This window comes from Pseudomonas sp. zfem004 (assembly GCF_032621715.1).
Classification (GTDB): Bacteria; Pseudomonadota; Gammaproteobacteria; order Pseudomonadales; family Pseudomonadaceae; genus Aquipseudomonas; species Aquipseudomonas sichuanensis.
The window spans coordinates 56,700-169,540 of record NZ_JAVYJF010000011.1 but is presented as its reverse complement, the minus strand read 5'-3'; the positions used below and the strand labels follow the sequence as shown (position 1 = coordinate 169,540).

At 65.2% G+C, this 112,841-nt stretch carries 104 protein-coding genes and 1 riboswitch (2 of these 105 cut by a window edge); of the genes, 55 read left to right on the top strand and 49 right to left on the bottom strand.

Annotated features, from left to right (window positions below):
- Positions 1–231, top strand: partial view of a TIGR03862 family flavoprotein gene (locus RTH46_RS14430; RefSeq protein ID WP_316905967.1) — the 3' end only. Its footprint begins 1,011 nt before the window's first position; 231 of the gene's 1,242 nt are visible here — the last part of the coding sequence; its start codon lies beyond the left edge, outside the window; its stop codon occupies positions 229–231.
- Between the two features lie 149 nt (positions 232–380).
- Here the strand turns inward: RTH46_RS14430 and RTH46_RS14425 are convergent, their stop codons facing one another.
- Both RTH46_RS14425 and yedA read right to left on the bottom strand, forming a co-directional pair.
- Positions 381–1,712, bottom strand: a complete 1,332-nt coding sequence (locus RTH46_RS14425; protein ID WP_316905965.1) for a DEAD/DEAH box helicase — start codon at positions 1,710–1,712, stop codon at positions 381–383.
- Positions 1,713–1,861: 149 nt separating this feature from the next.
- Complete coding sequence (gene yedA / locus RTH46_RS14420) at positions 1,862–2,758, bottom strand: drug/metabolite exporter YedA (RefSeq protein WP_125857328.1); 897 nt, start codon at positions 2,756–2,758, stop codon at positions 1,862–1,864.
- Positions 2,759–2,912: 154 nt separating this feature from the next.
- Between yedA and RTH46_RS14415 the strand changes: the two genes are divergently transcribed.
- Positions 2,913–3,371 carry an Lrp/AsnC family transcriptional regulator gene (locus tag RTH46_RS14415; protein ID WP_279914585.1) on the top strand — a complete coding sequence of 153 codons (459 nt, stop codon included), beginning with the start codon at positions 2,913–2,915 and terminating at the stop codon, positions 3,369–3,371.
- Between the two features lie 94 nt (positions 3,372–3,465).
- Here the strand turns inward: RTH46_RS14415 and RTH46_RS14410 are convergent, their stop codons facing one another.
- Both RTH46_RS14410 and RTH46_RS14405 read right to left on the bottom strand, forming a co-directional pair.
- Positions 3,466–3,945 carry an NYN domain-containing protein gene (locus RTH46_RS14410; RefSeq protein WP_110992755.1) on the bottom strand — a complete coding sequence of 160 codons (480 nt, stop codon included), beginning with the start codon at positions 3,943–3,945 and terminating at the stop codon, positions 3,466–3,468.
- A gap of 156 nt (positions 3,946–4,101) precedes the next feature.
- The gene (locus tag RTH46_RS14405) at positions 4,102–4,845 is read right to left on the bottom strand and encodes a DUF2076 domain-containing protein (protein ID WP_153787755.1); all 744 of its coding nucleotides are present in this window, start codon (positions 4,843–4,845) and stop codon (positions 4,102–4,104) included.
- Between the two features lie 156 nt (positions 4,846–5,001).
- Between RTH46_RS14405 and RTH46_RS14400 the strand changes: the two genes are divergently transcribed.
- Positions 5,002–5,658, top strand: coding sequence for a YciC family protein (locus RTH46_RS14400; RefSeq protein WP_153787754.1), 657 nt, complete (start codon positions 5,002–5,004; stop codon positions 5,656–5,658).
- Positions 5,659–5,726: 68 nt separating this feature from the next.
- On the opposite strand, the gene hrpB is transcribed toward RTH46_RS14400, so the two are convergent.
- Positions 5,727–8,255 (bottom strand): ATP-dependent helicase HrpB, encoded by a 2,529-nt coding sequence (gene hrpB / locus RTH46_RS14395; protein WP_316905964.1) that lies wholly within the window; start codon positions 8,253–8,255, stop codon positions 5,727–5,729.
- A 122-nt stretch (positions 8,256–8,377) separates the two neighbouring features.
- On the opposite strand from hrpB, the gene RTH46_RS14390 reads away from it, so the two are divergent.
- Positions 8,378–8,797, top strand: coding sequence for a polyribonucleotide nucleotidyltransferase (locus tag RTH46_RS14390; protein ID WP_316905963.1), 420 nt, complete (start codon positions 8,378–8,380; stop codon positions 8,795–8,797).
- 25 nt (positions 8,798–8,822) lie between these two features.
- Positions 8,823–9,692, top strand: a complete 870-nt coding sequence (locus tag RTH46_RS14385) for a cation diffusion facilitator family transporter (protein WP_153787751.1) — start codon at positions 8,823–8,825, stop codon at positions 9,690–9,692.
- 155 nt (positions 9,693–9,847) lie between these two features.
- Here RTH46_RS14385 and RTH46_RS14380 read toward each other — a convergent pair whose 3' ends face one another.
- Together RTH46_RS14380 and RTH46_RS14375 are read right to left on the bottom strand one after the other, a co-directional pair.
- Positions 9,848–10,654 carry a DUF6515 family protein gene (locus RTH46_RS14380; RefSeq protein WP_316905962.1) on the bottom strand — a complete coding sequence of 269 codons (807 nt, stop codon included), beginning with the start codon at positions 10,652–10,654 and terminating at the stop codon, positions 9,848–9,850.
- Between the two features lie 93 nt (positions 10,655–10,747).
- Positions 10,748–11,335 carry a helix-turn-helix domain-containing protein gene (locus RTH46_RS14375; protein ID WP_316905961.1) on the bottom strand — a complete coding sequence of 196 codons (588 nt, stop codon included), beginning with the start codon at positions 11,333–11,335 and terminating at the stop codon, positions 10,748–10,750.
- Positions 11,336–11,465: 130 nt separating this feature from the next.
- On the opposite strand from RTH46_RS14375, the gene RTH46_RS14370 reads away from it, so the two are divergent.
- From RTH46_RS14370 to RTH46_RS14360, 3 genes are all read left to right on the top strand, one after another.
- Positions 11,466–12,677 (top strand): MFS transporter, encoded by a 1,212-nt coding sequence (locus RTH46_RS14370; protein WP_316905960.1) that lies wholly within the window; start codon positions 11,466–11,468, stop codon positions 12,675–12,677.
- 372 nt (positions 12,678–13,049) lie between these two features.
- Positions 13,050–13,526, top strand: a complete 477-nt coding sequence (locus tag RTH46_RS14365; protein WP_125462492.1) for an Lrp/AsnC family transcriptional regulator — start codon at positions 13,050–13,052, stop codon at positions 13,524–13,526.
- Between the two features lie 53 nt (positions 13,527–13,579).
- Positions 13,580–13,783 carry a DUF2788 domain-containing protein gene (locus RTH46_RS14360; RefSeq protein WP_011535816.1) on the top strand — a complete coding sequence of 68 codons (204 nt, stop codon included), beginning with the start codon at positions 13,580–13,582 and terminating at the stop codon, positions 13,781–13,783.
- A gap of 72 nt (positions 13,784–13,855) precedes the next feature.
- On the opposite strand, the gene RTH46_RS14355 is transcribed toward RTH46_RS14360, so the two are convergent.
- The 4 genes from RTH46_RS14355 to RTH46_RS14340 form a co-directional block, all read right to left on the bottom strand.
- The gene (locus RTH46_RS14355; RefSeq protein WP_153787747.1) at positions 13,856–14,485 is read right to left on the bottom strand and encodes a pseudouridine synthase; all 630 of its coding nucleotides are present in this window, start codon (positions 14,483–14,485) and stop codon (positions 13,856–13,858) included.
- 6 nt (positions 14,486–14,491) lie between these two features.
- On the bottom strand, positions 14,492–15,979 hold the full coding sequence (amn, locus tag RTH46_RS14350) for an AMP nucleosidase (protein ID WP_178125843.1): 1,488 nt from the start codon (positions 15,977–15,979) through the stop codon (positions 14,492–14,494).
- 109 nt (positions 15,980–16,088) lie between these two features.
- On the bottom strand, positions 16,089–17,741 hold the full coding sequence (locus RTH46_RS14345) for an acyl-CoA dehydrogenase family protein (RefSeq protein WP_316905959.1): 1,653 nt from the start codon (positions 17,739–17,741) through the stop codon (positions 16,089–16,091).
- 109 nt (positions 17,742–17,850) lie between these two features.
- Positions 17,851–19,842: a 7TM diverse intracellular signaling domain-containing protein gene (locus RTH46_RS14340; protein ID WP_316905958.1), complete on the bottom strand. Its 1,992-nt coding sequence runs from the start codon at positions 19,840–19,842 to the stop codon at positions 17,851–17,853.
- 264 nt (positions 19,843–20,106) lie between these two features.
- On the opposite strand from RTH46_RS14340, the gene RTH46_RS14335 reads away from it, so the two are divergent.
- The 8 genes from RTH46_RS14335 (at position 20,107) to lnt (ending at position 27,702) form a co-directional block, all read left to right on the top strand.
- A complete protein-coding gene (locus tag RTH46_RS14335) occupies positions 20,107–20,904 on the top strand; it encodes a hydroxymethylpyrimidine/phosphomethylpyrimidine kinase (protein WP_153787743.1) in 798 nt (265 codons plus the stop codon).
- Between the two features lie 14 nt (positions 20,905–20,918).
- Positions 20,919–21,542, top strand: a complete 624-nt coding sequence (gene thiE / locus RTH46_RS14330) for a thiamine phosphate synthase (protein WP_153787742.1) — start codon at positions 20,919–20,921, stop codon at positions 21,540–21,542.
- A gap of 17 nt (positions 21,543–21,559) precedes the next feature.
- The gene (gene hemL, locus RTH46_RS14325) at positions 21,560–22,843 is read left to right on the top strand and encodes a glutamate-1-semialdehyde 2,1-aminomutase (RefSeq protein ID WP_153787741.1); all 1,284 of its coding nucleotides are present in this window, start codon (positions 21,560–21,562) and stop codon (positions 22,841–22,843) included.
- A 237-nt stretch (positions 22,844–23,080) separates the two neighbouring features.
- Complete coding sequence (locus tag RTH46_RS14320) at positions 23,081–23,626, top strand: tetratricopeptide repeat protein (protein ID WP_153787740.1); 546 nt, start codon at positions 23,081–23,083, stop codon at positions 23,624–23,626.
- A 219-nt stretch (positions 23,627–23,845) separates the two neighbouring features.
- Positions 23,846–24,844 carry a PhoH family protein gene (locus RTH46_RS14315; RefSeq protein ID WP_153787739.1) on the top strand — a complete coding sequence of 333 codons (999 nt, stop codon included), beginning with the start codon at positions 23,846–23,848 and terminating at the stop codon, positions 24,842–24,844.
- A complete protein-coding gene (ybeY, locus tag RTH46_RS14310) occupies positions 24,837–25,310 on the top strand; it encodes an rRNA maturation RNase YbeY (RefSeq protein WP_279846270.1) in 474 nt (157 codons plus the stop codon). Before RTH46_RS14315 ends, ybeY begins: the two co-directional genes overlap by 8 nt.
- Positions 25,311–25,336: 26 nt before the next feature.
- Positions 25,337–26,176, top strand: coding sequence for an HlyC/CorC family transporter (locus tag RTH46_RS14305; protein ID WP_110993410.1), 840 nt, complete (start codon positions 25,337–25,339; stop codon positions 26,174–26,176).
- A gap of 8 nt (positions 26,177–26,184) precedes the next feature.
- Positions 26,185–27,702 (top strand): apolipoprotein N-acyltransferase, encoded by a 1,518-nt coding sequence (lnt, locus tag RTH46_RS14300; protein ID WP_153787737.1) that lies wholly within the window; start codon positions 26,185–26,187, stop codon positions 27,700–27,702.
- Positions 27,703–27,828: 126 nt separating this feature from the next.
- Here the strand turns inward: lnt and RTH46_RS14295 are convergent, their stop codons facing one another.
- Both RTH46_RS14295 and RTH46_RS14290 read right to left on the bottom strand, forming a co-directional pair.
- A complete protein-coding gene (locus tag RTH46_RS14295; protein WP_316905957.1) occupies positions 27,829–28,590 on the bottom strand; it encodes a YdcF family protein in 762 nt (253 codons plus the stop codon).
- A gap of 129 nt (positions 28,591–28,719) precedes the next feature.
- Positions 28,720–29,034 (bottom strand): hypothetical protein, encoded by a 315-nt coding sequence (locus RTH46_RS14290; protein ID WP_125462479.1) that lies wholly within the window; start codon positions 29,032–29,034, stop codon positions 28,720–28,722.
- Positions 29,035–29,273: 239 nt separating this feature from the next.
- Here RTH46_RS14290 and leuS point away from each other — a divergent pair, with 239 nt between their 5' ends.
- From leuS to RTH46_RS14265, 5 genes are all read left to right on the top strand, one after another.
- The gene (gene leuS, locus RTH46_RS14285; protein ID WP_153787735.1) at positions 29,274–31,880 is read left to right on the top strand and encodes a leucine--tRNA ligase; all 2,607 of its coding nucleotides are present in this window, start codon (positions 29,274–29,276) and stop codon (positions 31,878–31,880) included.
- A 61-nt stretch (positions 31,881–31,941) separates the two neighbouring features.
- Positions 31,942–32,547: an LPS assembly lipoprotein LptE gene (gene lptE, locus RTH46_RS14280; RefSeq protein ID WP_153787734.1), complete on the top strand. Its 606-nt coding sequence runs from the start codon at positions 31,942–31,944 to the stop codon at positions 32,545–32,547.
- 36 nt (positions 32,548–32,583) lie between these two features.
- Entirely contained in the window at positions 32,584–33,621 is a 1,038-nt protein-coding gene (holA, locus tag RTH46_RS14275; protein WP_316905956.1) for a DNA polymerase III subunit delta, read from the top strand.
- A 143-nt stretch (positions 33,622–33,764) separates the two neighbouring features.
- On the top strand, positions 33,765–33,929 hold the full coding sequence (gene arfA, locus RTH46_RS14270; protein WP_153787732.1) for an alternative ribosome rescue factor ArfA: 165 nt from the start codon (positions 33,765–33,767) through the stop codon (positions 33,927–33,929).
- Between the two features lie 70 nt (positions 33,930–33,999).
- Complete coding sequence (locus RTH46_RS14265) at positions 34,000–35,313, top strand: lytic murein transglycosylase (protein WP_316905955.1); 1,314 nt, start codon at positions 34,000–34,002, stop codon at positions 35,311–35,313.
- A gap of 192 nt (positions 35,314–35,505) precedes the next feature.
- Here the strand turns inward: RTH46_RS14265 and RTH46_RS14260 are convergent, their stop codons facing one another.
- From RTH46_RS14260 to RTH46_RS14200, 13 genes are all read right to left on the bottom strand, one after another.
- Complete coding sequence (locus RTH46_RS14260; RefSeq protein ID WP_316905954.1) at positions 35,506–36,444, bottom strand: LD-carboxypeptidase; 939 nt, start codon at positions 36,442–36,444, stop codon at positions 35,506–35,508.
- 97 nt (positions 36,445–36,541) lie between these two features.
- Complete coding sequence (gene lipA, locus RTH46_RS14255) at positions 36,542–37,558, bottom strand: lipoyl synthase (RefSeq protein WP_153787728.1); 1,017 nt, start codon at positions 37,556–37,558, stop codon at positions 36,542–36,544.
- Between the two features lie 2 nt (positions 37,559–37,560).
- The gene (gene lipB / locus RTH46_RS14250; protein ID WP_153787727.1) at positions 37,561–38,208 is read right to left on the bottom strand and encodes a lipoyl(octanoyl) transferase LipB; all 648 of its coding nucleotides are present in this window, start codon (positions 38,206–38,208) and stop codon (positions 37,561–37,563) included.
- Positions 38,208–38,483, bottom strand: coding sequence for a DUF493 domain-containing protein (locus RTH46_RS14245; protein WP_153787726.1), 276 nt, complete (start codon positions 38,481–38,483; stop codon positions 38,208–38,210). The genes lipB and RTH46_RS14245 overlap by 1 nt, the downstream gene beginning before the upstream one ends.
- Before the next feature lie 72 nt (positions 38,484–38,555).
- Entirely contained in the window at positions 38,556–39,716 is a 1,161-nt protein-coding gene (locus RTH46_RS14240) for a D-alanyl-D-alanine carboxypeptidase family protein (RefSeq protein WP_153787725.1), read from the bottom strand.
- A gap of 279 nt (positions 39,717–39,995) precedes the next feature.
- A complete protein-coding gene (locus RTH46_RS14235) occupies positions 39,996–40,994 on the bottom strand; it encodes a septal ring lytic transglycosylase RlpA family protein (RefSeq protein ID WP_316905953.1) in 999 nt (332 codons plus the stop codon).
- Positions 40,994–42,004, bottom strand: coding sequence for a lytic murein transglycosylase B (mltB, locus tag RTH46_RS14230; RefSeq protein ID WP_153787723.1), 1,011 nt, complete (start codon positions 42,002–42,004; stop codon positions 40,994–40,996). Before mltB ends, RTH46_RS14235 begins: the two co-directional genes overlap by 1 nt.
- A 17-nt stretch (positions 42,005–42,021) precedes the next feature.
- Positions 42,022–43,125 carry a rod shape-determining protein RodA gene (rodA, locus tag RTH46_RS14225; RefSeq protein ID WP_167409818.1) on the bottom strand — a complete coding sequence of 368 codons (1,104 nt, stop codon included), beginning with the start codon at positions 43,123–43,125 and terminating at the stop codon, positions 42,022–42,024.
- Positions 43,126–43,163: 38 nt separating this feature from the next.
- Complete coding sequence (gene mrdA / locus RTH46_RS14220) at positions 43,164–45,062, bottom strand: penicillin-binding protein 2 (protein WP_110993392.1); 1,899 nt, start codon at positions 45,060–45,062, stop codon at positions 43,164–43,166.
- A 16-nt stretch (positions 45,063–45,078) separates the two neighbouring features.
- Positions 45,079–45,546, bottom strand: a complete 468-nt coding sequence (gene rlmH / locus RTH46_RS14215; protein WP_023631106.1) for a 23S rRNA (pseudouridine(1915)-N(3))-methyltransferase RlmH — start codon at positions 45,544–45,546, stop codon at positions 45,079–45,081.
- A gap of 9 nt (positions 45,547–45,555) precedes the next feature.
- Positions 45,556–45,984 (bottom strand): ribosome silencing factor, encoded by a 429-nt coding sequence (rsfS, locus tag RTH46_RS14210; protein ID WP_110993391.1) that lies wholly within the window; start codon positions 45,982–45,984, stop codon positions 45,556–45,558.
- 44 nt (positions 45,985–46,028) lie between these two features.
- Positions 46,029–46,655, bottom strand: coding sequence for a nicotinate-nucleotide adenylyltransferase (gene nadD / locus RTH46_RS14205; protein ID WP_178125844.1), 627 nt, complete (start codon positions 46,653–46,655; stop codon positions 46,029–46,031).
- Between the two features lie 34 nt (positions 46,656–46,689).
- Positions 46,690–47,961: a glutamate-5-semialdehyde dehydrogenase gene (locus RTH46_RS14200; RefSeq protein WP_316905951.1), complete on the bottom strand. Its 1,272-nt coding sequence runs from the start codon at positions 47,959–47,961 to the stop codon at positions 46,690–46,692.
- A 297-nt stretch (positions 47,962–48,258) separates the two neighbouring features.
- On the opposite strand from RTH46_RS14200, the gene RTH46_RS14195 reads away from it, so the two are divergent.
- Complete coding sequence (locus RTH46_RS14195; RefSeq protein ID WP_316905950.1) at positions 48,259–48,951, top strand: DNA-3-methyladenine glycosylase; 693 nt, start codon at positions 48,259–48,261, stop codon at positions 48,949–48,951.
- A 3-nt stretch (positions 48,952–48,954) separates the two neighbouring features.
- Positions 48,955–50,271 (top strand): bifunctional DedA family/phosphatase PAP2 family protein, encoded by a 1,317-nt coding sequence (locus RTH46_RS14190; RefSeq protein ID WP_316905949.1) that lies wholly within the window; start codon positions 48,955–48,957, stop codon positions 50,269–50,271.
- Positions 50,272–50,370: 99 nt separating this feature from the next.
- Here RTH46_RS14190 and RTH46_RS14185 read toward each other — a convergent pair whose 3' ends face one another.
- The 3 genes from RTH46_RS14185 to RTH46_RS14175 are packed head-to-tail and all read right to left on the bottom strand — an operon-like array spanning position 50,371 to position 52,046.
- Positions 50,371–50,961 (bottom strand): LON peptidase substrate-binding domain-containing protein, encoded by a 591-nt coding sequence (locus tag RTH46_RS14185; RefSeq protein ID WP_153787718.1) that lies wholly within the window; start codon positions 50,959–50,961, stop codon positions 50,371–50,373.
- A 9-nt stretch (positions 50,962–50,970) separates the two neighbouring features.
- Positions 50,971–51,687: an LrgB family protein gene (locus tag RTH46_RS14180; protein ID WP_153787717.1), complete on the bottom strand. Its 717-nt coding sequence runs from the start codon at positions 51,685–51,687 to the stop codon at positions 50,971–50,973.
- Complete coding sequence (locus tag RTH46_RS14175; protein ID WP_153787716.1) at positions 51,684–52,046, bottom strand: CidA/LrgA family protein; 363 nt, start codon at positions 52,044–52,046, stop codon at positions 51,684–51,686. Before RTH46_RS14175 ends, RTH46_RS14180 begins: the two co-directional genes overlap by 4 nt.
- A 148-nt stretch (positions 52,047–52,194) precedes the next feature.
- Between RTH46_RS14175 and RTH46_RS14170 the strand changes: the two genes are divergently transcribed.
- From RTH46_RS14170 to RTH46_RS14160, 3 genes are all read left to right on the top strand, one after another.
- Positions 52,195–52,650, top strand: a complete 456-nt coding sequence (locus RTH46_RS14170) for a MaoC family dehydratase (RefSeq protein WP_110993383.1) — start codon at positions 52,195–52,197, stop codon at positions 52,648–52,650.
- Positions 52,651–52,763: 113 nt separating this feature from the next.
- On the top strand, positions 52,764–54,497 hold the full coding sequence (locus RTH46_RS14165) for a C13 family peptidase (protein WP_316905948.1): 1,734 nt from the start codon (positions 52,764–52,766) through the stop codon (positions 54,495–54,497).
- 26 nt (positions 54,498–54,523) lie between these two features.
- A complete protein-coding gene (locus RTH46_RS14160; protein ID WP_153787714.1) occupies positions 54,524–55,168 on the top strand; it encodes an oxidoreductase in 645 nt (214 codons plus the stop codon).
- An 82-nt stretch (positions 55,169–55,250) separates the two neighbouring features.
- Here the strand turns inward: RTH46_RS14160 and RTH46_RS14155 are convergent, their stop codons facing one another.
- From RTH46_RS14155 to RTH46_RS14140, 4 genes are all read right to left on the bottom strand, one after another.
- Positions 55,251–55,538, bottom strand: a complete 288-nt coding sequence (locus RTH46_RS14155; RefSeq protein WP_153787713.1) for a YceK/YidQ family lipoprotein — start codon at positions 55,536–55,538, stop codon at positions 55,251–55,253.
- A complete protein-coding gene (gene ubiX / locus RTH46_RS14150; protein ID WP_153787712.1) occupies positions 55,535–56,164 on the bottom strand; it encodes a flavin prenyltransferase UbiX in 630 nt (209 codons plus the stop codon). The genes RTH46_RS14155 and ubiX overlap by 4 nt, the downstream gene beginning before the upstream one ends.
- Positions 56,161–57,510 carry a UDP-N-acetylmuramate:L-alanyl-gamma-D-glutamyl-meso-diaminopimelate ligase gene (gene mpl, locus RTH46_RS14145; RefSeq protein ID WP_316905947.1) on the bottom strand — a complete coding sequence of 450 codons (1,350 nt, stop codon included), beginning with the start codon at positions 57,508–57,510 and terminating at the stop codon, positions 56,161–56,163. The genes ubiX and mpl overlap by 4 nt, the downstream gene beginning before the upstream one ends.
- A gap of 66 nt (positions 57,511–57,576) precedes the next feature.
- The gene (locus RTH46_RS14140) at positions 57,577–59,541 is read right to left on the bottom strand and encodes a sigma-54-dependent Fis family transcriptional regulator (protein ID WP_316905946.1); all 1,965 of its coding nucleotides are present in this window, start codon (positions 59,539–59,541) and stop codon (positions 57,577–57,579) included.
- Between the two features lie 268 nt (positions 59,542–59,809).
- On the opposite strand from RTH46_RS14140, the gene RTH46_RS14135 reads away from it, so the two are divergent.
- The 9 genes from RTH46_RS14135 to RTH46_RS14095 all read left to right on the top strand — a co-directional run bounded on the left by RTH46_RS14135 (position 59,810) and on the right by RTH46_RS14095 (position 69,094).
- The gene (locus RTH46_RS14135; RefSeq protein WP_316905945.1) at positions 59,810–61,327 is read left to right on the top strand and encodes an aldehyde dehydrogenase family protein; all 1,518 of its coding nucleotides are present in this window, start codon (positions 59,810–59,812) and stop codon (positions 61,325–61,327) included.
- 198 nt (positions 61,328–61,525) lie between these two features.
- Positions 61,526–62,974 carry an ethanolamine permease gene (gene eat, locus RTH46_RS14130; protein WP_125857293.1) on the top strand — a complete coding sequence of 483 codons (1,449 nt, stop codon included), beginning with the start codon at positions 61,526–61,528 and terminating at the stop codon, positions 62,972–62,974.
- Between the two features lie 49 nt (positions 62,975–63,023).
- Positions 63,024–64,418 carry an ethanolamine ammonia-lyase subunit EutB gene (locus tag RTH46_RS14125; protein WP_316905944.1) on the top strand — a complete coding sequence of 465 codons (1,395 nt, stop codon included), beginning with the start codon at positions 63,024–63,026 and terminating at the stop codon, positions 64,416–64,418.
- Positions 64,419–64,426: 8 nt separating this feature from the next.
- Entirely contained in the window at positions 64,427–65,245 is an 819-nt protein-coding gene (gene eutC / locus RTH46_RS14120) for an ethanolamine ammonia-lyase subunit EutC (RefSeq protein ID WP_153787708.1), read from the top strand.
- A 107-nt stretch (positions 65,246–65,352) separates the two neighbouring features.
- Positions 65,353–65,811 carry a GNAT family N-acetyltransferase gene (locus RTH46_RS14115; protein ID WP_153787707.1) on the top strand — a complete coding sequence of 153 codons (459 nt, stop codon included), beginning with the start codon at positions 65,353–65,355 and terminating at the stop codon, positions 65,809–65,811.
- Between the two features lie 331 nt (positions 65,812–66,142).
- A complete protein-coding gene (locus tag RTH46_RS14110) occupies positions 66,143–66,790 on the top strand; it encodes a DedA family protein (RefSeq protein ID WP_153787706.1) in 648 nt (215 codons plus the stop codon).
- Positions 66,791–66,795: 5 nt separating this feature from the next.
- Entirely contained in the window at positions 66,796–67,611 is an 816-nt protein-coding gene (locus tag RTH46_RS14105; protein ID WP_153787705.1) for a zinc-dependent peptidase, read from the top strand.
- Between the two features lie 93 nt (positions 67,612–67,704).
- Positions 67,705–68,232, top strand: a complete 528-nt coding sequence (ppa, locus tag RTH46_RS14100) for an inorganic diphosphatase (RefSeq protein WP_003255365.1) — start codon at positions 67,705–67,707, stop codon at positions 68,230–68,232.
- A 163-nt stretch (positions 68,233–68,395) separates the two neighbouring features.
- Entirely contained in the window at positions 68,396–69,094 is a 699-nt protein-coding gene (locus RTH46_RS14095) for a LexA family transcriptional regulator (RefSeq protein ID WP_316905943.1), read from the top strand.
- 315 nt (positions 69,095–69,409) lie between these two features.
- Here the strand turns inward: RTH46_RS14095 and RTH46_RS14090 are convergent, their stop codons facing one another.
- Together RTH46_RS14090 and RTH46_RS14085 are read right to left on the bottom strand one after the other, a co-directional pair.
- Entirely contained in the window at positions 69,410–70,393 is a 984-nt protein-coding gene (locus RTH46_RS14090; protein WP_153787703.1) for a zeta toxin family protein, read from the bottom strand.
- A 112-nt stretch (positions 70,394–70,505) separates the two neighbouring features.
- Positions 70,506–71,720: an RtcB family protein gene (locus tag RTH46_RS14085; protein ID WP_316905966.1), complete on the bottom strand. Its 1,215-nt coding sequence runs from the start codon at positions 71,718–71,720 to the stop codon at positions 70,506–70,508.
- 84 nt (positions 71,721–71,804) lie between these two features.
- Positions 71,805–71,946, top strand: a riboswitch (FMN riboswitch).
- 80 nt (positions 71,947–72,026) lie between these two features.
- On the opposite strand from RTH46_RS14085, the gene ribB reads away from it, so the two are divergent.
- Positions 72,027–72,677 carry a 3,4-dihydroxy-2-butanone-4-phosphate synthase gene (ribB, locus tag RTH46_RS14080; protein ID WP_153787702.1) on the top strand — a complete coding sequence of 217 codons (651 nt, stop codon included), beginning with the start codon at positions 72,027–72,029 and terminating at the stop codon, positions 72,675–72,677.
- 74 nt (positions 72,678–72,751) lie between these two features.
- On the opposite strand, the gene RTH46_RS14075 is transcribed toward ribB, so the two are convergent.
- From RTH46_RS14075 to RTH46_RS14065, 3 genes are read right to left on the bottom strand one after another with little or no spacing between them, the layout of a single operon-like run.
- Positions 72,752–73,945 (bottom strand): SGNH/GDSL hydrolase family protein, encoded by a 1,194-nt coding sequence (locus tag RTH46_RS14075; RefSeq protein ID WP_316905942.1) that lies wholly within the window; start codon positions 73,943–73,945, stop codon positions 72,752–72,754.
- A gap of 1 nt (position 73,946) precedes the next feature.
- Positions 73,947–75,074 carry a DUF459 domain-containing protein gene (locus RTH46_RS14070; RefSeq protein WP_256671377.1) on the bottom strand — a complete coding sequence of 376 codons (1,128 nt, stop codon included), beginning with the start codon at positions 75,072–75,074 and terminating at the stop codon, positions 73,947–73,949.
- The gene (locus tag RTH46_RS14065; RefSeq protein WP_316905941.1) at positions 75,061–76,464 is read right to left on the bottom strand and encodes an MBOAT family O-acyltransferase; all 1,404 of its coding nucleotides are present in this window, start codon (positions 76,462–76,464) and stop codon (positions 75,061–75,063) included. Before RTH46_RS14065 ends, RTH46_RS14070 begins: the two co-directional genes overlap by 14 nt.
- Before the next feature lie 224 nt (positions 76,465–76,688).
- Here RTH46_RS14065 and RTH46_RS14060 point away from each other — a divergent pair, with 224 nt between their 5' ends.
- The 10 genes from RTH46_RS14060 (at position 76,689) to RTH46_RS14015 (ending at position 90,845) form a co-directional block, all read left to right on the top strand.
- Positions 76,689–76,931 (top strand): exodeoxyribonuclease VII small subunit, encoded by a 243-nt coding sequence (locus tag RTH46_RS14060; RefSeq protein ID WP_011531978.1) that lies wholly within the window; start codon positions 76,689–76,691, stop codon positions 76,929–76,931.
- Entirely contained in the window at positions 76,928–77,815 is an 888-nt protein-coding gene (ispA, locus tag RTH46_RS14055; protein ID WP_316905940.1) for a (2E,6E)-farnesyl diphosphate synthase, read from the top strand. Before RTH46_RS14060 ends, ispA begins: the two co-directional genes overlap by 4 nt.
- Before the next feature lie 302 nt (positions 77,816–78,117).
- Positions 78,118–78,714 carry a superoxide dismutase gene (locus tag RTH46_RS14050; RefSeq protein ID WP_279845115.1) on the top strand — a complete coding sequence of 199 codons (597 nt, stop codon included), beginning with the start codon at positions 78,118–78,120 and terminating at the stop codon, positions 78,712–78,714.
- A gap of 268 nt (positions 78,715–78,982) precedes the next feature.
- On the top strand, positions 78,983–81,034 hold the full coding sequence (locus RTH46_RS14045; RefSeq protein WP_316905939.1) for a putative bifunctional diguanylate cyclase/phosphodiesterase: 2,052 nt from the start codon (positions 78,983–78,985) through the stop codon (positions 81,032–81,034).
- A gap of 148 nt (positions 81,035–81,182) precedes the next feature.
- Complete coding sequence (locus tag RTH46_RS14040; protein WP_279845116.1) at positions 81,183–82,520, top strand: imelysin family protein; 1,338 nt, start codon at positions 81,183–81,185, stop codon at positions 82,518–82,520.
- Positions 82,521–82,781: 261 nt separating this feature from the next.
- Positions 82,782–84,209 (top strand): di-heme oxidoredictase family protein, encoded by a 1,428-nt coding sequence (locus RTH46_RS14035; RefSeq protein ID WP_316905938.1) that lies wholly within the window; start codon positions 82,782–82,784, stop codon positions 84,207–84,209.
- Positions 84,210–84,229: 20 nt separating this feature from the next.
- Entirely contained in the window at positions 84,230–85,294 is a 1,065-nt protein-coding gene (locus RTH46_RS14030) for an imelysin family protein (protein WP_316905937.1), read from the top strand.
- A gap of 2 nt (positions 85,295–85,296) precedes the next feature.
- Positions 85,297–86,394: a DUF1513 domain-containing protein gene (locus tag RTH46_RS14025; RefSeq protein ID WP_258705767.1), complete on the top strand. Its 1,098-nt coding sequence runs from the start codon at positions 85,297–85,299 to the stop codon at positions 86,392–86,394.
- 259 nt (positions 86,395–86,653) lie between these two features.
- Positions 86,654–87,796, top strand: a complete 1,143-nt coding sequence (locus tag RTH46_RS14020) for an efflux RND transporter periplasmic adaptor subunit (protein ID WP_279845122.1) — start codon at positions 86,654–86,656, stop codon at positions 87,794–87,796.
- Between the two features lie 13 nt (positions 87,797–87,809).
- Positions 87,810–90,845, top strand: coding sequence for a multidrug efflux RND transporter permease subunit (locus RTH46_RS14015; RefSeq protein WP_316905936.1), 3,036 nt, complete (start codon positions 87,810–87,812; stop codon positions 90,843–90,845).
- Positions 90,846–91,945: 1,100 nt separating this feature from the next.
- Here the strand turns inward: RTH46_RS14015 and RTH46_RS14010 are convergent.
- Complete coding sequence (locus RTH46_RS14010; protein ID WP_316905935.1) at positions 91,946–92,965, bottom strand: LacI family DNA-binding transcriptional regulator; 1,020 nt, start codon at positions 92,963–92,965, stop codon at positions 91,946–91,948.
- A gap of 208 nt (positions 92,966–93,173) precedes the next feature.
- On the opposite strand from RTH46_RS14010, the gene RTH46_RS14005 reads away from it, so the two are divergent.
- From RTH46_RS14005 to RTH46_RS13995, 3 genes are all read left to right on the top strand, one after another.
- Positions 93,174–93,713, top strand: a complete 540-nt coding sequence (locus tag RTH46_RS14005) for a gluconokinase (protein ID WP_316905934.1) — start codon at positions 93,174–93,176, stop codon at positions 93,711–93,713.
- 113 nt (positions 93,714–93,826) lie between these two features.
- Complete coding sequence (locus tag RTH46_RS14000) at positions 93,827–95,179, top strand: GntP family permease (RefSeq protein ID WP_110994462.1); 1,353 nt, start codon at positions 93,827–93,829, stop codon at positions 95,177–95,179.
- Between the two features lie 106 nt (positions 95,180–95,285).
- Positions 95,286–95,579 carry a hypothetical protein gene (locus tag RTH46_RS13995; protein ID WP_316905933.1) on the top strand — a complete coding sequence of 98 codons (294 nt, stop codon included), beginning with the start codon at positions 95,286–95,288 and terminating at the stop codon, positions 95,577–95,579.
- A 110-nt stretch (positions 95,580–95,689) separates the two neighbouring features.
- Here RTH46_RS13995 and RTH46_RS13990 read toward each other — a convergent pair whose 3' ends face one another.
- From RTH46_RS13990 to RTH46_RS13975, 4 genes are all read right to left on the bottom strand, one after another.
- Positions 95,690–97,117 carry a sigma-54 dependent transcriptional regulator gene (locus RTH46_RS13990; RefSeq protein ID WP_316905932.1) on the bottom strand — a complete coding sequence of 476 codons (1,428 nt, stop codon included), beginning with the start codon at positions 97,115–97,117 and terminating at the stop codon, positions 95,690–95,692.
- Positions 97,086–98,579 (bottom strand): sensor histidine kinase, encoded by a 1,494-nt coding sequence (locus RTH46_RS13985; RefSeq protein ID WP_153788822.1) that lies wholly within the window; start codon positions 98,577–98,579, stop codon positions 97,086–97,088. The genes RTH46_RS13990 and RTH46_RS13985 overlap by 32 nt, the downstream gene beginning before the upstream one ends.
- A 239-nt stretch (positions 98,580–98,818) precedes the next feature.
- On the bottom strand, positions 98,819–100,267 hold the full coding sequence (locus RTH46_RS13980) for a sensor histidine kinase (RefSeq protein WP_153788821.1): 1,449 nt from the start codon (positions 100,265–100,267) through the stop codon (positions 98,819–98,821).
- A 118-nt stretch (positions 100,268–100,385) separates the two neighbouring features.
- On the bottom strand, positions 100,386–101,000 hold the full coding sequence (locus tag RTH46_RS13975) for a lytic transglycosylase domain-containing protein (protein WP_316905931.1): 615 nt from the start codon (positions 100,998–101,000) through the stop codon (positions 100,386–100,388).
- A gap of 174 nt (positions 101,001–101,174) precedes the next feature.
- On the opposite strand from RTH46_RS13975, the gene gspG reads away from it, so the two are divergent.
- Positions 101,175–101,600 carry a type II secretion system major pseudopilin GspG gene (gene gspG, locus RTH46_RS13970; protein ID WP_110994457.1) on the top strand — a complete coding sequence of 142 codons (426 nt, stop codon included), beginning with the start codon at positions 101,175–101,177 and terminating at the stop codon, positions 101,598–101,600.
- Positions 101,601–101,611: 11 nt separating this feature from the next.
- Entirely contained in the window at positions 101,612–102,802 is a 1,191-nt protein-coding gene (locus RTH46_RS13965; RefSeq protein ID WP_316905930.1) for a type II secretion system F family protein, read from the top strand.
- A gap of 4 nt (positions 102,803–102,806) precedes the next feature.
- Here RTH46_RS13965 and xerC read toward each other — a convergent pair whose 3' ends face one another.
- The gene (xerC, locus tag RTH46_RS13960; protein ID WP_279848101.1) at positions 102,807–103,721 is read right to left on the bottom strand and encodes a tyrosine recombinase XerC; all 915 of its coding nucleotides are present in this window, start codon (positions 103,719–103,721) and stop codon (positions 102,807–102,809) included.
- Between the two features lie 210 nt (positions 103,722–103,931).
- On the opposite strand from xerC, the gene RTH46_RS13955 reads away from it, so the two are divergent.
- Together RTH46_RS13955 and RTH46_RS13950 are read left to right on the top strand one after the other, a co-directional pair.
- Positions 103,932–105,113: an NnrS family protein gene (locus RTH46_RS13955; RefSeq protein WP_153788817.1), complete on the top strand. Its 1,182-nt coding sequence runs from the start codon at positions 103,932–103,934 to the stop codon at positions 105,111–105,113.
- Between the two features lie 148 nt (positions 105,114–105,261).
- A complete protein-coding gene (locus RTH46_RS13950) occupies positions 105,262–105,909 on the top strand; it encodes a DUF1345 domain-containing protein (protein WP_153788816.1) in 648 nt (215 codons plus the stop codon).
- Here the strand turns inward: RTH46_RS13950 and RTH46_RS13945 are convergent.
- On the bottom strand, positions 105,835–107,064 hold the full coding sequence (locus RTH46_RS13945) for a pyridoxal phosphate-dependent aminotransferase (protein ID WP_316905929.1): 1,230 nt from the start codon (positions 107,062–107,064) through the stop codon (positions 105,835–105,837). The genes RTH46_RS13950 and RTH46_RS13945 overlap by 75 nt on opposite strands.
- Before the next feature lie 299 nt (positions 107,065–107,363).
- On the opposite strand from RTH46_RS13945, the gene RTH46_RS13940 reads away from it, so the two are divergent.
- A complete protein-coding gene (locus tag RTH46_RS13940; protein WP_153788814.1) occupies positions 107,364–107,627 on the top strand; it encodes a DUF1652 domain-containing protein in 264 nt (87 codons plus the stop codon).
- Here RTH46_RS13940 and RTH46_RS13935 read toward each other — a convergent pair.
- Positions 107,624–109,702 (bottom strand): putative bifunctional diguanylate cyclase/phosphodiesterase, encoded by a 2,079-nt coding sequence (locus tag RTH46_RS13935; protein ID WP_153788813.1) that lies wholly within the window; start codon positions 109,700–109,702, stop codon positions 107,624–107,626. The genes RTH46_RS13940 and RTH46_RS13935 overlap by 4 nt on opposite strands.
- Positions 109,703–110,030: 328 nt before the next feature.
- On the opposite strand from RTH46_RS13935, the gene RTH46_RS13930 reads away from it, so the two are divergent.
- Complete coding sequence (locus tag RTH46_RS13930; protein WP_153788812.1) at positions 110,031–110,318, top strand: hypothetical protein; 288 nt, start codon at positions 110,031–110,033, stop codon at positions 110,316–110,318.
- A gap of 4 nt (positions 110,319–110,322) precedes the next feature.
- Here the strand turns inward: RTH46_RS13930 and RTH46_RS13925 are convergent, their stop codons facing one another.
- The 3 genes from RTH46_RS13925 to RTH46_RS13915 all read right to left on the bottom strand — a co-directional run.
- On the bottom strand, positions 110,323–111,006 hold the full coding sequence (locus tag RTH46_RS13925) for an alpha/beta hydrolase (RefSeq protein WP_316905928.1): 684 nt from the start codon (positions 111,004–111,006) through the stop codon (positions 110,323–110,325).
- A gap of 124 nt (positions 111,007–111,130) precedes the next feature.
- Positions 111,131–111,937 (bottom strand): substrate-binding periplasmic protein, encoded by an 807-nt coding sequence (locus tag RTH46_RS13920; protein ID WP_316905927.1) that lies wholly within the window; start codon positions 111,935–111,937, stop codon positions 111,131–111,133.
- A gap of 170 nt (positions 111,938–112,107) precedes the next feature.
- On the bottom strand, positions 112,108–112,841 hold the end of the coding sequence (locus tag RTH46_RS13915; protein WP_153788809.1) for an efflux transporter outer membrane subunit. It continues 757 nt past the right edge of the window; only the last 734 of its 1,491 coding nucleotides appear in the window; its start codon lies off the right edge, out of view — the gene reads right to left on this strand; it ends in the stop codon at positions 112,108–112,110.

The following is a 112,841-nucleotide window of genomic DNA, read 5'->3' as shown; positions in this document are numbered from 1 at the left end:
ATCACGCTGGTGCGCACGCGGCCGCTGGATGAGGCGATCAGCAGTGCCGGTGGGGTGCGCTTCGAGGCAATGGATGAGGGCTTGATGCTACAGGCCATGCCCGGGGTGTTCTGTGCCGGCGAGATGCTGGACTGGGAGGCACCGACCGGGGGGTATCTGCTGACGGCGTGCTTTGCCAGCGGGCTGAGGGCGGGTAGAGCCGCAGCAGACTGGCTGAAACTCCAAAGCTGACCCGCCCCCCTGTGGGAGCGGGTTTACCCGCGAACACGGGCGAAGCCCGTGCCATACACAGCGTTGGATTTTTCGCGGGTGAACCCGCTCCCACAGGGCTCGTAACAGCTTTACAAATTGAGCCAGCCTGCTGGCATCACAAAGCCAGCTTATGGCTTGCGCTTACGCGCCCCACCGTTGAAGCTCGGCACCTTGCGCACCGCCTTGACCGCCGGCGCCGCCGCCCCGCCCTCGTCGCTGTCCATCCAACGCCCCAGCCCGCGCTTGGCGCTGTTCTCTTTCGGCTTTTTCGGCTTCTTCGGCTTCTTCACCACCTGGCCACTGGCATCGATCATCGGCACCCGGTGGTCAGGGATGAAATCCGGCTCTTCATGGCGTGGCAGCTGCTGGCGAATCAAGGTCTCGATCGACGCGAGCATCTGCACTTCGTCAGCGCACACCAGCGAAATCGCCTCGCCTTTGTTGCCGGCACGGCCCGTGCGCCCGATGCGGTGCACATAGTCTTCGGCCACGATCGGCAGGTCGAGGTTGACCACCAGCGGCAGGTCGTCGATGTCCAGGCCGCGCGCGGCAACATCGGTGGCTACCAGCACTTGGACTTCACGGGCCTTGAAGCTGTCCAGCGCGCGCTGGCGGGTGGCCTGCGGGCGATCACCGTGGATGCCATCGGCGTTGACGCCTTCGGCGAGCAGGCGCTCGACCAACTGGTCCACGCCGTTGCGGGTCTTGGCGAACACCAGCACCTGGCTCCAGCGCTGCTTGCGCAGCAGGTGGCAGAACAGGTCGGTCTTGCGCTTCTTGTCCACCGGCACCAGCCATTGCTTGACGGTGGTGGCGGCGGCGTTGCGCGGGCTGACTTCGATGCTCAGCGGATCATTCAGCGCAAGGCCGGCGAGCAGGCGGATCTGCTCGGAGAAGGTGGCCGAAAACAGCAGGGTCTGGCGCTTGCGCGGCAGCGCGGCGTACACCGCCCGCAGCTCTTCGGCAAAGCCCAAGTCGAGCATGCGGTCGGCTTCGTCGAGTACCAGGGTCTGCACCTGGCCGAACTTGATGGCGTTCTGGCGGAACAGGTCGAGCAAGCGGCCGGGGGTGGCCACCAGCAGGTCGACGCCACGGCGCAGGCGCATCATCTGCGGGTTGATGCTGACCCCGCCGTATACCGCGTAGGTGGACAGCGGCAGGTTCTCGGCATATTCACGCACGTTGGCGTGGACCTGCTCGGCCAGCTCGCGGGTGGGCACCAGCACCAGCGCGCGGATCGAGTTGCTGGCGACCTTCTCGCCTTCCAGGGCCAGGCGCTGCAGCACCGGCAGGGCAAAGCCCGCGGTCTTGCCGGTGCCGGTCTGGGCGGCGGCCATCAGGTCGCGGCCGGCGAGCACGGCGGGGATAGCCTTGGCCTGGACCGGGGTGGGTGTGCTGTAGTCCAGCGTCTGCAAGGTGCGCAGCAGCGGTTCGATCAGGCCGAGTTGGGCGAAATTCATGGCAATACCGTCAGGGGGTTCAGCGAAGGCGGCAAGTTTACCCCAGCACCGCAGTGGCCCAAAGAACTCATCGTGGGAGCGGGCTTGCCCCGCGATTGGCCATCGCGGGGCAAGCCCGCTCCCACGTACAGCACATCTCGTCGCTGATGTCAGCTCACCGCCGCAGGCGCCTTGCGCCACTGCGGCAGGCCGATCAGCACCACCGCGCCGATGATCACCGCCATCGCCAGGCACTCCTCGGCGCCGATCTGCTCGCCGGCAAAGACTATCCCCAGCAACACCGCCACCGCCGGGTTGACGTAGGCATAGCTGGTGGCCGCCGCCGGACGCACGTGCTTGAGCAGGTACATGTAGGCGCTGAAGGCGAGGATCGAACCGAACAGCACCAGGTAGGCCAGCGCGCCCCAACCGGCGGCCGTGGGCATCTGGGTCAGGCGCTCGCCGCTCAGGGCGCTGCCGATCAGCAGCGCGGCACCGCCCACCAGCATTTCCGCGGCGCTGGCCATGGCGCCCTGGGGCAGCGGCAGTTGCTTGCTCCACACCGAACCGAAGGCCCAGGCCGCCGCGGCAAACAGGATCAGCGCAGCGCCCATGGGGCTGGCCTGCAGGTTCGAACCCATGTTGAGCATGCCGATGCCCACCAGGCCGAGGGCGATGCCCGCCCATTCCAGGCGCGAGTTGCGGTGGCCGAACAGCAGGCCGAACACCAGGGTGAACAGCGGCACGGTCGCCACCGCCAGGGCGGCCACGCCCGAGGCTACCCCGGCGTGCTCGGCCAGGGTCACGCCACCGTTGCCGCAGCTGAGCAGCAGAAAACCGATCGCCCCGGCCGCGCGCCATTGCGCCCAGGTGGGTGCCGGCGCCCCGCGCCAGCGCAAAAAGCCATACAGCAGGCTGCCGGCAATCACGAAGCGCACCCCTGCCATCATCAGCGGTGGCCAGGATTCCACGCCGATGCGGATGAACAGGTAGGTCGAGCCCCAGACCAGGTACAGGGCAAGAAAGGCGCCGACAAGCAGCAAGGGGAAGCGACGGGAGGCAGTCATGGCTGGGGGCTCGAAATCCGTTTACGGGTGGCTTAGTTTAGAAAGGGCCACGGGCAAACTTAAGTTACAAAACACGTTTAAATCACCGAAACACTTTGCAAAACATGGTTATGCACAGCCTTGACCATCGATTGCAAAGTCATCAGGAATCGCCATGGACAAGTACGACCGCATGCTCCTCGCCGCCCTGCTGGAAGACGGCCGGGCCACCTACGCGCAGTTGGCGCGCCAGGTCAACCTGTCGGCCCCGGCGGTGGCCGAGCGGGTCGCCAAGCTCGAGGCCAGCGGGGTGATCAGTGGCTACACGGCCAAGGTCGACCTGGAAAAGATCGGCCTGCCGATCCAGTGCGTGATGGAGCTGCGCTTGGCCAGCCATGGCAACCAGCAGGCCTATGACGTGCTGGCGAGCATCCCAGAACTGACCGAGTGTCACCGGGTCACCGGCGACCCCTGCGTGATCATGCAGGCGGCGGTGGCTTCGATGGGGGAATTGGAGGCGCTGATCAACCGGGTGTCGCAGCTGGGCTTCAGCAAGACCTCGATCATTCTGTCGAGCGCGGTGGAGCGGCGGGTGCCGCTGGGGCATCTGGAGGGCAATGGCAGGAAGGGATGAAATAGCCAATCGCGGGGCAAGTCGCATCGGCGCACCGCCGCTCCCACAGTAATCGTGGGAAATCGTGGGAGCGGGCTTGCCCCGCGATCGTCATTCAATGCCGCAGCAGCAGCTTGCCCTCGATCGGCACGTAGCGGCTGGCCGCGCGGATCACCGACAAGGCCGTCAGCCCCGGCACGCCATAGACCACGGTTTCGACGCCGTGGCGCTGCATCGCCCGCTCCAGCAACAGGTCGAAATCGCCGTCACCGGAGGCCAGCACCACCTGATCGACCCGCGCCGCGGCCTCGATCACATCGAGGGTGATGCCCACGTCCCAGTCGCCCTTGGCCGAGCCATCGGCGCGCTGGATGTAGGGTTTGAGGCGCACCTCGAAACCGAGGTTGCGCAGGATCTGCTGGAACTGTTGCTGCTTGCTGTCGCCGCGGTCGATGGCATAGGCCACCGCTTCGACAATCTGCCCTTCGCGGCTGACGTCGGCCCACAGCGCGGCATAGTTGAAATGGCAGCCGTGGCCCTGGCGAACCGTGTAGTAGAGGTTCTGCACGTCGGCGAACAGGGCAATTTTCTTCACGCGTGGTGACCTCGCTGAATCCGTGAAGGGGGCTGCTGCGCAGCCCTTTCGCGGGCAAGCCCGCTCCCACAGGTTATGCGCTGCTTTTGTGGGAGCGGGCTTGCCCGCGAAAGGGGCGCAACGCGCCCCCAAGTGCCAGCGAGTATGCCAGAGCCCTCAGACGTAGTCGTCGTCCGAGAAGAAGCCGCCATCATCACTGCCGTAGTCGGTATCGGCAAAACCACCCTGGTCGCTGCCCCAGCCACCGTTGTCGGCCACCTGCTGCTGGCCGCCCTGGTCGTTCCAGCCGCCTGTGTCGCTGGCCGGCGCGGGTTCTTCCTTGATCACCTCGACCACCTCTTCAGGCTGCGAGTGATGATTGAACAGGCTGCTGATGCCCTGGGCCAGCAGCACGCCGCCGGCTACACCGGCAGCTGTCTGCATCGCCCCGCCGAGGAAGCTGCTGGCGCCACTGCGTGCTGGCGCTGGCGCGGCGCCGAAGCCCTGCTGTGGTTGAGGAGGGGCGTAGGCCTGCGGGGCAGGCTCGCGCCAGCCACCGGCGGAAGATGGCGGTGGCGCAACCGAACGCTGGGGTTCCGGGCTGCGGGCAGCGGCACCGCCACCAAATATGCTGGACAGGAAACCACCGCCGCCATTACCCGCGCTGGAACGGCTCGCTTCAGCCTGGGCACGGGCCTGCTTGAGCTCGGCCTCGAGCTGCTTGTTCTGCTCGTCCAGGCGCTTGATCGCAGCCTCCTGCACCAGGATCGCCTGGGCCATGTAGTACGGCGCCGCCGGCTGCTGGCGCAGGTGCTGTTCGATGCACGCCTGGGCCTGGGCGTCGCGCGGCTGGGCCGGGTCCTCGGCTTGCTTGAGGCGGCCGAACAGGCCGTCGATCAGGGTTTGTTCTTCAGTGTTCATCAAGCGACCTCATGGGCTGAACTGGACAGCGGACAGGCTCAAAGATGGGGGGCCGGCGCGGGCGATTCAATCGCCCGGGCCATGAAACTTTTTTCAGCAAGCGGGCGGTCTGGGCTAAAGTTACGCCCTGCTTTTTCTGCCATGCGATGTTGACCGATGAATCCGCTGAGCGTTCTGCGCGACTCCCTGTACTTCTTCCGCCGCCACCTGGCGAGCATCCTTCAGCTGTGCCTGCCGTTGGTGATGCTCGAGGCCCTGTGCAGCCAATTGCTCTACCGCGAGCTCGGCGAGCAGGCTTCGCCGGCCTACGGCATGTTGGTCAGCCTGCTGTTCTACCCGCTGTACAGCGCCGCGCTGATCCTCTACCTCGACACCCGCAGCAACGGCGACGCGATCGCCAAGCGCAACCTGTTCGCCCGCGCCGTGCAGCTATGGCCGGCGCTGGCGCTGTTGATCCTGATCAGCTCGCTGCTGATCATGGCGGGCCTGATGCTGTTCATCTTCCCGGGCGTGTGGATCATGGTGAACCTGGTGTTCGCCGAATACCTGCTGGTGCTGCGCGGCCTGCCAGTGGTCGAGTCGATGCGCACCAGCGCGCGCATGACCACCGGGCACTTCATGCGCATCATGGTGTGCATGCTGTCGGTACTGGCGCCGCTGTGGCTGATCGATGGCTTGCTGCTGACGGTATTCCCCGAGCCGCAGCCAGGCGTGCAACTGGCCCTGGACAGCCTCAGCGGCTTCCTGCAGCTGTTCAGTACCGTGGTGCTGTACCGCCTGTTCATGCTGCTGGAGAGCGAAGCGGGGGCCTGATCGTCCGTGCCTGGCAACAATGCGGCCGGAGCATCCTTGGCACCCGCCGGTTAGCCGGCCCTGCCTGGTCAGGTGCCTCTGGGCTTGGCCCGCGCCGTGGCCTCGGCCACCAGCGGGTTGTCCGGCCAGTAGTGCTTGGGATAGCGCCCTTTCAAATCCTTCTTCACCTCGGCATAGGTGGTACGCCAGAAGTTGGCCAGGTCCTGGGTGACCTGCACCGGCCGGCGTGCCGGTGACAGCAGGTGCAGCTTGACCTGCAGGCGCCCACCGGCGATGCGCGGGGTATCGGCCAGGCCGAACAGCTCCTGCAAGCGTACGGCAAGAATCGGTGGCTGCTCGCTGTAGTCCAGGCGGATGTTCGAGCCCGAAGGCACGCTCAGGTGCGCTGGGGCCAGCTCGTCCAGGCGCTGGGGCAACGGCCAGGGCAGCAGGTTGCGCAGGATCGACGACAGGTCCAGCGCGGCGAAATGGCTCAGGCGCGAGACCTTGCCCAGGTAGGGTTGCAGCCAGTCTTCCAGGCTGGCCAGCAGCGCTTCGTCGCCCAGGTCGGGCCACTCACTCTGGCCGTCCTTCTCCAGGTCCAGCTGGCGCAGCAGCGTGACCCGGGCCTGCCACTGGCGCAGTTCGGGGGTCCAGGTCAGCAGGTTCAGGCCCTTGCGCCGCACCAGGCCGAGCAAGGCCCTGGCGCGGGCATCGTCGTCCAGGCCGGGCAGCGGCTCGCGGCTGAGCACCAGCTCGCCGACCTTGCGCTGGCGTTCGGCGCGCAGCACCTGCTCGCGTTCGTCCCAGTCCAGCAGGTCGAGCTGTTCGACCTGCTCGGCAAGCACATCATCGAACAGTGCCCGCTCGAATTCGGCGGCCAGGTAGATGCGCTCTTCGCGCTGGCCCTGGCGGCTGCCGAGGTCGGCGATCACCAGCCAGGGGCATTTCATCAACGCATCGGCTTCGCCGAACAGCGCCGCACGGCCGTTGGCCAGGCGGTATTCGGCGCCGCCTTCGCGACGCTGCTGGGCGACACGGTCGGGGTAGGCCAGCGCCAGCAGGGCACCGAGCCAGCGCGGATGCTCGGGGTCGGCCACTGGGGTGCGGGGTTTGCCGCGCAGTTGCCCACGGTATTGCCGGGCCAGCTGCCGGGCACGTTGCACGCCGCCCTGGCCACCGCGTGAGGTTCTGCTTTCACCACTGAGCACGCTCAACCGCGAATGCAGGTCGGCGCCGCCGCCGCGCAGGATGTCACGCTCGCCCAGCAAGGCCGCGACGTCGCAGGCCATGTCGGCCAGCCCCAGGTCCTGGCCGCGCAGCAGCAGGTGGGCGATGCGCGGGTGGGCCGGCAGATCGGCCATGGCCTGGCCGTGGGCGCTCAACTGCTCGCGGTGGCCGGGCTTGAAGGCGCCGAGCCGTGCCAGCAGGTCCTGGGCCTGGGCGAAGGCGGCAGTGGGCGGTTGGTCGAGCCAGCTCAGCTGTTCGGGCGGTACGCCCCAGCGCGCCAGCTGCAGGGCCAGCCCGGCCAGGTCGGCCTGGAGGATCTCGGCGCTGCCATGGGCCGCCAGCTGGTCATGCTGCGCCTCGGACCACAGCCGATAGCACACGCCCGGCTCCAGGCGCCCGGCGCGGCCGGCGCGCTGGGTGGCGCTGGCGCGGGAGATGCGCTGGGTGTCGAGGCGGGTCATGCCGCTGCCGGGGTCGAAGCGCGGCACCCGGGCAAGGCCTGCATCGATCACCACGCGAACGCCGTCGATGGTCAGGCTGGTCTCGGCGATGTTGGTGGCCAGCACCACCTTGCGCTGGCCCTTGGGTGCCGGCTCGATGGCGGCGCGCTGGGCATTCAGGTCTAACTCGCCGTGCAGCGGACAGAGCAGGATACCGGGGCGCTCGCCCAGGGCCTCCTGCAAGGCCTGGTGCACCCGGCGGATCTCGGCCTGCCCGGGGAGGAACACCAGCAGGCTGCCGCTTTCATCGGCAAGCGCCTGCAGCACGCAGTCGACCACCCGCGGCTCGACGAACTCGCCAGGCTGGAAGGGCCGGCTCCAGCGGATGTCCACCGGGTGCATACGGCCCTGGCTGCTGACCACCGGAGCGTCATCAAGCAGCCGCGACAGGCGCTCGCCCTCCAGGGTGGCCGACATCAGCAGGATCTTCAGTGGCAGCTCGTCACGCAGCAACCCGCGGCCATTGAGGCTCAGGGCCAGGGCCAGGTCGGCGTCGAGGCTGCGCTCATGGAATTCGTCGAAGATCAGCAGCCCCACGCCGTCCAGCGCCGGGTCGCTCTGCAGGCGGCGGGTGAGAATGCCTTCGGTGACCACTTCGATGCGGGTATTGGGGCCGACCTTGCTGTCGAGGCGGATGCGATAGCCCACCGTTTCCCCGACCTTTTCGCCCAGCTCGCTGGCCAGCCGCTCGGCGGCGGCACGGGCGGCCAGGCGGCGGGGTTCGAGCATGAGGATGGTCTGCCCGGCCAGCCAGGGTTCGTCGAGCAGGGCCAAGGGCACGCGGGTGGTCTTGCCGGCGCCGGGCGGCGCCTCGAGCACGGCTTCGTCGCGTTCGCCCAGGGCCAGGCGCAGGTCGGGCAGTACGGCATCGATCGGTAATGAAATCATGGTGGTCCTCGAACAATCGCCCGAGTATAACGGCGAACCTGGCCTGCCCTATCATGGTCTTAAGCTTCAGGCGCCGCCCTCTGCCGCGCCCCTTGTCGTGGTTACCTTTTCCGGAGATTCACATGCGCATCCCTTCCCGCGTCATCGGTGTCGCCCTGATCGCCACCCTGCTGACCCAACTGACGGCCTGCGGCACGGTTTTCTTCCCTGACCGTCGCGGCCAGATCGAAGGCAAGATCGACCCGATGATCGCCGCACTGGATGCCGTCGGCCTGCTGTTCTACATCATCCCCGGCCTGATCGCCTTCGGCATCGACTTCGCCACGGGCGCCATCTACTACCCCGGCGGCTACTCCGCGCAGGTCGATCCGGCCAAGCTCAAGCCCGCCATCAATGCCGATGGCCAGGTCGACAGGCTCAAGCTGCAGGCTATCCTCGAAAGCGAACTGGGCCAGCGCCTGCCGCTGAACGACCCACGGCTGATCCAGCAGCGCGGCAGCGTCGAGCAACTGGCTGCCCTCGGCCTGGTACCGGCAGCCTGAAACCCATAAGGACGATCCTCGGCGCATGACCGTGACCAGCGAACACCAACGCCTGCTGCGCCTGGCCACCCGGGCATCCTTGGCGGTGGCCAGCATCCTGGTGCTGAGCAAGGCCGTGGCCTGGTGGCTGAGCGGCTCGGTGAGTTTGCTGGCCGGGCTTACCGACTCGGCGCTGGATGCCGTCGCCTCCTTCCTCAACCTGCTCGCGGTGCACTACGCGTTGCGCCCGGCCGACGACGATCACCGTTTTGGCCATGGCAAGGCAGAAGCCCTGGCCGGCATGGCGCAGGCGCTGTTCATCGGGGTCAGTGCGGTATTGATCGGGGTGCAGGCCGTGCAGCGCTTGCAATCGCCGCAGCCGCTGGGCGACACCGGGGCCGGTATCGCGGTGATGCTGCTGTCGCTGGTGCTGACCTTGGCGCTGCTGGCGTTGCAGCGCAGGGTGATCCGTATCACAGGCTCGACGGCGGTACGCGCCGACTCGCTGCACTACCGCTCCGACCTGCTGCTCAATGGCAGCATCCTGCTGGCCCTGCTGCTGGCGCGCCTGGGCTGGCCACAGCTGGATGCGCTGTTTGGCCTGGGTATCGCCCTATACATCCTGTGGAGCGCGGTGCAGATCGCCCGCGAGAGCACGGCGATCCTGATGGACCAGGAACTGCCGGCCGACATCGGCGAGCGCATGCTCGAAGCGGTGCTGGCGATCCCTGGGGTCAAGGGCGTGCACGACTTGCGCACGCGGGTGTCGGGGAGCCATTGGTTCGTGCAACTGCACCTGGAATTGCCGGGGGAACTGCCGCTGCATCAGGCCCATGGCTTGTGCGTGCAGGCGTCGCAGGCGATCCGCGAGCGCTACCCACGGGCCGATGTGCTGGTGCATGCCGATCCGGTGTAGGCCTCATCGCTGGCAAGCCAGCTCCCACCTTGACCGCGCTGCTCTGAAGAAATGCGTAATCCTGTGGGAGCCGGCTTGCCGGCGATCACCGGCGAAGCCGGTGCCCAAAAACTGCGGCGCCTGCATCGCCGGCAAGCCGGCTCCCACAGTCTGGCTCAGTTGATGCTATAACCCCGCCCGCTCAAGCAAGCACCCAATGCCCGTCGATAGCTGTCAGCCACGTTCACCGGCGGCGCATAGCTGGCGGTTGCCGGGTCGAACCCGCTCTGGCTCACGGCCCAGCGATGGCACTGATATCGGTCCTGCTCCTGCTGCTCCGGGCCCTGGCCGTACAGGGGATAGGCGATCACATCGTAGCCACCCGCCGGTTGCGGCGCTGGCGCCACCGTGGGCGGGTTGACCACCACGTACTCGGCGCTGCTGGCCTGGTACTGGTAATAGGTGTCGGCCACCAGGAAGAACAACGCGCCGCCCAGCCATACTTCGCGCGCATAGGGCGGCAGGTAGCTGACCCGCACGCCGTAAGGCGGCCTGACCACAACGTAGCCGCCGCCATGGGGGCGATACCAGTAGCCACCGGAGTAGTAGTAGTCCTGACCGCGATAGGGCACTTGCCAGGAGCGGTCCGGGAAGCGATCGATGGTATGCCCGGGGTGATACTGCGGCCCTGGGCCCCAACCATCGCCATGGCCGTCCGGCCGCCCCGACCAATCACCGCCCGGGCGCTGACCGGGGCCACCGGCCTGCCAGTGACGGTTGTCGTCATGCCGGCGCGGGATGTCCTGGTAATAGCCTTGGCGCGGCGGCTGGGTCTGGCGCACTTCATCACGCGAGTTGAGCGGCGAGCCACGCCCGCCATTGGGATCCTGCGGGCCGTCCCCCGGCCCTTGGGCCAAGGCGCCCAGGCTGATACCGATGCCCAGCAAACCAACACCTGCCAACTGCCAGATGCGTGACCTCATGTTGTTCCTCTCAGTCGATGACCCCTGCCTGTACTGCAGGCAGTCTAACGCGCCGCACAAGGCCGGCTGATGAAATAGCGGACAGCGAGTGCGTCACACCCGCGCCAGCAAACCGCGCAACAGCAACTCCAGCGCTGCCAGTGCCTGGTCCAGTTGGGCATCGCCCTCCTCGCCCTGAGCGACCCAGAACGCCGCTTCGGTCAGGCTGCCATGGACCATCGCCGCCAGCGCCCACGGGTCGGCCTCGGCCACTACCTGCTGCTGGATCAACCCGGCGAGCAGTTGCTGCAGCGAGGCAACACAGTGCTGCTGCGCCTCGGGCGAAGCGCCACCCAACACCGCCCGCGCATCGCGCAGGACGATGCGCTGGATCTGCGGCTCGCGGGCCATGCGCAGGTAGGCCTGGCAGCGTTGACGCAAGCCCTCCCAGGGGTCGCTGGCCGCGTCTGAAATAGCCTGCAGGCGGGCGTCCATCTCAGCGTCGATTTGCGCCACCACCGCCGCCAGCAGGCCCTGCTTGTCACCGAAGTGGTGGTAGAGGGCGCCGCGGGTCAGGCCGGCACGGGCGGTCAGGTCGTCCATCGAAGCGTTTGCATAGCCCTGTTCGCTGATGACCTGACGGGCCATCGCCAGCAAAGCGGCGCGGGTTTCTTCCATTTCGGCGCGGGTACGGCGAACCATCACTCCCCCTTACATACACTGCGTATGAATATTTACATTCACATCGTATGATTATTTAATCATACGTGCTGTACGTATTCATTCCGCCGCTCTGCCCTTTGCAGCTGGCGGGGCTCAAGGAGGAACCGAGATGCCTAATCCCTACACCCGACTGTTTGCCTTGCCCGGCACGCGGGGCTTTGCCCTGGCTGCATTACTGGCACGCTTGCCACTGCCGATGACCGGGATCGCGATCATCACCCTGCTGTCCCACACACGCGGCAGCTACGCCCTGGCCGGGGCGGTATCGGCCACTTTCGTGCTGACCTATGCGCTGCTCTCGCCGCAGGTGTCACGCCTGGTCGACCGCCTGGGGCAGCGCCGGGTACTGCCGCTGGCCAGCTTTGTCAGCGTGGCCGGCCTGCTGTTGCTGGCCGCTGCTGCGTGGTTGCGCAGTGCCGATTGGCTGTTGTTCGCAGCGGCGCTGCTCAGCGGCTGCATGCCCAGCATGTCGGCCATGGCCCGTGCGCGCTGGGCCCACCTGTACCGCGGGCAGCCGCTGTTGCAGAGCGCCTATTCGCTGGAGACGGTGTTCGACGAGGCCAGCTTCATCGCCGGCCCGCCCCTGGCGATCGGGCTCGGGGTGGCCCTGTGGCCGGCAGCCGGCCTGCTTGGTGCCGCCACGCTGCTGGCGCTTGGCACGCTGGCACTGGTACTGCAGACGGCCAGTGAGCCGCCGGTGGGCGATGTCGATCGCACGCCCTCGCGCAACCGGTCGCTGTGGCGCCAGCCAAGCCTGCGGCGGCTGACCTTGCTGATGGTGGCGATGGGCGTGATCGTCGGCACGGTAGATATCGTCAGCGTGGCGTTCGCCAGTGAACGCGGGCAACCCTTCGCGGCCAGCCTGGTGCTGTCGGCCTACGCCATCGGCTCCTGCGCGGCGGGTCTGGTGTTCGGCGCCGTGCGCTGGCGGTTGCCACTGCCGCGCCAGCTGCTGGTGGGCGCGCTGGCGACGGCGCTGGCCACCCTGCCCTTGCTGATGGTCGACTCCCTCACCGGGCTGGCCGGGGCAGTGCTGCTGGCCGGGGTGTTCTTCGCCCCGACCATGATCATCGCCATGACCCTGGTGGAGCGGTGCGTCGCCACGCAGCAGTTGACCGAAGGCTTGACCTGGTTGCTGGCCGGGCTGAATGTCGGCGTGGCTTTGGGCGCCGCTGCGGCGGGGCAACTGGTGGATGCGACGACACCCGGCCAAGGCTTCGTCATCGCCCTGGCCGGTGGGCTGCTGGTACTGCTGAGCGCAGTGGCCGCGAGCCTGTGTCCGGGCGTGGCGCGGGCAGATATACCGGCTGTTCATTCCTGAAACAGCTGCACACTGTCGACGCCATCGCGGGGCACTCGATAGGGCCCTCAGGCGCAATAAAAAAGGGAGGCCTTGCGGCCTCCCTTCGGGAATTGTCGTCCGTGCTCGGCACTTGTGGTACCGGCTCACCTCGCGCCGCCTTCTGGGCAGTGCGTAGCCCGGGGGCCGTGCCGATCCGGTTGGAGGGCTGGCCGCGAGCGCCCGTCTGGGGCGCCTCGCCGTGGACTGATATCCGGGCAGTGATTCTGGTGATAAAGATAGGCGAGCACGGGGGGCAGAGGATTGCGAAGATTGCTCTGATAAATACTGCTTGCGCAATTTTTCACTCAGGATCGATAATTCGCCGCAATCCGAACAGAAAAGGCCCTATTCATGAGCAAGCTCGACCGCTATGACCTGAGCATCCTTGCCGAATTGCAGCGTGACGCGCGCATCTCCAACCAGGAACTGGCCGAGCGCATCGGCCTGTCGCCCTCCCCTTGCTCACGCCGGGTCAAGCAGCTCGAAGACGACGGCTACATCTCGCGCCAGGTGGCGCTGCTGGACCGCAAGAAGCTCGGCCTGAGCCTGACCGCCTATGTGCTGATCGGCATGGACCGCCACACCCCCGAGCGCTTCGAAACCTTCGAGGCGGCGATCCGCAACCTGCCGCAGGTGCTGGAGTGCAGCCTGGTCACCGGGATGGACGCCGACTATCAGCTCAAGGTGGTGGTACCGGACATGGACCACTACCAGAAGCTGCTGCTCGGCAGCCTGACCCGCATCGACGGCGTGACCAGCGTGCGTTCGAGCTTCGTGCTCAACCAGGTGCTGGCCAGCACCGAGCTGCCATTGACCCACCTGCGTTGAAACCCTGCGCGCCCGGCGTATGATCGGGCTCTTATCCTGCCTGGAGTTGACCGATGGATCCCGCCGTATTCGAAGAGTGGATGATGATCGTCCTCGTCACCGTGCTGATCGCCTTCATGGGCTTCATCGTCTGGGACCTGGCGAAAAAATCCAAGGCTGGCCGGTTCGGCACGCTGATCCTGTTCTTCGTGCTGGGCCTGGGCGTGCTGGCGTTCATCATCAAGAGCGTGGTGGTGGGGTTTCTCGAAGGGGTTTAGGCACCTATCGCGGGGCAAGCCCGCTCCCACGAATGTAGGGAATGTGGGAGCGGGCTTGCCCCGCGATAGCGATCAGAGCTTCGCCGGCACTTCCCGCCAGCAACCCTGTTCCAACCCCTCGATCGTCCAGTCACCAATCCTCACCCGCACCAGGCGCAAGGTCGGCAAGCCCACCGCCGCCGTCATGCGCCGCACCTGGCGGTTGCGTCCTTCACGAATCACCAGTTCCAGCCACGCCGTCGGCACGCTCTTGCGAAAGCGCACCGGCGGGTTGCGTGGCCACAGCGTGGGCTCGTCGAGCAAGCGGGCTTCGGCTGGCAAGGTCGGGCCATCATTGAGCTCGACGCCATCGCGCAGGCGCTGCAACTGCTCCGCGCTCGGCTCGCCCTCCACCTGCACCCAGTAGGTCTTGGCCAGCTTGTGCTTGGGGTCGGCGATACGGGCCTGCAGGCGCCCGTCATTGGTCAGCAGCAGCAAGCCTTCGCTGTCGCGGTCCAGGCGCCCGGCCGGGTAGATGCCGGGGATGTCGATGAAATCCTTGAGCGTGGCGCGCCCTTCGCCGTCGCTGAACTGCGTGAGCACGTCGAACGGCTTGTTGAACAGGATCAGGCGCGGTTCGGCCGGCGGCGCCTTGGCCTGGCGACGTGGGCCGGAAGGCCGCGCCGCCGGGCGGCGCGGGGTGTTGCGGGGTGGCAGGGGCATGGATCCTCAGCGGAACGGCGGCTCATCGAAGCTGCGCAGTTTACGCGAGTGCAGCGAGTTGAGCTCGGTACGCAGCAGGTCGAGGGCGGCGATGCCGATCTTCAGGTGCTGGCTGACCGCGCGGTTGTAGAAGGCGTTGGCCGAGCCGGGCAGCTTGATCTCGCTGTGCAGCGGTTTGTCGGAGACACACAGCAAGGTGCCGTACGGCACCCGCAGCCGGTAGCCCTGCGCGGCGATGGTGCCGCTTTCCATGTCCACCGCCACGGCGCGCGACAGGTTGATCAGCGGGCGCTCCTGGGCCCAGCGCAGCTCCCAGTTGCGGTCGTCGTAGGTGAGCACGGTGCCGGTGCGCAGGCGCTTCTTGAGTTCCTCGCCACGCTCGCCGGTAACCTGCGCCGCCGCTTCCTGCAGCGCCAGCTGCACTTCGGCCAGGGCCGGGATCGGGATGTTCGGCGGCACCACGCGGTCGAGGATGCCGTCACGGCGCATGTAGGCGTGGGCCAGCACATAGTCGCCGATGGTCTGCGACTGACGCAGGCCGCCACAGTGGCCGATCATCAGCCAGCAGTGCGGGCGCAGCACGGCCAGGTGGTCGGTGATGTTCTTGGCGTTGGACGGGCCGACGCCGATATTGACCAGGGTGACGCCATCGCCGTCGGCGGCGATCAGGTGGTAGGCCGGCATCTGGTAGCGGTGCCAGACCACGCTGGCCACCAGGGCCTGGGCCTCGCCGTTGTCCATGCCCTTTTCGATGACCACGTTGCCCGGCAGGACCATGCGCACGAAGCGTGGGTCCTGGCGCAGCTGCTCGAGGCCATGGCTGATGAACTGGTCGACGTAGCGGTGGTAGTTGGTCAGCAGGATCCACGGCTGCATGTGCCGCCAGTCGCTGCCGGTGTAGTGCACCAGACGGCGCAGCGAGAAGTCGACACGGGCCGCGTCGAACAGCGCCAGCGGCAGCGTCTCGGCGCTTTCCCAGTCGTACAGGCCGTCGGCGATGTTGTCGGTGGCGGCCGACAGGTCGGTGCTGGGGAACACCCGCGCCAGCTGCGCGGCGGTGATGCCGCTGCCGGCCAGTTCGTCGCCCTGGTCGACCACGTAGGGGTACGGGATGTTCTGTTCGCTGACGCCGACCTCCACGGTCACCGTGTAGTCGTGCATCAAGGGCCGCAGCTGCTCCAGCAGGTAGCCACGGAACGCGGCGGGCTGGGTGACGGTGACACTGTAGGTGCCGGCCACCTGGACCTTGGCGTAGGCGCGGGTGGTGGCGGCGACTTCACCCTGGCTGAAGTAGGTCAGGCGCAGCGCCGGGTAGCGGAACAGCGCACGCTCGTCCTGGCCCGGTTCGGTGCGGTCCTTGAGGTAGCGCTTGAGGGCCTGGCTCAGGGCGCCGGTGGCTTGCTCGTGGAGGGCCGCCAGACGGTCGACGGCCTGTTCGGGGGTATCAACGACTTCAAACGCTTGGCTCACGCTGGGCTTCCTGTCTTCTGACATGCATGTTCAGCATCTTGCCTGCGTTCGCGGTTAAAAACACGCCTTTCGCGGGGCAAGCCCGCTCCCACGAACGTTCGAATCGTGGGAGCGGGCTTGCCCCGCGATGGCGTTATCCGCCCCACACCGGCGTCGCCCTGGCCACCAACGCCTCGACACCCACCCCGCGCGGCAATGCGCCATAAACCCGCCCGCCGCCACCCAGGCGGCTGGCGATAAAGGCATCGCTGACCGTCGCGTTACCGGCCTCGAGCAACAGCTTGGCCTGCAACGCCACAGCAATGTCTTCGGTCAGTTGCCGAGCCCGGTACTGAATGTCGCCAGTATCGGCAAATGCCCCTTTGAGGTTGCCGATGAACGCCGCCAGGCGTGGATCGCCATGCCCATCGCCCAGTTCGATGAACAACGCATCCAGCACACCCGGCTCCTTCGACAGCGCCCGCAGCACGTCCAGGCACTGAACGTTGCCGGATCCTTCCCAGGTCGAGTTGACCGGTGCCTCCCGGTACAGCCGCGGCAGGATGCTGTCCTCGACATAGCCCGCACCGCCCAGGCACTCGGCGGCCTCGTTGATCATCCCCGGCGCGCGCTTGCAGATCCAGTACTTGCCCACCGCCGTCACCAGCCGGGCGAAATGCGCTTGCTGGGGGTCGTCGAGCTGCTCCAGGGCCTGGCCCATGCGCAGGCTCAGGGCCAGCGCCGCCTCGCTTTCCAGGGCCAGGTCGGCGAGCACGTTCTGCATCAGCGGCTGCTCGCTCAACACCCGCCCGCCGACTTTGCGGTGGGCGCAGTGATGGGCGGCCTGGGTCAGCGCCTGGCGCATCAGCGCGCTGGAGCCAACCATGCAATCGAAGCGGGTCATGGCCACCATCTCGATGATGGTCGGCACGCCCCGGCCCTCTTCGCCGATCATCCACGCCAGGGCACCGCGGAACTCCACTTCGCTGGAGGCATTGGAGCAGTTGCCGAGCTTGTTCTTCAGGCGCTGGATATAGAACTGGTTGCGCTGGTCATCCGGGCGGTGGCGCGGCAGCAGGAAGCAGCTCAGGCCCTTGTCGGTCTGGGCCAGGGTGAGGAAGGCGTCGCACATGGGCGCCGAGCAGAACCACTTGTGCCCCACCAGCTCATAGGCCTGGCCCGGGCCAGGCTGGCCAACAGGGTAGGCGCGGGTGGTATTGGCGCGCACATCGGTGCCGCCCTGCTTCTCGGTCATGGCCATGCCGATGGTCACCCCGGCCTTGTGCCGGTCGCCGACATTGCGCGGGTCGTATTCGCGGGCGAGGATCTTCGGCAACCAATAGCTGGCCAGCTCCGGCTGCAGCCGCAGCGCTGGCACGGCGGCGAAGGTCATGGTCAGCGGGCAGCCGGTGCCGGCTTCGGCCTGGCTGTGCAGGTAGGTCATGGAGGCCCGCGCCACATGGGCGCCCGCACGCGGTTCGGCCCAGGGCAGCGAGGGCAGGCCATGCTCGACCGCAGTGCGCATCAGCTCGTGGTAGGCGGGATGGAACTCCACCAGATCCACCCGGTGGCCGTAGCGGTCGTGGCTGCTGAACTCGGGTTTGTGCGCATTGGCGAGGAACCCGGCGGCCATCAGCGGGCCGCCGGCCAGTGCCCCGTAGGCATCGATCCGCGCCTCGGCCCAGCCGGCACCAAAGCGCCGCGACCATTCCTGCAAGGGCTGGTCGAGACGGTACAGGTTGGCGCCGTCGAGGGCCGGCGGCTGGTTGGTGACTTCGTGGGTTTCGGCGAACTGGTGCAGGTTCATCGGGGGGCCTCCTGGATCCGCTCATGCCTGGAGAACCCAGTGAAGCACCGCAGCCAGCGCAGTCAAAGTGACAAAACTGCCGATGAGCAGAGCATTTTCTGCGCTAGCCTCAGTAGCGCCTGCGCCCCGTCGCCGCCCGGCTGGAAGTCACCTGCACCTGGGCCACGGTCAGGATCAGGCTCAGTTCGAAGCGGCTGCCCAGCCCCGGGGTAGACTCGTGCGACAGCTGCGCGCCAACCAGTTCGCCCAATTGGCGGCAGATCGACAGGCCGATGCCCAGGCCGCCGTAGCGCCGGGTCATCGAACCATCGACCTGGAAGAAGCGCTGGTACAGCACGGCCTGGTCGAGGTCTTCGAAACCAATGCCGCTGTCGCTGACGGTCAGGCTCAGCGCCAGCCGGTCGGGGCCGATGCGCCGGCCACGCACCTGCACGGTCACGCCGCCCTGGTGGGTGAACTTGAGGCCGTTGTCCACCAGGCAGGCCAGGCAGCGGGCGAGCTTCTGCGCATCGCCCACCAGGCTGTCGGGCACGTCGGCGGGGATATCCAGGGTCAGGTACAAGCCCTTGGCCAGCGCCTGCCCGGCGTAACCGGCACGCAGTTCCTGGAGCAGGCGGCGCAGGCTGAACGGCACACCGTGGTTGCGCAGGCGGCCGGCCTGCAGCTCGGTGAGGATCAGGATGTCGTCGACCATGGCCATCATGTCCTGGGCGGAACCTGCGGCCGTGCGGTGGTACTGGGCCTGCTCGGCGCTCATGGGCAGGGTTTGCAGCAGCTCCAACGAGCCGATCACACCGTTCATCGGGGTGCGCAGCTCATGGGTGACGATGGCGAGGAACTCGTCTTTCAGGCGATTGCTGTGGGCCAGTTGCTGGTTCAACTGCTCAAGGGTGCGCCCGGTCTCGCGCAGGGCCTGGGCCTGCTGCTCGCGCAGGCTGTTGATGCGGTCGGCCAGTGCCAGTGACAGCAACGCCACTTCGAGCGCCGAGCCGAGCTGGCTGGCGTACATGGTGAGGAACACGTTGGGCAGGTAGCCCAACACCATGAGGGTGTTGACCAACCCGCCCAGCAGGAAGGCGGTCCAGGCGATGATGAACCAGCGCGCCACCCGCACCCCGCGCCACCAGGCATACAGGCCTGCGCTGAAAATGCTCACGGTGAACAACAGCGCCAGCACCGTGGCCATGCGCAGCGCGATGCCGTAGCGCAGGGTCACCGCTAGCACCATGACCAGCGCGCCACCCGCCATCAGTGCCATCAGCAGGCGGTCGAAACCACGGCTGAGCCGGCCCAGTTGCAGGAAATGGCGGGCGAACTGGCAGCCGAACAGCCCGGCGGCGCCGATGAACAGGGGCGTCGCGGCATTCGCCCACCACGGGCTGTCCGGCCAGAAATAGGCGATACCGGCGCCGTTGACCGACACCTGGTACAAGCCGAACGAGGCGATGTAGAGGATGTAGTAGAGGTAACTGACATCGCGCACGCTGAGGTAGATGAACAGGTTGTAGACCAGCATCACCAGCAGCACGCCATAGATCATGCCCAGCACATACAGGCGGGTGGGCTGGTCTTCGAGGTACGCCTGGGTCGACCACAGCGTCAGCGGCGCCTGGACCGAACCCTGGCTGTGCAGGCGCAGGTAGGCGGTGGTCGCCTGCCCGGGTTTGAGCGGCAGCTCGAACAGGTAGTTGTTCTGGCGAATCTGCCGACTGGCATAGGGCAGTGCATCGCCGGTGCGCTGGGCCAGGCGAAACACCCCTTGGGCATCCGGCAGGTAGAGCTCGAGGTGATCCAGCGGCGGGTAAGCCAGCTCCAGCAACCATTGGCGCGGCGCGGCGGAGGGAGGCGCGGCGTAGTCAAGGTCGATTCGCAGCCAGAACACCGAAGTCGAGTAACCGGCATTGAGCACCTCATGCGGGTGCGCCTGGAAACGGCTGGCAAAGGCGGGCGCGCTGACCTGGCCAATACTGGCGCTGCCATCGTGGTCCTCGTAGACCTGCATGAACCTGCCCAGTGGCAGGCGTGCGGTGCTGGCGTCGAATTCGACCGCCCCGGCGAACAGGGGCAAGCAGCCCAGAAGCACAATCAGCAAATAGCGCATACAGCCCCAGCATGGCCTGTCCGTTCGCGTCGCGTTGCCTCCCTTCCCTTTGAGACGACGTGATCCGGCAGAGTCCGTTGATCGAATTATCCGAGCACTCTAGCATAGCTTTCCGGCAAGGCCAGAGGCCACACTAAATTTGCATGAAACAGCTCTAGCACGGGCATTACAGCATAAGCAGCCCAGACATCCTGACCACTCGATCAGCAAATCTTGCGCAGCGACCGATCCGCACAAAAAGGTTTGGTGATAAGCTCGCCGACCATGAATACCTACAGCTCCCGCCCCGTTGTCCTCTGTCTCTCCGGCCACGACCCAAGTGGTGGCGCCGGGCTGCAGGCAGATATCGAAGCCCTGATCGCCCAAGGCTGTCACGCCGCACCGACCGTGACCGCCCTGACCGTGCAGGATACCGTCAACGTTTCCGACTTCCGCGTGCTCGACCGCGAGTGGGTACTGGCCCAGGCCAACGCCGTGCTGGCCGACTCCAGCGTGGCCGCGGTCAAGCTGGGCATGCTCGGCTCGATCGAAATGGTCGACACCGTGGCCGAACTGCTCAAGGCCCACCCGCACCTGCCGTTGGTCTGCGACCCGGTGCTGCGTGCCGGCGGCGGTGGCCGCCTGGGCAAGGACGAGGTCGGCTACGCCCTGCGCGAGCGCTTGCTGCCGCTGGCCACCATTGCCACCCCGAACCTGCCCGAGGCGCGGATCCTCGCCGAACTGCCGGACGGCACCGCCGACGAGTGCGCCGCCAAGCTGCTGCCCTTCGTCGAGCACCTGCTGATCACCGGCGGCCACGGCGACGAGGACGAAATCCACAACCGCCTGTACAGCCGCGATGGCCAGCAGCACACCTGGACCTGCCAACGCCTGCCCGGCAGCTACCACGGCTCGGGCTGCACCCTGGCCAGCGCCCTGGCCGGCCGCCTGGCCCTCGGCGAGCAGCTGCAAAGCGCCGTGCGCAGCGCCCTGGACTACACCTGGCGCACCCTGCGTGACGCCGAGCAACTGGGCAAGGGCCAGTACGTGCCACGCCGCCTGCCCCTGGATTTCTGCTCCTGACACGAGGCCACCCGATGAAGCTCCGCGGTCTGTATGCGATCACCGACAGCCAGCTGCTCGCCGGCCGTTTCTTAAGCCACGTCGAGGCGGCACTCGAAGGCGGCGTCTGCCTGCTGCAGTACCGCGACAAGAGCGACGATGCCGCCCGCCGCCTGCGTGAGGCCGAAGCGCTGATGAAACTGTGCGAGCGCTACGGCACCCAGCTGATCATCAACGACGACGCCGAACTGGCCGCGCGCCTGGGCGTCGGCGTGCACCTGGGCCAGACCGACGGCCCGCTCACGCCGGCCCGCGCCCTGCTCGGCCGTCAGGCGATCATCGGCTCCACCTGCCACGCCAGCCTTGAGCTTGCCCAGCAGGCCGCCAAGGAAGGCGCCGACTACGTCGCCTTCGGCCGCTTCTTCAATTCCGTCACCAAGCCGGGCGCACCGGCCGCCAGCGTCGATCTGCTGGAACAGGCCCGCGCCCAGGTCAAGCTGCCGATCGCCGTGATCGGCGGCATTACCCTCGACAACGCCGCCCCGCTGGTCGCCCATGGCGCCGACCTGCTGGCGGTGATCCACGGCCTGTTCGGTGCCGACAGCGCGCAGGAAGTCACCCGCCGCGCCCGCGCCTTCAACGCCCTGTTCGCTTCCTGATTTCGAGAGAAGATCCCATGTCCCGTTCCGAAGCCCTGTTCGCCCAAGCCCAGAAGCACATCCCCGGCGGCGTCAACTCGCCGGTCCGCGCTTTCAAGAGCGTCGGCGGCACTCCGCTGTTCTTCAAGCACGCCGAAGGCGCCTACGTCGTCGACGAGGATGACAAGCGCTACGTCGACTACGTCGGTTCCTGGGGCCCGATGATCCTCGGCCACGCCCACCCGGACGTGCTGGACTCGGTACGTAAACAGCTGGAACACGGCCTGTCCTACGGCGCCCCGACCGCCATGGAAACCGAGATGGCCGACCTGGTCTGCTCGCTGGTGCCGTCGATGGAGATGGTGCGCATGGTCAGCTCCGGCACCGAAGCCACCATGAGCGCCATCCGCCTGGCCCGTGGCTACACCGGCCGTGACGCCATCATCAAGTTCGAAGGCTGCTACCACGGCCATTCCGACAGCCTGCTGGTCAAGGCCGGTTCGGGCCTGCTGACCCAGGGCGTGCCGAGCTCTGCCGGCGTACCGGCGGACTTCGCCAAGCACACCCTGACGCTGCCGTTCAACGACATCGCCGCGGTCGAGAAAACCCTCGCCGACGTTGGCCAGACCGTGGCCTGCATCATCGTCGAGCCGGTGGCCGGCAACATGAACTGCGTACCACCGGCGCCGGGCTTCCTCGAAGGCCTGCGCGCGCTGTGCGACAAGCACGGCGTGGTGCTGATCTTCGACGAAGTGATGACCGGCTTCCGTGTCTCCCTCGGCGGTGCCCAGGGCTACTACGGCATCACCCCAGACCTGTCGACCTTCGGCAAGATCGTCGGTGGCGGCATGCCGGTCGGCTGCTTCGGCGGCAAGCGCGAGATCATGGGCTGCATCGCCCCGCTCGGCCCGGTCTACCAGGCCGGCACCCTGTCCGGTAACCCGCTGGCCATGGCCGCCGGCCTGACCACCCTCAAACTGATCAGCCGCCCGGGCTTCCACGACGAACTCACCGACTTCACCAGCCGCATGCTCGACGGCCTGCAGCAGCGCGCCGATGCCGCCGGCATCCCGTTCGTCACCACGCAAGCGGGCGCCATGTTCGGCCTGTACTTCAGCGGCGCCGATGACATCGTCACCTTCGACGACGTGATGGCCAGCGATGCGGAGCGCTTCAAGCGCTTCTTCCACCTGATGCTCGAAGGTGGCGTGTACCTGGCGCCGAGTGCGTTCGAGGCGGGCTTCACCTCCATCGCCCACGGCGACAAGGAGCTGCAGATCACCCTGGATGCGGCTGAGCGGGCTTTCGCCAAACTCAAGTAACACGCCGGCCAGATCGCGGGGCAAGCCCGCTCCCACGTGACTTGATCCCTGCGTGGGAGCGGGCTTGCCCCGCGATGAGGCCGGGGAATGTGACCCCTCTCACAAACACTGGCAAAATCGGCAGCCCTCACTCGGGGTGTAGAATTTCCAGTAAAACTTTGTAAGGTTGGCGCTGCTTATCCCATAATGTGCCACCAGAGACCTTGGCCGTAGCTTTGCAGAGGTAAGTCGATCCCCATGAACCGCACCGGCCGCGCCCTGACCATGGGCTGCCTGTTGCTTCTTCAGCCCCTGCTGGCCCTGGCGGAGGGCGGTAACTCGTTGCTGATTCCAGCGACGGGCCGCTGCACGCTGAATGCCGCGCCGGAGGATCAGGCCAGCGCCCTGAAGGCCTGCGAGCAAACCGCAGACTCCGGGGATGCCGAAGCACAGTACGAGCTGGGCGAGTTCTACTACAGCGGTACCCCCCGCCACCTCGACAAAGCGCTCAAGTGGTTCGAGAAAGCCTCTCTGCAGGGCCACGCCCAATCCCAGTATCGCCTCGGTTCGATGTTCTTCCACGGCGAAGGGGTCAAGGCCAACAACGTGCAGGCCTACATCCTGCTGAAGATGGCGGCGGTCAACGGTGCGGAAGATGCACTGGACATGGCCGACGAAGTCACCGAGCAGATGCCGCGCGACGAGCTTGAGCATGCCACCCAGGTGCTCGGCCAGATCTTCCGCAAATACCTGCTGGAACTGCAGAACGCCGAAGGGCGCACACCGTTCTCGCCCCTCCCCTGACTGAAGCCCCATCACACAGCCGTAAGAAATGCCGATCACTATAGGCCGAGGATTGCTCGTGCTCGTGTGGGCGCAGCCCAAAACGTGGGAGCGGGCTTGCCCCGCGATGAGGCCGCCACGGCCAGCACCGACCCTTGATCGTTTCAGTGCTTTCGCCACTGCCACTCAAGGGTTATTCTTGAGCTCACATTCATTGCCGTCGAGCGGCTAAAAACCACCTTGAACGCTCCCATACAACCCCATCGCTTCATCCTCGAACCTTTCGAGGCCAACCGTTTCGCCAACCTGTGCGGCCAGTTCGACGAGCACTTGCGCCTGATCGAGCAACGCCTGGCCATCGAGATCCGCAACCGCGGCAATCAGTTCGAACTGATCGGCGAACCCAAGACCACCTCTGCCGCTGAACAGCTGCTGCGCCGTCTCTATCGCGAGGCCAAGGCCAGCGAACTGTCGCCGGAAACGGTCCACCTCTACCTCCAGGAATCCGCGGTCGAGAGCATCGGCAACCCTGCGGTCAATGAAGTCAGCGTCTCGCTGCGCACGCGCAAGGGCAAAATCACCCCGCGCGGCGTCAACCAGCAACGCTACGTCAAAGAGATCCTGGCCAACGACATCAACTTCGGCATCGGCCCGGCCGGTACCGGCAAGACCTACCTGGCCGTGGCCTGCGCCGTGGATGCGCTGGAGCGCGAGCAGGTGCGCCGCATCCTGTTGGTGCGCCCGGCGGTCGAGGCCGGCGAGAAACTCGGCTTCCTGCCCGGCGACCTGGCCCAGAAGATCGACCCGTACCTGCGCCCGCTGTACGACGCGCTGTACGAGATGCTCGGCTTCGAACATGTGGCCAAGCTCATCGAGCGCCAGGTGATCGAGATCGCCCCGCTGGCCTACATGCGCGGCCGCACGCTCAACAACAGCTTCATCATCCTCGACGAGAGCCAGAACACCACGCTCGAGCAGATGAAGATGTTCCTCACCCGTATCGGCTTCGGCTCGACCGCGGTGATCACCGGTGACATCACCCAGGTCGACCTGCCACGCGGCACCAAGTCGGGCCTGGCCCATGTGATCGAGGTGCTCAAGGACGTACCGGGCATCAGCTTCACCCATTTCCAGCCCAAGGACGTGGTGCGCCATCCGTTGGTGCAACGCATCGTCGAAGCCTACGACCGCTTCGAAGCCCGACAGGCCCAGCCCGAGGCGCGCGGCAAAGATGCTTGAACTCGATCTGCAACGGGCCACGGATGCTGCCAGCCCCGATGACGCCGCCTTCCGCCGCTGGTGCGAGCTTGCCTTGCGCCAGCGCAGCGCCGACTCCGAGATGACCATCCGCCTGGTCGACGAAGCCGAAGGCCGCGAGCTTAACCACACCTACCGGCACAAGGACTACGCGACCAACGTGCTGTCCTTCCCCGCCGACGTGCCCGACGACCTGCTGGACATCCCGCTGCTCGGCGACCTGGTGATCTGCGTCGCGGTGGTCGAGCGAGAGGCCAAGGAACAGGGCAAGGCCCTCGAAGCGCACTGGGCCCACCTGGTCATCCATGGCTGCCTGCACCTGCTCGGCTACGACCACATCGACGACGACGAAGCCGAAGAGATGGAAGCGCTGGAACGGGAATTGCTGGCAGAACTGGGTCACCCGGACCCGTACGCCGACGACGAAACCGACGCAATCACACACTGACACTGCAAGGAACACGAGTAACCGCCATGAGCGAAGACCGATCGAGCAACGGGCAAAAGTCCTGGCTGGGTAAGCTGACCCAGGCTTTTGCCCATGAGCCGAAAAACCGCCAGCAGCTGCTTGAGCTGCTGCGCGAAGCCCATCAGAACAAGCTGCTCGACAGCGAAGCGCTGACCATCGTCGAAGGCGCCATCCAGGTCGCCGACCTGCAGGTGCGCGACATCATGGTGCCGCGCTCGCAGATGATCAGCATCAAGGCCAGCCAATCGCCACGCGAGTTCCTGCCTGCGGTGATCGATGCCGCGCACTCGCGCTACCCGGTGATCGGCGAGAGCCATGACGATGTGCTTGGCATCCTGCTCGCCAAGGACCTGCTGCCGCTGATCCTCAAAGAGAACGGCGACAGCTTCAACATCAAGGACCTGCTGCGCCCGGCCACCTTCGTGCCCGAGTCCAAGCGCCTGAACGTGCTGCTGCGCGAATTCCGCGCCAACCACAACCACATGGCCATCGTCATCGACGAATACGGCGGTGTGGCCGGCCTGGTGACCATCGAAGACGTGCTTGAACAGATCGTCGGCGACATCGAAGACGAGCACGACGTCGAGGAAGACAGCTACATCAAGCCGCTGCCCAGCGGCGACTTCCTGGTCAAGGCCCTCACCCCGATCGAGAACTTCAACGAGTTCTTCGACAGCGAATTCTCCGATGACGAGTTCGACACGGTCGGCGGCCTGGTGATGAGTGCGTTCGGTCACCTGCCCAAACGCAACGAGACCACCGAGATCGGCGGCTACCGCTTCCGCATTCTCAACGCCGACAGCCGGCGGATACACCTGCTACGCCTGACACCGATCAACCGTTAAGGACGAACATGCGCTGGATCACCCGCCCCGGCTGGCCCGGTAACCTGCTGGCCATGGTGGCCGGCGCTTCCACCCTCCTGGCCCTGGCGCCTTTCGACATCTGGCCGTTGGCGCTGCTGTCCATCGCCCTGTTCTACGCCGGCCTGCGTACCCTCAACCCGCGCCAGGCACTGGCCCGCGGCTGGTGCTTCGGCTTCGGCCTGTATGGCGCCGGCACCTGGTGGATCTACGTCAGCATGAACACCTACGGCGGCGCCTCGCCGTTGCTGGCGATCCTGCTGCTGCTGGCGTTCTTCGCCTGCCTGGCGTTTTTCTTCGCCTTGCCGGCCTGGCTCTGGGCGCGCTGGCTGCGCCGCGACGAGGCACCCTTGGCCGACGCGCTGAGCTTCGCTGCGCTGTGGCTGCTGCAGGAAGCCTTCCGTGGCTGGTTCCTGACCGGTTTCCCATGGCTCTACGCCGGCTACAGCCAGCTCGACGGCCCCTTGGCCGGTCTGGCGCCGCTCGGCGGTGTGTGGTTGGTGTCGTTCAGCCTTGCGCTGACTGCGGCACTGTTGTGCAACCTGCTGCGCCTGCGCGCACGCCCATCGTTCCTGGCTATCGGCGCCGTGTTGCTGGTGGCGCCCTGGGTCGTCGGCATGGCGCTCAAGGGCCACGCCTGGACCAAGCCCGCCGGCGACCCGCTCAAGGTTGCCGCGCTGCAGGGCAACGTCGAACAGGACCTGAAATGGGACCCGGCCCACGTTAACGCCCAGCTGGCGCTGTACCGTGACATGAGCTTCAGCTCCAAGCCGGTTGACCTGCTGATCTGGCCGGAAACCGCGGTACCGGTGCTCAAGGACCAGGCCCAGGGCTACATCGACATGATGGGGGCGTTCGCCGCCGAGCGGCATTCGGCGCTGATCACCGGGGTGCCGGTACGCCAGATGGTCCACCACCAGCGGCGCTACTTCAACGGCATCACCGTGGCCGGTGAAGGCGACGGCCTGTACCTCAAGCAGAAGCTGGTGCCGTTCGGCGAATACGTGCCACTGCAGGACATGCTGCGCGGGGCGATCGAGTTCTTCAACCTGCCGATGTCGGACTTTGCCCGCGGCCCCGCGGACCAGCCGCTGCTGCAGGCCAAGGGCTACCAGATTGCACCGTACATCTGCTACGAAGTGGTCTACCCCGAGTTCGCCGCTAGCCTGGCAGCACGCAGCGACCTGCTGCTGACCATCAGCAACGACACCTGGTTCGGCACCTCGATCGGCCCGCTGCAGCACCTGCAGATGGCGCAGATGCGGGCACTGGAAGCCGGCCGCTGGATGATCCGCGCCACCAATAACGGCGTGACCGCGCTGATCGACCCGTTCGGCAAGATCACCACGCAGATCCCGCAGTTCGAGCGCGCGGTGCTGTATGGCGAGGTCGTACCGATGCAACAGCTGACGCCTTACCTGCAATGGCGTTCGTGGCCGCTGGCGATTGTCTGTGCATTGCTGCTGGGCTGGGCGCTGCTGGCCGGGCGGATTGCCAAGACCGTCTGATAGCGCCTGTATCGGCCTCATCGCGGGTAAACCCGCTCCCACAGGTTCGCCGCGGCCCTCAAGGCTTGCATGGTACCTGTGGGAGCGGGTTTACCCGCGAAGAGGCAGGCACCTGCGGTGCAAGATTCAGTAGAAAACCCGATACCCCACCAGCCCCACCGCCTCGTTCAATAGCTGCCCGCTCTGCCAGATCGCCCGGCTTTCCGGGAGCAAACCGGCAAACGGCCGGGCATGATCGCGCCCGAGGAACCCCACCGGCGCCGGCACCACTTCAAACCCGGCACGCTCAAAGCTCCAGCGCGAGCGCTGCATGTGCCAGGCCTGGGTCACCACCACCACACGACGGACCCCCAGCGGCTGCAGGACCTGCGCGCTTAGCACGGCGTTCTCCCAGGTGGTATGGCTGGCCTCTTCCTTCCAGGTGACCGAAACAGCGAAATCTGCCTGCAGTCGCTCAGCCATCAACTGCGCCTCACTCGGCGGCGTGCCATAGTGCAGGCCACCGCTGGTCAGCACCGGCAACCCGGACGCCTTGGCCAGTTGCGCGGCATAGCGGATGCGCTCCAGGGCCAGGTAGGAAGGTTGATCGCTGCCACCCCAGGCCGGATCGCCTCGATCACGCCCAGCGCCGAGCACCACGATGGCATCGGCACGGCTTGCCAGGCTCGCCCAGCTCTGCGGCGCCAACGCAGGTTCCGTTTCCAGCTGCCGGGCCGCCTGCTCCACGACCAGCGGCAAGCTCATCAGCCACAGCCCGCCCAGGCCCAGGGCAAAGCACGCAGCCGCCAGGCGCGGCCGGCGTCGACGCCACCACCAGGCCGCCAGCAGCAACAGCAGCAATACGCCCGGCGGCATCAGCCATTGTTTGATGAAAAAGCGAATCGGCATCGCACACCTCCATGGAAGGCATGCAGCCTAAGAGGATCGGCGCCGGGCCTCAAGGGGAGGTCGACGCCGATCACAGTGTGGGTGTTGAAGAACCGGCGCGTGAGCACGTGCGCCTGCAAACCTGAACGGCTATCGGGATGGCTGCGTCCTGGATCTTGCTGGAGCAGTGGCGCGTTTTCGATCCTTTAGCCAGATGATCCTGGCCGAGGATGGTTCCGGTTGCGGGTAGGCACCGGCGCTGGCATGGCGACCTGCCGGGAGAGACTCCAGGTAGGCCTTGATCACCTCGAACTCGGCGTGGCTCAGGCCACGCAATTCCAGCTCGGCAGGCATCTCGTCGCGCAATCGTACCGAGGTTCTGGCCACTTCCAGTGCCAGGCCCAAGCGGTCGATCAGGCGTTCGTAAAGCTCCGGTTTGCTTGCAGGTAGTTGCGACTCTCCCATCCGTTCACCTCATTGAAGGTAAGAATATCTCCCCCCACAAATGAGCTTAGCGTTGTCATGAAAAGCAGCTGCCCGCCGCGACCAACGGCCCGCGCGGCGGGGGATGCAATCAGGGTTTCCCACGATGCGCGACGCTCATGTATGCTACGGCGTTCACTCTATCGACACCGGAGTGCCGGTCGCAGCGAGGTTCCGCTGCCTGGAAACAGGGTCCTTTCTCTCTCAGTTAAAAAGTAGCCATGCACGAACAATACACGCCCCGTGATATCGAAGCCGCCGCCCAGAAGTTCTGGGACGAGCAACAGTCGTTCGCTGTTACCGAACAGCCAGGCAAGGACACCTACTACTGCCTGTCGATGTTCCCGTACCCGAGCGGCAAGCTACACATGGGCCACGTGCGCAACTACACCATCGGCGACGTGATTGCCCGCTACCAGCGCATGCTGGGCAAGAACGTCCTGCAGCCGATGGGCTGGGACGCCTTCGGCATGCCGGCGGAAAACGCGGCGATGAAAAACAACGTCGCCCCGGCCAAGTGGACTTACGAAAACATCGACTACATGAAGACCCAGCTCAAGAGCCTGGGCCTTGGCATCGATTGGGCGCGTGAAGTCACCACCTGCAAGCCGGACTACTACCGCTGGGAACAGTGGCTGTTCACCCGCCTGTTCGAGAAAGGCATCATCTACCGCAAGAACGGTACCGTGAACTGGGACCCGGCCGACCAGACCGTGCTCGCCAACGAGCAGGTCATCGACGGCCGTGGCTGGCGCTCGGGCGCGCTGATCGAAAAGCGCGAAATCCCGATGTACTACTTCCGCATCACCGACTACGCCGACGAGCTGCTGGAAAGCCTCGACGAGCTGCCGGGCTGGCCAGAACAGGTCAAGACCATGCAGCGCAACTGGATCGGCAAGTCGCGCGGCATGGAAGTGCAGTTCCCTTACGACCAGGCCAGCATCGGCCACGAAGGCACGCTGAAAGTCTTCACCACTCGCCCCGACACCCTGATGGGCGCCACTTACGTCGCCGTCGCCGCCGAGCACCCGCTGGCCACCCAGGCCGCCCAGGGCAACCCGGCGCTGCAGGCGTTCATCGACGAGTGCAAGAGCGGCAGCGTCGCCGAAGCCGACATGGCCACCCAGGAGAAGAAGGGCATGGCCACTTCCCTGCTGGTCGAACACCCGCTGACCGGCGAGAAACTGCCGGTGTGGGTCGCCAACTACGTACTGATGCACTACGGCGACGGCGCCGTGATGGCCGTACCGGCCCACGACGAGCGCGACTTCGAGTTCGCCCACAAGTACAACCTGCCGGTGAAGGCCGTTGTGCGCACCAGCGCCGGTGACGAAGTGTCCAGCGAATGGCAGGCCGCCTATGGCGAGCATGGCCAGCTGATCAACTCCGGCGAATACGACGGCCTGGATTTCGCCGGCGCCTTCGACGCCATCGAAGCCGCCCTGATCCGCAAGGACCTCGGCAAGTCGCGTACCCAGTTCCGCCTGCGCGACTGGGGTATCAGCCGCCAGCGCTACTGGGGCTGCCCGATCCCGATCATCCACTGCCCGGCGTGCGGCGACGTGCCGGTGCCGGAAGACCAGCTGCCGGTCACCCTGCCGGAGAACGTGGTGCCGGACGGCGCCGGTTCGCCGCTGGCGCGCATGCCCGAATTCTATGAATGCACCTGCCCGAAATGCGGCACTGCGGCCAAGCGCGAAACCGACACCATGGACACCTTCGTCGAGTCGTCCTGGTACTTCGCCCGCTACGCCTCGCCGAACTACGACAAGGGCCTGGTAGACCCGAAAGCGGCCAACCACTGGCTGCCGGTCGACCAGTACATCGGTGGCATCGAGCACGCCATCCTGCACCTGCTGTACGCGCGCTTCTTCCACAAGCTGATGCGTGACGAAGGCCTGGTCACCTCCAACGAGCCGTTCAAGAACCTGCTCACCCAGGGCATGGTCGTCGCCGAAACCTACTACCGCGTCGCCAGCAACGGCGGCAAGGACTGGTTCAACCCGGCCGATGTAGAGATCGAGCGTGATGCCAAGGCCAAGATCATCGGCGCACGCCTGAAGACCGACGGCCTGCCGGTGGAAATCGGCGGCACCGAGAAGATGTCGAAGTCGAAGAACAACGGCGTCGACCCTCAGTCGATGATCGACGTCTACGGCGCCGACACCTGCCGCCTGTTCATGATGTTCGCCTCGCCGCCCGACATGAGCCTGGAATGGTCCGATTCCGGCGTCGAAGGCGCGAGCCGCTTCCTGCGCCGCGTCTGGCGCCTGGCCCAGGCCCACGTTGCCCAGGGCCTGCCGGGCAAGCTGGATGTCGCCTCGCTCGACGACGCACAAAAAGTCATCCGCCGTGCCATCCACGCGGCGATCAAGCAGGCCAGCACCGATGTCGGCCAGTTCCACAAGTTCAACACCGCCATCGCCCAGGTGATGACCGTGATGAACGTGCTGGAAAAGGCCCCGCAAGCCACCGCCCAGGACCGTGCCCTGCTGCAGGAAGGCCTCGAGGCCGTGACCCTGCTGCTGTCGCCGATCACTCCGCACATTTCCCACGAGCTGTGGAAGCACCTGGGCCACGACCAGGCCGTGATCGACGCCGGCTGGCCGGCCGTTGACGAAAGCGCGCTGGTGCAGGACACCGTCACGCTGGTGGTACAGGTCAACGGCAAGCTGCGCGGCCAGGTGGACATGCCTGCCGCCGCCAGCCGCGAGGAGATCGAAGCGGCTGCCCGCAACAACGAGAATGTCCTGCGCTTCACCGATGGCCTGACCATCCGCAAGGTCATCGTGGTACCGGGCAAGCTGGTCAACATCGTCGCCAATTGATGGCAACGCCCGTCCGCGCACAGCGCGGGCGGGCGTATTCGGCCCACGAGGGAGCTACAACATGATCAAACGCAATCTGCTGGTAATGGGCCTGGCCGTACTGCTCAGCGCCTGTGGTTTCCAGCTGCGCGGCACCGGCACCACCGAACTGACCATCAAGGAGCTGGACCTCAGCGCCCGTAACGCTTACGGCGATACCGTCAAGCAGTTGCGCCGCACTCTGGAAAGCAACGAGGTAAGGGTATACAGCGGTGCACCGTTCAAGCTGGTACTCACCAACGAACAGGAAACCCAGCGCGCGGCGACCTACAGCGGTGGTAACCGCTCGTCGGAATACGAGCTGACCACGGTGCTGAACTATGCCATCGAAGGCCGGAACGACACTGTGCTGCTGGAAGACAAAGTGCAGGTGCAGCGCTACTACGTGCACAACGGCAACAACATCACCGGCTCCAGCCAGGAAGCGACCCAGGTTCGTCAGGAAATGCGCAGCGACCTGGTACAGAACATGATGGTTCGCCTGCAACAGCTCACTCCGGAACGCCTGGACGAGCTGCAGCACAAGGCCGACGAACGCGCCAAAGCCGAAGCCCAGGCCCTGCAGGAAGCACAACGCATCCGCGACGAGACGCCCCAGCAATCCCCGCTGGAAGTCCCGGCCAACTGAGCCTGAACGGGGTGCCCCGGCACCCCGCACTTCGCCATGAAACTCTCCCCAGCCCAACTCAACAAACACCTGCAGGGCCAGCTGGCGCCTGTGTACATCGTCAGCGGCGACGACCCGCTGCTGTGCCAGGAAGCCGCCGACGCCATTCGTGGCGCCGCGCGCCAGCAAGGCTACGACGAGCGCCAGGTGTTCAGCGCCGATGCCAACTTCGACTGGGGCAACCTGCTGCTGGCCGGTGCCAGCCTCTCGCTGTTCGCCCAGCGCCGCCTGCTGGAGCTGCGCCTGCCTTCGGGCAAACCTGGCGACAAGGGCGCCGCCGCACTCATCGAGTACTGCACCAACCCCGCCGAAGACACCTTGCTGCTGATCAGCCTGCCCAAGCTCGATGGCAGCGCGCAAAAAACCAAGTGGGGCAAGGCACTGATCGAGGGCGGCCACTGCCAGTTCATCCAAATCTGGCCGGTGGATGCCCAGCAGTTGCCACAGTGGATCAACCAGCGTCTCTCACAGGCCGGCCTGACGGCCCAGCGCGATGCGGTCGACATGATCGCCGCCAGGGTCGAAGGCAACCTGCTGGCCGCCGCCCAGGAAATCGAAAAGCTCAAGCTGTTGGCCGATGGCAACCAGATCACCGTCGAGACGGTACAGGCGGCGGTTGCCGACAGTGCCCGTTTCGATGTGTTCGGCCTGGTCGATGCGATCCTCAACGGCGAGGCAGCCCATGCCCTGCGCATGCTCGAGGGGCTACGCGGCGAAGGTGTCGAGCCGCCAGTGATCCTCTGGGCCCTGGCCCGTGAACTGCGCCTGCTGGCGGGGCTGGCGCAGCAGTTCAGCCAGGGGGTGCCGTTGGACAAGGCCTTCAGCCAGGCCCGGCCACCGGTGTGGGACAAGCGTCGACCGCTGGTGAGCAAGGCCCTGCAGCGCCTCTCGGCGCAGCGCTGGGCCATGCTGCTGCAGGATGCCCAGCGTATCGATGCGCAGATCAAAGGCCAGGCCCAGGGTTCGCCCTGGACCAGCCTGGCGCGCTTGTCGCTGCTGATGGCCGGACAGCGCCTGACCCTTCCCGCCGAATGATGATCGCGGGGCAAGTCTGGACGCCGAACCGCCGCTCCCACGCGCCCCGCGATAGGCCTTCGGACCATAAACACAATCAATTGGCCCCCACGCCTGCACAAGCCTAAAGTGCGCCCCGAAACCCACCCAATCGGGAACCCGCCATGAGCAAAAAGCCGAAAAAGCACGGCCCCAACAAGGCCAAGTCGATCATCGCCCAACCGCTGTTCCGCTGCCGCCAGGAACGACCGGACAAAGGCAAAGGCAGCTACCGCCGCGAAGCCTTCCAATCGAGAGATTGGGAGGCTTCCTGCTTTATGGCGGCATGAAAGCCATCAAAGGCATGAAATGCGCAGGCATGGTATGGTCGGCACCTGACCTGCAATTCTGGATTCGTGCATGCCCTCTCGTCTCACTCTACGCTGGCAACCTCGCCAGCTGATCGCGGCCACCAGCTTCATCCTGCTCGTTGCCTGCGCCGAGAAACCCACCGCCGCCGACGCCCTGCCGCTGGCTCCCGCCCAGCCCGCCCCCGTCGTCACGCTGCCCGGCACCAGCGCCGACACCAGCAGCGAAATCCAGCCCCTGCAGACCTTCGCCCAATGGCAGGCCGGCTTCCGCCAGCAGGCCCTGCAAGCCGGTATCAGCCCCAGCCTGTTCGACCGCGCCTTCCTCGGCGTCACCCCGGACATGGACGTGATCAAGGCCGACCGCAGCCAACCCGAATTCACCCGCCCGGTCTGGGAATACCTGGATGGCGCCTTGTCGCCACTGCGCGTGCGTAACGGCAAGAAACTGCTGGAGCAGAACGCCGAGCTGCTGGCCCGCATCGAGCAACGCTATGGTGTCGATCGCCAGGTGCTGGTGTCGGTGTGGGGCATGGAGAGTAACTTCGGCCAGTTCCAGGGCAGCAAATCGGTGATCCGCTCGCTGGCCACCCTGGCCTACGAAGGCCGTCGCCCGCAGTTCGCCCAGGACCAGCTGATCGCCGCCCTGCAGATCCTGCAGAACGGCGACATCCAGCCTGACGCCATGCGTGGCTCCTGGGCCGGGGCCATGGGCCAGACCCAGTTCATCCCCACCACCTACCTGACCCACGCCGTGGACTTCGACGGTGATGGCCGCCGCGATATCTGGAACAGCACCGCCGACGCCCTGGCGTCGACCGCGCACTACTTGCAGGCGTCTGGCTGGAAACGCGGGCAACCCTGGGGCTTCGAAGTGCAGGTGCCTGCCGGCTTCGACTACTGGCTGGCCGACGGCAGCCAGCGCAAGAGCGTCAACGATTGGTTGCAACTGGGCGTGAAACTACCGACAGGCACCCAGCTGCCGGCCAACAGCAGCCAGCTGTCCGCCGCCCTGCTGCTGCCGGCTGGCGCTCGCGGCCCGGCGTTCCTGGTGCTGGACAACTTCCGCGCGATCCTCAAGTACAACAACTCGTCGTCCTACGCGCTGGCGGTCAGCCTGCTGGGCGACCGTTTCTATGGCTGGGGCTTCATCGCCGGCAGCTGGCCGAAGGACGACCTGCCCTTGAGCCGCAGCGAGCGGATCGAACTGCAGAGCCTGCTCAACGCCAGCGGGCACGAGGCGGGCAATCCCGATGGCATCATCGGCGCCAATACCCGCAAGGCCATTCGCAATGCGCAGCAGGCGCAGGGCTGGCCGGCGGATGGCTATCCGACGCACAAATTGCTGGATAGCCTGCGCCGCTGAATCCGTTGATGCCTATCGCGGGGCAAGCCCGCTCCCACGCTGCTGGTGCCGTGGGAGCGGGCTTGCCCCGCGATGGCCTTATGCCCTGAACAAGGGCTGCGCCAGGCTCAGACGCTGAAGCGTGCTGTCGAGCGCCACCCGCCCCCACGCCTTGCGCAGGCGCCGTGGGAGCGGGCTTGCCCCGCGATGGGCTTATGCCCTGAACAGAGGCTGTGCCAGGCTCAGGCACTGAAGCGTGCTGTCGAGCGTCACCCGCCCCCCCATCGGCAAACACAGATTCGGATCACAATGCCCGCTGCGCCACCCGGCCAGCACCGGTACCCCGAGCGGCCCGAAGATATCCAGCAGCAGCGGCGTCATCGCTGCCACCGTCACCCCGGCAAAGTCCCCTACCAGCACACCCCTCAGGCCTTCCAGCTTGCCCGCCAGACGCAGCTGGGTCAGCAGGCGGTCAACCCGGTACAACGGCTCGTTGACATCCTCGATGAACAGAATGGCGCCTTGGCTATCCAGTTCGGCCACCGTGCCCAGCGTGGCACCGAGGATCGACAAGTTGCCCCCCACCAGCCGCCCGCTCGCCACGCCCGGCACGATGGTCGTCAGCGGGTAAGCCGCCGGGTGAACAATCGCATCACCCTCCCCCAACTGCCCACCCAACTGCTCGAACAGTGAGCTCACGGTGGGTTCGAGCTTGCCGCCCAACAAGTCGGCATTGAGCATCGCACCGTGGAAGCTGATCAGCCCGGCATGGCGGTTGAGCACCGTATGCAGCGCGGTGATATCGCTGTAGCCCACTAGCGGCTTGGGGTGGCGACGGATCAGGTCGAAGTCCAGCGCATCCAGCAGGCGCATGCTGCCGTAGCCGCCACGCATGCAGACGATGGCGTCGATATCCGGGGCCTGGAAGGCATCGTGCAGGTCTTGCAGGCGCTGTTGATCACTGCCCGCCAGGTACCCATCGGCCTGGTTGACGCCTGGGTAGATGCGGCATTGATACCCACGGCTGTCGAACCACTGGCGAGCCTTGTCTGCATCCAGTCGGGCCGGCCCAGCCGGGGCGACGATAGCGAACCGGGCATTGCCGGACAGAGCTCCTGGCAGCAGGGTTTCAACGGTCTCCACGCAATTCATCGCGCTACTCCTTGCAGCTTGTCGCTTGAAACTTACAGCTAAAAAAAAGCCGATGCCGCCTTTCGGCGTGCATCGGCATGTTCAGCTCAAGCCCGCTTCAGAGCTTGATCTTGGCTTCGTGAGCCTGCTGGTCGGCGTGGTACGAGGAGCGTACCAGCGGGCCGGAAGCAACGTTCTTGAAGCCCATCTTGTAGCCTTCCTCGGCGAACCAGGCGAAGGTGTCCGGGTGCACGAAGCGCTGCACCGGCAGGTGGCTGCGCGACGGCTGCAGATACTGGCCGAGGGTGAGCATGTCGATCTCGTGCTCACGCATGCGGTGCATGACCTCGATCACTTCCTCGTCGGTCTCGCCCAGGCCCAGCATCAAGCCGGACTTGGTCGGTACGTGCGGCACCATCTGCTTGAACTTCTGCAGCAGGTCCAGCGACCAGTCGTAGTCCGAACCCGGGCGCGCGGCCTTGTACAGGCGCGGTACGGTTTCGAGGTTGTGGTTGAACACGTCCGGCGGGGTCTGCGCGGTGATTTCCAGCGCCACGTCCATACGGCCGCGGTAGTCCGGCACCAGGGTCTCGAGCTGCACACCCGGCGACAGCGCGCGGATCTCGCGGATGCAGTCGGCGAAGTGCTGGGCACCGCCGTCACGCAGGTCGTCGCGGTCCACCGAGGTGATCACCACGTACTTAAGGCGCAGGTCGGCGATGGCCACGGCAAGGTTCTTCGGCTCGTCCAGGTCCAACGGCTTCGGCCGGCCATGGCCGACGTCGCAGAACGGGCAGCGACGGGTGCAGATGTCACCCATGATCATGAAGGTGGCGGTGCCACCCGAGAAGCACTCGCCCAGGTTCGGGCAGGATGCCTCTTCGCACACGCTGTGCAGCTTGTGCTTGCGCAGCAGCTGCTTGATACGGTCGACTTCCGGCGAAACCGGGATGCGTACGCGGATCCAGTCGGGTTTCTTCGGCAGTTCTTCGGTGGGAATGATCTTCACCGGAATGCGCGCCACCTTCTCGGCGCCGCGCAGCTTCACGCCGGCTTCGACTTTCTTGGGCGCGGGGCGCGGGGTGACGTCTTGCGTCGGGATCAGGTTCGGCACGGCTTCTTGCACAGTTGTCATATTCAGTCGATTCCGCCCGTGAGGGTCGTCTGCTCAGCGTAGTCGAGGTGCTTGACCAGCTGTCCGCGCAGCCTTGTCCTGACCTCGTCGAGTTCGATCGGGCCTGCCAGGTCGCGCAGCTGGGTCATCGCCAGCCCCGCATACCCGCAGGGGTTGATTCGGCGGAATGGCGCGAGGTCCATGTCCACATTCAGAGCAAGGCCGTGGAAGCAACGACCGTTGCGGATTCGCAGGCCAAGGGAGGCGATTTTCGCTCCATCGACATAAACGCCAGGGGCATCGGGCTTGGCGGCAGCCTGCACGCCGTAACTGGCGAGCAGCTCGATCAGCGTCTGCTCGATGCGGCTGACCAGCTCGCGCACGCCAAAGCCCAGGCGGCGCACATCCAGCAGCAGGTAGGCGACCAACTGGCCGGGGCCGTGGTAGGTCACCTGGCCGCCGCGGTCGGTCTTCACCACCGGGATGTCGCCAGGCACCAGCAGATGCTCGGCCTTGCCGGCCTGGCCCTGGGTGAACACCGCCGGGTGCTCCACCAGCCAGACTTCGTCCTGGGCATCCGGGCCACGCGCCTCGGTAAAGCGACGCATGGCCTCGAGCACCGGTTCATAGGGCTGCAGGCCAAGCTCGCGGATACCGAGGCATGCGCTCATCACAGCACCATTTTCACGATGCCGGTGGCACGCAGGGCACTGTTGATGTCGTGCAGTTGATCTTCGCTTTCGGCAATGATGTGCAGTTGCACCGTGGTGTACTTGCCTTCCTTGCTCTGGCGCTCGGCCAGTGTGGCCAGGTCGACCTTGGCGTACTTGCTGAGGATCTCGATCACGGTGTCCTTGAAGCCGACCACGGTATCGCCGATCACTTTGATCGGATAGTCCGCACAAGGGAATTCGATCTTATGCGACTTGACGTCTTCTTCGCTCATTGCGGGATGGCCTCGTAAGCCGTGGCAACAGCAACGCCCCCGCCTGGTTCACGGGGGCATGCAGGTCACGTATCAGTTGAACAAACCGTAGAAGAACAGGCGGATGCTATCCCACATACGGCCGAAGAAACCAGCTTCCTCCACGCCATCGAGGGCGATCAGGTCGGCGCTGTGAATCACTTTCTCGTCCAGTTTGACTTCCACTTTACCGATCACGTCACCTTTGGCGATCGGAGCGGTCAGTTGCGGATTCATGCTCATCGAAGCCTGCAGGCGCTTCAACTGGCCTTTAGGCATGGTCATGGTCAGGTCGTTGGCCAGGCCGGCTTTGACCTGGTTGGTCGCGCCTTTCCATACCGGGGCCTGAGTCAGCTCGGTGCCCTTCTGATAGAAGGTCTGGGTTTCGAAGAAGCGGAAGCCGTAGGTCAGCAGCTTTTGCGTTTCGGCGGCACGCGATTGCTCGCTGTTGGTGCCGAACACCACGGCGATCAGGCGCTGACCGTCACGCACGGCGGAGGCGACCATGCAGTAGCCGGCTTCGTCGGTGTGGCCGGTTTTCAGGCCGTCGACGGTCTTGTCGCGCCACAGCAGCAGGTTGCGGTTAGGCTGCTTGATGTTGTTCCAGAAGAACTCTTTCTGCGAGTAGATGGCGTAGTGCGCAGGGTCTTCGTTGATGATCGCGCGTGCCAGCAGGGCCATGTCGTGGGCCGAGGAGTAGTGCTCCGGGTTCGGCAGGCCGGTCGGGTTCATGAAGTGGCTGTTGCCCATGCCCAGGTCGGCGGCCGTCTTGTTCATCATGTCGGCGAAGGCGTCTTCGCTGCCGGCGATGTGCTCGGACAGGGCCACCGATGCATCGTTGCCGGACTGGATGATGATGCCGTGCAGCAGGTCGCTGACGGTCACCTGGGTACCGACCTTGATGAACATGCGCGAACCGCCGGTACGCCAGGCGTTTTCGCTGACGGTCACCGGGTCGTTCTCGCCGATCTGGCCACGACGGATGTCGAGGGTGGCGATGTAGGCGGTCATCAGCTTGGTCAGGCTGGCTGGCGGCAGGCGCTCGTCACCGTTGTTCTCGACCAGCACGTTGCCGCTGGCCGCGTCCATGAGTACATAGGACTTGGCGGCCAGTTGCGGTGGTGCCGGCATCATCTGCTCGGCCGCGAAGGCGACAGGCGTGATCAGCAGCAGAACAGGCAGGCAAAGTCGTTTGGCAAGGTTGGTGATGTTCATCCGTCTCTCGTAAATCGCTAATGGTCTGATGTTCCGCGGGCCACATCGTGTGCCCGGCGCCCCGTCAGTCTAGTTTTATGGCCAATGGCCTGGCCCGCAAAAGTGCGACCTAATGCCGCTGCGGGCAAAAGCGGGCATTGTACATGGCAACGCCCGGCAATTCATGAACAAACCGACAGGTCGGCGCTTTGATTCATCGCGGGGCAAGCCCGCTCCCACGCCGTTTGGAGTACCTGGCGTGGGAGCGGGCTTGCCCCGCGATGACGTTAATACGACCGGTCAGTCAGTCACGACTTTGGCCTGGCCGAGATTGGCCAGGCGAATGCTGTCCTGGGTCTGCTGGATCTCGCCCTGGCTGTTGAACGGCCCCAGGCGCACCCGGTGCAGGGTCTGCTGGTTGCGCACGACCGAGCTGATGAACACCGGCGCACTGACCATGGTGCTCAACTTGGAGCGCAGCAGCTCGGCGGCATCCGGGTTGGCGAAGGCGCCCACCTGCAGGATGCTGCCGCCGTTGCTGTTCGGCACGTTGTTGCCGCTCACCTGCACCGGCACCACGGGCGCGGCGTGCTGCTGCGGCGGCGGGGTCCATTGCTCGACACGCCCGGTGCTGGCGGCGATCGGCTGGGCCTGGGCGACCTGCGGTTCCTTGAGCATCAGCGGTGGCTGCTGGCCACGCTGGGCCCACCATTGCTGCGGGTCGATACCTTCGACGCGCACATGGGCGGTGCCGCTCTCGGCATAGCCGAGCTTCTTCGCCGCCGCGTAGGACAGGTCGATGATGCGGTCGGAGTAGAACGGCCCGCGGTCGTTGACCCGCAGGATCACGCTGCGGCCGTTGGCCAGGTTGGTCACCCGCACGTAGGCCGGCAGCGGCAGGGTCTTGTGCGCCGCGCTCATGCCGTAGAGGTCGTACAGCTCGCCATTGGCGGTGTTCTGCCCGTGGAACTTGGTGCCGTACCACGAGGCAGTGCCCTCGGCGCGGTAGTTGCGCGAGTCCTGCATCGGGTAATAGGTCTTGCCCAGCACCGTGTAGGGGTTGGCCTTGTAGTTGCCGGTGTGCACGGTTGGGGTGGCGTCGGGGATCTTGTTGACGTCCACGTCCCACCACGGCGCGCCATCCTTGTGGGCGCGGTTGATATCCAGGCCCGGTTGCGAACGCACGGTGTTGCCGCTGCTCTGGGAAGTCGGGCGGCTGCTGGAGCAGCTGACCAGGAGCATGCCGACGGTGACGCAGGTCAGCAGCTTGAAGGTATTGGCAGAGATGATTGCGCGCATTACTTGACGCCCCGTGCTTGAACCAGCTGTTCGGCAAGCTGATGCACCGCCATGGCATACATCACGCTGCGGTTATAGCGAGTGATCGCGTAGAAGTTCTTCTGGCCCATCCAGTACTCGGGGCCGTACTCGCCTTCCAGGCGGAAGGCGGTGACCGGCAGATCATCGCGCAGCGCATCATGACTCGACCAGCCCAGCGCTCGCAACTGCCCCACGGTCTTGACCGGCTCGATGCCGGTGGTCAGGCCTTGGTCGGCGCTGGCGCCTGCGACCTGCGCGCGGCTGACCACGGCGCCACCGGCTACCCAGCCGTGACGTTTGAAATAGCTGGCGACGCTGCCGATGGCATCGTCAGGGTTGTTCCAGATATTGATGTGGCCGTCGCCGTCGAAATCCACCGCGTAGTTGCGAAAGCTGCTCGGCATGAATTGCGGCAGGCCCATGGCGCCGGCGTAGGAGCCCTTGAGCGTCAGCGGGTCGAGCTGTTCATCGCGGGCCAGCAGCAGGAACTCGCGCAGTTCCTTGCGGAAGAATTCGGCGCGCGGCGGGTAATCGAAACCGAGGGTGGACAGTGCGTCGATCACCCGGTAGTTGCCGGTGTTGCGGCCGAAGAAGGTCTCCACGCCGATGATCGAGACGATGTACTGCGCCGGCACGCCGTATTCCTGCTCGGCGCGGGCCAGCACCGCCTCGTGCTGGCGCCAGAAGTCCACGCCGCGGGCGATGCGTGCGTCGGTGATGAACATCGGGCGGTACTCTTTCCACGGCTTGACCCGCTCGGCCGGCCGCGAAATCGCGTCGAGGATCGCCTGCTTGCGCTGCACCTCGCTGAACACGCCCATCAACTGCTCACTGGCAAAGCCGTAGTCACGGGTCATCTCGCCAACGAACTCGGCCACCTGGGGCGAGCCGTCGTAATCGCCGGCAAGGGCTTGCTGGACAGCGCCGAACAGGCCCACCGCGCCGATCCACGGCACACAACGGGCAACCCAGCCACGCACTGCTTGCATTGAATTCTTCACCTTTTTCAAACTTGAGCAATCCATTTGCGGTGCGTATGGATCGACATCAGAACGCCAAACGCTGACAGCAGCGTCACCAACGAAGTTCCGCCATAGCTGATGAAGGGCAGCGGCACGCCCACCACGGGCAGAAGGCCGCTGACCATACCGATATTGACGAACACATAAACAAAGAATGTCATGGTCAGGCTGCCCGCGAGCAGCTTGCCGAACAGGGTCTGCGCCTGGGCCGTGATCATCAGCCCACGGCCGATCAGCAGCATGTAGATCAGCAGCAGCAGGCAGATGCCGACCAGGCCGAATTCCTCGCCCAGCACGGCGATGATGAAGTCGGTGTGGCTTTCCGGCAGGAAGTCCAGGTGCGACTGGGTGCCCAGCAGCCAGCCCTTGCCGAACACACCGCCCGAGCCGATCGCCGCCTTGGACTGGATGATGTTCCAGCCGGTACCCAGCGGGTCGCTTTCCGGGTCGAGGAAGGTCAGCACACGCTGTTTCTGGTAGTCGTGCATGACGAAGAACCACATGGCCACCGCCACCGGCACCGCCGCGGCGATCACACTGACGATCCAGCGCCAGCGCAGGCCGCCCATGAACAGCACGAAGGCACCGGATGCGAGGATCAGCAGCGCCGTGCCCAGGTCGGGCTGGCGCACGATCAGGATGAACGGCACGCCGATCAGCACCAGGCTGATTGCCACGTGCTTGAGGTGCGGCGGCAGGGTGCGCTTGGACAGGTACCAGGCGATGGTCGCCGGCATGATGATCTTCATGAACTCCGAGGGCTGGAAGCGGATCACCCCGGGGATGTTGATCCAGCGCGTGGCGCCCATAGCGTTGTGGCCCATCACGTCCACCACCACCAGTAGCATCACCCCGGTGAGGTAGGCCAGCGGCACCCAGCGCGCCATGAAGCGCGGCTCCAGCTGGGCAATGATGAACATCGACACCAGGCCGATACCGAAGGAGGTGGCCTGCTTCATCAGCAGGTCCCAGTTCTTGCCGCTGGCCGAATACAGCACGAACAGGCTGCCGGCGGCCAGCGTCAGCAGGATGAGCAGCAAGGGGCCGTCGACGTGGATGCGCTGCAGGAAGCTGGCGCGCCGGCGCATCACGTCCTCGCTGGAGAGCATGCGATCGAAGTTGTTCATCACGGGGCCGTTTCCTGGGCGACTGTGGCGGGGCCGAACTCAGGCTTGAGCCGGCCGTTCTCGTCGAGCAGCCAGGCGTCCATGACCTGGCGTACCACGGGGGCGGCGACACCGGAGCCGGACTCGCCGTTCTCGACCATCACCGAGACCACGATCTTCGGGTCTTCGGCAGGGGCGAAGGCAACGAACAGGGCGTGGTCGCGGTGGCGCTCCTGGAGCTTGTTGCGGTCGTACTTCTCGCCCTGCTTGATCGCCACCACCTGCGCGGTGCCGCTCTTGCCGGCGATACGGTATTGCGAGCCAAGGGCCGCCTTGCGCGCGGTACCACGGGCACCGTGCATCACCTGCTCCATGCCATGGGTGACCTTGGCCCAGTCGGACTTGTCGCGCAGGACGATGTTCTCCATCGGGTTCTCGTCCACCGGCGGCTGGCCTTCGATGGTCTTGGCCAGGTGCGGGCGGTTCCACACGCCCTTGTTGGCGATCAGCGCGGTGGCCTGGGCCAGCTGCAACGGCGTGGTCTGCATGTAGCCCTGGCCGATACCGAGGATCAGCGTTTCGCCCGGGAACCAGGCCTGGCGGCGGGTGGCGCGCTTCCATTCGCGGGACGGCATCAGCCCGGGGGATTCCTCGAACATGTCCAGCGAGACCTTCTGCCCGATGCCGAACCGGTTCATGTAGTTGGACAAGCGGTCGATGCCCATCTTGTGCGCAAGGTCGTAGAAGTACGTGTCATTAGACCGCATGATCGCCACATCCAGGTCCACCCAGCCATCGCCGGTGCGGTTCCAGTTGCGGTATTTGTGGTCGTAGTTGGGCAGTTGGTAGTAGCCCGGGTCGAACACCCGGCTGGAGGCGGTCACCACGCCACTGTCCAGGCCGGCAATGGCCACGGCCGGCTTGATGGTCGAACCCGGCGGGTACAGGCCGCGCAGCACACGGTTGAACAGTGGCCGGTCGATCGAGTCGCGCAGCTCGGCATAGGCCTTGAAGCTGATGCCGGTGACGAACAGGTTGGGGTCGAAGCTCGGCTGGCTGACCATCGCCAGCACTTCGCCGGTGCGCGGGTCGAGCGCCACGATCGCACCGCGCCGCCCGCCCAGCGCCTGCTCGGCCGCCTCCTGCAGCTTGATGTCGAGGCTCAGCACGATGTCCTTGCCCGGCTTGGGGTCGGTACGCTTGAGCACCCGCAGCACCCGGCCGCGGGCATTGGTCTCGACTTCCTCGTAGCCCACCTGGCCGTGCAGGTCATCTTCGTAGAAACGCTCGATGCCGGTCTTGCCGATGTGGTGGGTGCCGCTGTAGTTCACCGGGTCGAGGGTCTTGAGCTCTTTCTCGTTGATCCGCCCCACATAACCCACCGAATGGGCAAAGTGCGCACCCTGCGGGTAGTGACGCACCAACTGCGCCGCCACCTCGACACCGGGCAGGCGGAACTGGTTGACCGCGATACGGGCGATCTGTTCTTCGTTGAGCTCGAACAGGATCGGCACCGGTTCGAATGGCCGGCGCCCCTGCTTCATGCGTTTCTCGAACAGGGCACGGTCATCCGGGGTGAGCTCCAGCACCTCGACGATCACATCCAGCACTTCCTGCCACTTGCCAGGGTTGCCGGAGCGTTCGCGGGTCATCACCAGGCTGAAGCTGGGCCGGTTGTCGGCGACGATCACCCCGTTGCGGTCGAAGATCAGCCCGCGGGTCGGCGGGATCGGCTGCACATGCACCCGGTTGTTTTCCGACAGCGTCGAGTGGTAGTCGAACTGGATGACCTGCAGGAAGTACAGCCGGGCGATCAACACGCAGACGAGCAGCACCACCGCCACGGCGCCTACGACGACGCGGTTGCGCACCAGGCGGGCGTCTTTCTCGTGGTCCTTGAGGCGGATCTGCTGCGGCATCGGCGGGCTTACAGGTTCATTTGTGGTACGGATGCCCGGACAGCACGGTCCAGGCGCGATAGATCTGCTCGCCGATCAGTATCCTTACCAACGGGTGCGGCAACGTCAGCGGCGACAGCGACCAACGCTGCTCGCTGCGTGCGCAGACCTCCGGCGCCAGCCCTTCCGGGCCGCCCACCATCAGGTTGACCGTACGCGCATCCAGGCGCCAACGGTCCAGCTCGCCCGCCAACTGCTCGGTACTCCACGGCTTGCCATGGACCTCCAGCGTGACGATGCGTTCCCCGGGCTGCACCTTGCTAAGCATCGCCTCGCCCTCCTGACGGATCAGGCGGGCGACATCGGCGTTCTTGCCGCGGGTATTCAGCGGGATTTCCACCAGCTCGAGCGCAAGCTCCGGGGGCAGGCGCTTGGCATACTCATGCCAGCCTTCCTCGACCCACTTGGGCATGCGCGAGCCGACCGCGATCAGACGCAGACGCACGACGCTTCCTTATTCCCGGTCTTTGAGCTTGTCGGAATACTCGTGCGCGTGCTCCGGGCTGTGGTGCTTGCCATCGTTGGCACGGCTCTGCTCGGCGCCCAGCCACAGGCGCTCCAGGTCGTAGAACTGGCGCGCGGCGGCGGTCATCATGTGCACGATGACGTCGTTCAGGTCCAGCAGCACCCAGTCGCTGTCGCCCTTGCCTTCTTCGCCCAGTGGCTGAGCGCCCTTGGCCTTGACCGCTTCACGGACCTTTTCCAGCATCGCGTTGATCTGGCGATTGGAGGTACCGGTGGCGATGATCATGAAGTCGGTCAGGCTGTGCTTTTCACGCACGTCGATAACCTGGATGTCCTGGGCCTTGACGTCTTCCAGCGCGGCCTTGGTCAGCGCGACCAGCTCTTCGCCACTGATGCCATTGATTTTCTGCTTGGTCATATAAAACTCGTTCAACTCATTGAATGAGGCGCCCGTGGGCGCCGTCAGTTGGACGCACGATACAGATCGTGCGCCTCGATGTAGGCCAGTACTGCGTCCGGCACCAGGAACCGCGCCGACTTGCCGCTGGCCAGCAGCTGTCGGATCTGCGTGGCGGACACCGCGAGCGGCGTCTGCCAGACGAACGAAATGTGCCCCGCCGGGCCGGACATGGCGGTGGGGTCGTTCTGTGAGCGCGCCGCCAGCAGGTTGCGCAGCTCGTCAGGGGGTTCGACATCAGCATCCGGGCGTTGCAGCACCAGGATGTGACAGTGTTGCAACAACTCTTCCCAGCGGTGCCAGCTGGGCAGGCCGCAGAACGCGTCCCAGCCCATGATCAGGAACAACTGGTCGTGCTCGTTCAGCTCGGCACGCACCGATTCGAGGGTATCGATGGTGTACGACGGCTTGTCGCGCGCCAGCTCGCGGGCATCCACGCTCAGGCAGCCGACGCCCTGCACGGCGCTGCGCACCATGGCCAGCCGGTCCTGCGCCGCCACTTGCGGCGTATCGCGGTGCGGCGGGCGGGCGTTGGGCAGCAGGCGCAGCTCGTCCAGGTGCATGAACTCGGCCACTTCCAGCGCACTGCGCAGGTGACCGATATGCACCGGGTCGAAGGTACCGCCGAGCATGCCGACGCGCCGCACTGCCACCGCCTTGCTCAACTCAGCAGGACTCCTGGCCGCGCAGCTGGCCGTCGCCGATCACCACGTACTTCTCGCAGGTCAGGCCTTCCAGGCCGACCGGGCCGCGGGCATGCAGCTTGTCGGTGGAAATGCCGATCTCCGCGCCCAGGCCGTACTCGAAGCCGTCGGCGAAGCAGGTCGGGGTGTTGAGCATCACCGACGCCGAGTCGACCTCGGCGATGAAGCGCCGGGCCTGGCCCTGGTGTTCGGTGATGATCGAATCGGTGTGGTGCGAACCGTAGTGGTTGATGTGCTCGATGGCCTGCTCCAGGCCGTCGACCACACGGATCGACAGGATCGCGTCGAGGTATTCGGTGTGCCAGTCGTCTTCAGTGGCCGGCTGGCTGTCGATGATCGCCTGGGTGCGCGGGCAACCGCGCAGCTCGACGCCCTTTTCCTGGAAGCGGCGGGCCATTTCCGGCAGGAAGCGCTCGGCCACGCGCTGGTCGACCAGCAGCGTTTCCATGGCGCCGCAGATACCGAAGCGGTAGGTCTTGGCGTTGAAGGCAACGCGCCAGGCCTTGTCCAGGTCGGCGTGCTCGTCGACGAAGACGTGGCAGATACCGTCCAGGTGCTTGATCACCGGCACTCGCGCGTCGCGGCTGATGCGTTCGATCAGGCCACGGCCGCCGCGCGGCACGATCACATCGACGAACTCGGGCATGCTGATCAGCGCGCCCACCGCGGCGCGGTCAGTGGTCTCGACCACCTGCACCACCGCCGGCGGCAGGCCGGCCTCGGCCAGGCCACGCTGGATGCAGGCGGCAATGGCGCGGTTGGAGTGGATGGCTTCGGAGCCGCCGCGCAGGATGGTGGCGTTGCCCGACTTGAGGCACAGGCTGGCGGCGTCGATGGTCACGTTGGGGCGCGACTCGTAGATGATCCCGATCACCCCCAGCGGCACGCGCATCTTGCCGACCTGGATGCCCGACGGGCGGTAGCTCATGTCGCGCATGGCGCCGACCGGGTCCGGCAGGCTGGCCACCTGGCGCAGGCCGGTGATCATGCCGTCGATACGCGCCGGGGTGAGTGCCAGGCGGTCGAGCAGTGCGGGCTCCAGGCCATTGCCACGGCCGTTGGCAAGGTCCTGTTCATTGGCTGCGGTGAGCGCGTCGCGGGCGGCGTCCAGCGCGTCGGCGGCGGCCTGCAGGGCGCGGTTCTTCTGCGCGGTGCTGGCACGGCCGATGACCCGCGAGGCCTCACGGGCGGCGTGACCCAGGCGGGTCATGTAGTCAAGAACGGACTCAGTCATGGGCTCGGTGTCTTGGCGAAAGGGGAAATCGGCTGATTATAACTGGCGCGCTTCGGTACGCCCAGCGGTGGGTGGCGGATGGTAGAAAATGGTGGGCGTCGAGGTGTAGGAAAGATGTAACCGCCCGTATCGGAATTTTCTCACATCCATCGCGGGGCAAGCCCGCTCCCACGCGTTCACCGGGTATCGGGCGTCTGCGTGGGAGCGGGCTTGCCCCGCGATGGGACCACACCGATTCAGCCTCGATTAAGCCATTCATTGCTATCATCCGCGCCTTTACCGCCACGAACCGTCCGCATGCCCGAACACGCCCCCTGCCCGGCCCGCGCCCTGCCCGACAGCTTTTTCGACCGCGACGCCCAGACCCTCGCCCGCGACCTGCTCGGCAAGGTGATCCGCCATCGCCACGGCAATCTCTGGCTGGCGGCGCGGATCATCGAGACCGAGGCCTACTACCTCACCGACAAAGGCAGCCACGCGTCCCTGGGCTATACCGAAAAGCGCAAGGCGCTGTTCCTCGATGGCGGGCACATCTACATGTACTACGCCCGCGGCGGCGACTCGTTGAACTTCAGCGCCCACGGCCCGGGCAACGCGGTGCTGATCAAGTCCGCCTACCCTTGGGTCGACGCGCTGTCCGACGAAAACAGCCTGGCGCAGATGCAACTGAACAACCCCGACGCCAGTGGCAACCTGCGCCCGCCCGAACGCCTGTGCAACGGCCAGACCCTGCTGTGCCGGGCCATGGGCCTCAAGGTGCCGCACTGGGACGCCCAGCGCTTCGACCCCGAACGGCTGTACGTCGAGGACTGCGGTATCCGCGTGCCCCGGGTGCTGCAGGCCGCCCGACTGGGGATCCCCCAGGGCCGTGACGAGCACCTGCCCTATCGGTTCGTCGACGCCGAATACGCCCGCCACTGCACGCGCAACCCACTGCGCCGCGGCCAGGTCGAAGGCCAAGACTTCTTCATTCTCGAACAAGGAAACTGACCCATGGGCCAATGGCTCGACAGCCTGACCACCTGGCTTGGCGCCAACCCGCAATGGCTGGGCCTGGCGATCTTCGTGGTGGCCTGCGTGGAATGCCTGGCGATCGCCGGCATCATCGTGCCCGGCACCGTGCTGCTGTTCGCGGTCGCCGTGCTGGCCGGCAGCGGCGCTTTCAGCCTGGGCGAAACCCTGTTGCTGGGTTTCCTCGGCGGCCTGCTGGGTGATGCCATTTCCTATGCCGTGGGCAAGTATTTCCACCAGAACATCCGCCGCCTGCCGCTGCTGCGCAGCCACCCGGAATGGATCGGCAGCGCCGAGACCTACTTCCAGCGTTACGGCATCGCCAGCCTGCTGGTGGGCCGTTTCATTGGCCCGCTACGGCCGATGCTGCCGATGGTCGCAGGCATGTTCGACATGCCGCTGCCACGCTTCATCGCCGTCAGCCTGGTGGCCGGTGCCGGCTGGTCGGTGGCCTACCTGCTGCCTGGCTGGGCCACCGGCGCCGCCATGCGCCTGCCGCTGCCCGAAGGGTTCTGGCTGGATGCCGGGATCATCGTCGGCACCCTGGCGGTGTTTATTGGCCTGAGCCTGAACTGCAGCATCCGCGACCAGCGCCACGCTACCCGCCTGGTCGCCGCGCTCAGCGGTGTGGCGGTGGCCGCCCTGTTCGTCGGCTGGCCGTACCTGAGCGAGTTCGACCAAGGGGTGATGACCCTGGTGCAGGAACACCGCAGCCAGGCACTCGACGGCGCCGTGGTGATGATCACCCGCCTGGGCGATTTCCGTACCCAGTTCTTCCTCGGCGGCCTGCTGACCGGGCTGTTGCTGCTGGCCCGGCAGTGGCGCCATGCCCTGTTCGCAGGCTCGGTACTGATTGGCACGGCGATCGCCAATGGCACGCTGAAGTGGCTGTTCGCCCGGGCCCGCCCGGAGGTGCTGAGCGACCCGCTTACCAGCTACAGCATGCCCAGCGGCCACAGTTCGGCGGCGTTCGCCTTCTTCCTGGTGCTGGCGGTACTGGCCGGGCGCGGGCAACCGCCGCGCATGCGCCTGACCTGGGTGATGCTGGGCTGCCTGCCGGCCCTGGCGATCGCCTTGTCGCGGGTGTACCTGGGGGCGCACTGGCCAACCGACATCCTGGCCGGGGCGCTGTTGGCATGTTGCGTGTGCGCGCTGGGGCTGACGCTGGTGCAGTATCGCCAGCCGCTCACGGCGCTGTCGCAACGGGTGTGGTGGCTGGTGCTGCCGGCGTGCGCCGCGCTGCTGGCGTTCTTTGTGCTGCATGCATTGCCGAAGGCGTTGCTGCGTTATCAGTATTGAGGGCCTCTGCACTGGCCTCTTCGCGGCTAAGGCCGCCCCCACAGGTTATGCGCAGCCCCTGTGGGAGCGGCTTCAGCCGCGAAGGGGCCAATGAAGCATTCAGGCGAACAGTTCGCCCTGTATCCGTTCCAGCAGCGCCTGGATCGCCTCCAACCGTTGCTGCGGCGAATCGATCGCCAGCAAATCGAGCTTGTCCTCTTCCATGAAAGGCAACAGATAGGCGAGCTGGTTGCCCAGCGACTGCCGCCCGTCAACGTCACGCGGCATGTCCAGCGCCTCGACCATCGGGTGCTCGCCCAGCGCCAGTAGCAGCGCCAGCAGATCATCGTCCTGCTCTACCAGCGGGCTGTCGGCCAGCTCCGGCAGCCAGTGAACTTCGCCGACCAGCAACTGATCTTTCTGCACTTCGGTCTGCTCGACACTGAAGCGCCGTACACCTTCGACGCGAATCCCCAGCAGGCCGTTGTCCTGCTGCACGAAATCGCGGATCAGCGCCTCACAACCAATCGATGCCACCGCCGGCGGAGCCTTGCCCACCTGCTCGCCCTCGAGGATGCACACCACACCAAAGCCTGCGCCTTGCTTCATGCAGCGGCCGATCATGTCCAGGTAGCGCGCCTCGAAGATCTGCAGGTCGAGCAGGCAACCGGGGAACAGCACGGTATTGAGGGGAAACAGCGGTAACGTCATCTCAAGTCCTCATGCCACCAGGCTGACCGCCAACGGCAGGAACACCGCCGTGGCCACCCCCATCAGGCTCATCGCCAGCGCGGCGAAGGCGCCGCATTCATCACTTTCCTGCAGGGCCACCGAGGTCCCCACCGCGTGGGCGGTTACGCCAAGGGCCATGCCCCGGGCCTCGGGGCTGAGCACACCGAAGCGGGTCAACAGCGCCGGGCCGAAGATCGCCCCGATAACCCCGGTGATCAACACGAACACCGCCGCCAGCGCCGCCACGCCACCAATCTGTTCGGCCACCAGCATGGCGATCGGCGAGGTGACCGACTTGGGCGCCATGGTCATCAGGATCATGTGCTCGGCGCCGAACCACCAGCCCAGCGCCAGGCAGGCCAGCGTGGCGAACAAGCCTCCGATTACCAGCGTAGTAAATGTCGGCCAGAACAGTTGACGGATGCGTCGCAGGTTCAGGTAGAGCGGCACCGCCAAGGCCACGGTAGCCGGCCCCAGCAACGTCCCCATGATCTCGGTGCTCTTGCGGTACTCGGCGTAGTCGATCCCGCACACCAGCAGCACGCCGATCACCACCAGCATCGACACCAGTACCGGCTGCAGGAAGATCCAACGGGTCTTTTCATAGGCCGCCAGCACCAGTTGGTAGGCGGCCAGGGTGATACCGATGCCGAACAACGGATGATGGATCACCGCGTCGAGCGCGCCGTGCCAGTCGAGGATCATGGCAGCTCCTCGCGCTTGCCCTGGCGGTGAATCAGCTTCTGCATCAGCACGCCAACGAACACCAGGGTCACCAGGCAGGAGATCAGCAAGGCGCCGACGATGGCCCAGAAGTCGGCGGCGATGTCCTTGGCGTAGACCATCACCCCCACGGCCGGTGGCACCAAGAGCAACGGCAGGTAGCGCAGCAGGCTGCTGGCGGCCTCGTTGAGCGGCTTGCCCACTTCACCGCGCGCCATCAGGAAGGCCAGCAGCAGCAACAGGCCGATGATCGGCCCGGGCAGGATAGGCAGGCACAGATGATTGATCGCCGTCCCCAGCAGCTGGAACAGCACCAGCCAGGTCAACCCACGCAACAGCATAAAGACCTCCTGAAAGCAGGCGGCCATTATAAGCACGCCAAGCACGCGGCTATAAGGCGAAATTCGGCGAAAAAGGCATAACTTGACTGCAACGGCTGGCCGTGCTGATCTTGCACCTTCGTACCAAATGACAACCTGGAGAGTCGCGATGCCCTATGTACCGGTTACAGAGCTTTCGCAGTACGTTGGTAAGGAACTGGGACGTTCCGCCTGGCTGAAGATCGATCAGCAACGCATCAACCTGTTCGCCGAGGCCACCGGCGATTTCCAGTTCATCCATGTCGACCCGGTCAAGGCGGCGAAGACCCCGTTCGGCACCACCATCGCCCATGGTTTCCTCACCCTGTCGCTGATCCCCAAGCTGATGGAGGACCTGCTGGTGCTGCCCGAAGGCCTGAAGATGGTGATCAACTATGGCCTGGACAGCGTGCGCTTCATCCAGCCGGTCAAAGTCGACAGCAATGTGCGGTTGAAGGTGGACCTGACCGACGCCATCGAGAAGAAGCCCGGCCAGTGGCTGCTCAAGGCCACCGTCACCCTCGAGATCGAAGGTGAAGAGAAACCGGCCTACATTGCCGAGCCGCTGTCGCTCTGCTTCGTCTGAAGGGCTGACTGAACACCTGTGGGAGCGGCTTGACCCGCTCCCACAAGCGCCCCAATTCACCCTTTCACGTATTGTGCGGCATACTCCATGCATCGTTCGACCCGGAACCCGCCATGCGCCCCCTGCTACCCCTGACCCTGATCCTGCTGCTCGCCGCCTGCGGCGATGGCGAACCCCTGTCGCCACCTGACGCCCGCCTGCCAGATGGCGGCCGCTACCGGGGCCAGGTGGTCAACGGCCTGTTGCAGGGCGAGGGGCGCATCGACTACCCCAATGGCAGTTGGTACGCCGGCACCTTCAAGGATGGCCAGTGGCATGGCCAGGGCGAATGGCACGGCAGCAACGGCGAGGTCTACCGTGGCCAGTTCGCCGCCGGGCTGTTCCAGGGCCTGGGCGACCTCACCACCCCGGGCAGCCACTACGCCGGCACCTTCAAGCACGGCCGCCGCGACGGCGAAGGCACCCTCAAGCAACATGACCAGACCTACCGCGGCCAGTTCAAGGACGACCAGTACGACGGTGCCGGCCAGCTCGACCTGGCCGACGGCAGCCGTTACCAAGGCCTGTTCGCCAAAGGCAAGCCCAATGGCGCCGGGGTGCGCAGCGATGCCAGCGGCAACCAGTACAGCGGCCATTTCATCGACGGCCAACTGCAGGGCGCCGGCACCTACGACAGCGCCGACGGTGAGCAGTACATCGGTGAATTCAAGGACAACCACCTCGAAGGCCGAGGGCGCTACGAGAATGTCGACGGCGATGTGTGGATCGGCGACTTCAAGGATGGCTCGCTGGTGGGCCAGGGCGAACTGCTGGGCAGCGACGGCAGCCGCTACAAAGGCGCATTTCGTGACTGGCGTTTCAACGGCAACGGCAGCCTGCAACTGGCCGATGGCAGCCAGTACCTAGGAGGCTTCGCCGACGACGCCTACCAGGGCCATGGCCGCCTGACCCACCCCGACGGCCGAGTCGAAGCTGGCTACTGGAGCAACGGCGTGCGCGTGCGTGACGAGAACAGCAAGCTACTGCCCGATCCGCTCGACCTTGCCCTGCTCAACCAGGGCAAGCTGCTGGACGAAGCCCTGGGCAAGGTGCCGCGCTCGCTGCCGCCCGTGCAGCTGTACAGCCTGGTGGTGGCCGGCGATGGTCAGCAAAGCGTGTTCATGCGCGAGGCCGACTACGTCAGCAACATGCTCAAGGTGCGCTTCGGCGCCCATGGCCAGGTGACCCTGGTCAACCACCGCGATCATATGGCCGACCGCCCCATGGCCACCCGCGAGAACCTCACCCGCGCCGCCCGCGTGATCGCCGAGCGCAGCGGCCCGGAAGACCTGGTGTTCATCTACCTGACCAGCCACGGCAGCCATGACCACCAGCTGGTGCTCGACCAGCCGCGCCTGCAACTGGCCGACCTGACCGCCGACGAGCTGGCCAGCGCCCTCGCCCCCCTCAAGGACCGCGACAAGGTCATCGTTGTCTCTGCCTGCTACTCCGGTGGCTACATCGCCCCACTCAAGGACGACCGGACCTTGATCATGACCGCCGCCCGCCCCGACCGGGTATCGTTCGGCTGCTCTGAAGAGGCCGACTTCACCTATTTCGGCGATGCCCTGTTCGCCCAGGCCCTGAACCAGACCGACGACCTGAAACAGGCCTTTGAACTGGCGCGCCAGAGTGTTGCCGAACGGGAGAGAAGGGAAGGTTTCGAAGCCTCCGAGCCGCAGCTCTGGGCGCCGCCGGCCGTGGTCACGCACTGGCAGCGCCTGCGCCGGCAACAGGCCGAACAAGCCTTGCGCAATGGCACGCAGCCAGTACCGGGCGAACAGGCAAAAACACCTGGCACCCACTAAGCTGTGTGTAACAAGGGAGAGACATCATGTACTTGACGCCTCAGCATGTCCTGCTTGCCGGTGCCACGGGTCTGACAGGTGAACACCTGCTCGACCGCCTGCTCAACGAGCCCACCATAAGCCGCGTGCTGGCGCCGACTCGCCGGCCGTTGGCCGAGCACCCGCACCTGGAAAACCCGGTGGGTGACCCGGCCGTGTTTCTCCCGCAACTGGCCGGCCGTGTCGATATTGCCTTCTGCTGCCTGGGCACCACGCTCAAGCAGGCCGGCTCGGAAAACGCCTTCCGTGCGGTCGACCTGGACATGGTCGTGGCCTTCAGCAAGCGCGCCCGCGAGATGGGTGCACGCCACCTGCTGGTGATCAGCGCGCTGGGGGCCGACCCCAAGTCATCGATCTTCTACAACCGGGTCAAGGGCGAAATGGAAGAGGCGCTCAAGGGTCAGGACTGGCCGCAGCTGACCATTGTGCGGCCTTCGCTGTTGCTGGGTGAGCGCATGGAGCCAAGGCTTGGGGAAATGGTCGCGGCGCCGTTCTCCCGGCTGATTCCGGGCAAGTATCGTGGGATCGAGGCCTGTACGCTGGCCCGGGCGCTGTGGCGCCTGGCGCTGGAAGAAGAGGACGGGATTCGGGTGGTCGAGTCGGACGAACTGCGCAAGCTGGGCAAGAAGTGATCGCCCATCAGTAAGCAATCGCGGGGCAAGCCCGCTCCCACGGTGGTCCATTTCGTGGGTGCGGGCTTGCCCCGCGATGTTTCTAAAGCCCGCCCGTGGCGTTGAAGCCAACCCCCGCCGCCGTCAGCAACGACAACGGCAACAGCAAGGTATCGAGCAACGCGCTCCCCGGCAGGTCCAGCCCCGGATAAGCCGGCGCCAGCGCACCGAAGCGATCTTGCGGGCAACACCCGCCATTCATCACATACAGGTCCAGCCGCGTCCCGGCATACACCACCGGGGCGCCCGGCTTGTTCGCGTCCAGCGTGCGCACCGTGGCGCAACCGCCAAGCTGGGCCAGCACCAGCAACCCGAGCAAAACCCGCCTCAATCGTCGACCCCGTGGTGATGCTCACCCCAGCGCGGCAGCATGTCCTGGGGAATGTTCAGCAGGTTGAGAATGCGCGCCACGACGAAATCGACCAGGTCGTCGATGGTCTGCGGCTGATGGTAGAAGCCCGGCGCCGCCGGCAGGATCACCGCGCCCATCTGCGAAAGCTTGAGCATGTTCTCCAGGTGGATGGTGGAGAACGGTGCTTCACGCGGCACCAGGATCAACTGGCGTCGCTCCTTGAGGGTGACGTCGGCAGCACGTTCGATCAGGTTGTTGCAGGCGCCGGTGGCAATCGCCGAGAGCGTGCCGGTGGAACAGGGCACCACCACCATCGCCGCCGGCGCGCCGGAGCCCGAAGCCACCGGTGACATCCAGTCTTCCTTGCCATACACCCGGATCTGCCCATCGGCGGCGCCGGTGTACTCGGTGAGGAAGGCCTGCATTGCCTGGGGCTTGGCCGGCAACAGCACATCGGTCTCGGTGGCCATCACCAGTTGCGCAGCCTTGGAGATGAGAAAGTGCACCTCGCGGTCCTCACGCACCAGGCAGTCGAGCAGGCGCAGGCCATACTGCGCCCCAGAGGCGCCGGTCATCGCCAGGGTGATCCGTTGCGGCCCGTTCACTTCAGCGCCTCGGCCAGCTTGCCATGCAGGCCGCCGAAACCGCCGTTGCTCATGATCACCACATGGGTGCCCGGGCGGGCCTGGCCCTTGACGCGTTCGATGATTGCCTCGAGGCTGTCGGCGACCACACTGGGCACCTTGCACAGGGCCGCCGTGGCGGCGAGGTCCCAACCCAGGTTGGCCGGGGCATACCAGATCACCTGGTCGGCATCGTTGACGCTTTCCGGCAAGCCATCGCGGTGCGCGCCGAGCTTCATGGAGTTGGAGCGCGGCTCGATCACCGCAATCACCGGCGCCTCGCCGACGCGCTTGCGCAGGCCGTCGAGGGTGGTGGCGATGGCGGTCGGGTGGTGGGCGAAGTCGTCGTAGATGGTCACGCCCTGCACTTCGGCGACCTTCTCCATGCGCCGCTTCACGCTCTTGAACGCACTGAGGCCGTCGATGGCCATGGCCGGCACCACACCGACATGACGGGCGGCGGCCAGGGTGGCCAGGGCGTTGGCGACGTTGTGCTGGCCGGTCATTTCCCAGTCCACCACGCCTTGCACCTCACCGCCGAACAGCACTTCGAAGCGCGAGCCGTCGGCGCTGAGCAGGCGTGCCTGCCATTGCCCACCTTCGCCGGTGGTCTGAACCGGGGTCCAGCAGCCCATGCCGATCACCCGCTCCAGGGCCTGCTCGGTGGTCGGATGGATCACCAGGCCTTCGCTCGGGATGGTGCGCACCAGGTGATGGAACTGTCGCTCGATGGACGCAAGGTCCGGGAAGATGTCCGCGTGATCGAACTCAAGGTTGTTGAGGATCGCGGTGCGCGGGTGGTAGTGGACGAACTTCGAGCGCTTGTCGAAGAAAGCGCTGTCGTATTCGTCGGCCTCGACCACGAAGAACGGCGTATCGCCCAGGCGGGCGGAAACCGAGAAGTTCTGCGGTACGCCACCGATCAGGAAGCCCGGGCTCATGCCGGCGTGTTCGAGCACCCAGGCCAGCATGCTGCTGGTGGTGGTCTTGCCGTGGGTACCGGCCACTGCCAGCACCCAACGGCCCTGCAGCACATGGTCCGCCAGCCACTGCGGGCCGGACACATAAGGCAGGCCCTTGTTCAGCACGTACTCCACCGCCGGGTTGCCCCGCGACATGGCGTTGCCGATCACCACCAGGTCCGGGGCCGGCTCCAGTTGTGCAGGGTCGTAGCCCTGGGTGAGCTCGATGCCCTGGGCTTCGAGCTGGGTGCTCATGGGCGGATAGACGTTGGCGTCCGAGCCGGTGACGCGATGGCCAAGTGCCTTGGCCAGCACCGCCAGCGAGCCCATGAAAGTGCCGCAAATACCGAGAATATGAATGTGCATGGTCGACCTCGCAAAACGTCGACGCAGGGTAGCCCAGGGCGCGGGAAATCGCACCCGCTGTTTCGCTCAACCAGCCCTGGCGATGCCGTGTTTGCGCAGTTTCCGATACAGGGTGTTGCGGCTGATCCCCAGGTGCTCGGCGACATGGGTCATGTGCCAGCGGTTGGCTTCCAGTACTGCCAGCAATGCATCGCGTTCGGCATTCTCAAGCCGGGCATGACCATCGTGGGAGCGGGCTTGCCCCGCGATGGCGTCCGACCGGGCAACATCGAAAGTCCTGCCGACACCATCGCGGGGCAAGCCCGCTCCCACGCGCACAACTGCGGGCAGATCCTGGTACTCGACCCGTCCCTCTTCGCACAACGCCACCAGCGTGCGCAGCACATTGCGCATCTGCCGCACGTTACCCGGCCAGGCGAAATCGAGCAGCGCCTGACGCGCCGCAGGCTCGATAGCCAGCGACTGCCCTTCGGCCTCCTGACGCAGCAAAAAATCCAGCAACTGGCCTTTGTCGCTGCGCTCACGCACCGCCGGCAAAGCCACCTCAAGTCCATTGAGGCGGTAATAGAGGTCTTCGCGGAATGTGCCTTGTTGCACCCGCTCCAGCAAATCACGGTGAGTGGCACTGACGATTCGCACATCCACCGCCTGCGGCTCACCACCAATCGGCACCACCTGACGCTCTTCCAGCACCCGCAGCAACCGGGTCTGCAACGCCAGCGGCATGTCGCCGATCTCGTCGAGCAACAGGGTGCCGCCATCGGCCTGCAACAGCTTGCCGCGCATGCCTTCCTTGCGCGCCCCGGTGAAACTGCCGCCGCGATAGCCGAACAGCTCGCTCTCGATCAGGCTCTCCGGGATCGACGCGCAGTTGATCGCCACAAAGGGCTTGTGCCGGCGGGCACTGGCCTGGTGCACGGCCTGGGCGAACGCCTCCTTGCCACAGCCGGTCTCACCGCGCAGCAGCAGTGGCACATCACGCTCGAAGACCCGCACCGCCCGGCGAAAGTCGTGCTGCAAGGCCGGATCGAGCAGGCAGATGCCTGGCTCGACGGCCTGGCGTGCCTGGGGCAATGCCGCCGGCACCGCCCACACAGGTTTACGCGCCTGGCCGCGCAGGCTGGCGAACACCTGCCGGCCATCGCGGGTATGCAGTGGCCACGCCGTACTGCCTTGCGCCGTGGCGCGGCTGAACAGTTCGTCATGGCTGCAGGCAAAGAACCGATCAACCGGCTTGCCCAGCACCCCACCGCGAATACTGCCCAGCAGGTTCAGCGCGCTCTGGTTGGCAGCGCAGATCAGCCCGTCGCCGTCGAACGCCAGCAAGCCCTCGCTGAACAAGCCGACCGACTCGGCCTGCAGATGGAAACGCAGCAGCCATTGCTGCTCGAAGTGGCGCAGGAAGTAACAGCTCTCGATCATCTTGGCCGAAAGATTGACCAGCGCCATGGTGTGGAACTGGCTCTGGCGCGACACGTCCGGCCGCGCCGACGACACGTCGAGCACCGCCAGCAGCTCGCCGTGGGGGTCGAACACCGGGCTGGCCGAGCAGGTCAGGCCGGTATGCCGGCCACGAAAGTGCTCGCCCTGGTGGATGGTCAGGGCCTGGCGCTCGACCAGGCAGGTGCCGATGCCGTTGGTGCCCTCGCGCGCTTCGCTCCAGTCGGCACCGAGCCACAACCCGGCACGCTCGAAAATGCGCCGCTCGCTGGGTGCGGTCACGCAGTTGAGGATCACCCCACGAGCATCGGTGAGCAGCACTGCATGCCCGCTGCCCGACAGCTGCTGGTGCAGGCTGTTCATCTCGTTGTCGGCGATCTGCAGCACCTGCTGCAGGCGCTCGCGGCTTTCCAGCAGGCGGCCGTGTTCGAGCACCACCGGGGCCTGGGCGCGCGCGGGGTCGAGGTGATAGTCCTCCAGGCAACGCAGCCAGGAGCGGGCGATGGAGGGGTCGCTGCCCGGCCCACTGGCCTGGCCATGGGCGACAGTCAGCACTTGCTGGGCGTGGCGGCTGAACGGGTTGCTCTGCATTTGTTGTTGTTCTCCGCAGATAGAGAGCGTTGCGCCAGCATCCTCCAGGCACGAGCGCTTTGCAATGCTGGCTGACCACCGAGTCACCGCCTGTGCCATGAACGGTACAAAGTGTCACCCAGCCCGTGCCAGCCTTGGTACAGAGCCGTGCCGACCCGCGTGGAAAAATGACCCAAGTCTTTGATCTACAAGGGCCTGCCAGCACTGGCCCGACCTTTGCTCTACGCTTGGTAACTCCGCAACAATCACAAAGACCAGGAGACACACCATGCGTTACGCACATCCCGGTACCGAGGGCGCCAAGGTCAACTTCAAGACCCGCTACGGCAACTACATCGGTGGTGAGTTCGTTCCTCCGGTAAAGGGTGAGTACTTCACCAACACCTCGCCGGTGAACGGCCAGCCGATCGCCGAGTTTCCTCGTTCCACTGCCGAAGACATCGACAAGGCCCTCGACGCCGCCCACGCCGCCGATGCCTGGGGCCGCACGTCAGTGCAGGACCGCTCCAACGTGCTGCTGAAGATCGCCGATCGCATCGAGCAGAACCTCGAACTGCTGGCCATCACCGAAACCTGGGACAACGGCAAGCCGATCCGCGAAACCCTCAACGCCGACATCCCGCTGGCCGTCGACCACTTCCGCTACTTCGCCGGCTGCATCCGCGCCCAGGAAGGCGGCGCCGCCGAGATCAACGAGAACACCGTGGCCTACCACATCCACGAGCCACTGGGCGTGGTCGGGCAGATCATCCCGTGGAACTTCCCGCTGCTGATGGCCGCCTGGAAGCTCGCCCCGGCCCTGGCCGCCGGCAACTGCGTGGTGCTCAAGCCCGCCGAACAGACCCCGCTGGGCATCACCGTGCTGCTGGAACTGATCGGCGACCTGCTGCCCAAAGGCGTGCTCAACGTGGTGCAAGGCTATGGCCGCGAGGCCGGTGAAGCGCTGGCCACCAGCAAGCGCATCGCCAAGATCGCCTTCACCGGCTCCACCCCGGTCGGCTCGCACATCATGAAGTGCGCGGCCGAGAACATCATCCCGTCCACCGTCGAGCTGGGTGGCAAGTCGCCGAACGTGTACTTCGAAGACATCATGCAGGCCGAGCCGAGCTTCATCGACAAGGCCGCCGAAGGCATGGTGCTGGCGTTCTTCAACCAGGGCGAAGTGTGCACCTGCCCGTCGCGCGCGCTGGTACAGGAGTCGATCTACCCGCAGTTCATGGAAGTGGTGATGAAGAAGGTGCTGCAGATCAAGCGCGGCGACCCGCTGGACACCGACACCATGGTCGGCGCCCAGGCCTCGCAGCAGCAGTTCGACAAGATCCAGTCCTACCTGAAGATCGCCCAGGAAGAAGGCGCCGAGCTGCTGACCGGCGGCAAGGTGGAGCAACTCGAAGGTTCGCTGGCCACCGGTTACTACATCCAGCCGACCCTGCTCAAGGGCAACAACAAGATGCGCGTGTTCCAGGAAGAAATCTTCGGCCCGGTGGTCAGCGTCACCACCTTCAAGGACGAAGCCGAAGCCCTGGCCATTGCCAACGACACCGAGTTCGGCCTCGGCGCCGGTGTGTGGACCCGCGACATCAACCGCGCCTACCGCATGGGCCGTGGCATCAAGGCCGGCCGTGTGTGGACCAACTGCTACCACCTGTACCCGGCGCATGCCGCGTTCGGTGGCTACAAGAAGTCCGGCGTCGGTCGTGAAACCCACAAGATGATGCTCGACCACTACCAGCAGACCAAGAACCTGCTGGTGAGCTACGACATCAACCCGCTGGGCTTCTTCTAAAACAGTGCATTGGGGCTGCTGCGCAGCCCATCGCGGGGCAAGCCCGCTCCCACGCCGACCTCACACGGCAGTCGTGGGAGCGGGCTTGCCCCGCGACGGCCCGAAAATCGGCCCCAACCGCTCTGGCTCGCTTCCTGCAACACAAATCACCAAGGCCCGGAACCCTTCCGGCCACCAAGAAAAACAACAGGTGAATCCATGCCAAGCGATCACTCCGCCGGCGCGCCGGCAAGCTCCTCCGTCGACTTCGAAAAGGTCAATTCCGAGTATTTCCAGCAACGTGAACTGAAAAAAGGCGCCGCCGGCTGGGTCCTGCTGGTCGGCCTGGGCGTGGCCTACGTGATTTCCGGCGACTACGCCGGCTGGAACTTCGGCCTGGCCCAGGGTGGCTGGGGCGGCATGTTCCTCGCCACCTTGCTGATGGCCACCATGTACCTGTGCATGTGCTTCTCGCTGGCCGAGCTGTCCTCGATGATCCCCACCGCCGGCGGCGGCTACGGCTTCGCCCGCAGCGCATTCGGGCCCTGGGGCGGCTTCCTCACCGGCACGGCGATCCTCATCGAATACGCCATCGCCCCTGCGGCCATCGCCGTGTTCATCGGTGCCTACTGCCAATCGTTGTTCGGCATCGGCGGCTGGATGATCTACCTGGCGTTCTACATCATCTTCATCGGCATCCACATCTTCGGGGTGGGTGAGGCGCTGAAACTGATGTTCATCATCACCGCCGTCGCCGCCATCGCCCTGGCGGTGTTCCTGATTGGCATGGTGCCCCATTTTGATGCGGCCAACCTGTTCGACATCGCCAAGACCGACGCTGTCGGTGCCAGCAGCTTCCTGCCGTTCGGCTATGTCGGCGTGTGGGCCGCGATCCCCTATGCGATCTGGTTCTTCCTCGCCGTCGAAGGCGTGCCCCTGGCCGCCGAAGAAACCAAGAACCCGAAACGCGACCTGCCGCGCGGCCTGATCGGCGCCATGCTGGTGCTGCTGGCCTTCGCCCTGTTGATCCTGGTGGTCGGCCCCGGCGGCGCAGGCGCCGACGCCCTCAAGGCCTCGGGCAACCCGCTGGTCGAGGCGCTGGCCAAAGCCTACGGCGGCTCCACCTGGATGGGCGGCTTCGTCAACCTGGTCGGCCTGGCTGGCCTGATCGCCAGCTTCTTCTCGATCATCTACGCCTATTCGCGGCAGATCTTCGCCCTGTCCCGCGCCGGCTACCTGCCGCGCAAACTGTCGCAGACCAACAAGAGCAAGGCCCCGGTACTGGCCCTGGTGATCCCCGGGATCATCGGCTTCGCCCTGTCGCTGACCGGCCAGGGCGACCTGCTGATCCTGGTGGCGGTATTCGGCGCTACGCTGTCCTATGTGCTGATGATGGCCGCGCACATCACCCTGCGTATCCGTCGCCCGAAAATGGAGCGCCCGTATCGCACCCCCGGTGGCATCTTCACTTCGGGCGTGGCCTTGGTGCTGGCCTGCATCGCCGTGGTCGCCGGCTTCCTGGTCGACCCACGGGTGGTGATTGGCGCCGCGGTGATCTATGCGGTGTTGATTGCCTACTTTGCGTTCTACAGCCGCCACCACCTGGTGGCCGGCACGCCGGAAGAGGAATTCGCCGCGATCCAGAAGGCCGAAGAGGCCTTGCACTGATCGTCGACCCGCGCCGCAGGCCAGCCCTGCGGCGCCCTGGAGATTCTGTATGGCAAGTTTCGTACACACGGTGGGCAACCAGCTCTACCGTTTCGACAGCCTCAAAGAGGTCATGGCCAAGGCCAGCCCGGCACGCTCGGGCGACTACCTGGCCGGGGTGGCCGCCAGCAACGATGGCGAACGGGTCGCCGCGCAGATGGCCCTGGCCAATATCCCGCTCAAGCACTTCCTCAACGAAGCGCTGATCCCCTACGAAGACGATGAAATCACCCGGCTGATCATCGACAGCCATGACCCGCAGGCTTTCGCCCCGGTCAGCCACCTGACCGTCGGCGGCCTGCGCGACTGGCTGCTCGGCGAGCAGGCCGACGAACACAGCCTGCGCGCCCTGGCCCCCGGCCTGACGCCGGAAATGGCCGCGGCCGTGTCGAAGATCATGCGCGTGCAGGACCTGGTGCTGGTGGCGCAGAAGATCCGCGTGGTCACCGCCTTCCGCGGCACCATGGGCCTGCCTGGGCGGCTGTCCACGCGGCTGCAACCCAACCACCCGACCGACGAACCCGCCGGGATCGCCGCCAGCATCCTCGACGGCCTGCTGTACGGCAACGGCGATGCCATGATCGGCATCAACCCGGCCACCGACAGCATCGCCTCGATCTGCGATCTGCTGGTGATGCTCGACAACATCATCCAGCGCTACCAGATCCCCACCCAGTCCTGCGTGCTGACCCACGTCACCACCAGCATCGAGGCGATCAACCGTGGCGTGCCGCTGGACCTGGTGTTCCAGTCGATCGCCGGCACCGAAGCGGCGAATGCCGGCTTCGGCATCAACCTCAACGTGCTGCAGGAAGGCTACGAGGCCGGGCTGTCGCTCAAGCGCGGCACCCTCGGGCAAAACCTGATGTACTTCGAAACCGGCCAGGGCAGCGCCCTGTCGGCCAACGCCCACCACGGCGTCGACCAGCAAACCTGCGAAACCCGCGCCTATGCCGTGGCCCGGCATTTCAAGCCGTTCCTGGTCAACACCGTGGTCGGCTTCATCGGCCCGGAGTACCTCTACAACGGCAAGCAGATCATCCGCGCCGGCCTCGAGGACCACTTCTGCGGCAAGCTGCTGGGCGTGCCGATGGGCTGCGACATCTGCTACACCAACCATGCCGAAGCCGACCAGGACGACATGGACACCCTGCTCACCCTGCTGGGCGTGGCCGGGATCAACTTCATCATGGGCATCCCCGGCTCCGACGACATCATGCTCAACTACCAGACCACCTCGTTCCACGATGCGCTGTATGCACGGCAAACCCTCGGCCTCAAACCCGGGCCGGAATTCGAAGCGTGGCTCGAACGCACCGGCATCTTCACCCAGGCCGATGGCCGTGTGCGCTTCGGCGACAACCTGCCGCCGGCCTTCCGCCACGCGCTCGCGCAACTGGCCTAGGAGCGCCCATGGACCGACATACCCCTACCGAGCAAAACCCCTGGCTGGCCCTGCGCAACCTCACCCCGGCACGCATCGCCCTGGGCCGTACCGGCATCAGCCTACCGACCAGCGCGCAACTGGACTTCCAGTACGCCCACGCCCAGGCCCGCGATGCCGTGCACCTGCCCTTCGACCATGCCGGCCTGCGCCAGCAGCTCAGTGAGCGTGGCCGCGACAGCCTGCTGTTGCACAGCGCCGCCAGCGACCGCCACCAGTACCTGCAGCGCCCCGACCTTGGCCGGCGCCTGCACGCGGACTCTGCCCAGCAACTGCGTGATCACGCCCAGGCCAACCCGGCGGGCGTCGACCTGGCCATCGTCGTCGCCGACGGCCTGTCGGCCCTGGCCGTGCATCGCCATACCCTGCCCTTCCTCAGCCGCTTCGAGGAGCAGGCCGCCGCCGACGGCTGGACCAGCGCCCCGGTGGTGCTGGTGGAGCAGGGCCGGGTGGCGGTGGCCGATGAAGTGGGTGAGCTGCTCAAGGCCCGCATGACCGTGATGCTGATCGGCGAGCGCCCGGGGCTGAGCTCCCCCGACAGCCTCGGGCTGTACTTCACCTACGCGCCCAAGGTCGGTTTGACCGACGCCTACCGCAACTGCATTTCCAACGTGCGCCTGGAGGGCCTGAGCTATGGCATGGCCGCCCATCGCCTGCTGTACCTGATGCGCGAAGCCTGCAAGCGCCAGCTTTCAGGGGTGAATCTCAAGGACGAAGCCGAGGTCCACAGCATTGAAAGTGACCATTCGGGCAAAAAAAACGGAAACTTCCTGCTCGGGGAAGGGTAAAAAACATGTCACGGAAGGCGGATTGCACTTGTAGGCTGCTTTAGGCAGCATGCAGATGACTGCTGGCAATCCGCCGTATCCCCCAAAATGGACACTGAGGCCCGCACATGCGAATCATCAAGGCTACCCTGGAGCACCTCGACCTGCTCACGCCGTTGTTTGTGAAGTACCGTGAGTTCTATGGCCAGCTGCCTTATCCGGACAGTTCCCGCAGCTTCCTGGAAAAGCGCCTCAAGCGCGGCGAATCGATCATCTACCTCGCCCTGCCCGTTGACGACGACAGCAAACTGCTGGGGTTCTGCCAGCTCTACCCGAGCTTCTCGTCGCTGTCGCTCAAACGTGTGTGGATCCTCAACGACATCTACGTCGCCGAAGACTCGCGACGCATGCTGGTGGCCGACCACCTGATGCGCGAAGCCAAGAAGATGGCCAAGGAGTCGAACGCCGTGCGCATGCGCGTGTCCACCAGCAGCGACAACGAGGTGGCGCGCAAGACCTACGAGTCCATGGGTTTTCGCAAGGACACCGAGTTCGAGAACTACATCCTGCCGATCACCCAGGATTGATCGCAAGCGCTGCGCGAGGCTGCTCTCACGGATCTGCACAGATGTAGTTGGTGTGGCAGAGGCCTGTGGGAGCGGCTTCAGCCGCGAACACCGGCGCAGCCGGTGCCATGCATCGCGTCGCTAGCTTCGCGGCTAAAGCCGCTCCCACAGGTTATGCATGCTGTCGTAACGCTCCGCTACAAACTCTCCGGGCACAATCGGCGCTTCGCCGTATAATCCTCGTCCAGTCATGTGTGAAAAGTTACCTTTCCCCAGGTGAATCTGCCCACGCCCAAGACGCTGTCCGTCATCGCGCGCCCGTGGAAGCGGGTCTTGAACTCAGGTGCTGTACATGGATTTCAACCCGCTGGACCTCATCCTGCATCTCGATGCCTACCTCGATCTGCTGGTCACCAACTACGGCCCCTGGATCTACGCCATCCTGTTTGCCGTGATCTTCTGCGAAACCGGCCTGGTGGTGATGCCTTTCCTGCCGGGTGACTCGCTGTTGTTCATCGCCGGTGCCGTGGCCGCAGGCGGCGGCATGGACCCGGTGCTGCTGGCCGGCCTGCTGATGGCGGCGGCGATCCTCGGCGACAGCACCAACTATGTGATCGGGCGCACGGCTGGTGAACGGCTGTTCAGCAACCCCAGCTCGAAGATCTTCCGCCAGGACTACCTGCAGCGGACCCACGACTTCTATGCCCGCCATGGCGGCAAGACCGTCACCCTCGCCCGCTTCCTGCCGATCCTGCGTACCTTCGCGCCGTTCGTCGCCGGTATTGCCCACATGCACTACCCGCGCTTCCTGGCCTTCAGCATCACCGGCTCGCTGCTGTGGGTGGGCGGCCTGGTCACGCTGGGCTACTTCTTCGGCAATGTGCCGTTCATCAAGCAACACCTGTCGCTGATGGTGGTGGCCATCATCATCCTGTCGCTGGTGCCGATGCTCCTCGGTCTGCTGCGCGGCCGCCTGGGCCGCACCGCCAAGGCCCACTGACGCGAATGTGGTCATTCAGCGCCTGGCGGCGCCAGCGCACCCTGGCCCGCTACCCGGTCGATGAGCAACTGTGGCAGGCCATCCGCCAGCGCCTGCCAATGCTCGACGGCATCAGCGACGACGAAGACCGCTGGCTGCGCGAGGCTTGCGTGCTGTTCCTGCACGACAAGCACCTGACCGCCCTGCCCGGGGTCGAACTGGATGACCAGCAGCGTCTGTTCCTCGCCGCCCAGGCCCAGCTTCCACTGCTGCACCTGGGCGAGCTGAACTGGTACCAGGGGTTCCATGAGCTAATCCTCTACCCCGACGACTTCCTCAGCCCCCAGCGCCATCGCGACAGCAGCGGCGTGGAACACGTGTGGGACGCCGAGCACAGTGGCGAAGCCTGGCAGCAGGGCCCGGTGATCCTGGCCTGGCCGGGGGTGCTGGCCAGCGGCGGCTGGGAAGCCTACAACCTGGTGATCCACGAACTGGCGCACAAGCTCGACATGCTCAATGGCGACGCCAACGGCCTGCCACCGCTGCACAGCGGCATGCAGGTCGAAGACTGGGCCAACGCCATGCAGCATGCCTACGACGACCTGAACCGTCAGCTCGACGCCAACCCCGACGCCGAGACCGCCATCGACCCCTACGCGGCAGAGAATCCAGCGGAGTTCTTCGCCGTCAGCAGCGAGTACTTCTTCAGCGCCCCCGACCTGCTGCATGCCGCTTATCCAAAGGTCTACCTTCAGCTGTCGCTGTTCTACCGCCAGGACCCGCTGGCCCGTCTGGCACGCCTGCAGGCCGAGCATCCGGACTACCGCGAAAACCACGCCTGACAGCCCCGCACATCAGGCCGGGCGTGGCATGCCCAGTCGGAATGTGCCTATAATCGCGCCACTTTTTTTGATCAAACACGGGGGCATAGCCCAATGAGCTACAGCAAGATCCCGGCTGGCAAAGACCTGCCGAACGACATCTACGTCGCTATCGAGATCCCGGCCAACCACGCGCCGATCAAGTACGAAATCGACAAGGACAGCGACACCCTGTTCGTCGACCGCTTCATGGCCACCCCGATGTTCTACCCGGCCAACTACGGTTTCATCCCCAACACCCTGGCTGACGACGGTGATCCGCTGGACGTGCTGGTCGTCACCCCGTACCCGGTTGCCCCAGGCTCGGTCATCCGCGCCCGCCCGGTCGGCGTGCTGAACATGACCGACGACGGCGGCGGCGACGCCAAGGTCATCGCCGTCCCGCACGACAAGCTGTCCCAGCTGTACGTTGACGTGAAGGAATACACCGACCTGCCAGCCCTGCTGATCCAGCAGATCGAGCACTTCTTCGCCAACTACAAGGATCTGGAGAAGGGCAAGTGGGTCAAGATCGAAGGCTGGGAAGGCGCCGACGCCGCCCGCGCCGCGATCACCAAGTCGGTTGCTGCCTACAAAGGCTGAAGCTGACGTATGAAAAAGCCCTGCCTCGGCAGGGCTTTTTTGTGGTCGATGGAAAATTCCTACGCGCTCTTAGGCAAATGCCTGCTAACCGTAAAAATTCCCACAGATCGCCTCCACATCGGGTTCATTTCCACACAGTAATCAGGGCGATAGACTCGCCACCATGAACTCATCCGGTGATCGACTCAAAGCCCTCCTGCTGGAGTGCAACCTGACCCCTTCCGACTTTGCTGCCCAGCGCAATGTCACGCCCCAACACATCAACAACTGGTTCAAGCGTGGCGTGCCGCAAGCCCGGCTCGACGAAATCGCCGACCTGTTCTGTGTGTACCCGCGCTGGCTACGTAGCGGCGAAGGCCCCAAACATCCCGACCCTCTCGCGCCTGCCCGCCCCGCCCTTGCCCCCACGCAAGCCCCTGCACCGCTGCTGGCGCTGGGCGCGCAAAGCGTGCGACTACCCTTGCACCAGTTGCAGCAGGGTAGCCTGAGTGCCACACCCGAGCTGTTCCAGCCGATCCCCCGCCAAGCCCTCGACAGCGTGGGCGTTGCCGCGCACGACGCATTCTGTATCGGCATGCCGGCCAGCAACATGGCGCCGCTATTGCCCCAGGGCACGCTCCTGGCCATCGACTCCAGCTTCACCCGGGTGATCGAAGGCGAATACTACGCACTGCTGCACAACGGCCGGTTGCGCGTGCACCGACTCACCCAAGGCAACAACGGCACCTTGTGCCTGCACAGCCACGACCGTCTCAACCACCCGGTCGAGCGCTTCACCGCCCAGCAGCGCAGAACGCAGAAGCTGACGATCCTCGGCTGGGTGTTCTGGTGGTCCTGCCTGCGCCCGGCGCGGCCATGCTGAAACACTTCGCACCATTTTTTGCTGGGCATCCCCGGTGAGCCCTAGTATGCTACGCGCCACATCACGCCCCCTGATGGTGCAAGCCGCATTGCAGAGGGCCTGGCGACGCCTCACACAGCCGTCCGCCATCTTTTTCAGGCCATGTTGCCAACCGTTTAAGGCGATTGCGGCTTATCAAAAATGAGCCAAGATCGTCCCCGAGAAGCCGGCCACAAGCCGGCTTTTTAATGCCTGCACATTCCCTGCACATCCCCACCGGGCATCGCCTGGGTTCTGTTGTGCGTCTTGCGCGCCCATCGGGCCACTGGGCAACGCTCAGGGGTGCAAATACTTGAGCACATACAAGGACAGTTCACGGAACACGTCGGCCGGGATCCGCTCACTCAACGCCTGGGCCTTGCCCAGCGTTGCGCAGCAGACCTTGAGCATGTTGGCGCGCACCTGATCATCGATCATGCCGGTATGCACCAGCTGGAAGAACTGCGGATAGGTACTGGGCACCTGATCCAGGGACCCGCGGCGAATCTCGAACAGCCCCTCAATGTGGGGTGGCTGGAAGTACGTTTCACCGGCCTCTGCCGCCTGCGGCACCAGCTGCAACGCCGGGGAGCAGACGCTGCGGCACAACAACCTGCTCTCCCGGTCGGTTTCCATGCCGCGTTGATACAAGCTGATCTGCGAGCCAGGGCTCACCAGGCAGGCGGTCTCGAAGGCATCGATGATCCTTGCGGCATTGGCTTGTGACGCCTCGATCTTGCTGAGGGAAACGAAGCGTTCGAGCTGGTCCTCAGCCACGCTCTTTACCCCGCGCTCCAGAGTGTTCCAGTGACCGAATTCCTTCTGGCAGGCGATCAGGTGCAGCTCCAACTGGTAACCCGCCTGTTGCGCCAGGGCCGGCACATCGGCGAAGGCCACGTCGTCCAGCGCGGTCTCCATGATGATGTCGTAGTGGTTGGCCAGCGCATGCTTGAAGAGCTTGCCGCCCAACTGCCAGATGAACTGCTCGGTGTGAGCGTAGACATGCCGGCCACCGTCGGCCTTCATCTGCTCGTACTGTGGATGCAGTTTGCGATAAGCCGGGTCGTAGAGACTGACGTAGTCGTCATAGCGCTTGCTCGCCAGCAGCGAGTTGTTGAGCAGATAGGTCTTGCCCGAGCCTTCGGCGCCGGCGACGACCAGCATTCTCGGCGCCGGGTTGCCCTGGGCGTCGGTCCGTCGTTTGCGGCTGAACAGACTGGATTCGAGGGTTTCGAAAGCGGTTGCGACGTCTTCGGCGGTAAAGGTATGGAGCTGGGACATGCTGGTCATTCCTGTTGACTGCCCGGGAATGGGCGAGCCAACAAGGTAAAACCCGTTCAGGCGAAGCCTGCGGTAGATAACGCTGCCGTTATCGCATCCCCTGGTCGCAACTTCAGCCTTTCACACACACCACCTGGCGCAGGGTATGCACCACCTCGACCAGCTCGCGCTGGGCTTGCATGACCGCGTCGATATCCTTGTAGGCCATCGGGATCTCGTCGATCACATCCTTGTCCTTGCGGCACTCGACATGGGCCGTGGCGCGCCGCTGGTCATCGACGCTGAAGCGGCTCTTGGCCTTGGTGCGGCTCATCAATCGGCCTGCACCATGGCTGCACGAGCAGAACGACTCCTCGTTGCCCAGGCCGCGCACGATGAAGCTCTTGGCACCCATGGAACCCGGGATGATGCCCAGCTGCCCCTTCTGCGCCGACACCGCCCCTTTGCGCGTCACCAGCACTTCACGACCGAAGTGCTGTTCCTTCTGCACATAGTTGTGGTGGCAGTTGACCGCCTCGAGGCTGGCCTCGAACGGTTTGCCCAGCACCTTGCGGGTGGCCGCCACCACCGCCTGCATCATCAGCTCGCGGTTGTGCCGGGCGAAATCCTGGGCCCACTCCACCGCCTCCACGTAGTCGGCGAAATGCCGGCTGCCCTCCTCGAAATAGGCCAGGTCCTTGTCCGGCAGATTGGCCAGGTGCTGGCGCATGTCGGCCTGGGCCAACTCGATGAACAGGTTGCCGATGGCATTGCCGACGCCGCGCGAGCCACTGTGCAACATGAACCAGACCCGGTCAGCTTCGTCCAGGCAGACTTCGATGAAGTGGTTGCCACCGCCCAGGGTGCCCAGGTGCTGGCGGTTATTGGTCTTTTCCAGCCGAGGGTACTTGTCGGTGATGGCCTTGAAGCGCCCGGCCAGGCCTTGCCACTGCTGATCGGCTTGCCTGGGAACATTGTCCCAGGCGCCCTGGTCGCGGCGACCGAAGGTCTTGCCGTGGGGCACGGCCTGCTCGATGGCCGTACGCAGGCCGTGCAGGTTGTCCGGCAGGTCGCGGGCATGCAGCGAGGTCCGCGCGGCGATCATGCCGCAGCCGATGTCCACCCCCACCGCCGCCGGTATGATCGCACCCAGCGTGGGGATCACGCTGCCGATGGTCGAGCCCTTGCCCAGGTGCACGTCCGGCATCACCGCCAGGTGCTTGAAGATGAACGGCATCTGCGCCGTGTTGAGCAACTGTTTACGGGCCTCGTCTTCCACCGGCACGCCGTCGGTCCACAGTTTGATCGGCTTGCCGCCGGCGCCTTGCAAGGTGTCCATGTCGTCAATTCCGCAGAGCTTTTGCCGCCATGATACCGCCGAAGGTCGTAGACCGGCCGCTTGCCAGCAGGGTGGCACAGTGCTGTATGCTTGCCCGGTCTTCAGGGCGGGGTGAAAGTCCCCACCGGCGGTAAATCGAAAGATGAGCCCGCGAGCGCCCCGGCCATGCCGGGGGTCAGCAGATCTGGTGCGACTCCAGAGCCGACGGTCATAGTCCGGATGAAAGAAGGCGTCAGGCAGGGGCCATCCGGGCGCCCCTGCGCGCGCATTTTGTTCGCCCCGAGACGTTCATCGATCATTCACGAGGAGCGTTTCATGTCCACCTTGCTCAACAAGCAATTCCCCAACGTGACTGCCGCCGTCGCCGCCTTCCAGGCCGGGCGCCCGGTGCTGCTGCTCGACGACGACGACCGCGAGGACGAAGCCGATATCGTCGCCGCCGCCGAGAACCTTTCGCTGCAGACCATGGCCATGATGATCCGCGACTGCAGCGGCATCGTCTGCCTGTGCCTGGACGAAGCCACCGTCGACGCCCTGCAACTGGCGCCGATGGTGCCGAACAACCAGGCCCGCCACGGTACCGGCTTCACCGTCACCATCGAAGCGGCCGAGGGCGTGAGCACCGGCGTTTCGGCCCAGGATCGCATCACCACCATCGAGGCGGCGTTGCGCTCCACCGCGCAGCAGCGGCATATCGTCAGCCCCGGCCATGTGTTCCCGCTGCGCGCCCGCGACGGCGGCGTGCTGACCCGTCGCGGCCACACCGAAGGCTCGGTGGATCTGGCGCGCCTGGCCGGCCTGCGCCCGGCAGCGGTGCTGTGCGAGCTGATGAACCCCGATGGCAGCATGGCCCGGGGTGAGCAAGTGGCGGTGTATGCCCGGCAGTACAACCTGCCGGTGCTGACCATCGAGGAATTGGCGCGCTATCGCGAAGCCATGCTGGCGCTCGAGGCCGAGCCGGCCTGACAAAAGCATCGCGGGGCAAGCCCGCTCCCACGATACCCTGTGGGAGCGGGCTTGCCCCGCGATGGGCCTGAAACTCAACGCAACCCCAACGGCCCCTTCAAGTACGCATACAACCCCGCCGCACTCTTGCGATAGCCGTCAGCCGTCAGGTGAACCAGGTCCGGCCGCGCCAGCCCATTGGCCTGCCAACCGGCAATCGAGCACGGACCGCCCATGAACGCCTGCCAGTCCCAGAACAGCGCCTTGTGCCGCTGTGCCAGCTGCTTCTGAATGCGGATCACCGCCGCCAGCGGCTGTGGTTGACGCGCCGCGCAACTCCCCGCCTTGCGCCGCTTGATCGAGTCCGGCGGACCGACCAGCAGGATCGCCGCTTGCGGCAGATCCTTGCGCAGGCTGCGCAGCGTGGTTTCCAGCTGCGACTGGTACAGCCCCAGGTCGAGGGTGTCGTCGAATGCCTCGTTGGTACCATAGGCCAGGATCACCAGGTCCGGCCGCACGGCCTTGAGGCTGTCCAGCCAACCCGGCTGCCACTTGTCCACCACCTCCTGGCGGGCACCATTGATGCCGAGCGCCGAGTAGATCACCCCGGCATTCTTCTGCCCCTGCAGGTACCAGCCGCCCAACGCGATGCTGCTGCCGCCCTCGACGCTCAGTTGCACCGGCAGGCCGAGATTGGCGAAGACCGGGCTGAAGCGCCACTGGCCGTTGCTGATGGCAAGCGGGCGGCGCTGGCCGCCGTTGGCCAGCAGCGTGGCATTGCCGGTGGACTGGTACAACGCCGAGACCTTGTAGCGCTGGCGGTCTTCATCGCGCGCCTGCAACAGCACGCTGGAGCGGTTGGCCTGCGGCAGCGACAGGTAACCGCCAAGCGGGAACTGACTGCTCTGCTGGTTGCGTGCCGACACCAGTTGCCACTGGCGCGCCTCGCTCTTGATGATCACCCGGTCATTGCGGATGCCCGGCACCGACGAGGCCGGCACCAGGCCGATACCGCCATCGCCGTATTGCGCCTGCAACAGGCGGCGCAGCTCACCGCTGAACAGGTCGGCGGCGGTGTGCGAGTCGCCCAGCTGGACGATGCCAACCGGCGCGCGGCCGGCGTTGCGCAACTTGCCGGCGAGCAGGCCGACATTGCCGTCCTGGCGCACCACGGGCGCGGCTGCCGGCCGTGCGGCGGGCTGGGTGGCCACGCTGTTGGCGCCGGTGCTGCACGCGGGTACGGCGCTGATCAGCAGGGCCACGCCCAGCAAGTGATGCCATTGGCGCATCTTAGTGTCCTGTAACGGTCAGGCCCGGCAAGCTGATCAGCGACAGTACCTGTGCGGCGATCATCTTCTGGCCCGTGATGGTGAAATGAATGCCGTCGTCGACCCGCACCTTGACCCGCTTGCCCTCGGGCGTCAGCACCGTCGCGGCAAACCCGTCGTCGGCATAGCCGAGGATCGGGTTGGCCGACACATAGTGCTGGCCGAACAGCGCAGTCTGCTGCTGGTACAGGCCGCTCAGGTAGCCCATGGCCGTGGACAGCCGCGGCTTCTCCATGTTCGGCGGCCCGACCCACAGCACCTGCACGTTGTGCACGCGGGCCTGGTCGAGGATCGAGTCGATACGTGCACGATAGGCCACTTCCCACTCCGGCGACTTGAAGCGCAGGAACGGCTTGCCCTTGCCCTGGGGCATGTCCCAGGGGTCGTTGGGGCCGAGGAACACCACCATCAGGCGGATGTTCGGCTCGTGGGCGAGGGTCTCGGCCACGGTTTTCGGCCAGTTGAAGAAGCCCGGGTAGGCCAGGCCGGTGCTCTGCTTGCTGAGGTTGACCGTGCGGATCTGGTAGCGCTTGCGCAGGCTGTTGGCCAGGTGCGGGGCCACGCCCTGCATCAGCGAGTCGCCCACCAGCAGTACGTCGTCGCCGGCGGCCAGGGAAACCACGGTTCCAGGTTGCAGCAAGTCCGGGGCCGCTGGCGCCGGTGGTGTTGCAACAGCCACCTGTGGCTGCGGGGCATGCTCCGGCGGGGCCACCGGCTTGGCCACTGGCGCCGCCGGCAAGGGTTGGGCCAGCGCCGCCGGTGTTTCCAGGTTGACCGTGACCACCGGTATCGGCGCGGGCAGCACCTCGGGCACTGGCCCTGCGACCTGCTGCTGCGCCGCTTGCAGTTGCTCGATGAGGCTGTCGCGGCCCTGCTCCAGCGCCGCCGTCAGCTGCGCCCCGAAGCGCCAGGCCGGCAGCGGGCCGAGCAACGGGATCTCGCAGCTCTGGTGGTATTTCTGCTGGCAGTACAGCCTGATCGAGTCCTGGTTCAGCCAGAACAACAAGGCGGTAGTGACCACGATCGCGTACAACGCACGGGCCGCGCCCATCTGCACCTGAAACAGCTGTTTGCTATCAGAAGCTTGCATAGATGAACCCCGGCACACCCGATTGCGACGCGAAAATCACCAGCGATACGCCGATCCCCAAGGGCACTGGGTACAACTGCCAGGGCAGCCGCTGGCTGGCGGCAAAGCCCTTGCGCAGCACTGCCAGCCACTGTGGATAAGTGGCGATGTACAGCACGCAGGCCAGCAGCATCAGGCCAGTGGCGCTGTTGAGCCCGGCCAGGCTCAGCTGGGCGATGTCACCGAGCATCTCCACGGCGCCGTCCAGCGTCGGGCTGCGGAAGAAGATCCAGGCAAAGGCCACGTAGTGGAAGGTCATCAGGCGTGCCAGCAGGCCAGCGCCCGGCATCTGCGCGAAGCCCGGCAGCAGCTGGCTGAACAGCTTGGAGAGGGCCAGGCCAACCCCGTGCAGCGCACCCCACAGAATGAAGTTGATGCTGGCGCCATGCCACAGCCCGGACACCAGCATCGCCAGCAGCATGTTCAGGTTGCCGCGCCACACGCCCTTGCGGTTGCCGCCCAGAGGGATATAGACGTAGTCACGGATGAAGCGCGACAGGCTGATGTGCCAGCGCCCCCAGAATTCCTTGAGATTGTGCGCAGCATAAGGTGCGTTGAAGTTCTCCGGCAGGCGGAACCCCAACAGCAGGGCGATGCCGGTGACCAGGTTGGTGTAGCCGCTGAAGTTGAAGTAGATCAGCAGGCTGTAGCCGTACACGCTCAACAGCACCTGCTCGGGGGTGAAGCTGCCCGGGGTTTCGAACACCGGGTCGACCCACTCGCTGCCCAGCCAGGCGCTGAGGAAGAACAGCTTGACCACCGCCAGCGCGATCAGCCCCAGCGCCCGTTGCGGCTCCAGTACCTGGCGCAGGCCCTGCGGGCGGATCTGCGGCAGCATGTGCAGTGCACGGTTGACCGGGCCGGCCACCAGGCTGGGGAAGAACGCCAGGTACAGGGCCAGGTCCAGCGGTGTGGCCGGCGCCAGTTCGCGACGGTTGATCGATACCAGATAGCTGACCGAATGGAAGGTGTAGAACGACAGGCCGATAGGCACCAGCAATTCCAGCAACGGCAGCGACACGTCCAGCCCGGCCGCCGCCAGCGCGGCTTGCACGCCTTCGACGAAGAAGGCCTGGTACTTGAACAGGTAGAAGCAGCCCAGCACCAGGGTCAGCAGCAGCACGCCGCAGAACCGCCGCCCGGGGTAGCGCCCGGCCAGCAGCCCAAGCAGGTACACCAGTGCGCTGTAGCCCAGCAGGATGTACAGCGAGTTCAGGCTGAAGCTCGCCACCAGGCCATAGCTGGCCGCCAGAAGCAGGAGGTTCTGTAGCCGTGCACTCCAGCACAGGCTCCAGTAGACAATGAAGAACAGCGTGAAGCAGAGGCTGAATTCGATCGAAAGGAAGCTCACAACGTAGTCCGTTACGTGACATCAAAGGGGGGCGCCAGCCCGCGGGCCAGAGGGCGCGGAGTATGGCAGAGGGCCAACCCCCTCACAATCTGAAAGCAACAGGATTTGCAAGCCATCTGCGCCCGTTCAAATGCAACAAGATAAGACCAAAGCCTTGCTGATTTGCTCCCCCTGCCCCGCTCTGCTAGTGTCGCGCCGTTCTGAATACCACCGAGACAGTCGCCATGGCCCGCAAAAAAGCCTCCATCGATTTCGAACAGTCCCTCGCCGACCTGCAAGCCCTGGTCGAGCGCCTGGAGAACGGCGAATTGTCGCTGGAAGAGTCGCTGGCCGCCTTCGAGCAAGGCATCGCCCTGACCCGTGACTGCCAGGGCGCCCTGGCCCAGGCCGAGCAAAAGGTGCAGATCCTGCTGGAGCGTGACGGCGAGCTGGCTGCCCAGCCGTTCGACGCGGAGCCAGAGGCATGATCGCCGGTTACCAGGCCAGCGCCCAGGTACGGGTCGACGCCGCACTCGAGACGCTGTTCAAGGCCCCCTCCAAGGAACTCGAGCGCCTGTACGCCGCCATGCGCTACAGCGTGATGAACGGTGGCAAGCGCGTGCGCCCGCTGCTCGCCTACGCCGCCTGCGAGGCCCTGGGCGTGCCGGCCGAACAGGCCAACGGCGCGGCCTGCGCGGTGGAACTGATCCACGCCTACTCGCTGGTGCATGACGACCTGCCGGCCATGGACGACGACGACCTGCGTCGCGGCCAGCCGACCACCCACAAAGCCTTCGACGAAGCCTGCGCCATCCTCGCCGGCGACGGCCTGCAAAGCCTGGCGTTCAGTGCCCTGCTCGACCCGGCGCTGAGCCCGCAGGCCGACAGCATCCGCCTGCAGATGGTCCAGGCCCTGGCCAAGGCCGCAGGCCCCGCCGGCATGGTCGGCGGCCAGGCCATCGACCTTGGTTCGGTGGGCGTCAAGCTCGACCAGCAGGCCCTGGAATACATGCACCGGCACAAGACCGGCGCGCTGATCGAAGCCAGCGTGCGCCTCGGCGCCCTGGCCAGCGCCCGCGCCGACCAGGCCCAGCTCGACGCCCTGCAGACTTATGCACAGGCCATCGGCCTGGCCTTCCAGGTGCAGGACGACATCCTCGATGTGGAGAGCGATACCGCCACCCTGGGCAAACGCCAGGGCGCCGACATCGCCCGCGACAAACCGACCTACCCGGCGCTGCTCGGGCTGGACGCGGCCAAGGCCTATGCCCTGGAGCTGCGCGACCAGGCGCTGGGCGCCCTCGCCGGCTTCGGCGACAGCGCCGAGCCGCTGCGGGCACTGGCCCGCTATATCGTCGAACGCCGCCATTAAACCTTGACGCCTATCCCTGTGGGAGCGGGTTTACCCGCGAATGCGGCGGTTGATGCAACATCGCATTCGCGGGTAAACCCGCTCCCACATGTACGCATTGACAATGGCCCCCAGCCCGCCGGTCAGCCACGCCAACCGCTCTGGAACCTCTATTCCCTATAGTTGTTGCGTGGTTATGCGCAAGTCCGGGTGCTATGATCCAGCCCTTGCGTCGCAAAGAGTACAAACTCGCCGACGCTCACCGGGCCGCCCGTGATCGGCCTTGCGCAAACCGCGAACAGACCTGAATCAGGAGATCCACCATGGCTTTTGAATTGCCGCCGCTGCCGTACGCCCACGATGCCCTGCAGCCGCACATCTCCAAGGAAACCCTGGAGTTTCACCACGACAAGCACCACAACACCTACGTCGTGAACCTGAACAACCTGGTCCCAGGCACCGAATTCGAAGGCAAGACCCTGGAAGAGATCGTCAAGAGCTCTTCGGGTGGCATCTTCAACAACGCCGCTCAGATCTGGAACCACTCCTTCTACTGGGAATGCCTGTCGCCAAACGGCGGTGGCCAGCCGACCGGCGCCCTGGCTGATGCCATCAACGCCGCTTTCGGTTCCTTCGACAAGTTCAAGGAAGAGTTCACCAAGACTTCGGTCGGCACCTTCGGTTCCGGCTGGGGCTGGCTGGTGAAGAAGGCCGACGGCTCCCTGGCCCTGGCCAGCACCATCGGCGCCGGCTGCCCGCTGACCAGCGGCGACACCCCGCTGCTGACCTGCGACGTCTGGGAACACGCCTACTACATCGACTACCGCAACCTGCGTCCGAAGTACGTCGAGGCGTTCTGGAACCTGGTCAACTGGAAGTTCGTTGCCGAGCAGTTCGAAGGCAAGGTCTTCACCGCCTGATCAGCCAAGCCTTGTAAGAAAACCCGGCAGCCGCCGGGTTTTTTTCGGCTTTTTTTCGCGCGTTGTCTGCCTTTGCGCTCTTGCTCAGCACGCAGAGCGCGCTAACATCAAATTTCTGGAAAGTTGATGCAGCGCACTCAAGTCGCATGGCCGCTCGACCGATATAGAGCCAAGGGCAATTCCGTCGATGGGCGGGCAATCGGTCGATAGTCTTGTTGCCAGAATTGATGGCAAAATAATGGCATGCGCATGGATTAAGGAAACCCCTTTGAAGCTGGAATTTCGCAACAGCTTGTCGGTGAAGTTGCTCAGGGTGGTGCTGCTCTCGGCGTTGGCGGTCGGCGTCGTGCTCAGCTGCGCGCAGATCGTCTACGACGTCTACAAGACTCGCCAGGCCGTGAACAGTGACGCCCAGCGCATTCTCGACATGTTCCGCGACCCATCCACCCAGGCGGTGTACAGCCTTGACCGGGAAATGGGCATGCAGGTGATGGAAGGCCTGTTCCAGGACGAATCGGTGCGCATGGCCTCCATCGGCCACCCCAACGAAACCATGCTTGCGGAAAAATCCAGGCCGCTGCAGGACATGTCCATGCGCTGGCTGACCGACCCGATCCTTGGCCAGGAACGCACCTACACCACGCAACTGGTCGGCCGCGGCCCGTACAGCGAATACTACGGCGACCTGAGCATCACCCTCGACACCTCCAGCTACGGCGAAGGCTTTTTGATCAACGCCGTGATCATCTTCATTTCCGGGGTATTGCGCGCCCTGGCCATGGGCCAGGTGCTGTACCTGGTGTATCACTGGCTGCTGACCAAGCCGCTGTCGAAGATCATCGAGCACCTCACCCAGATCAACCCCGACCGCCCCAGCCAGCACCAGATTCCATTGCTCAAGGGCCACGAGAAGAACGAACTGGGCATCTGGGTCAACACCGCCAACCAGTTGCTGGCGTCCATCGAGCGCAACACCCACCTGCGCCACGAAGCCGAGAACAGCCTGCAACGCATGGCCCAGTACGACTTCCTCACCGGCTTGCCCAACCGCCAGCAGTTGCAGCAGCAGTTGGACAAGATCCTCGACGACGGCGGCCGCCTGCAACGGCGCGTAGCAGTGCTGTGCGTGGGTCTGGATGACTTCAAGGGGGTCAACGAGCAGTTCAGCTACCAGGTTGGCGACCAGTTGCTGCTGGCCCTGGCCGACCGCCTGCGCGCCCACAGCGGCCGCCTGGGCGCCCTGGCCCGCCTGGGGGGCGATCAGTTCGCCCTGGTCCAGGCCAATATCGAACAACCCTACGAAGCCGCCGAGCTGGCCCAGAGCATCCTCGACGACCTCGAAGCGCCGTTCGACCTCGACCACCAGCAGATCCGCCTGCGGGCCACCATCGGCATCACCCTGTTCCCCGAAGATGGCGACAGCACCGAGAAATTGCTGCAAAAAGCCGAACAGACCATGACCCTGGCCAAGGCCCGCTCGCGCAACCGCTACCAGTTCTACATCGCCAGCGTCGACAGCGAGATGCGCCGGCGCCGCGAACTGGAAAAAGACCTGCGCGAAGCCCTGCCGCGCAACCAGTTGTACCTGGTCTACCAACCGCAGATCAGCTACCGCGACCACCGCGTGGTCGGTGTCGAAGCACTGCTGCGCTGGCAACACCCGGAGCTGGGCATGGTGCCGCCGGACCAGTTCATCCCCCTGGCCGAACAGAACGGCAACATCATCAGCATCGGCGAATGGGTCCTCGACCAGGCCTGCCGCCAGCTGCGCGAGTGGCACGACCTGGGCTTCAGCGAACTGCGCATGGCGGTCAACCTGTCCACCGTGCAGTTGCACCACAACGAGCTGCCGCGGGTGGTCAACAACCTGCTGCAGGCCTACCGCCTGCCGCCGCGCAGCCTGGAGCTGGAGGTCACCGAGACCGGTCTGATGGAAGACATCAGCACCGCCGCCCAGCACCTGCTCAGCCTGCGCCGCTCAGGCGCGCTGATCGCCATCGACGACTTCGGCACCGGCTATTCCTCGCTCAGCTACCTGAAGTCGCTGCCGCTGGACAAGATCAAGATCGACAAGAGCTTCGTCCAGGACCTGCTCGACGACGACGACGACGCCACCATCGTCCGGGCCATCATCCAGCTGGGCAAGAGCCTGGGGATGCAGGTCATCGCCGAAGGCGTGGAAACCGCCGAACAGGAGAGCTACATCATCGCCCAGGGCTGCCACGAAGGTCAGGGCTACCACTACAGCAAGCCGCTGTCGTCGCGCGAGCTCACCGCGTTTCTCAAGCAGGCACAGCGCAACCAGGTCTCGGTGCTGTAACCCCCGCCACACATGCCGATGCACCGCAAACGGGCGTTTGCATGAAATGCGCGCCCGCCCCTTTACAGCAAATGCAAATCTTTCGCATGATGTTGCGGTTTCGCGTGCCACGCCGCACGGTCCAACCACACGACGCAGGAAACCAATAATGATTCGTATGCCTCTGGCCTCCGCCAGTCTGCTCGCCATCGCCATCGCCCTCGCCGGTTGCGGCGAAGGCAAGAACGACAAGGCCGCCGCGCCGCAAGCCCAGGCACCTGCCGCCGCCAGCACCACCGCCGCCGCACCGGGCGCTGTCGATGAAGCCGCCGGCAAGGCCGTGGTCAAGCATTACGCCGAGATGGTCTACGCCGTGTACAGCGACTCGCTGAGCACCGCCAAGCAACTGCAAACCGCAGTGGACGCGTTCCTCGCCAGCCCCAACGACCAGACCCTGAAGGCCGCGAAAGAAGCCTGGGCCGCCGCCCGCGTACCGTACCTGCAGAGCGAGGCGTTCCGCTTCGGCAACACCATCATCGACGACTGGGAAGGCCAGGTGAACGCCTGGCCCCTGGACGAAGGCCTGATCGACTACGTCGACAAGAGCTACGAGCACGCCCTGGGCAACCCGGCCGCCGGCGCCAACATCATCGCCAACACCGAAATCCAGGTTGGCGAAGACAAGGTCGACGTCAAGGACATCACTCCCGAGAAGCTGGCCAGCCTGAACGAGCTGGGCGGTTCCGAAGCCAACGTCGCCACTGGCTACCACGCCATCGAATTCCTGCTCTGGGGCCAGGACCTCAACGGCACCGGCCCTGGCGCGGGCAACCGCCCGGCGTCGGACTACCTGGAAGGCAAAGGCGCCACCGGCGGCCACAACGACCGCCGCCGCGCCTACCTGAAATCGGTCACCCAGCTGCTGGTCAAGGACCTCGAAGAGATGGTCGGCAACTGGGCACCGAACGTTGCCGACAACTACCGCGCCACTCTGGAAGCGGAGCCGGTCAACGACGGCCTGCGCAAGATGCTGTTCGGCATGGGCAGCCTGTCGCTGGGCGAACTGGCCGGCGAGCGCATGAAGGTCTCGCTGGAAGCCAACTCGCCGGAAGACGAGCAGGACTGCTTCAGCGACAACACCCACTACTCGCACTTCTATGACGCCAAGGGCATCCGCAACGTCTACCTGGGCGAGTACACCCGCACCGACGGCACCAAGCTGAGCGGCCCGAGCCTGTCGTCGCTGGTGGCCAAGGCCGATCCGGCCGCCGACGCCACCCTCAAGGCCGACCTGGAAGCCACCGAAGCCAAGCTGCAGGTGATCGTCGACCACGCCCTCAAAGGCGAGCACTACGACCAGCTGATCGCAGCCGACAACGCTGCCGGCAACCAGATCGTGCGTGACGCCATCGCCTCCCTGGTCAAGCAGACCGGCGCGATCGAGCAGGCCGCAGGCAAGCTGGGCATCGACAACCTGAACCCGGACACCGCTGATCACGAGTTCTGATCTGCGTCTGCGGTTCACAAGAGGCGGCCTTCGGGTCGCCTTTTTTACATGTTTCACCCACACAAATCCCTGTGGGAGCGGGTTTACCCGCGAATCAGGCGACTCGGTACCTGGCACCGGCTGCGCCGGTGATCGCGGGTAAACCCGCTCCCACAGGGTGCACGACATGTCCGCGATTTCATCCAGCAATTGCAAATTGCTCTTATTCAAAAACAGCCGGCCTGATAAGCTTGCACGCCGGTTTTTCGCCCACGCCCAGGATTGTCGATGTCCTTGCTCCGCCTAAGCCCCCTGCTGCTGGCCCTCGCCCTTGCCGCCTGTGACGACGCCCCGCGTTTCACCCAGGCCGAGCCCGGTGAGGCCCTCTCCGGCGGCGAGGCTACGGTGCAGCGCAGTGACCGCAACGCCTTCTCCCTGCCCTCGGCCAACCTCAGTCCCGAGCGGCGCCTGGACTTCGCCGTGGGCAACAGCTTCTTTCGCAGCCCCTGGGTGATCGCCCCGTCCACCACCACCGCTCGTGATGGCCTGGGCCCACTGTTCAACACCAACGCCTGCCAGAACTGCCACGTGCGTGACGGTCGCGGCCACCCGCCGGAGCCCGGCGACAGCAACGCGGTGTCGATGCTGGTACGCCTGTCGATCCCCGATCAGCCCTACTACGCCCATGTCATCGAGCGCCTGGGCGTGGTGCCTGAGCCGGTTTATGGCACCCAGCTGCAGGACATGGCCGTGCCCGGCGTGGCGCCGGAGGGCAAGGTGCGGGTGAGCTACGACAGCCAGACCGTCACCTTCAAGGACGGCCACCAGGTCGAATTGCGCCGCCCCACCCTGCAGATCACCCAGCTCGGCTACGGCCCGATGCACCCTGATACCCGCTTCTCGGCCCGCATCGCCCCACCGATGATCGGCCTCGGCCTGCTCGAAGCCATCGCCGAAGCCGACATCCTGGCCAACGAAGACCCGGATGACCGTAACCACGACGGCATCCGCGGCCGTGCCAACCGGGTCTGGGACGACGCCCAGGGCAAGACGGTGGTCGGCCGCTTCGGCTGGAAGGCCGGGCAACCCAACGTCAACCAGCAGAACGTGCATGCCTTCGCCGGTGACATGGGCCTGACCAGCACGCTGCTGCCCAAGGACGACTGCACCCCGGCCCAGGTCGACTGCCTGGCCGCGCCCAATGGCGACGGCGCCGATGGCGAAAAAGAGGTCAGCGACAACCTCCTGCGCCTGGTCACCTTCTACACCCGCAACCTGGGCGTACCAGCCCGCCGCGACGTCGCGGCCCCCCAGGTGCTGGCCGGCAAGAACCTGTTCTACCAGGCCGGTTGCCAAAGCTGCCACACCCCACAGTTCACCACTGCCGCCGATGCCGCCGAGCCCGAGCTGGCCAGCCAGGTGATACGCCCTTACAGCGACCTGCTGCTGCACGACATGGGCCCGGGCCTGAGCGACGAGCGCACCGAGTTCGCCGCCAACGGCCAGGACTGGCGCACCCCACCACTGTGGGGTATCGGCCTGAGCCAGACCGTCAGCAGCGACGCCCGCTTCCTCCACGATGGCCGCGCCCGCGACCTGCTTGAAGCCGTGCTCTGGCACGGTGGCGAGGCCCAGACGGCGCGCGACCAGGTACTGACCTTCAATGCCGAGCAGCGCGCCGCGCTGCTGGCCTTCCTGAATTCACTTTAAAACGCGCTAAGGAGCCGGGCATGTTCCGACCCAAACTGTTGTTCACCAGCCTCGCCGCACTCGCCCTCGGCGCTTGCTCGCCGCAGGACCCGCAAGCCGTGACCTCCGCCGCCATCGCCAAGCAGGTGATCCTGCCGACCTACAGCCGCTGGGTCGAGGCCGACCGCCAGTTGGCCGCCAGCGCCCTGGCCTACTGCGAAGGCAAGACCTCGCTGGACAGCGCCCGCGCCGACTTCCTCAATGCGCAGAAAGCCTGGGCCGAGCTGCAACCGCTGCTGGTCGGCCCGCTGGCCGAAGGCAACCGCGCCTGGCAGGTGCAATTCTGGCCGGACAAGAAGAACCTGGTGGGCCGCCAGGTCGAGCAACTGGTCAATGGCGACAAGCCGGTCGATGCCGAGTCGCTGGGCAAGGCCAGCGTCGTGGTGCGCGGCCTGTCCGCCTACGAGTACATCCTGTTCGACAGCAAGCCGGACATGGCCACGGCCGAACAGAAAGCCCGCTACTGCCCGCTGCTAGTGGCGATCGGCGAACACCAGAAGGTCCTGGCCGAGGACATCCTCAAGAACTGGAACAGCACCGACGGCATGCTGTCGCAGATGACCAAGTTCCCCAACCAGCGCTACGCCGACTCCCACGAAGCGATCGCCGACTTGCTGCGCGCCCAGGTCACCGGCCTGGACACCCTGAAGAAGAAACTCGGTGCGCCAATGGGTCGCCAGAGCAAGGGCATCCCGCAACCGCTGCAGGCCGAAGCCTGGCGCAGCCATTCTTCGCTCAAGAGCCTGGAAGCGTCGCTCAAGGCCGCTCAGACCGTCTGGGTCGGGGTCGACAACCAAGGTCTGCGCGGCCTGCTGGGCAAAGACCAGGCGGCGCTGGCACAGAAGATCGACGACGCCTACGCCGCCACCCTCAAGCTGCTGGCCGACAACCAGAAGACCCTCGGCGAGCTGCTGGCCGACGAAGCCGGGCAGCAGGCGCTTAACCAGATCTACGACAGCCTGAACGTCCTGCATCGCCTGCACGAAGGCGAGCTGGCCAAGGCGCTCAACATCCAACTGGGCTTCAACGCCAACGACGGTGACTGATCATGCTGCGACGCCAGGCGATCAAACTCGGTAGCGTACTGCTCAGCGCCCTCACCCTGGGCGGCTGGAGCCTGCTGCGCAACAAAGGCAGCGAGCCCTTGCTGCTCTCGGCGCGCGACGATGGCGACGGCAAGCACTACGCCGTCGGGTTCCGCCTGGACGGCACCCAGGTGTTCAGCACCCAGGTGGCCCAGCGTTGCCACGCGATCATCAACCACCCCGAACTGCCCATCGCCCTGTTCGTCGCCCGCCGGCCCGGCACCGAAAGCTACCTTATCGACCTGCGCGACGGGCGCCTGCTGCAAACCGTCACCTCGCAGCCGCACCGCCATTTCTACGGCCATGCGGTGATCCACAAGGGCGGCGAATGGCTGTACACCACCGAGAACGACACCACCGACCCAGGCCGTGGCGTGCTGGGGGTGTACCGCTTCGAAGGAGAGCGCCTGGTGCACACCGGCGAGCTCTCGACCCACGGCATCGGCCCCCACGAAGTGGCCTGGTTGCCCGACGGCGAGACGCTGGTGGTGGCCAACGGCGGCATCCGCACCGAAGCCGAAAGCCGGGTAGAGATGAACCTCGACGCCATGCAGCCGAGCCTGGTGCTGATGCAGCGCGACGGCACCCTGCTGAGCAAGGAAACCCTGGCCCAGCAGATGAACAGCGTGCGCCACCTGGCGGTGGGCGACGACGGCACCATCGCGGCCTGCCAGCAGTTCATGGGCGGCTCGGAGGAGACGGCCGAGCTGCTGGCGATCAAACGCCCCGGCGAGCCGTTCAAGGCTTTCCCGGTGCCCGAGCGGCAGTTGCAGTCGATGGCCCAGTACACCGCCAGCGTCGCCATCCACAGCGACCTGCGCCTGGTGGCGCTGACCGCGCCACGGGCCAATCGGTTGTTCATCTGGGACCTGGACAGCGGCGCGGTGAAGCTCGATGCACCGATGCCCGATTGCGCCGGGGTGGGTGCGGTGCAGGATGGTTTCGTCGTCACCTCCGGGCAGGGGCGTTGCCGTTTCTATGACTGCCGCAAGGCAGAGCTGATCGGGCAACCGATGAACCTGCCGTCCGGGTTCTGGGACAACCACCTGCACCTGGCCTGATTTCTCGTAAAAGCCTTATCGCGGGGCAAGTCGCAGCGGCGCACCGCCGCTCCCACGAAGGAATGGACTGACCCAGGGTCTCCATTCCATTCCTGGGTCAGTCCAGGCCGTGGGAGCGGCGGTGCGCCGCTGCGACTTGCCCCGCGATAAGGCCCTCCCCTTTTCCGAAAAACCGACAATACTTGCCCCATCGCGCGTGGGCAGGATCGCCCGTGGTCGCGCGTACTCCATAACAACCTCGCATCCAGGGAACCGGACCATGTTGCGCCGCCGCATGCTGATCATGTTGGCCGTTGTCTTGCTGATCGTGCTGATCCTGGGGGGCATCAAGGCCTTCTCCATCTACAAGCAGGTGCAGATGTTCAGCCAGCCCAAGCCGCCGGTCAGCGTTGCCGCGGCCCAGGCCGAACTGCGCCAGTGGCAGCAGCGCCTGCCGGCGGTCGGCAGCCTCAAGGCTTTTCAGGGCGTGGAACTGAGCCTGGAAGTGGCCGGCACGGTCAAGTCGCTGCACTTCGAGTCGGGCCAGCAGGTCAAGGCCGGGCAACTGCTGCTGCAACTGGACCACGACCAGGAAACCGCGCTGCTCGGCACCGCCCAGGCCGACCTCAACCTGGCCAAGGTCGACTTCGGCCGCGGCAGCCAACTGGTCGGCGACTCGGCCATCTCCCGCGGTGAATTCGACCGCCTTACCACCCAGTACCGGCGCAACCAGGCGGTGGTCGATCAGCTCAAGGCGTCGCTGGCGAAAAAAAGCATCAGTGCGCCGTTCAGCGGCACCATCGGCATTCGCCAGGTAGATGTCGGCGCCTACCTCGCCAGTGGCACGGTGATCGCCACCCTGCAGGACCTGTCCAGCCTCTACGTCGACTTCAACGTGCCCGAGCAGGCCCTGCCGCACCTGAGCCTGGGCCAACAGGTACTGGTGCAGGTGGCCGCCTACCCAGGCCAGACCTTCCCCGCCAGCCTCAGTGCGATCAACCCGAAGGTCGAGGAAAGCACGCGTAACCTGCTGGCCCGCGCTACCCTGGCCAACCCCGACGGCAAGCTGCTGCCGGGCATGTTCGCCAGCCTGCAGCTGCTGCTGCCCAACCCGCAACCGCAGGTGGTGGTGCCGGAAAACGCCATCACCTTCACCCTGTACGGCAACTCGGTCTATGTGATCAGCCCGAAGAAGGCCGAGGACGGTCAGCCAGTGCCCGGTGCCGACGGCCAACCGCAGTTGATTGCCGAACAGCGCACCGTGCAGACCGGCGAACGGCGCGATGGCTGGGTGGTGGTGAGCAAGGGCCTGCAGGCCGGCGACCAGGTGGTGACCGCCGGCCAGCTCAAGCTGAGCCCCGGCGCGGCAATCCGTATCAGCGACGACCAGGCCCTGAAACCTGCCGCGCCTGGCACGAACTGAACGGGAGGCGGTCATGGCATTCACCGACCCGTTCATCCGTCGCCCGGTATTGGCCAGCGTGGTCAGCCTGCTGATCCTGCTGCTGGGCCTGCAAGCCTGGAGCAAACTGCAGATCCGCCAGTACCCGGCCATGGAAAACGCCCTGATCACGGTGACCACCGCCTACCCCGGGGCCAACGCCGAGACCATCCAGGGCTACATCACCCAGCCGCTGCAACAGAGCCTGGCCAGCGCCGATGGCATCGACTACATGACCTCGGTAAGCCGGCAGAACTTCTCGGTGATCTCGGTCTACGCACGCATCGGCGCCGACACCGACCGCCTGTTCACCCAGCTGCTGGCCAAGGCCAACGAGGTGCGCAACAAGCTGCCGCAGGACTCGGAAGACCCGGTGCTGAGCAAGGAAGCCGCCGACGCCTCGGCACTGATGTACATCAGTTTCTACAGCACCCAGATGAGCAACCCGCAGATCACCGACTACCTGTCGCGGGTGATCCAGCCCAAGCTGGCCACCCTGCCCGGCATGGCCGAAGCGCAGATCCTCGGCAACCAGGTGTTCGCCATGCGCATCTGGATCGACCCGGTGAAGCTGGCCGGCTTCGGCCTGTCGGCGGTGGACGTGACCAATGCGGTGCGCCGTTACAACTTCCTCGCTGCCGCCGGTGAGGTGAAGGGCGAGTACGTGGTGACCAGCATCAACGCCAGCACCGAACTCAAGACCGCCGAGGCCTTCGCCGCCCTGCCGGTCAAGACCGCCGGCGACAGCCGGGTACTGCTGGGCGATGTGGCACGCATCGAGATGGGCGCCGAGAACTACGACACGGTCAGTTCGTTCGACGGCACGCCGTCGGTGTACATCGGCATCAAGGCCACCCCGGCGGCCAACCCGCTGGACGTGATCAAGGAAGTGCGCAAGCTCATGCCGCAGTTGGAAGAGGAGCTGCCGTCGAGCCTCAAGGTGTCGATCGCCTACGACGCCACGCTGTTCATCCAGGCCTCGATCAATGAAGTGATCAAGACCCTGGGCGAGGCGGTGCTGATCGTCATTGTCGTGGTGTTTCTGTTCCTCGGCGCCCTGCGCTCGGTGGTGATCCCGGTGGTGACCATCCCGCTGTCGATGATCGGCGTGCTGTTCTTCATGCAGATGATGGGCTACTCGCTGAACCTGCTGACACTGCTGGCCATGGTCCTGGCCATCGGCCTGGTGGTGGACGACGCCATCGTGGTGGTGGAGAACATCCATCGCCATATCGAAGAAGGCAAGACCCCGTTCGAGGCGGCGCTGGAGGGCGCACGGGAGATCGCCTTGCCGGTGGTGTCGATGACCATCACCCTGGCGGCCGTGTACGCGCCGATCGGTTTTCTCACCGGCTTGACCGGTGCCTTGTTCAAGGAGTTCGCCCTCACCCTGGCGGGTGCGGTGATCATTTCCGGCATCGTCGCCCTGACCCTGTCGCCGATGATGTGCGCCCTGCTGTTGCGCCACGAGCAGAATCCTACGGGCCTTGCCCATCGCCTGGACCTGATCTTCGAGCACCTCAAGCTGCGTTACCAGCGCCTGCTGCACGGCACCCTCGACAGCCGCCCGGTGGTGCTGGTGTTCGCCGTGCTGATCCTATGCCTGATTCCGGTGCTTTTGATGTTCACCCGCAACGAACTGGCGCCGGATGAGGACCAGGGGGTGATTTTCATGATGAGCAGCTCGCCGCAGACCGCCAACCTCGACTACCTCAATGCCTACACCGACAAGTTCACGCCGCTGTTCAGGACCTTCCCCGAGTACTACTCGTCGTTCCAGATCAACGGTTTCAATGGGGTGCAAACCGGCATTGGCGGCTTCCTGCTCAAGCCTTGGAGCGAGCGCGAACGCACGCAGATGGCGTTGCTGCCGCTGGTGCAGGCCGAACTTTCACAGATCGGCGGCCTGCAGATCTTCGGCTTCAACCTGCCCTCTCTGCCGGGCACCGGTGAAGGCTTGCCGTTCCAGTTCGTGATCAACACCGCCGGTGACTACCCTGCCCTGCTGGATGTGGCCCAGCGCATCAAGGCCCGTGCCGAGGCCTCGGGCAAGTTCGCGTTCCTCGATATCGACCTGGCCTTCGACAAGCCTGAAGTGCTGATCGACATCGACCGCGCCAAGGCGGCGCAGATGGGCGTGTCCATGGATGCCCTGGGCGGCACCCTGGCCACCCTGCTGGGCGAGGCGGAGATCAACCGTTTTACCTTGGAGGGCCGCAGCTACAAGGTGATCGCCCAGGTCGAGCGGCCCTACCGCGCCAACCCCGGTTGGCTGAACAACTACTACGTGAAGAATGACCAGGGCCAATTGCTGCCGTTATCGACCCTGATCACCCTCAGCGACCGCGCCCGGCCGCGCCAGCTCAACCAGTTCCAGCAGCTCAACTCGGCGATCATCCAGGGGGTGCCGATGGTGAGCATGGGCGAGGCGCTGGACACCGTGCGGGCCATCGCCCGCGAGGAAGCGCCTGAAGGCTTCTCGGTCGACTATGCCGGTACGGCGAGGCAGTTCGTGCAGGAAGGCAGCGCGCTGTGGATGACCTTTGGCCTGGCCCTGGCGATCATCTTCCTGGTGCTGGCGGCGCAGTTCGAGAGTTTCCGTGATCCTTTGGTGATTCTGGTGACGGTGCCGTTGTCGATCTGTGGGGCGTTGTTGCCGCTGTTTCTTGGGGTGTCGAGCATGAATATCTATACCCAGGTGGGGCTGGTGACCTTGATCGGGCTGATTACCAAGCACGGCATTTTGATCGTCGAGTTTGCCAATCAGTTGCGGGAGGAGAAGGGGCTGGGGGTGCGTGAGGCGATCGAGGAGGCGGCGGCGATTCGGCTGAGGCCGGTGCTGATGACCACGGCGGCCATGGTGTTTGGGATGGTGCCGTTGATTCTGGCGACTGGGGCTGGGGCGGTCAGTCGGTTTGATATCGGGTTGGTGATTGCTACGGGGATGTCGATTGGGACGTTGTTTACGTTGTTTGTGTTGCCTTGTATTTATACGGTGTTGGCGCATAAGGGGCGGGGGTTGGCTGGGTGAGGTTTTGGTTTTGGTTTTGGCTTCGGCTTCGGCTTCGGCTTCGGCTTCGGCTTCGGCTTCGGCTTCGGCTTCGGCTTCGGCTTCGGCTTCGGCTTCGGCTTCGGCTTCGGCTTCGGCTTCGGCTTCGGCTTCGGCTTCGGCTTTCAGAGTGTTGGTTTTGATAGATGTATGCGCATTCAGCGGCGGTGGCGACTTTTAGTCACCTTTCCGCCCTTACGGCGGGTTACTTTGGTCTTGGCCAAAGTAACCAAAGCCGCCCGCTCCATCATACGGCCCCTGCGCTGCGCTCCGGGGTCCCCTCGCTCCGGTGCCTTCCGGGCCCGCGCGGCCTACGACTTGCTGCGCAAGTCTACATCTCGCGCCTTCGGCTTACGCCGAAGGGCGCTGCGCACCTGGGCCCTACAGTCACCTCCACTCGGCCTCCTGAAGTCGCAATTTGTGTTGCCTGGACTATCGCGCGCTTAGAAGCAAGATCAAGAGCAGATCAAGAGCAGATCAAGGGCAGATCAAGAGCAGATCAAGAGCAGATCAAGAGCAGATCAAGAGCAGATCAAGAGCAGATCAAGAGCAGTGGTACAGCCATCTATGTTTGGCTGTTGTTTATGAATTGTTTATTCGGGCCCTATCGCCGGCAAGCCGGCTCCCACAGGTACAGCGTAAGCCTGAAAGTTTGGCATTTACYTGTGGGAGCTGGCTTGCCAGCGATTGCAATCCTGAGTTCCCWACTAATCCAACTAGCGACAGCTAACGCCAGCCCAGGCGCCGCCCCTAACTTCGCGACTTCAGGAGGCTGAGCGTAGGCGTCTGGAGGGCCCTGGTGCGCAGCACCCTTCGGCGCAGCCGAAGGCGCGAGATGTAGACTTGCGCAGCAAGTCGGAGGCCGCGCGGGCCCGGAAGACGCCGGAGCGAAGGGACCCCGAAGCGCAGCGTAGGGGCCGTATGAATGGAGCGAGCGGCTTTGGTTACTTTGGCCAAGACCAAAGTAACCCGCCGTAAGGGCGGAAAGGTGACTTCGCGTCGATATCACAAATGAATGTGCATACAACTATCAAAACAAACAAAAACCCAAAAACTTGAAACTTGAAACTTGAAAGCAACGATCAAGAACTCTCCCGCTGCATCAACTCAAACCCCAGATCCTGCTGCTCAGCCACCACCCGCTTACCATCAAGCATCGCCAGCAACGCCTGCGCCGCCCCCCGCCCAACCGCCGCCCGCGGCGTACGAATCGACGTCAACGGCGGCACCATGTGCGCCGAAGCCGGCAGATCGTTGAACCCGATCATCGCCACCCGCCCAGGCACCGCAACCCCCTCACGCAACGCCTGCAGCACCGCCCCCTGCGCCAGGTCGTCGTTACAGAAAAAGACCCCATCGACATCCGGCGCCTGTGCCAGCAAACGGCTGAACAACTCTCCGCCCAGACCAATCGACGAAGGCTGCGGGTCAAGCAACTCCAGCTCCGGCGCCTGCAACCCAGCCTCCGCCAAAGCCTGACGGAAGCCCTCGGCACGCTGCATCACCCTCGGGTCCAGTTGCGCCGCGATGAACCCCAGGCGCCGCCGCCCACGCGCAATCAGATGCTGCGCCGCCGCACGCCCGGCCTGATGCTGGGAAAACCCAACCGACAAGACGCCCTCTTCACCGCCCAGCTCCATCATGTGCACGCACGGCACATGGCTGGCCGCAAGCAGCTGTCGCGAACCCTCACTGCGCTCGAAACCGGTGAGCAACATGCCACAAGGCTGATAGGCGAGATAGTTGCGAATCAGGTTCTCTTCCTCGGCAATATCGTAGTGATAGTTGCCGATCAGCACTTCCAGACCACGCGGGCGCATGACCTCGTGAATGGCTTCGAGGGTGTCGATGAACAGCTGGTTCGACAATGACGGAATCAGTACCACCACCGATTGACTGCGCGCCGAGGCCAAGGCCCGCGCCGCCGGATTGGCAACGTAGCCCAGGCTGCCAGCTGCCGCCACGACCTTGGCCACCAGTTCCGGGGCCACAGTGCTGACTCCGCGCAGGGCGCGGGAAGCGGTAATCGGGGATACCCCGGAAAGCCTGGCGACTTCCGCCAGAGTGGGACGACCTGTGGTGCGCGAGCCGATGCGAGACATGAATGTTGTAATTTTACTACTTGCAGGAATGAGGAACGGTCACTAAGGTAGCGCTGTCTCTGGACGCAGGCAATGCAATCTTGGTAGCAGCCATGCAGGTAGCGTCCATACTGCCTAAGACAAAATCAATAACACCCGGGAGGGTGGCGCTCGCACTCTCGTTTCGCCTTGGTCGAGACAGCGCTATCTCACCCAGCAGGAGGTACCGATGAACTTTCCCCTGTCCGCGATAGTGGTGATGGGTGTAGCTGGATGCGGCAAAAGCAGCATCGGCGCCGCCATCGCTGCGCGCAGCGGCGGTCGCCTGGTCGAAGGCGATGCCTTCCACCCCGCCAGCAACATTGCCAAGATGAGCGCCGGCATCCCCCTGGACGATGACGACCGCGCCGGCTGGCTGGTGCGCCTGGGCGAAGAGTTGCAGGCCATCATCAAAGCCGGCGAGCGCCCGATCCTCACCTGCTCGGCACTCAAGCGCCGCTACCGCGAAACCTTGCGCCAGGCCGTGCCCGAACTGGGTTTCGTATTCCTCGAACTGACCCCGCAGGAAGCCGAAAAGCGCGTACTCGCCCGCCCCGGCCACTTCATGCCGGCCAGTCTGATCGACAGCCAGTTCGCCGCCCTGGAATCACCGATCGGCGAACCCCTCACCCTGGCGCTGGATGCCACCCGCCCGATCGAGGCCCTCGCCGAGACCGTGCATGACTGGCTAAAGCCTTGCGGTGAGCGGCCCCTGGCGCGGACTGCCTGACCCGGCGGTTTTCCGGCTCACCAAAGATAGCGCTATCTCGCCACCTGAAAGCGGCGAACGCTCAAAACCAAGCTACGCCAAAACAACAACGACAAGACCGAGGCTTACGAACCATGTTCGGACTGGCTACTGATACCTTCCTGCTGCTCGACGCGATGGTCACCATCATCGGGCTCATCCTGCTGATCACCCATTTCAAGGTCCACCCCTTCGTTGCCCTTACCCTGGCCGCAGGCTTTCTTGGCCTGACCTCCGGCATGCCGGTGGCCAAGGTGATGAAATCGTTCCAGGACGGCTTTGGCGGCGTGCTGGGCTTCGTCGGCATCGTCCTTGCGCTGGGCACCATGCTCGGCAAGCTGATGGCCGACTCCGGCGGCGCCGACCAGATCGCCCAGACGCTCATCCGCGCGTTCGGCAAGCAGAAAGTGCACTGGGCAATGATGTTCGCCGCCTTCCTGGTGGGCATCCCGCTGTTCTTCGAAATCGGCTTCGTGCTGCTGATTCCCCTGGTATTCATCGTCGCCCGCCGCTCCGGGGTGTCGCTGGTGAAGATCGGCATCCCGCTGCTGGCCGGCCTGTCGGTGGTGCACGGCCTGGTGCCGCCGCACCCGGGGCCATTGCTGGCGATCGGCATCTTCCATGCCGACATCGGCAAGACCATCTTCTACGGCCTGCTGGTCGCCCTGCCCACCGCCGTCATCGCCGGCCCGCTGTTCGGCAACTTCATCTCGCGCTACATCCCCGGCAACCCTTCCCAGGAGCTGATGGACCAGATCGCCCGTGAGTCAGACCAGAAGAACCTGCCCAGCTTCAGCGTGACCCTGATCACCGTGCTGCTGCCGGTGGTGCTGATGCTGCTCAAGACCTTCGCCGACGTGGTACTGCCGGCCGAGCACATCGTGCGCCAGTGGATGGACCTGATCGGCCACCCGATCACCGCCCTGCTCGCCGCCCTGCTGCTGGCCTTCTATACCTTCGGCTCGGCCCGCGGTTTCAGCCGCCAGCAGATCATGAAGATGCTCGACCAGAGCCTCGCCCCCACTGCCGCGATCGTGCTGATCGTCGGCGCCGGCGGCGGCTTCAAACAGATGCTGGTGGATACCGGCGTGGGCAACGTGATCGGGCAAATGGCCGTGCAGGCCGATATTTCGCCGATCATGCTGGCCTGGCTGGTGGCGGCGGTGATCCGCATTGCCACAGGTTCGGCGACAGTCGCCACCATCACCGGCGCCGGCATCGTTGCCCCGGTGATCGACCTGGTGCCGGGCGTCAACCGCGAACTGCTGGTGCTGGCCACCGGCGCCGGCTCGCTGATCCTGTCCCACGTCAACGACGCCGGTTTCTGGCTGGTCAAGCAGTACTTCAACATGACCGTGGCCGAGACCTTCAAGACCTGGAGCATGATGGAGACCATCCTCTCGGTGGTCGGCATCATCTTCATCATGTTGCTGGCCCAGGTGGTGTGACCGTTGATCAGGTTCATGGCAACTTGCTGACCAGGGCATGGCCCAAGTGAGACAGCGGCCCCGCGCAAGCGGGGCCTATGCCTTTGTGTCGCAAGGAGCTTGCCCGATGAACCGTTGCTTCCTGTTTGCCGCCCTGCTTGCATCGCCCCTGGCGCTCGCCGCCGGCACCGGTGCCACCTACCCCGACGATCCGCACAACCCGGCACCACAGCCGGGCGTGGATAGCACCCTCAATCCGATCGAGAAACCCATGCCACGGGATACCGACCCACGGATCAAGGGCAACGACCCGGACAGTCCCGCAGCCCGGCAGAATGATGATCGCGATCTTCCGGGGCTGGGGGAAAGCGGCTCAGAGGGCATGGGCCGCCAAGGTGAAGGCGCCAGCGGCAAGCCCTGAGGCAACAGCCTGCCCCGCAGCTTGCTTGGCATGGCCCTGAGTCAACCAGTAAGGCCCATATCGCGGGGCAAGCCCGCTCCCACGCTCTCTGTCAGGGCCCATATGCCACCTCACCACTGCCGCTTGTCCGGCCGTGTCAGCCCCAGTTTTTCGATCTTGTAGCGCAGCATGTCCCGCGACAGCCCCAGCAGGCGTGCCGATTTGGTGACATTCCAGTCGGTGCGGTCGAGGGTGCGGCAAACCATGTCGCGTTCCATGTCCGGCAGGCTGCCAGCGTTTTCCGGTTCATGCCGGGGCAGTTCGAAGATGGTCGCTGACGCCGGTTGGGCCACGGGTTCGTCAACCAGGGTCAGGCACAGGTTCAACTGGTGCGCACCGATCACCTCGCTGGGTGCCAGCAATACGGTCTGCTCAAGCATGTTGCGCAGTTCGCGCACATTGCCCGGCCAGCTGTAGCCGAGCATCATCGCCTCGGCCTCGGCGGAAAAACGCAGCCCTGGCTTGCCGTAGCGCCGCCCATGGTGGGCAAGGAAGTGCCGCGCCAGGCGCAGGATGTCCTGGCCACGGGCATACAGCCGGGGCACCTTGAGGGCGATGATGCGCAGGCGGAAGAACAGGTCGCGACGGAACTTGCCCTGCTGCACCATCTGTTCGAGGTTGCAGTTGGTGGCGCTGATCACCCGCAAATCGACCTTGCGCTCCTTCACCGCGCCAATGCGGCGAATACTGCGATCTTCGAGCAGCTTGAGCAGCTTGGCCTGCAGCACCAGGTCCATCTCGCCGATCTCGTCGAGGAACAGGGTGCCGCCATCGGCCGCCTCGACCAGGCCCACGCGGCGGTCCTTGGCATCGGTGAAGGCGCCCTTTTCATGGCCAAACAGCTCGGCTTCCAGCAAGTTGGCCGGGATCGACGCGCAATTGAACTCGATGAAAGGCCCCTTGGCGCGGCTGCCGTCGAAATGCAGGGCGCGCGCCACCAGCTCCTTGCCGGTGCCCGTCTCGCCTTCAACCAACACGGGCGGAAGATCGTCGCTGGCCATGCGCCGTTCGGCATCGAGCACCTGGCGCAGGGTGTGCTTGAGCTCAAGCATGGCCGGTGACTCGCCGATCAGCGCCTGCAAACCGGACTTCTGTGCCTCGCGCTCCTGATAGAACGACAGCGTGCGCTCCATGCGCTCGGTAGCCAGGGCCTTGTCCAGCATCAGCTTGAGCTCGGCCAGCACCACCGGCTTGGTGAGGTAGTGGAAGGCGCCCTCCTTCATGGCCAACACGGCGTCCTCGACGTTGCCGTAGCCGGTCATCATGATCACCTTGAGCTCCGGGGCCTGGGCCACCAGGGTGCGCAACAGGTCATGGCCGCTCATGCCGGGCAACGAGTTGTCGGTGATGACCGCGTCTGGCTGGGCCCGCTTGATCTGCTCCAGGGCCAGCTCGGCGCTGTGGCACACCGTCACCTCGAAACCTTTGAGTTTCAGGTAGGTGCAAATGTTGTCGGCGAGGATTTCATCATCCTCTACCACCAGGATGCTGTGATCCATGGTCCCCTCCCGCTGCAAGGTTGAAAGTAAGGCTGACGCGGGTTCCTTCCTCTTCGCGGCTGCTCAGTTCGACCGAGCCGCCAAAGCGCTCCATGATGCGTTTGACCAACGCAAGGCCCACACCCAGGCCGCCCTGCTTGGTGGTGAAAAAGGGTTTGAACACCATGCGTTTCTGCTGCTCGGTCATGCCTTTGCCGGTGTCGCTGAGCAGCAGCCGGGCCTGCTGCCCATCCAGCATCAGCACCTCGGCACGCAACGCGCCACCCAGCGGCATCGCTTCCAGCGCGTTGGCGAACAGGCTGTTGAGGATCTGCGTCAGCTGCAACGGCTGGCTGGCCACCCACTGCTCGGCGGGGCCGATGAAGCTGAAGCACACACCGTTACGCTGGATCTGTGGAGTGAACGCCTGCCGTGCATCCTCGATGGCGGCAACCAGGTCGACGGCTTCGGGCTCGTCACTGGCCGGGCGCAGCGACACCAAAAGGTCGCGTACCCAGCGTGACATGCGGTCGACCTGGGTAACGATGTCACCGATATTCTTCTGCGCCGCCGGGTTGGCGATCTCCTGGGCCAGCTCGGCGCTCGAGCGTATGTTGGCCAGCGGATTGCGCAGGCTGTGGGCCAACGCCGAGGACATCTCGCCCAGGGCGGCATAGGTCTCGCTCGCCACCAGGCGGTCCTGCTGGTGGTGCAGCATGCCCGCAGCCCGGCGCACGATCCAGAACAGCCCGAAGTAGATCAGTGCCCCGCCTGCCAGGGTCGAGCCCCAGATCAGCACGTAGCCACGCTGGATGCGCCGCACCAGGTCCTGGGGCTCCTTGTAGATCTCGACCATGGCCAGCACCTGCTCGCCCTGGCTGTCGAACAAGGGAATGTAGTTTTCGATGAACAGGTGGCGCGGCTCGCGTTCGAACTTCTGCTCTTCGCGATCCTCGTCTGCCTTGTGGTAACTGGCCGAGACCGACTTGCGCGAGCGGAAGGCATGCTCGAGGTCGTCATCTTCATCGATGCGCTTGCCGATCAGTTGCACATTGGTCGACCAGACCACCGTACGGTCCCGGGCATAGACGTTGGCCAACAGCGTGTCGGGCAGGTGCTCGACATGGTCGAGGAACTCCACCCGGGTCGACTCGGCGAGTTGCGGGGTGAACTGCAGGTGCTGCTGGTCGAGCCGTGGGTCGAGCAGCTCGCCCATGGTGATGCCCGGCGGCAATTGCGAATGGCGTACCTCGGCCTGGGCCATGGCCTGGATGAACTGGGCGGTGAGCATGGCATCGCGCTCGACGCTGTCACGCACCACAAAGCGTGTCGAGGCATAGCCAAGGCCAATGGCCACCGAGGCGATGATCAGCAGGCTGACCAGTGAAAACCAGCGCAGCAGGTTGAACTCGCGCAGCGGCGCAGCCTGCCCGGTCGAGGGCGCAGCGGATTTGTCGGGGGCTTCGTCCTGCAGTGTCTGCATCGCCTGGTTCCCGCCTGGAGACTGCCGAGGATGGCCTGCGCTACGCGCGGTAGCACATTGATAACTGCCGACCAAGATGACGGCCTTGGCCGATGGTTGGATGATGGGAAAGCAAGATCTTGGCCAGCACTCGGCTTATTTGAGCAATCGTTAATAATCAGTCAGTTATCAATTATTCTTAAAGTAAAGTAGATAAATATTCCCCACATCTGGGTAATGTTCACCCACCGGTACCCGTGTCATGGCTGAGCCAGGCGGAAGTTGAGCGACACCCGGGTGCCGACACCTTCATGACTGCTCAACCTGACCGAGCCGCCAAAACGCTCCATGATCCGCTTGACCAGCATCAACCCCACCCCCAGGCCACCCTGCTTGGTGGAGAAGAACGGCCGGAAAGCCAGGCGCTGTTGCTGCTCGCTCATCCCCCGGCCAGTGTCTGAAAGGCGCAGCGTCAGGCTGCGCCGATCGTGGCGCACCAGCTCAACACGTAGCTCGCCGCCCTGCTCCATCGACTCCAGGGCATTGGCGATCAGGCTGTTGAAAATCTGCCCGAGCAACACCGGCTGCCCAAGCACCTGCACCGCCGGCAATTCGGCCAGGCGCACCTGCACGCTGCTGCGCCGCAGCGCCGTGTCGTAGGCTTGCAGGCTGGTCTGCAGGGCCTGGCCCAGGTCCACCGGCACCGCCTCTTCACTCAAGGGGCGCAGCGACTGCAACAGCTCACGCACCCAATGCGACATGCGGTCGACCTGATTGATGATGTCGTTCACATGCTTTTGCGCCGGGCCCTCGTCGAAGGCCTGGGCCAGCTCGGCGCTGGAGCGGATGCTGGCCAACGGGTTGCGCAGGCTGTGGGCCACCGCCGAAGACACTTCGCCCAGCGCAACGAACGTCTCGTTGCCGATCAGCCGCTTCTGCTGCACGGCCAGCAAGCGCGCGGCCCGGCGCATGATGCCGTACAACCCGGCATAGACCAGCCCGGCGCCCACCACCACGGCCAGCCAGATCAACAACAGGCCATGCTCGATGCGCACGATCAGGTCGTGGGGCTCCTTGTAGATCTCCACCATGGCGGTGACTTGATCGTTATCGGCATCGAACAGCGGGATGTAGTTTTCGATGAAGAGCTGTTCAGGCGGGGTGACGAACTTCTGCTCACTGCGCGCTTTATCGAAATCGTGGTAACTCGCCGACACCCGCATCTTGTACTCGAACGCCCGGTCGAGGTCGTCGTCACCCTCGATCAGCTTGCCCACCAGCGCCGGGTTGCTCGACCAGATCACCGTGCGGTCGGGGGCATAGATGTTGGCCAGGAGCATGTCCGGCAGGTGGGCGATATGGTCGAGAAATTCGCCTCGGGCCTTGCGCCGGGCCTCAGGGTCGACATCCGGCAGGCCGTGATCGGTACGCGCGTCGAGCAGCTCGCCCATGGTGCGCACATTGGGGATCGACACATGGCGCACCTCGGCGTCGGCAATCGAGGTGATGAACTGGGCGGTCAGCAACGCATCGCGCTCGACGCTCTCGTCGATGATGTAGCGGCTGGAGATCAGCCCCAGCCCCACGGCCACCGAAACGATGAACGCCAGGCTGACCCAGGCATACCAGCGCAGCAGGTCGAATGGCCGGCGCGCCGCGCTGGCCTCGGCGGCAGGCATGAGTGTGTCGGGACGGGGGGCGAGGTCCATGGCGGGCTCCGCGGCTGGGCACCTGTTTCAAGGTTATAGCCCAGAGTTGGGGAATCCATGATGGTTTTACGCCACTGCCCGGTACTTTCGCGACCAAGGGGCCCGCCAGGCCAGCTGGCTACAGCGGCGAATCTTCGGCCAAGCCCCGCAACAGGCGGTAATCACGCAGCACGTTGGGCACATAGCGCCGCGTCTCGGCAAACGGCGGCACCACCTTGCCGCGGCTGAGCACAGCTTCGGGCCCGGCGTTGTAGGCGGCGACAGCCAGGGTGATGTCGTTGTCGAACAGGGTCAGCATGCGTTTGAGATAGCGCGCCCCGCCCTGCACATTGGACTTCGGGTCGAGCACGTCCTTGACCCCCATCTCCTTCGCCGTGTCCGGCATCAACTGCATCAGCCCCGCCGCGCCCTTGGGCGAACGCGCCTTGGGGTTGTAACCCGACTCGGCCTTGATCAGCGCATGCAGCAGTGCCTGGGGCACATCGTTGGCCAAGGCAGCAGCGGCCACCAGATCGGCGTAGGGCCGGCCGGTGACCAGTTGCGCGTTGGCCGGCCCGCCGTCCGCCATCGACTCACTGATCACCCGCTCGTACTGCCGGCCTGGCCGGTGCACGTTGGACAGGATGAAGCCGCCCTTGCCGTCGCTGGCGATGTACACGTCGGCTATCGCCTCCGGCATCACCGCTGACGCCATCAATCCCGCTGCCAGGCCAAGAAAACTCAGTCCACGCATGTCGTTCGCCTCCCACCGTGGCCCCCGATGTGGGGGAAATGCCCCGGAAAACCCGGGTGTACGAGGCATGACGCAAGCAGCGTGCCGCTTGCCATCCCGCATGGCGCAAGGCCCCGGCGCAGACGTGCACGGCTGTTGCATGGCAGCTGTGCACACGCAACGGAGGGTTTCCCCATGCAGCGCAGAATCCATGCCCAACAGGGTTTCACCCTGCTCGAACTGCTGGTGGTGCTGGTGGTACTCGGCCTTCTGGCCGGTATCGTCGCGCCCAAGTACTTCAGCCAACTCGGCCGTTCCGAGGCCAAGGTGGCGCGGGCGCAGATCGAGGGCCTGGGCAAGGCCCTGGACCTGTACCGCCTGGAAGTCGGCCATTACCCCAGCAGCGAACAGGGCCTGCAGGCGCTGACCGTGGCCCCCAGCGGCGAGGCGCGCTGGTCCGGGCCATACCTGCAGAAAGCCGTGCCGCAGGACCCCTGGGGCCGCCCCTACATCTACCGGCAACCCGGCGAGAACGGCGGCGAGTACGACCTGCTTTCGATGGGCAAGGACGGCCAGCCCGGCGGCGATGGCGAGAACGCCGAGATCACCAGCTGGCAATAAGGAGCCCGGCCATGCGCTTTCAGCTCAAGGCCCTGGGCAGCCAGGGCGTGGTGCAACTGCAGGTGGAGGCCGAAGACCTCGAACAGGCGCGACGCCAGGCCGAAGACCAGGGCCTGAGGGTGCTCAGCGCGCGCAGCATGGGCCTTGGGCTGCGCGCCCTGCCCTGGCGTCGCGCGCCGGCGTTCGACCTGGTGCTGTTCAGCCAGGAACTGACCACCCTGCTCAATGCCGGCCTGCCGCTGATCGACGCGCTGGAAAGCCTGGCCGAGAAATCGCCCGCAGGCAGCGCGCGCAAGACCCTGGAACAGCTGGTGCGCCAGCTCTATGAAGGGCGCTCGTTGTCCCAGGCCCTGGCCCAGCAGCCACGGGTATTCCCCACGCTGTATGTGGCGCTGGTGCAGTCCAGTGAGCGCACCGGGGCACTGGGCGATGCGCTGACGCGCTATATCGGCTACCGCCAACGCCTGGACCTGGTGCGCCAGAAGCTAGTGGGTGCCTCGGTCTACCCACTGCTGCTGTTGCTGGTGGGCGGTGGCGTGGTGCTGTTCCTGCTTGGCTACGTGGTACCGCGCTTCAGCCTGGTGTTCGAGGGCATGGGCACCGAGCTGCCGTGGCTGTCACGCGTGCTGATGCAGATCGGCCTGTTCCTGCACGCCCAGCAACTGCCCCTGGGGCTCGGCACGCTGGGCGCCATCACCCTGCTGGTCACCCTGCGCCGCCATCCGGCCGTGCGCCGCTGGGCCAGCCGCCAACTGCGCCGTGTCCCGGCCCTGCACCAGCGCCTGGTGATGTACGAGCTGGCGCGTTTCTACCGCTCGCTGGGGATTCTGCTGCAGGGTGGCATCCCCATCCTCACCGCCTTGGGCATGGCCCAGGGGCTGCTGGGCAGCGCCGCCGCCGAGGGCCTGGAACAGGCCAGCCGGCGCGTGGCCGAAGGCTTGCCGCTGTCCGATGCACTGGAAGCCGGGCAACTGGTGACACCGGTATCACTGCGCCTGCTGCGGGCCGGCGAGCAGTCGGGCAACCTCGGCGAGATGCTGGAACGCTGCGCCGACTTTCACGACCAGGAGATCGGGCGCTGGGTCGAGTGGTTCGTCAAACTGTTCGAACCGCTGCTGATGACCTTCATCGGGTTGTTGATCGGCCTGATCGTGATCCTGATGTACATGCCGATCTTCGAACTGGCTTCGAGCATTCACTGACGATTCAATAGTCGAAGCGCTCCACCGCCCGGCGCCGCTCGTTGTCATCGCGTCGGTCATAAATCGCCGTGGTCTGGATATTCGCGTGGTGCGCCAGCTTCTGGGCGATCGAAAGGTCATGCTCCTCGATCACCCGGGTGATGAACGCCCGGCGAAAATCGTGGGGCATGATCTTCGCCCCCACCTGCGCCCCGCGCTGGCGGGCGATGTAGTAGATGGCGTGCTTTGTGATGCGCGCGCGGGTGATGTGGCTGCCGCGGCGGATGCGGTTGAACAGGAAACTGTCGTCGCGCTCGCCGGCCGGCAGGTGCTGGCGGCGCAGCTCGAGCCAGGCCGACAGCTTGTCGAAGGCCCAGGCCGGGGCGTACTTGAGCAACTGGCGATTGCCCTTGCCCAGCACCTGCACGCAGCGCTCCTGGAAGTCCACCTGGGCCAGGTCGATGTCCACCGACTCCGATTTGCGCATGCCGGTGCCATACAGCAGCGCGAGGATCGCCGCATCGCGCACGCCCTGGGGCCGCGGGTCGGCGGCGCAGACCTCCATCAGCTCACGGATCAGGCTACGCCGCAGGTTGCGCCCTGGGGGCAGGCGGCTGCCGCTGGCAGGCTTGATCTCGCGGATCTTCAGCAGTTGCTCATGCTCGATCAGCCCCAGCCGCCAGGCTTCGTTCATCACCCCACGCACGGCATTGACGTACAGCGAAGAGGTGTTGGGGGCATAGCCGTCGGCACGCAGGGCGGCAACCAGGGCGATCACATGGCCGGGCTCGAGGTGGTGCCACGGCACATCGGCGATGTCGGCATCGATGAAACCCAGGCGGTCGGCCGCGTCCTGGAGGATATAGCGCATGGTCAGCTGACTGGACGGGGCCAGACGGGCCAGGTACTGCAGCAGCGGGTTGCGCACGAGGTCAATCACAACGGGGATCCTGTAGCGAAGCCTTGCTCATGGTGAGGCAAAGCGTGAAGCGAGTCGTTATGACGCATGAAGATGTCAAAACGACAACAAAATAATCAGGTCAATATGACTCGATGAAGTGCCATCACCTTGATATTCAAGGGCTTGAGCGCTGGCACGGATCGTGATGTTACCCCATTCAACCTCTCCAATCGAACCAAGGGTCCCGCCATGCTTGTCCAGCCGATAGCCGCCCGTCCGCGCCAGGCCCTCTGGGCCCTGGCTTTTCGACCGTTCTTCCTTGGCGGCAGCCTGTTCGCCCTGCTCGCCCTGTTGCTGTGGGCCGGCGTGCTCAGCGGCGCACTGCATGCCCAAGCCCCGGGCGGCATGCTCGCCTGGCACCGGCACGAGATGCTGTTCGGCTTTGCCGTGGCGATCGTCGCCGGCTTCCTGCTCACGGCGGTGCAGAACTGGAGCGGCCTGCCCGGCCTCAGCGGGCGCTGGCTGCAGGGGCTGTTCCTGCTCTGGCTGCTGGGGCGCGCCAGTTGGTTCCTGGCGCTGCCGCCAGCGCTGCTGGTGGCGGTGCATGGCGCGTTCTTGCCGCTGGTGGCGCTGGCCCTGGCGCGGCCGATCATCCAGCGGCGTTTGCGCAACAACTACCCGATCGTGGCGCTGGTGCTGCTGCTTGCCGGCTGCCAGTGGATCACCCTGCTCGGCTGGCTGAACCAGGACGAGGCGTGGCAACGGCGCGGCGTGCTCGCCGGGTTGTGGCTGGTGGCGGCGATGATGAGCGTGATCGGCGGGCGGGTGATCCCCTTCTTCACCCGCCGCGGCCTGGGCAACATGAGCCCCGCCCCGGCCCGACCCTGGCTCGACCGCGCCTGCCTGCTGGGCAGCGTGGCCCTGCCGATCAGTTATGTGCTTGGCCTCGACGACACACCACACCCGGCCATGGCGGTGCTGTTCGCCACCCTCGCCGTGCTGCACGCGGTGCGCCTGGCGTTTTGGCACGACCGTGGCCTGTGGCGGCTGCCGCTGTTGTGGTCGCTGCACCTGGCCTATGCCTGGCTGATCCCGGCCTGCCTGGGCCTGGCCCTTTGGCATGCGGGCACTGCGCTCAACCCCAGCCTGCCAGCCCACGCGCTGACGGTGGGGGCGATGACCGGGCTGATCGTGGCGATGATGGCGCGGGTCAGCCTGGGGCATACCGGGCGGCCTTTGCAGGTGCCGCGCAGCATCGGCTGGGCGTTTGCACTGATCCAGCTGGCCGCGGTTGCACGGGTGCTGGTGACGCCCTTCACGTCGCTGGGGCTGGGGCTTTCGGTGGTGTTCGGCTGCGCAGCGTTGATGCTGTTCGTTTGGCACTACTTGCCGATGCTGATGCGGCCGCGGGTGGATGGGATGCCGGGTTAGCCAAGCCAAATCCTTCGCGGGCAGTCCAGGTATTCGCGATCCACTGTAGGAGCGTACCGGTCAAGAAATGCGCCCTCTGTGGGACCGCCACGAAGGGCGGCAGAGTGGGCTACAGTTAAACGGCATTCCTCTTCAACAACGAGACCGCATGGCCTTCCACCACCTGACCCGCACCCACCCCCGTCTCACCCTCGCCACCTTGGCCGGCCTTGCCGGCGCCTGGCTGATCCCGGCCGACGACACCGTGCAGCACATCCTCGCCGGCTGGAACCTCGGGGTCTGGCTGTACCTGCTGATGGTCCTCTGGCTCAGCCTGCGGGCAACGCCCGACAGGGTGCGCAAGGTGGCCCGCGTCGAGGACGAAAACGCCGGCCTGGTACTGGTCGCCGTGAGCGTCGCCGCCATCGCCAGCCTCGCCGCGGTGACCCTGCAACTGGTTTCAAGCCGCGGCCTTGCGGGCAACGCCCTGGCCCTGCACTACCTGTACACCGGCCTCACCGTCGCCGGCTCGTGGCTGATGATCGGCTGCATCTTCAGCCTGCATTACGCCCGGCTGTTCTACACCGGCAACAGCCACGAACCACCCCTGCGCTTCGCCGATGGCGAGCGCAACCCGGACTACTGGGACTTCCACTATTTCTCGTTCACCATCAGCGTCGCCGTGCAGACCTCGGACGTGGGCGTCGGCGGGCGCGCCATGCGCCGGGTGGTGCTGGCCCACTCACTGGTAGGCTTCGTGTTCAACACGGCGATCCTCGGTTTCACCATCAACATCGCCGCTGGCCTGCTCGGCTAGCAGACGCCGCGCACAGGCGGCGATCCGTCGGCAGACCTGCTCCAGCACCTCGGCTTCCAGCACCAGGCCCAGACGTACATGCCCGGCAGCGCTCGGCCCGAAGGCATCCCCCGGCAGCAGCGCCACGCCTTCTTCGTCGAGCAGGCGCTGGGCGAAGGCCTGGGCGCTGAGCCCGGTGTTGCGAATGTCGAGCATCACGAACATGCCTCCGGCCGGCCGGTGGGCCTGCACGCCTGGGCAACCTTCGAACACCGCACACACCCGATCGCGCCGCTGGCGGTAAGCCTCGCGCATGCTCGCCACTTCGGGCAGTTGCTGCTGCAGCGCCACGCAGGCGGCCTGCATCACGAACTCCGGCAGGCCGAACAGCATCGCCATCGCCAGGTTGGTCAGGTGCTCGGCCAGCGCCGGCGGCCCGATCACCCAGCCAATCCGCCAGCCACTCATCGCATGGGTCTTGGACAGGCTGTCGATCACCACGCAGCGCTCGGCCATGCCCGGCAGGCCCAGTGGGCTGGGCGCCTCGCCTTCATATAACAGGCCCCGGTAGACCTCGTCGCACACCAGCCACAGGTCATGCTTGCGACACAATTGCGCCAAGCGACGCAGGTCTGCCGGCGGGATCACCGCGCCGGTGGGGTTGTGCGGGCTGTTGAGCAGCAGCCCGCGGGTGCGCGGGGAGATGGCGCGGGCCACCGCGTCGGGGTCGAGGCGAAAACCCTGCTCCGGCCGCACGGCCACCTGCACCGCCTGCGCCCCGCACGCACCGAGCACGCCGTGATAAGTCACATACATGGGCTCGGCGACTATCACCTGGTCACCGGCTTCGAACAGGCACTGGAAGGTGGCGTACAAGGCGCACTGGGCGCCAGCAGTGACCACCACCTGGTCGGGGTGCAGCGCCAGCCGGCGCTGGCGCACGATCGCCTCGCGCAGGGCCAGGCTGCCGCGCACATCGCTGTAATGGGTGTCGCCCCGGCGCAGGCTGCTCACGGCGGCTTCAACCACCGCCGCGGGGGTATCGAAATCCGGGTCGCCCACCGACAACAGGAATACCTCACGGCCTTGCTTGCGCAGGGCCTGGGCCTGGTAGTGGATGTCCCAGGCGGCAGCAGCGTCGCCGGCGATACGTTGAGTGAGCGTGGCGTAACGCATGACTGTACTCCCTGTCTGCCCGGCAGCGCCGCTGGTCCGAAACGCGCTGTCGGTAAACATAGCAGAGCAAGTACCGACGCCAGCCCCTACCCCTGCGGGAAAACGTTTGCCCAGGCAGGCGGCCGCCAGCCGGTCGCCAAATGGCCATTGTGACGGCCGTCATGCATTAACACATTTGTCATGTTTTGCGCGGAACGTTGCCGTGGCGGCTGCTATGGTTAGATTCCGACGGCCAGGTAAGGCCCGTCTGATTTCTAAAGTCGACATCACCCCGTTCAGCAACGAACAAGGAGGCTGGCATGAACAAGATGACGTTCCCCAACGCCTGCCAGGTGATGCGTTGGCATTTCCATCCACTGGGTTTCGAAGCCAGCATGGATGCGCCGCGCAGCATGGTCGCCCGTCTTTTCGACCGTGCCAGCGGTGAAACCCTGCTGGCTATCGCCGGCATCCCGTGCACGGCGATCATGGCCGCCACCGATGTCGAGCGCATCATCGAAGCGGTTGAGGCCGAAATGGAGACATTCGACCTGCGCTTCAACCCGTTACGCAGCGCGGTCTAGCCTACCGTCTCACGCCGTGCGCCCAGCCCGTTCATGAACTGCTCGGCCGGCACCGGCTGGCCCAGCAGGTAACCCTGCAGCGAGTCACAGCCCAGGCGGGTCAGGAAGTCCTGCTGACGGTCCGTTTCCACTCCCTCGGCGACAATCCGCAGCCCCAGTGCCTGGCCCAGCGCAACGATGGCCGAGACGATCGCCGCGTCATCGCTGTCCTGCTCCAGGTCGCGGACGAAACCTCGGTCGATCTTCAGTTCGTTGGCCGGCAGGCGCTTGAGGTACATCAGGCTTGAATAGCCAGTTCCGAAATCATCGATGGACAGGTCCACGCCCATGTCTGATAGCCGCTGCAGCACCATCAGGCTGGCATCGGCATCACGCATTGCGGTGGTTTCGGTGATTTCCAGGGTCAGCCGGTTGGCCGGCAGGCCGTTATCGGCGAGGGCCCTGGCGACGCTGTCGACCAGCCCGGCATGGCAGAACTGGATCGCCGACAGGTTGACCGCAATACGCCAGTCCTCTCGCCCCTCGCCCAGCCATTGGCGCATCTGCCGGCAGGCCTCGCCCAGTACCCACTCGCCGATGGGGATGATCAACCCGGTCTTCTCGGCAAGGCCGATGAAGCGGTCCGGCAGCATCAGGCCATGTTGCGGATGCTCCCAGCGCAGCAGGGCCTCGGCGCCGATGGGTTGGCGCGCGACGGCGTCGAACTTGGGCTGGTAATGCAGACGGAACTGGCCCTGCTCCAGCGCCGTGCGCAGGTCCTGCAGCAATTGCAGCTGCTGGCGTGCGTTGCTGTTCATCGACGCGTCGAAGAAGCTGTAGCCGTTCTTGCCGGCACTCTTGGCGTGATACATCGCAGCGTCGGCGTTGCGCAGCAGCTCATGCTGGTCCAGGCCGTTGCCCGGGTAGAGCACGATGCCCAGGCTGGCCGACAGCATCAGGTCATGCTCGGCCACCCGGAACGGCTTGGCCATCAGGTTGACCTGCTTGGCCGCGACGTTCATGGCATCGTCCGGCTCGCCAAGCTCGACCAACAGCACGAACTCGTCACCGCCGATGCGCGCCAGGGTGTCCTGGCTGTGCAGGTGGCCGCGCAAGCGCGCCGCCACCGCCTTGAGCAGCAGGTCGCCGATATGGTGGCCAAAGGCATCGTTGACCGGTTTGAAGCCGTCCAGGTCGATGAACATCAGAGCGAAGCAGCCGCCCTGCTCCGCCACCCGGCCCATGGCCTGCTCGATGCGGTCGGCCAGCAGTGTGCGGTTGGGCAGCCCGGTGAGGGTGTCATGCAGGGCCAGTTGGGTCAGTTCCTGGTTGGCCAGCGTCAGCGAGCGCGCCAACTCCGCCGTGCGCGCTTCCAGACGCGCGTCCAGCACCGAGGTGAGCAGTGCCACCGCCAACACCGCCAGGGTGGTGATCAGCACCAGGTAATCGAGGCCATCGCCCGCCAGGCCATCGGCCAGCGCACCGCAGAAGCTGCCCTCGGGGAAGTTCGCCGCCGCCATGCCGGTGTAGTGCATGCCGACGATGGCGATACCCATCACCACCGCCGCCACGCCACGCACCTGGCGTACATACGGGGTGTGCTGGCGCAGGCGGAAGGCGATCCACAGTGCCGCGGCCGATGCACCTACCGCTATGGCCAGGGAGGCGCCGAACAGCGTCGGGTCATAGTCGATCCCAGGTTGCATGCGCAAGGCGGCCATGCCCATGTAGTGCATGCAGGCGATGCCGGTGCCCATGATCAGCGCACCGAAGCCCAACTGCAGCCACGGCAACTTCGGCTGGCTCACCAGCCACAGGGCAAAGCCCGACGACAGCACCGCGATCAGCAGGGACAGCGCCGTCAGCGCGGTGTCGTAACCCAGGCTGATCGGCAGGCTGAAGGCGAGCATGCCGATGAAGTGCATCGACCAGATGCCGATACCCATGGCCAGTGCCCCGCCCCCCATCCACAGATGCACCGCACGCCCTTTGGCCGTGGCGATGCGCCCGGTCAGATCGAGGGCCGTATAGGAGGCAAGAATGGCCACGCACAGCGAGATCAACACCAGCGAGGAGGAGTAACTACCGATCAGCATGTGCACTTCCAGGAGCAGGGCCAAGGAGAGCCCGGAAAAGCCGATGATTGTACTCAAGCTTTGACGAAACGCACGGGGTTTTCGCCAGCCAGAATGGATCCAATAGCTGCCAGAAAGCGACGTGATAGCTGTGCTAGAGCCTTTTAACGAGCAGATACCGGCAGATTGCCACTTGTCGTCTGTCGCACCACTGCCAAAATCATCGGCCATTGCCAGACTTGCACGTGGCAGCGTTGGTCGGGCACCCTCGAACGCGCGCCAAGCCAGGCCACTCCAGCTAATCTGTACAAGCTGACACAACTTTCTACCACTGTTTCAGGAGCTCTCGATGGCCACCCGGTCCGGGCACATACCCTTGCTCGCCCTCCCCCTGCTCGCCCTGAGCCTGGCGCTCACAGCCGGCTGCTCGAGCAAACATGCCAGTACCCGTTACGCCACCCAAGGCGCCAACTGTTACGCCAAGGCCATGCCCAGCAGCGGCGAAGGCGGCCTGGCGTTCGGCCCGACCCTGGCCACGGCCAGCCGCAAGTCGCTGGACAGCTGCATGCGCTATGCCGGCCGCTCGGGCGGTACGCCGAAGACCTGCCAGGTGGTGCTGGCCAAGTGCAAGAGCTGAACGGCTAACCGAGTGCTTCCTCGATCAGTGCCGCAACCTCCCTTGCGTGGGACGCCAGCGAGGCATGGCTGGCGTCCAGGGTGATGACCCTGCGGGGCTTCATCCGCGCCGACATCATCTGCTGGTTGGCCGGTGCGATCATATGGTCCTGGCTGGAGATCTGGTACCAGGATGGCTTGTGCCGCCACGCCGGGTTGCTGATGTTGTCGCCAAAAGTGCTGGCCAGCGGCGCCTTCTGCGTCACCGCCATCACCAGCGCATCATCAGCCGACAGGTCCTGGCAGAAGCTCTCATGGAACTTGTCGGCCTTGATCCACAGGTAGCCATCGCTGTCCGGCTCAAGGTTCGGCGCCGCCACCGGCAGGTGCTGCTGCGTCAGGCCCCCGGGGCTCTCCCCGGCATCGGGGGCGAAAGCGGCGATATACACCAGCCCCATCACGTTCGCTGCATTACCCGCCTCGGTAATCACCGCGCCGCCGTAGGAATGCCCCACCAGCAGCACCGGCCCCTGTACCTGCGCGACCATCTTGCGCGTGCGCTCGGCGTCATCGGCCAGGGAAGTCAACGGCAGCTCCACTGCCCGCAACTCAGTGATTCCTCTGCGTGACAGTTCGACGATCACCCTGCCCCAATGGGCGGAGCCGCCCCAGAAACCGTGGACGAGAACGACTGTAGGCCTGGTGCTCATGGGCTTGCCTCTTCGCTGGATGATCGAGGGACTTGGATATCGCTGAAACAGCATAGGCGACCGCCAGCCACGCTTTAGATGAAAGGTGGCAGGCGCCAGCCCTGTTCATGACCAAAAAGCTGCTTCACTCCCCGGTTTGCTGGCGCTTCCAGCGTTCCAGGTTCTCGGTCATCAGTTGCTCGGGCAGCGGCCCTGCGACCAGCGCTTTGAGCTTGAGCGCCAGTTGCTCACGCAGTTCGGGCGTATTGCAGGGAGACTTGTGCGACAGCGCCAGGTACAGCCCTTCGCTGGAGACCGGCGGCTCCAGTATCTCCAGCTGCTGCTCCTTGCCCAGCGTGCGGGCCAGGGCCAGGCCCGGATAGTGTTCGAAAATCACGTAGTCATTGCGTTTGCGCAGCAGCTTCTCGAAGGCCTGGGTGGCGCTGGGCACCGCTTCAAGGCTGAGTTGCGCGCGGGCATAGTCGTCGAAGGCCTGGCCATGGCTGTTGTTGACCAAGGTCCCGCCGCGCCGGCCCTTCAGGTCGGACCAGTCGCCATAGGCAAAGCCCTCGCCCTTGCGTACCCAGACCACACTGGAGTTGAACAGGAACGGCGGGCTGACGTAATCCACCCACTGCTCCCGGGCCTGGGTATGGAAGTAGCCGGCCATCAGGTCGATGCGCCCGGTGTTCAGCTCTTCCTGGGCCCGCGACCAGGGGCCGGTGTAGAGGATCTCAACCGCCAGCCCGAGCTCACTGGCCACGTGCTTGAGCAGGTCGGCATTGGCACCGATCAGTTGCTGGGGGTTGTGTGGGTCGCGCCAGAGGTAAGGTGGGTATTCCGGGTTGCCGGTGGCGGTCAGTTGCCGACACGGCTCATCGGCAAGGGTGAGGGTCGGCAGCAAGGCCAAGACGAGCCATAGCACCGACCGGTACCGACGTTGTGCGCTCATTGCGACCCTCTCGCTCCTGCGTGTCTGACAGAAATGGCCCTAGGGCGCTCCCTGCGCCGGCCTGGTCAACGCGCCCAAACTGCAGTGGCAGTAAGTCAAAACTGGCCCGATACAGTGTGCACCAGAAATGGCAGATCGCCACGCACTCATTTGGATGGGCGACTATGAGCTCAGTCTCCCTGGTCCGCCAGCGCCTGCTGCTCATCCCAACCACCACCCAACGCCGCAATCAACTGCACACTCGCCAACAACCGCCCTTGCAGCAGCGTCAGCACGCTACGCTCATTGCTCAGCGCCGTGGTCTGCACGCTCACCACATCCAGGTAGCCGATCAACCCAGCCTTGTACTGGTTCTCGGTCAGGCGCAGCGACTCGCGTGCCGCATCCAGCGCTTCCTGGCGCACCACGGCCTCGTCGCCGTACACCTTGAGCTGCACCAGGTAATTCTCCACTTCCTTGAACCCATCCAGCACGGTCTGCCGGTACTGGGCCACGGTCTGGTCATACACGGCCACGGTGCGGTCCACTTCGGCGCTGCGTTTGCCGGCATCGAACAGCGTCAACGCCAACTGCGGCCCCACGGACCAGTAGCGGTTGGGCAACTCGATCCAGTTGTTGAAGCTGCTGCTGGAATAGCCGCCGTTCATGCTAAGCGACAGGTCGGGGAAATAGGCCGCGCGGGACACGCCGATGTTCGAGTTGGCCGCCATGACCTTGCGCTCGGCCGAGGCGATGTCCGGGCGACGCTCCAGCAACTGCGACGGCAGCGACAGCGGAATATCGGGCAATGCCGGAATCGCCTCGGTCGCAGCCAGGGCAAAGTCGGCCGGCGCCTTGCCCATCAACACCGCGATGGCGTTCTCGTACTGCGCCCGCTGCCAGGCCAGGTCGATCAGGTCGGCCT

What these genes read in the sequence shown, in the direction of transcription:
- RTH46_RS14425 (WP_316905965.1), bottom strand. Translation starts at nt 1,712, where the DNA reads ATGAATTTCGCCCAACTCGGCCTGATCGAACCGCTGCTGCGCACCTTG.
- yedA (WP_125857328.1), bottom strand. Translation starts at nt 2,758, where the DNA reads ATGACTGCCTCCCGTCGCTTCCCCTTGCTGCTTGTCGGCGCCTTTCTT.
- RTH46_RS14415 (WP_279914585.1), top strand. Translation starts at nt 2,913, where the DNA reads ATGGACAAGTACGACCGCATGCTCCTCGCCGCCCTGCTGGAAGACGGC.
- RTH46_RS14405 (WP_153787755.1), bottom strand. Translation starts at nt 4,845, where the DNA reads ATGAACACTGAAGAACAAACCCTGATCGACGGCCTGTTCGGCCGCCTC.
- RTH46_RS14400 (WP_153787754.1), top strand. Translation starts at nt 5,002, where the DNA reads ATGAATCCGCTGAGCGTTCTGCGCGACTCCCTGTACTTCTTCCGCCGC.
- hrpB (WP_316905964.1), bottom strand. Translation starts at nt 8,255, where the DNA reads ATGATTTCATTACCGATCGATGCCGTACTGCCCGACCTGCGCCTGGCC.
- RTH46_RS14390 (WP_316905963.1), top strand. Translation starts at nt 8,378, where the DNA reads ATGCGCATCCCTTCCCGCGTCATCGGTGTCGCCCTGATCGCCACCCTG.
- RTH46_RS14385 (WP_153787751.1), top strand. Translation starts at nt 8,823, where the DNA reads ATGACCGTGACCAGCGAACACCAACGCCTGCTGCGCCTGGCCACCCGG.
- RTH46_RS14380 (WP_316905962.1), bottom strand. Translation starts at nt 10,654, where the DNA reads ATGAGGTCACGCATCTGGCAGTTGGCAGGTGTTGGTTTGCTGGGCATC.
- RTH46_RS14375 (WP_316905961.1), bottom strand. Translation starts at nt 11,335, where the DNA reads ATGGTTCGCCGTACCCGCGCCGAAATGGAAGAAACCCGCGCCGCTTTG.
- RTH46_RS14370 (WP_316905960.1), top strand. Translation starts at nt 11,466, where the DNA reads ATGCCTAATCCCTACACCCGACTGTTTGCCTTGCCCGGCACGCGGGGC.
- RTH46_RS14365 (WP_125462492.1), top strand. Translation starts at nt 13,050, where the DNA reads ATGAGCAAGCTCGACCGCTATGACCTGAGCATCCTTGCCGAATTGCAG.
- RTH46_RS14360 (WP_011535816.1), top strand. Translation starts at nt 13,580, where the DNA reads ATGGATCCCGCCGTATTCGAAGAGTGGATGATGATCGTCCTCGTCACC.
- RTH46_RS14355 (WP_153787747.1), bottom strand. Translation starts at nt 14,485, where the DNA reads ATGCCCCTGCCACCCCGCAACACCCCGCGCCGCCCGGCGGCGCGGCCT.
- amn (WP_178125843.1), bottom strand. Translation starts at nt 15,979, where the DNA reads ATGTCAGAAGACAGGAAGCCCAGCGTGAGCCAAGCGTTTGAAGTCGTT.
- RTH46_RS14345 (WP_316905959.1), bottom strand. Translation starts at nt 17,741, where the DNA reads ATGAACCTGCACCAGTTCGCCGAAACCCACGAAGTCACCAACCAGCCG.
- RTH46_RS14340 (WP_316905958.1), bottom strand. Translation starts at nt 19,842, where the DNA reads ATGCGCTATTTGCTGATTGTGCTTCTGGGCTGCTTGCCCCTGTTCGCC.
- RTH46_RS14335 (WP_153787743.1), top strand. Translation starts at nt 20,107, where the DNA reads ATGAATACCTACAGCTCCCGCCCCGTTGTCCTCTGTCTCTCCGGCCAC.
- thiE (WP_153787742.1), top strand. Translation starts at nt 20,919, where the DNA reads ATGAAGCTCCGCGGTCTGTATGCGATCACCGACAGCCAGCTGCTCGCC.
- hemL (WP_153787741.1), top strand. Translation starts at nt 21,560, where the DNA reads ATGTCCCGTTCCGAAGCCCTGTTCGCCCAAGCCCAGAAGCACATCCCC.
- RTH46_RS14320 (WP_153787740.1), top strand. Translation starts at nt 23,081, where the DNA reads ATGAACCGCACCGGCCGCGCCCTGACCATGGGCTGCCTGTTGCTTCTT.
- ybeY (WP_279846270.1), top strand. Translation starts at nt 24,837, where the DNA reads ATGCTTGAACTCGATCTGCAACGGGCCACGGATGCTGCCAGCCCCGAT.
- RTH46_RS14305 (WP_110993410.1), top strand. Translation starts at nt 25,337, where the DNA reads ATGAGCGAAGACCGATCGAGCAACGGGCAAAAGTCCTGGCTGGGTAAG.
- lnt (WP_153787737.1), top strand. Translation starts at nt 26,185, where the DNA reads ATGCGCTGGATCACCCGCCCCGGCTGGCCCGGTAACCTGCTGGCCATG.
- RTH46_RS14295 (WP_316905957.1), bottom strand. Translation starts at nt 28,590, where the DNA reads ATGCCGATTCGCTTTTTCATCAAACAATGGCTGATGCCGCCGGGCGTA.
- RTH46_RS14290 (WP_125462479.1), bottom strand. Translation starts at nt 29,034, where the DNA reads ATGGGAGAGTCGCAACTACCTGCAAGCAAACCGGAGCTTTACGAACGC.
- leuS (WP_153787735.1), top strand. Translation starts at nt 29,274, where the DNA reads ATGCACGAACAATACACGCCCCGTGATATCGAAGCCGCCGCCCAGAAG.
- lptE (WP_153787734.1), top strand. Translation starts at nt 31,942, where the DNA reads ATGATCAAACGCAATCTGCTGGTAATGGGCCTGGCCGTACTGCTCAGC.
- holA (WP_316905956.1), top strand. Translation starts at nt 32,584, where the DNA reads ATGAAACTCTCCCCAGCCCAACTCAACAAACACCTGCAGGGCCAGCTG.
- arfA (WP_153787732.1), top strand. Translation starts at nt 33,765, where the DNA reads ATGAGCAAAAAGCCGAAAAAGCACGGCCCCAACAAGGCCAAGTCGATC.
- RTH46_RS14265 (WP_316905955.1), top strand. Translation starts at nt 34,000, where the DNA reads ATGCCCTCTCGTCTCACTCTACGCTGGCAACCTCGCCAGCTGATCGCG.
- RTH46_RS14260 (WP_316905954.1), bottom strand. Translation starts at nt 36,444, where the DNA reads ATGAATTGCGTGGAGACCGTTGAAACCCTGCTGCCAGGAGCTCTGTCC.
- lipA (WP_153787728.1), bottom strand. Translation starts at nt 37,558, where the DNA reads ATGACAACTGTGCAAGAAGCCGTGCCGAACCTGATCCCGACGCAAGAC.
- lipB (WP_153787727.1), bottom strand. Translation starts at nt 38,208, where the DNA reads ATGAGCGCATGCCTCGGTATCCGCGAGCTTGGCCTGCAGCCCTATGAA.
- RTH46_RS14245 (WP_153787726.1), bottom strand. Translation starts at nt 38,483, where the DNA reads ATGAGCGAAGAAGACGTCAAGTCGCATAAGATCGAATTCCCTTGTGCG.
- RTH46_RS14240 (WP_153787725.1), bottom strand. Translation starts at nt 39,716, where the DNA reads ATGAACATCACCAACCTTGCCAAACGACTTTGCCTGCCTGTTCTGCTG.
- RTH46_RS14235 (WP_316905953.1), bottom strand. Translation starts at nt 40,994, where the DNA reads ATGCGCGCAATCATCTCTGCCAATACCTTCAAGCTGCTGACCTGCGTC.
- mltB (WP_153787723.1), bottom strand. Translation starts at nt 42,004, where the DNA reads ATGCAAGCAGTGCGTGGCTGGGTTGCCCGTTGTGTGCCGTGGATCGGC.
- rodA (WP_167409818.1), bottom strand. Translation starts at nt 43,125, where the DNA reads ATGCGCCGGCGCGCCAGCTTCCTGCAGCGCATCCACGTCGACGGCCCC.
- mrdA (WP_110993392.1), bottom strand. Translation starts at nt 45,062, where the DNA reads ATGCCGCAGCAGATCCGCCTCAAGGACCACGAGAAAGACGCCCGCCTG.
- rsfS (WP_110993391.1), bottom strand. Translation starts at nt 45,984, where the DNA reads ATGACCAAGCAGAAAATCAATGGCATCAGTGGCGAAGAGCTGGTCGCG.
- nadD (WP_178125844.1), bottom strand. Translation starts at nt 46,655, where the DNA reads ATGCTCGGCGGTACCTTCGACCCGGTGCATATCGGTCACCTGCGCAGT.
- RTH46_RS14200 (WP_316905951.1), bottom strand. Translation starts at nt 47,961, where the DNA reads ATGACTGAGTCCGTTCTTGACTACATGACCCGCCTGGGTCACGCCGCC.
- RTH46_RS14195 (WP_316905950.1), top strand. Translation starts at nt 48,259, where the DNA reads ATGCCCGAACACGCCCCCTGCCCGGCCCGCGCCCTGCCCGACAGCTTT.
- RTH46_RS14190 (WP_316905949.1), top strand. Translation starts at nt 48,955, where the DNA reads ATGGGCCAATGGCTCGACAGCCTGACCACCTGGCTTGGCGCCAACCCG.
- RTH46_RS14185 (WP_153787718.1), bottom strand. Translation starts at nt 50,961, where the DNA reads ATGACGTTACCGCTGTTTCCCCTCAATACCGTGCTGTTCCCCGGTTGC.
- RTH46_RS14180 (WP_153787717.1), bottom strand. Translation starts at nt 51,687, where the DNA reads ATGATCCTCGACTGGCACGGCGCGCTCGACGCGGTGATCCATCATCCG.
- RTH46_RS14175 (WP_153787716.1), bottom strand. Translation starts at nt 52,046, where the DNA reads ATGCTGTTGCGTGGGTTGACCTGGCTGGTGCTGTTCCAGCTGCTGGGG.
- RTH46_RS14170 (WP_110993383.1), top strand. Translation starts at nt 52,195, where the DNA reads ATGCCCTATGTACCGGTTACAGAGCTTTCGCAGTACGTTGGTAAGGAA.
- RTH46_RS14165 (WP_316905948.1), top strand. Translation starts at nt 52,764, where the DNA reads ATGCGCCCCCTGCTACCCCTGACCCTGATCCTGCTGCTCGCCGCCTGC.
- RTH46_RS14160 (WP_153787714.1), top strand. Translation starts at nt 54,524, where the DNA reads ATGTACTTGACGCCTCAGCATGTCCTGCTTGCCGGTGCCACGGGTCTG.
- mpl (WP_316905947.1), bottom strand. Translation starts at nt 57,510, where the DNA reads ATGCACATTCATATTCTCGGTATTTGCGGCACTTTCATGGGCTCGCTG.
- RTH46_RS14140 (WP_316905946.1), bottom strand. Translation starts at nt 59,541, where the DNA reads ATGCAGAGCAACCCGTTCAGCCGCCACGCCCAGCAAGTGCTGACTGTC.
- RTH46_RS14135 (WP_316905945.1), top strand. Translation starts at nt 59,810, where the DNA reads ATGCGTTACGCACATCCCGGTACCGAGGGCGCCAAGGTCAACTTCAAG.
- eat (WP_125857293.1), top strand. Translation starts at nt 61,526, where the DNA reads ATGCCAAGCGATCACTCCGCCGGCGCGCCGGCAAGCTCCTCCGTCGAC.
- RTH46_RS14125 (WP_316905944.1), top strand. Translation starts at nt 63,024, where the DNA reads ATGGCAAGTTTCGTACACACGGTGGGCAACCAGCTCTACCGTTTCGAC.
- eutC (WP_153787708.1), top strand. Translation starts at nt 64,427, where the DNA reads ATGGACCGACATACCCCTACCGAGCAAAACCCCTGGCTGGCCCTGCGC.
- RTH46_RS14115 (WP_153787707.1), top strand. Translation starts at nt 65,353, where the DNA reads ATGCGAATCATCAAGGCTACCCTGGAGCACCTCGACCTGCTCACGCCG.
- RTH46_RS14110 (WP_153787706.1), top strand. Translation starts at nt 66,143, where the DNA reads ATGGATTTCAACCCGCTGGACCTCATCCTGCATCTCGATGCCTACCTC.
- RTH46_RS14105 (WP_153787705.1), top strand. Translation starts at nt 66,796, where the DNA reads ATGTGGTCATTCAGCGCCTGGCGGCGCCAGCGCACCCTGGCCCGCTAC.
- ppa (WP_003255365.1), top strand. Translation starts at nt 67,705, where the DNA reads ATGAGCTACAGCAAGATCCCGGCTGGCAAAGACCTGCCGAACGACATC.
- RTH46_RS14095 (WP_316905943.1), top strand. Translation starts at nt 68,396, where the DNA reads ATGAACTCATCCGGTGATCGACTCAAAGCCCTCCTGCTGGAGTGCAAC.
- RTH46_RS14090 (WP_153787703.1), bottom strand. Translation starts at nt 70,393, where the DNA reads ATGTCCCAGCTCCATACCTTTACCGCCGAAGACGTCGCAACCGCTTTC.
- ribB (WP_153787702.1), top strand. Translation starts at nt 72,027, where the DNA reads ATGTCCACCTTGCTCAACAAGCAATTCCCCAACGTGACTGCCGCCGTC.
- RTH46_RS14075 (WP_316905942.1), bottom strand. Translation starts at nt 73,945, where the DNA reads ATGCGCCAATGGCATCACTTGCTGGGCGTGGCCCTGCTGATCAGCGCC.
- RTH46_RS14070 (WP_256671377.1), bottom strand. Translation starts at nt 75,074, where the DNA reads ATGCAAGCTTCTGATAGCAAACAGCTGTTTCAGGTGCAGATGGGCGCG.
- RTH46_RS14060 (WP_011531978.1), top strand. Translation starts at nt 76,689, where the DNA reads ATGGCCCGCAAAAAAGCCTCCATCGATTTCGAACAGTCCCTCGCCGAC.
- ispA (WP_316905940.1), top strand. Translation starts at nt 76,928, where the DNA reads ATGATCGCCGGTTACCAGGCCAGCGCCCAGGTACGGGTCGACGCCGCA.
- RTH46_RS14050 (WP_279845115.1), top strand. Translation starts at nt 78,118, where the DNA reads ATGGCTTTTGAATTGCCGCCGCTGCCGTACGCCCACGATGCCCTGCAG.
- RTH46_RS14040 (WP_279845116.1), top strand. Translation starts at nt 81,183, where the DNA reads ATGATTCGTATGCCTCTGGCCTCCGCCAGTCTGCTCGCCATCGCCATC.
- RTH46_RS14030 (WP_316905937.1), top strand. Translation starts at nt 84,230, where the DNA reads ATGTTCCGACCCAAACTGTTGTTCACCAGCCTCGCCGCACTCGCCCTC.
- RTH46_RS14025 (WP_258705767.1), top strand. Translation starts at nt 85,297, where the DNA reads ATGCTGCGACGCCAGGCGATCAAACTCGGTAGCGTACTGCTCAGCGCC.
- RTH46_RS14020 (WP_279845122.1), top strand. Translation starts at nt 86,654, where the DNA reads ATGTTGCGCCGCCGCATGCTGATCATGTTGGCCGTTGTCTTGCTGATC.
- RTH46_RS14015 (WP_316905936.1), top strand. Translation starts at nt 87,810, where the DNA reads ATGGCATTCACCGACCCGTTCATCCGTCGCCCGGTATTGGCCAGCGTG.
- RTH46_RS14010 (WP_316905935.1), bottom strand. Translation starts at nt 92,965, where the DNA reads ATGTCTCGCATCGGCTCGCGCACCACAGGTCGTCCCACTCTGGCGGAA.
- RTH46_RS14005 (WP_316905934.1), top strand. Translation starts at nt 93,174, where the DNA reads ATGAACTTTCCCCTGTCCGCGATAGTGGTGATGGGTGTAGCTGGATGC.
- RTH46_RS14000 (WP_110994462.1), top strand. Translation starts at nt 93,827, where the DNA reads ATGTTCGGACTGGCTACTGATACCTTCCTGCTGCTCGACGCGATGGTC.
- RTH46_RS13995 (WP_316905933.1), top strand. Translation starts at nt 95,286, where the DNA reads ATGAACCGTTGCTTCCTGTTTGCCGCCCTGCTTGCATCGCCCCTGGCG.
- RTH46_RS13990 (WP_316905932.1), bottom strand. Translation starts at nt 97,117, where the DNA reads ATGGATCACAGCATCCTGGTGGTAGAGGATGATGAAATCCTCGCCGAC.
- RTH46_RS13985 (WP_153788822.1), bottom strand. Translation starts at nt 98,579, where the DNA reads ATGCAGACACTGCAGGACGAAGCCCCCGACAAATCCGCTGCGCCCTCG.
- RTH46_RS13980 (WP_153788821.1), bottom strand. Translation starts at nt 100,267, where the DNA reads ATGGACCTCGCCCCCCGTCCCGACACACTCATGCCTGCCGCCGAGGCC.
- RTH46_RS13975 (WP_316905931.1), bottom strand. Translation starts at nt 101,000, where the DNA reads ATGCGTGGACTGAGTTTTCTTGGCCTGGCAGCGGGATTGATGGCGTCA.
- gspG (WP_110994457.1), top strand. Translation starts at nt 101,175, where the DNA reads ATGCAGCGCAGAATCCATGCCCAACAGGGTTTCACCCTGCTCGAACTG.
- RTH46_RS13965 (WP_316905930.1), top strand. Translation starts at nt 101,612, where the DNA reads ATGCGCTTTCAGCTCAAGGCCCTGGGCAGCCAGGGCGTGGTGCAACTG.
- RTH46_RS13955 (WP_153788817.1), top strand. Translation starts at nt 103,932, where the DNA reads ATGCTTGTCCAGCCGATAGCCGCCCGTCCGCGCCAGGCCCTCTGGGCC.
- RTH46_RS13950 (WP_153788816.1), top strand. Translation starts at nt 105,262, where the DNA reads ATGGCCTTCCACCACCTGACCCGCACCCACCCCCGTCTCACCCTCGCC.
- RTH46_RS13945 (WP_316905929.1), bottom strand. Translation starts at nt 107,064, where the DNA reads ATGCGTTACGCCACGCTCACTCAACGTATCGCCGGCGACGCTGCTGCC.
- RTH46_RS13940 (WP_153788814.1), top strand. Translation starts at nt 107,364, where the DNA reads ATGAACAAGATGACGTTCCCCAACGCCTGCCAGGTGATGCGTTGGCAT.
- RTH46_RS13935 (WP_153788813.1), bottom strand. Translation starts at nt 109,702, where the DNA reads ATGCTGATCGGTAGTTACTCCTCCTCGCTGGTGTTGATCTCGCTGTGC.
- RTH46_RS13930 (WP_153788812.1), top strand. Translation starts at nt 110,031, where the DNA reads ATGGCCACCCGGTCCGGGCACATACCCTTGCTCGCCCTCCCCCTGCTC.
- RTH46_RS13925 (WP_316905928.1), bottom strand. Translation starts at nt 111,006, where the DNA reads ATGAGCACCAGGCCTACAGTCGTTCTCGTCCACGGTTTCTGGGGCGGC.
- RTH46_RS13920 (WP_316905927.1), bottom strand. Translation starts at nt 111,937, where the DNA reads ATGAGCGCACAACGTCGGTACCGGTCGGTGCTATGGCTCGTCTTGGCC.